This window comes from Leucobacter tardus, from assembly GCF_017583045.1.
GTDB classification, from domain to species: Bacteria; Actinomycetota; Actinomycetes; order Actinomycetales; family Microbacteriaceae; genus Leucobacter; species Leucobacter tardus.
Genome location: NZ_JAGFBF010000001.1, coordinates 395,161 through 508,266, shown reverse-complemented (window position 1 = coordinate 508,266; position 113,106 = coordinate 395,161). Strand labels below are relative to the sequence as shown.

Genomic DNA, 113,106 nt, shown 5'->3' with positions numbered 1-113,106 from the left:
CCGAGCACCTCGATCTCACCGCTCGTGAGTTCGGCGAGGCCGAGGATCCCGCGCAGCAGCGTCGACTTGCCCGACCCGTTCGGGCCGATCAGCGCGACCGCGCTGCCGGCGGGCAGGTCGCCCGAGAGGTGCTCGACCCGCGTGACCCCCTGGTAGCCGAATGCGGCGTCGCGGAGCGCGAGGGCTGGAGCGGCGGCTGGCATAGCCGCCATTCTACGACTCGAGGTCCGCCGGCACCGCGTCAGGGGTGACGCCCCACGCTTCGAGCATCAGCTGCGTGTTGTGCACCGTCGCGCCGACATAGGTCGCGGCATCCGTGTCTTCGGCGCCCAGAGAATCGGCGTAGAGGGAGTCGCTGTCGACGACCTCGACGCCCGCCTCCTGAGCGATGGTCTCGGCGAGCTTCGGGTTCATCGACGACTCGACGAACACCGCTTTCACACCCTGTTCTTCGATCTCGTGGACCAGGGCATCGATCTCGGACGCGCTCGGCTCGGCGTTGTCCTCGAACGACGGCAGGATCGAACCCGCGAATGCGATGTCGTAGTCGTGCAGGTAATAACGCAGCGAGTCGTGCCCGCTCACCATGATGCGATCCGCCTCGGGAACCTTCGCCATCTCGGTCGACACCCACTCGTCGAGCGCGTCGAGCTTCGCGGTGTAGGCCTCACCCCGCGACGTGAAGTCGTCGGCGCGATCGGGATCCGCGGCGACCAACCCGTCCATGACCTCGGTGGCCATGCCCTTGGCGTACTGCGGCGAGGTCCAGAGGTGCGGGTTCACCGGACCGTGATCGTGGTCGTGCTCCTCGTCGCCGGATTCGGCGTGCTCGTGATCGTGCGCGTCGTCGTGACTCGCGTCGCCCTCGTCGGCGTGCTCGTGGTCATGCCCGTCGTCGGCGTGATCGTGCTCCGCGGCGTGCTCGGCTTCCGAGGTGATCGCTTCGGCCTCGGCGAGGTCGACGCCCTGGCTGGCGTCGACGAGCGTGCCGTCGAACCCTGAAGCCTCGATCGCATCGTCGATGAAGGTTTCGAGACCCGCACCGTTCACGATGAGCACGTCGGCCTGCCCGAGCGCGAGCAGGTCGTCGGGGGACGGGTCGTAGTGGTGCGCGGATCCGCCGGCGGGAAGGAGCCCGGTGAGTGCGATGTCATCGCCGCCGATCTCCTGCGCGAAGTCGGTGAGCTGCGTCGTGGTCGCGACGACCTGCAGCTGGTCTCCGTCCGCCTCGCCCGCGCCGGACGACGCGCACCCGGCCAGGCCGAGCGCTGCGGCGAGCGCGACGGCGGATCCGGTCACGAGGCGTCCGCGCCCGGGGTGCGCGGACGACGGGGAGGTGAGCGAGGAGTGCGCGCTGCGCAGCGCGTCGGAGAAGTGCGACATGAAGCTCTTTCGTCGAGGAACTTCCCCACTCTAATGCGCATGAGAATCGTTCGCAAGAGTACGTCGGCGAGCGGGCCGGCACCGCCGCGCGCGAGCCCGCTGCGCGGATTAAGCTGATCGGATGGGCGACTTCGCAGACCTCGACCGCGCGCGCGATCCGTTGCGCGCACTGCGCGACGCGATCGGCAGCGGTGATGTGTCCGCCCGCGCGGCGACCGAGGCCGCGCTCGAGCGTGCCGCGCAGCGGGCCGACCTCGGCGCCTTCGTGACACTGACGGCGGACCGCGCGCTCGCGGCAGCCGACCGGGCGGATGCGCGCTGGCGCGGCGCCGCGTTCGACGTGGCGCACGCGCACGGGGCGCACCGCGCGCTCCCTCCGCTCCACGGCGTTCCCCTCGCGCACAAGGACCTCGTCGACGTCGCGGGCGCCCCCACGACGCGCGGCAGCGCCGCGTTCCCCCACGCCACTGCCACCGCGGATGATCCGGGGGTCGCGCAGCTGCACCGCTCGGGGGCGGTGTCCATCGGCAAGACGCAGGTGCCCGAGTTCGGACTCACCGGCTACTCCGAGAATCGCATCGCGGCTCCGACACGGAACCCGCACGATCCGCGTGTGACCGCGGGAGGCTCATCCGGCGGCAGCGCCGCCGCGGTCGCAGCAGGCATCCTCACCGCCGCCCCTGCCAGCGACGGCGGCGGCTCGATCCGGATCCCCGCGCTCGCCTGCGGTCTGATCGGCCTGAAGCCGGGACTCGGAGCGATCCCGACCGATGTACTGCGTGGCCGAAGCGACACGTTCGGAGCGCCGAAGCTCGGGGTCTCCGGCCCGCTCGCCCGATCCGCGCGCGACGCGGCGCTCCTCTTCGACGCCATGCGGGCGGACCCGACCGAGTCGACGCTCACCGCCGTCGAGACATCGGAACAGCTCGAACACCTCGCCATCGGCGTCAGCACGGCGACGCCGTTCGAGAGCGCCTCCCCCACGCCGTTCTCGGCGCCGGCGCTCGCGGCGCTCGACGAGGCACGCCGGCGGCTCGAGGCGCGGCACCGGGTCGACGCCGCCGAGTTCCGCTACGACCCCGACTACCCCGAGCTGTTCACCGACGTCTGGACCGCGAGCCTGTCGCTCCTCGAGGTGCGCGACACCGCCGCGGAAGAGCTGCTCATGCCGCTCACCCGCAGCTTCCGGGAACGCGCCCTCGCCCGCTCGGTCGCGCAGCACCGCGAAGCGGGGGCACGGATCACGCGCTTCGCCGCCGACGTCCGCGCGCAGTGGGGCGCGTTCGATGTCGTGCTCACACCTGGCCTCGCGATGGACCCTCCACCGATCGGCGCGTTCCTCGCGCGGTCACCCGAAGCGGACTACCGGCTGCAGTGCGAGTGGGCGCCGTGCACCTCGATCGTCAACGTCTCGGGCCTCCCGGCGGTCGCGGTGCCGCTGCTCGAGACCCCCGCGGGCCTCCCGTTCGGCGTTCAGTTGATCGGCCGCATGGGCAGCGAGACGATGCTCCTGCAGCTCGCCGCTCAGCTCACCGAGGAAGCGCCGCTGCGTTATCGCCCCGCAGCGTCCGCGAGGAGATCGCGGTAGACGCGCGCCAGTTTGCGCGCCGAGGCCCGCCAGTTGCGGGTGAGCGCGAAGCGCCTCGCCGCCTTGCCCATGCGCGTGGCGAGCTCCTCGTCCGCGAGGAGACGATCGATCGCCGCGGCCCAGACCTCCGGATCGTCGCCGGTCAGCAGCAGACCGGTCTCGCCGTCCACCACCGACTCGCGCAGACCGCCGACGGAGCGCGCGATCACCGGAATTCCCGAGGCCTCGCCCTCGAGCGCGACGAGGCCGAACGTCTCGGAGTGGGAGGGCATGAGCACGAGCGTGGTGCGACGGAGTCGCTCGGCGAGATCCTGTCGCCGCAACGCTCCGTCGAAGGCGACGGTCGCGAGCATGCCAGACTCAGCGACGAGCTCGTGCAGGCTGCGGGCGTAGTCGTCGCCGTCGGGCGGCGGCACGCCGATGACGCGCAGCACCGGACGTCGCTCGGCGGGAATCGCGGCGACCGCGCGCACGGCGAGATCGACGCCCTTCAACGGGTGCAGCCGCCCCGCGACAAGCACCTCGGGTCGCCCGCCGCGGTCAAGCCATTCGCGGCGCTCGGCGCACTCCCCTGGCTCGCACGGACGGAACATACGCGTGTCCACGCCGAGCGGCACTACGCGCACCCGGTCGGGGTCGGCACCGAGCCGACCGAGGATCGTCGCGCGTTCCGCTTCGCTGACCGCGACGACGAGGTCCACCTCGCCCGCGAGCCGCTTCTCTCCCGCCAGCCGTCCGGGGGACTCGGGTCGCTCGCCCTCGGTCAGCGGCGAATCGGGGTCGGCCGCGATGCTGTGGTAGCTCTGCACGAGCGGAATGCCGAGTGCGCGCGCCGCAGGCAGCGCCGCGATCCCCGAGAACCAGTGCTCGGCGTGCAGCACGTCGCACGGATGCTCCTGCAGGTGCGCGGCGAGCGCGACGCCGAACTCCTCCATCAGCGCTTCGTGGTCGCCCTTGGCGAGCAGGCGCGGCGGACCGACATCGAGGTGCCGCACCGTGACACCGCTCGACAGCTCCACCGTCTCGGGCAGGTCGGGTGAACTGCGCCGGGTGATCAGTTCGACCTCGTGCCCGAGTCTCGCGAGCTCCGCAGCCTGATGCACGACGACCACGTTCATCCCGCCGGCGTCCTTCGTTCCCGGCTCATCGAGCGGGGAGGTGTGCAGGACGACGAAGGCGATCCGCAGTGCGGGCTCGTGCGCGTCTGCCGACGCGAGCTGATCAGTCACCCGTACGACGTTACGGCGTCGCGACCGGGCGCGCCACCTGGGCGACGCGCCCGGTGCGGCTCACCCCTCGATGTGACGCTCGTCCGGCCCGTTGTAGTCGGAGAGCGGGCGGATCAGCGCGTTCGCTTCGGCCTGCTCCATGATGTGCGCCGTCCACCCCGTGATGCGCGCCGCGATGAAGAGCGGCGTGAAGGTGACGGTGTCGAAGCCGAGCAGATGGTACGCCGGTCCCGACGGGTAGTCGAGGTTCGGGTAGATGCCCTTCCGCTCGACGAACTCGCGCTCGAGCGCCGCCGCCAGATCTCCGACATCCGAGCGATCGTAGTGCTCGACGAGCCGGTCGAGGGCGGCCTGCATCGTCGGCACCCGGGAGTCGCCGTTCTTGTAGACGCGGTGCCCGAAACCCATGATCTTGCGCTTCTCGGCGAGCGCCTCGTCGAGCCACGACTCCACTCTCTCGGCGCTGCCGATCTCGTCGAGAATGTGCATGACCGCCTCGTTCGCGCCGCCGTGCAGCGGCCCCTTGAGCGCACCGATCGCCCCGGTCACCGCCGAGTAGAGATCGGAGAGGGTCGACGTGATGACGCGAGCCGTGAACGTGGACGCGTTGAACGAGTGCTCCGCGTAGAGAATCATCGACCGGTTGAACGCGTCGACCTCGACCTCGGCGGGCTCGCGACCGAACACCATCCACAAGAAGTTCGCCGCGTAATCGAGATCGTCGCGCGGTTCGACGAGCTCCTCATGGCGACGGCGACGCTGACCGTACGCGACGATCGCGGGGAGCGCGGCGAAGAGCTCGATGCTGCGCGCACGGTTCTCCTCGGGCGTCCCCGACGCATCGAGCACCGATCCGGATCCGGCGAGGCTCCGCGCGCCGATCACGCTGACCGCCGTACGCGCCTCGTCCATCGGGTGCGCATCGAGCGGCAGGAGATCGATCGCCGCGCGCACCTCCGGATCGAGCGCACGGTACCGGCGCTCTTCCGCGCGCAGCCCCGCCAGCTCATCCGCGGTCGGCAGTTCACCGCTCCACAGCAGATGCGCGACCGCTTCGAAGGACTGCGTGTCCGCGAGTTCCTGCACGGGGTACCCCCGATACAGCAGGCTGTTCGTCTCGGGGTTGACCTTCGAGATCGCGGTCACATCGACGACGACGCCGACGAGGCCCTTCTTGATATCCGCATCCGCCATGGTGGCTCCTTCGCTCTGAGGTCGCTGTACTGGGGTCACGCTATCGCGAGACCGTGAAGTTGAACACGTCCGTATCGAAATGGTTGTACGCCTGATAGTCGACGAGGTCGTACAGGTCGGCGCGGTGCTGCATCTCATCGAGCTTGCCGCTCAGACTGCCCGACGCGTTCAACTCATCGAGTGCGCGCCCCGTGGCTCCCATCGAGATGCGGAGCATCGAGACCGGCCAGATCACCAGATTCATGCCGACATCGGCGAGCTGCTGAGCCGTGAACAGCTCGCTCTTGCCGAACTCGGTCATGTTGGCCAGCAGCGGAACATCGACGGCCGCGCGCATCGCCGCGAACTCCTCGAGCGTGCGCATCGCCTCGGGGAAGATCGCATCGGCACCCGCGTCGACGAGGGCCTTCGCGCGATCCGTCGCCGCGCGCAGGCCGGCCTCTCCGTCCTGCGTCGCCCGGATGTCGGTGCGCGCCATGACGAGGAACTGGTCGTCGCGGCGGGCGTCGACGGCCGCGCGGATCCGCTGCGCCGCCGTCGCCTCGTCCACGACCGTCTTGCCGTCGAGGTGCCCGCACCGCTTCGGATTCACCTGGTCCTCGATATGGCACCCGGCCAGGGCGGCGTTCTCGAGCTCCTGGATCGTGCGCGCCACATTCATGGGTTCGCCGAACCCCGTGTCGGCGTCGATGAGCGTGGGCAGGTCCGTCATGCGCGCGATCTGCGCGCCTCGCCCGGCGACCTCCGTGAGCGTCGTCAGACCGATGTCGGGCAACCCGAGATCGGCGGCGAGTACGGCGCCCGAGACGTACACGCCGTCGAACCCCTTCTGCTCGATGAGTCGTGCCGAAAGCGGGTTGAAGGCTCCGGGCATGCGCAGCAGCTCGCCGCTCGAGAGCCGCTCGCGGAACGCCCGGCGCTTCGCTTCAGGTGTGGTCTGCGCGTACAGCATCAGAACAGCCCCTGCGGTACGGCGGGATCGAGCACGCCGACCCCCGCGACGATGTTCAGCTCGCGCACCTCGGCGGCGGTGAGTTCGGGGAGGCGCTGCACGAGCTCGAGGAAGCGATCGATCTCGGCGGCGTCGAGCACGGGCTCGGCGAGGATCCGGAACTTGCGGATGTACTGCTCGCGCGCGAACGGACGCGCGCCGAGCGGGTGTGCATCGGCGACGGCGATCTCATCGACGATGCGCTCGCCGTTCGTCAGCGTGATCTCGACGCGTCCGCCGAACGCCTTCTCATCGGGATCCTCCGAGTGGTACCGGCGCGTCCACTCCGCATCCTCGGCGGTCGTGACGCGATGCCACAGGGCGACGGTGTCGGCACGGCCCGCCCGCTCGGGAGTGTACGAGTCGACGTGGTGCCAGCCGCCGTCCTGCAGCGCCACCGCGAAAATGTACGGAATCGAGTGATCGAGGGTCTCGCGCGACGCGGTCGGGTCGTACTTCTGCGGGTCGTTCGCACCCGATCCGATGACGAAATGCGTGTGGTGGCTCGTATGCAGCACGATGCTCTGCACATTGGCAGGGTCCGCGAGCTCCGAATGCTGCCCGTGCAGCTTGCGTGCCAGATCGATCCAAGCCTGCGCCTGGTACTCGGCCGAGTGCTCCTTCGTGTACGAGTCCAAGATGGCGCGCTTCGCCTCGCCCGGTGCCGGCAGCGGAACCTCGTACGCCGCGCTCGGGCCGTCGAGCATCCAAGCGATCACTCCGTCCTCGCCCTCGTAGATGGGGCTCGGCGAGGTCTGACCCCGCATGGCGCGGTCCACGGCCTCGATCGCGAGCTTCCCGGCGAAGGCCGGCGCGTGCGCCTTCCACGTCGAGATCTCGCCCTTGCGGCTCTGCCGCGTGGCCGTCGTGGTGTGCAGAGCCTGCCCGACGGCCTGGAAGACCGTCTCGGTGTCGAGCCCGAGCAACGTGCCGATACCCGCGGCGGCCGACGGGCCGAGATGGGCCACATGATCGATCTTGTGGCGGTGCAGGCAGATCGCACGCACGAGATCCATCTGGATCTCGTACCCCGTCGCAATGCCGCGCAGCACCGCTCGGCCGTCGGCTCCGACGTGCTGGGCGACGGCGAGGATCGGCGGGATGTTGTCACCGGGGTGCGAGTACTCCGCCGCGAGGAAGGTGTCGTGGTAGTCGAGCTCGCGCACGGCCACACCGTTCGTCCACGCCGCCCATTCGGGGCTCGCCAGGGTCGGTTCGTCGTCGGCGTCTGCGGCACCGTCGAGGCCGAAGACCGTCGCCCCGCGGCCGCCCCGCGACACCGGGTGGGCGAGCGCCTGCGCCCGGGAGGCCATGATGGGCGCGCGATTCAGCGACGCCGCGGCGACCGACGCGTTGTCGATGATGCGGTTGATGATCATCTCGACGACGTCTGCGTCGAGTGCGACATCGTCGGTCGCGACCTCCGCGATCTTCCAGGCGAGCTGATCCTGCCTGGCCAGTTCTTCCTCGCTCCGGTAGACGCGGACGTGATGGGTGACGGTCATGGTGTTCCTTCCGACAGAGAGGTGAGGATCGCTGCGAGAGCGTGATGCAGGTGGACATGCGTGGCGTGGGCCGCGAGCTCGGCGTCGCCGTCGGCGATCGCCGCTGCGATGAGCCGGTGCTCCGAGACGGAGGCGCGCAACCGTGCATCGTTGTCGCGCGCCAGACGCCTCGCCCGGGCGAGGTGCGTGCGAACGGTGCGCAGCGCGGACGTCAGATACGGATTGGCGACCGCAGCATCGATCGCAGCATCGAATCGCTCGATCAGTGCGTAGTACGCGTCGACCGACGCGTCATCGCCCGGATCCGCGTCGCCGAACGCGGCCGCCAGCTCGCGGAACTCCGCGAGATCGCCTCGGGATGCCGCGATGCGGGCCGCGGTCTCCTCGAAGGCTCGACGCGCCTCGAACAGCGCGCGGATGTCGGCGACGTCGAACCCCGAGACCACCAGCACGCGCGGCGACTGCTGCACCACGAGCCCGTCGGCGATGAGCCGACGCAGTGCCTCGCGCAGCGGAGTGCGGCTCACCCCGAGGCGTGCCGCCTGCTCCACCTCGCCGAGCACGGTGCCCGGGGGCAGGGATCCGGTCTGGATCTCCTCGAGCAGGGCCGCGTAGGCGCGTTCACCGGCTCGCACCATTCGCCCCCCGTCGTCCGATCTGTCGCTGTGCGACCTACTGTATACATAAGGCATGCTTCGGGGCAATGATCGTGGCTTGGAGTCCGTCTCCGTATACATTGCTGACCTACGATCGCCTCTGTCGGCTGCGTGGGTGGGCACGATTCCCCCCACCTGAACGGCGTCAAGCGCGCACCCAATCTCGAGGCGTACCGTGACGAGCACAGGCCCCTCACGGGCATTCGATGGAAAGGACACTCATGGCTACGTACGATGTCGCAGACCGTTCAGCGATCGTCACCGGAGCGGGCTCCGGGATCGGGCGCGCGACCGCGCTCCTCCTCGCGGCGAACGGCGCGAAGGTCGTGGTGCAGGATCTCGACGCGTCCGCCGCGCAGTCCGTCGTCAGCGAGATCGAGGCTGCCGGGGGCACCGCGGTCTCCGTCGTCGGCGACGCCTCGGCGACCGAGGTGGTGGAAGAGACCGTGCGCGCCGCCGAGGAGCTCGCACCCCTCGGCATCGGCGTGAACAACGCCGGAATCGGCGGAGCCGTCGCCCCCACGGGCGAGTACACGGACGCCGATTGGGAGAAAGTGGTGAGCATCAACCTCAACGCCGTGTTCCGCGGCACGCGCGCCCAGGTCACTGCCATGTCGTCACACGGCGGCGGCGCGGTGGTGAACGTCGCGTCGATCCTCGGCAGCGTCGGCACCGCCGGATCCCCCGCCTACGTCTCGACGAAGCACGCCGTCGTCGGACTCACGAAGACAGCCGCACTCGAATACGCGACGGCCGGCGTGCGCGTGAACTCGGTGGGCCCCGGCTACATCGACACCCCGCTGCTCGCGAACGCACCCGCAGAGGCAAAGCAGGGGTTGATCGCGAAACACCCGATCGGGCGACTCGGACGCGCCGAAGAGGTCGCCCACCTGATCGCGTTCCTCGCGAGCGACGCCGCTTCCTTCGTCACGGGAAGCTACCACCTCGTCGACGGCGGATACACCGCCCCGTAACCCGGGGCCCCGGGGCGGGGCCCTCGCGTCCCCCGTGGGCCGGGCCGGGCCGGGGCCCGCCCCCCCCTCGTCACCCCCGCCCCCGTCGAGATTGCAGAAAGTCTGGCTTCAGCGTGTGCGAAGCCAGACTTTCTGCAATCTCGGCGCACTGCGCGCGGTGCGCGCCATCCCTCGTACCCCGAGCCCTGCCGCGCGCCATCGAGATTGCGCGAACTCTGGCTTCAACGCTTGCGAAGCCAGAGTTCGCGCAATCTCGGCGAGCGGCGGGAGCGGCGCGAGTGGCGCGAGCGGCGCGGGCCGCGGGTGGCGCGCGCGGATCCCGACGCGCCCCTTGCGCGGGATACCCCTCATGGGTATAGAGTGTCGAGTACGGGTACCCCTCAGGGGTATCATCCACGACGACAGGAGGACCCCATGGCCACCACCGAATACCAGGTCACCGGCATGAGCTGCGGCCACTGCGAGACGGCGATCCGCGGAGAGGTCGGCCAGATCGCCGACGTCACCGACATCGACGTCAGTTCGTCGACGGGCAAGCTCGTCGTGACGACCGCCGACGCCCCCGCCGACGACGCCGCCATACTCGCGGCCGTCGAAGAGGCGGGCTACGAAGCGCAGCGCGCGTAGGTTCCGTCATGAACACCCCGGTTCGCCTCAGCCTCTACGGCCTCGGTCTCGTCGTCGCCTTCGTCGCCGCATTCTTCATCGCGAACGCGGTGGTCCCGCCGACCGCCGTCGAGGCGCGCATGCAGGCCGCCGAAAATGGCAGCCACGCCGGCCACGGAGCCGACGCCGAGTCGGCCGGAGCGACCGAGGCGCCTCGGGGCGTGACCCTCGAGTCCGACGGATTCATTCTCGGCCCCGTTGCGGCACCCCACAACACGGGCGAAGCCGGCGAGCTGAGCTTCACGATTCTCGACGCCGACGGTGCGCCGCTCACCGAGTACACCGAATCGCACGAGAAAGATCTGCACCTCATCGTCGTCCGCACCGATGGCGAGCAGTTCAGGCACGTGCACCCCGAGATCGACGAGGCCGGGGTCTGGTCGGTGCCGTGGGAGTGGGACGAGGCCGGCAGCTACCGCGTCTTCGCCGACTTCCAGCCGGGAGACGCCGAGGAGGCCCTCACGCTCACCCGCACACTCAACGTGAACGGCGACTTCGCCCCCGCAGACGTGCACGATACGCGTCTCGAATCGAGCGTCGACGGGTACGATGTCGCCCTCGAGGGCGACCTGTACGCGGGCGCCAGCTCAACACTCACCCTGACCGTCACCCGAGACGGCGAACCCGTGACCGCCATGGAGCCCTACCTCGGCGCCTTCGGCCACCTCGTCGCCCTGCGCGACGGCGACCTCGAGTACTTGCACGTCCACCCCGAGGGTGACGAACCCGAGGCCGGCGACCGTTCCGGCCCCGACGTGGAGTTCGCCACCGAAGCGCCCACGCCGGGCCGCTACCTACTGTACTTCGACTTCCAGGTCGAGGGAGAGGTGCGCACCGCGTCGTTCGTGGTCGACACCGCGACGGGTGACGCACCGACGGCCGAGGACCACGGCGACGTCGAATCCGGTGAAGAGGGCGCCGAAGACCACGGCGACGACCACTGATACACCTCGCGGCAGCAGAAGGGAACGACACCATGTCGACATCGCAGACGCACCAGGCGGCGGACACCGCCGGAGCGCACGTCGAGCTGCAGATCGGCGGAATGACCTGCGCCTCGTGCGCCATGCGCATCGAGAAGAAGTTGAACAAGCTCGAGGGCGTCGAAGCGAGCGTGAACTACGCCACGGAGAAGGCTCGCGTGCACACCCCAGCGGGGTATGACGCGCAACTCCTCATCGCCGAGGTCGAGAAGACCGGGTACACCGCTGCACTGCCGAAGGCCGCACGCGTGGACGACACCGAGGCGGCCGAGCAGGAGCCGGACCGCGAGCTCATCGCGCTCAGACAACGGCTCATCGGCGCCATCGTTCTGTCGGTGCCCGTCATCGCGATGGCGATGGCGCCTCCCCTGCAGTTCGACTACTGGCAGTGGTTGTCGCTCGCCCTCGCGGCTCCCGTCATCGTGTGGGCGGCGTGGCCGTTCCACCGTGCGGCGGCGATGAACCTGCGTCACGGTGCGGCGACCATGGACACCCTCGTCTCGGTCGGCACGACCGCGGCCTTCCTCTGGTCGGTGTACGCACTCTTCTTCGGCACGGCCGGGGTGACCGGCATGACGCACCCGTTCGAGATCTCGATCTCCCCGACGGACGGTGCCGCGAACATCTACCTCGAGGTCGCCGCCGGCGTCACGATGTTCATTCTCGCCGGCCGCTATTTCGAGAAGCGGTCCAAGCGTCAGGCGGGTGCTGCGCTGCGCGCACTGCTCGAGCTCGGCGCGAAGGATGTCGCGGTGATGCGATCGGGGTCCGAGGTCCGGATCCCGATCGCCGAGCTCTCGGTCGGCGACGAGTTCGTCGTTCGTCCGGGTGAGAAGATCGCGACCGATGGAGTGATCGTGTCGGGCCACTCGGCCATCGATGCCTCCATGCTGACGGGTGAGTCGGTGCCGGTCGAGGCCGGTCCTGGCGACGCCGTCACGGGCGCGACGGTGAACGCGAGCGGACGGCTCGTCGTGCGGGCCACCCGCGTCGGCGGTGATACGCAGCTCGCGCAGATGGCGAAACTCGTCGAGGACGCCCAGTCGGGCAAGGCCGAGGTGCAGCGTCTCGCCGATCGGGTGTCCGGCATCTTCGTGCCGATCGCGATCGTCATCGCCGTCATCTCGCTCGGCGGGTTCCTCGGTGCAGGCTTCCCGCCCGCGTCGGCGTTCACCGCCGCCGTGTCCGTGCTCATCATCGCCTGCCCCTGCGCCCTGGGCCTCGCGACCCCGACGGCGCTGCTCGTCGGCACCGGACGCGGTGCGCAGCTCGGGATCCTGATCAAGGGGCCCGAGGTGCTCGAGTCGACGCGCCGGATCGACACCATCGTGCTCGACAAGACCGGCACCGTCACCACCGGCAAGATGACCCTCATCGACGTCGTGAGCGTGCCCGGTCAGGATCGCGCCGAACTGCTGCGACTCGCCGGAGCGCTCGAGGATGCGTCCGAGCACCCGATCGCGCAGGCCGTGGCGAAAGGCGCGGTCGACGAGCTCGACATCGTGCTGCCGGAGGTCGATGATTTCCGCAACGTCGAGGGCAAGGGCGTCACCGGCATCGTCGAGGGCCGGTCCGTACTCGTCGGACGACGCACCCTGCTCGACGACTGGGCGATCGCGCCGGATCCGGACATGGAGCGCGCGCAGAACACCGCTGAGGATCAGGGCAAGACCGCCGTGCTCGTCGCCTGGGACGGCCGGCTGCGCGGCGTGCTCGTCATCGCCGATCGGGTGAAGCCGACGAGCGCCGAGGCGATCCGCCAGTTCCGCGAGCTCGGCCTGGAGCCGATCCTGCTGACCGGCGACAACACGACGGTCGCGCAGCGCATCGCCGCGGAGGTCGGTATCGAGCGGGTCATCGCCGAGGTGATGCCGAGCGACAAGGCCGACGTGATCGTGCGTTTGCAGAGCGAAGGGAAGAGCGTCGCCATGGTCGGCGACGGCGTGAACGACGCCGCAGCCCTCGCGCAGGCCGACCTCGGACTCGCGATGGGCACCGGAACCGACGCGGCGATCGAGGCGTCCGACCTCACGCTCGTGCGCGGCGACCTGCGCAGCGCCGCTGATGCGATCCGTCTCTCGCGTCGCACGCTGGGAACGATCAAGGGCAACCTGTTCTGGGCGTTCGCGTACAACACCGCAGCGATTCCGCTGGCAGCGTTCGGCCTGCTGAACCCGATGCTCGCCGGAGCCGCGATGGCGTTCTCGAGCGTGTTCGTGGTCGGCAACAGCCTGCGCCTCCGCTCTTTCCGCAGCCGAGCGATCGACGCCGCACCCGCACCCGATGCGGCGCCCGCGCGCAGCGGCACGCCCACCCGAGTCGCCGCCTGACCACCTCTCCCGTCCCCAACGAAAGGAACCCACATGTGCGGTGAGCACTCCCACGACGCCCAGAAGACCGAGGCACCGCCCGCGCAGGCATCCTCCTGCGGCGGCCACGGCCCCGCCGTCACCGCGACGGATGACACCGTTGCCGAATGCCCGGTGATGCGCGGCAGTTATATCGCGAAAGCCGATGCCGAGGCCCAGGGACTCGTCCGCGATCACGACGGTCAGCGCTACTACCTCTGCTGCGCCGCCTGCGGACCGCTGTTCGACGCGGATCCCGAGAAGTACGTCTCCGCACTGTAGCGAGGCCGTCTCTCAGGAGGCCCGGATCCCACCGCGCGGGGTTCGGGCCTTCGGCGTGCAGGCCGATGCGCCCGCGTCGTCAGACCTCATCGCGGTGCTCGGGCGGCCAGACCACGATGAATCGCTCGAACACGATCTCCTGCGACTCCGACCACGTGGCGCCACGGGCCGCGCTCAGGCGGTTCCAGTAGCGACGGTGCTCGCGCTGCCAGCTCTCGAGCGATCCGTCGTCCTCCGCTTCCGCCGCGGCGAACGCGGCGTCGCCGAGCGCGAACGGGCCGACCCGCAGATCCGTACTGCGGATGATCGCGCGCGGCTCCCCCGAGCTGTCGCAGGCGATCCAGTGCGCCCCGATGCGCGGCAGCGCATCACCTCGTGCGACGAAGTCGTCGACGAGTTCGGCCGTGGCGCGTTTTCTGCCCGAGAGGACGAGTTCGAGCAGCTCGTCCGCGAGCCTCGCGTGATCGCCGAAGTGCTCGACCGTGTACTCGGGCACTCCGGCGACGGCCTCGGGGAATGCTTCGCTGTACGCCCCCCACATGCGCGCGGCCGCTTCACGATGCAGTGGAAGCGCCTGCGAGGAGCGAGCGGGCCGGTTCTCGACGTTCACGCTCCCACTCTTCCCGAAGACCGCACGGCTCCGTGAACGACACGCCTCGCACTGCTCGGTCGAGGGGACTGTGCAGAGGGTCGTGCGCCGGGTATCTTCGGAACATGACGTTCGTGAATGTCGGGACCCTCGGCGTGCACCCCGGTGCGCGCGACGCTGTCGTGGCGATTCTGACCAGACGCAATCGCGACCTCGAGACCGCGGGATGCCTGCTCTACGAAGTCGGCGTGAACGACGATGCACCCGACACCGTCTTCGTCGCGGAACTGTGGGTCTCGGCTGAAGCGCATCAGGCATCGCTACAGCTCGACAGCGTGCGCGCAGCGATCGCCGAGGCGATGCCTCTGCTCTCCGGGCCGATGGACGGGTACCGGTTCGCCGTCACCGGTTCGCCGCTGCGCGAGTAGCGGATCCTGCCGGATCAGCGCACGACGTCGTACACGACCTTCAGCACCCCGTTGGCGTATGCCTCGGAGTCGCGCAATCGCAACCGTCGCTCCCGCTGATCCGACCGGCTGAAGAGGCGCTTGCCCTCGCCGAGCAGCACGGGAAAGATCAACAGGTGGTACCGGTCGATCAGGTCTGCGTCGCTCAGACTGCGTGCCAGTGCTCCGCTGCCGTGAATGAAGATGGCCCCGCCGTCGGACGCTGTGAGTGCGGCGACGTCGTCGGCACTGCGCAGGATCCGGGTCTCACCCCAACCCTCGAGAATGGCACCCTCGTGGAGACTGCTCGACACCACGTACTTGGGCAGGTCGCGGTAGGCCGCGTGATCCTCGGACGTCGACCACACCGGCGCGAACGCCTCATAGCTCCGTCGGCCGAACATGAGCGCCGTCGTCTCTGCGAGCTCCTCACCCTTCAGCGCGAACGCGTCAGGGAGGAAGTCCGTGCGAAACACCCACCCACCGGCGGGATGCCCCTCGATCTCCCCTCCCGGGGAGTCCATCACTCCATCGGCCGACAAGAACCCGGTCCAGACCAGCTCGCGCACCATCGCCCTCGCCCTTTCACCTCGATCTCGCGGCCGCCACCCTGCGACTGCGCACCCAGCATACGACCGAACGCCGTAGCGCGAGCGGGAGCACGGCCGGGTCGGGGGTTCGGGGCGGGGGCTCGGGAGGGGGTTCGGGACGGGGAGCGCGAGAATCCCGATCGAAGGATTGTCAACAATTTACAATCCTGGTAATCTGGCGGCATGGGAACGCACGGACACCACGACGACCACGGTCACGATCACTCGCACGGCGCCGAGTTCAGCGACGGGCATCCGGCCCGCCCTGTGGCCGTGGACGCGGGTGGTCACGGCCACAATCACGACCACGGGCTGGACGGTCACGCCACCTCGGGCGGCAAGCACCGGAAGAAACTCGTCATCGTGCTCACCATCACGGCGACGATCTTCATCGTCCAGGTGATCGGCGCGTTCATCTCGGGCTCGCTCGCGCTGCTCGCTGACGCCGGGCACATGCTGACGGATGCGACGGGCGTGCTCATCGCCCTCATCGCGACCTTCATCGCCGCGCTGCCCGCCACGTCCAAGCGCACGTACGGGCTCATGCGCGTCGAAGTGCTCGCGGCGATGATCAACGGCATCATCCTCAGCGTGATCTGCATCGTGATCGTCTATACGGCGATCCAGCGCATCGGCAGCGAGGTCGAGATCGAGACCGGTCCGATGCTCGTCGCCGCGATCATCGGCGCGATCGCGAACCTGGTGTCGCTGCTCATCCTGCAGTCGGGCCAGAAGGAGAGCATCAATATTCGCGGCGCGTACCTCGAGGTGCTGGGCGATCTGCTCGGTTCGGTCGCCGTGATCGTGGCCGGCTTCATCATCCTCTTCACCGGATGGAACTGGGTGGATCAGATCGCGGCGTTCGCCATCGCGCTCCTCATCGCGCCCCGCGCCTACAGTCTGCTGCGCGACGTGGTGCGGATCCTGCTCGAGAGCACGCCGAAGGACGTCGACCTGGATCAGACCCGTGAGCACATGCTCTCGGTACCCGGCGTGGAAGTGGTCCACGACCTGCACGCCTGGACCATCACGTCGGGCGTCAACGCGATGTCGGCGCACGTGGTCATCGACGAGGAGACGCTCGATTGGGATCGGTACGACGAGATCCTCGACGAGTTGCATGCGTGCCTCAGCGAGCACTTCGACACGAGCCACTGCACGATCCAACTCGAACCCGCGCACCATGCGGCGCACGAGGCCACGGTGCACCCGTAGCATTCGTCAACCCATTGGTAATCTCAACCAGGATTGCTTACAATCCTACGAGAGCCTCGACCCTGGGACTCCGGACCACTTGAGGAGGCGCGATGAGCGGAGTGCAGGCACTCTCAGCCCTCGAACACCGGCCGACCGCCGTGATCATCTCGGATCAGCTGCGCGAGCGCATCATCGATGGCGCGTTCAAGCCGGGCGATCAGATCAACGAGGCGCAGGTCGCGAGCCAGCTCCGCGTCTCGCGCGGACCCGTGCGCGAGGCCCTGCACCGTCTGGTGCAGGAAGGTCTGCTCATCGGCCTGCCGAACCGCGGCGTCTTCGTGCGCGAGATCACCGAACGCGACATCGCCGAGATCTACGAGGCCCGCGAGGTCATCGAGTGCGCCGCCGCCGAGATCGTCACCAAGCTCGATGACGCCGAACGCGATCGCATCGCCGACGAGCTCACCGCGATGACCACGGAGATGGGCGAGGCCGTCGCCGCCGAGCAGTGGGATCTGCTGCGCCGCCTCGACCTGCGCTTCCACATGACGCTCGTCGAGCACGGACGCAACCGACGACTCGTGCGCGCCTACTCGACGCTCGCGACCGAAGCGCTCATCTGCATGGCCCAGTGGTCCGGCTTCAGCGAGAACAACCGGTCGCGCGTCGTTCCCGGTCACCTCGACATCGTCGAGAAGCTGCGCTCGGGTGACATGGAGGCGGTGCACCTCGCGCTGCACAACCACCTGTCGCTCGACGACTACCAGCTGCACACTCACGACGACGACGGCTCGCTCCGTCACGGTCGACCGGAGGAGTAGACCCGGACGACGGGTCGCCGGGTGAAGCCGTCGGCCCGCGGGGCGCGGGTTCGGGGACACCCGTGCCGGAGCGCCCCCGAACCTTCCGTTATTTCGCGGGCAGCGCGACGGATCGGCTGAACAGCCGGTCCACGCTGAAGCGTCCGCCGCCGGCGAGCAGCAGCACGAACAGTCCGGCGGCGATCGCGAGCACCAGCTCGAACCCGCCGTCGACGACGAAGATGCCGGCCGAGGCGTGCACGAGCACGATGGCGCCGACCTGGGCGATGAGGTTCAGCAGCGCAGCGAGGGGCGTGAGCAAGCCGATCACCAGCGCGATGCCGCCGATGAGTTCGGCCCCGGCGACGAAGGCGGCGCTCACCTGCGGCAGGGGGATGCCCATGCCGGCGAACGACTCCTGAGTGCCGGCGATCGTCCACTCGCTGAACTTCTGCCATCCGTGTGCGATCAGGATCACACCGAGGGCGACGCGTGCGACGAGCAGCGCGAGGTCGCGGAGGATCGGGGTGCGGGCGGAGGGGTTGAGCAGCGTCATACGAGCCTTTCGTCGGCGTTCTGCGGGTCGCGTCGCTACGGTTGTAGCGACAACATCGACCGTACCGATCGCTCCTGGGAAGGTCCGCACGATGGGGCAGAATGATGTCATGACGACTCCGTGGCTCACCCCTCGCGAGCTCTCCGCGTGGGTGCGCCTCGCGTCGGTGCTCGAGCTGCTCCCGGGCGCGCTCGATGCGCAGCTCCGCCGGGATGCGGGGGTCACTCACTTCGACTACCGGGTGCTCTCGCTCCTCTCGGAGACCGCAGCGCACGCGATGCGCATGTCCGATCTCGCCCGGCTCACCAACTCGACGCTGCCGCGTCTCTCGCACGTCGTGCACCGGCTGGAGGAGCGCGGCCTGCTGCGACGCGCGCCGGCGCCGGGCCGATCCCGGTCGACCATCGCGCACCTCACCGATGCAGGACTGCAGCACGTGATCGACACCGCTCCCGGTCACGTGCGCGAGGTGCGCGCGCTCGTGCTCGACGCTCTCACCCCCGAGCAGGTGGACGCGCTGCACGACATCTCGGAGCAGATCCTCGGCCGTCTCGATCCGCACGGCGCGCTGCGCCCCATCGTCGATCAGCACGACTCGGGCGAACCGCTCTCCCCCTGAGGCCCGAGGGCACGGACGAGCGTCGCGCTACGCGGCCGTGTACCCGCCGTCGATCGGCAGCACCGCTCCGGTGATGTACGACGACGCCGGCGACGCGAGGAAGAAGATCGGTTCGGCCACCTCCTCGGGGGTCGCGAGTCGACCGAGCGGGATCGTCGCGGCCTTGCGCGCGGCGAGCGCTTCGGGCTCCTCGGCGCGAGCGAACCCATCGGTGATCGTCGGCGTGAGCGTCAGGCCAGGGGCGGCGACGTTCACGCGAATGCCGCGCGGCGCGAGCTCGATGGCCGCCCCCTTGGCGAACATGATGAGCCCGCCCTTCGCGGCCGTGTACATGACCTCGTTCGGAATACCCACCATGCCGAGTCGCGAACTGACGCACACGATGGATCCGCCGGGTTCGCGCAGGTGCGGGATCGCGTGCTTGACGACCGTGAAGACGCTCAGCAGGTTCGCGTCGAGCACCTCGGCGGCCGTGCCGACCGACATGTCTTCGAGCGCACCGTCGGCCTGCAGACCGTGGCAGAGGACCAGCGCGTCGATCTCGCCGAACTCTGCGACGGCGGTGTCGATGAGTGCGGTCGCGAACGCTTCGTCTCCGAGATCGCCCGACAGGTATCGCTCGCCATCGCGCAGGCCCGCCGGCGCGGATGCTCGGCGGCCGGTGAGCAGCAGTCGCGCCCCGTCCCAGCGGAACCGCTCGGCCACCGCCTCGCCGATGCCGCTCGATGCGCCCGTGATGACGACGCGGAGCGCCTGCGAGGAGTTCTGGTCGGAGTGTCGCCCTGCCATGTTCATCGATGTTACCCGCCCGAGCGGTACGCCGCCCAGAGCCTCGCGTACGCACCGTCGAGCGCCACGAGCTCGTCGTGCGTGCCCGACTCGGTGATGCGTCCGTCTGCCATCACCAGCACTCGATCGGCGGACTGGGCCTGCCGCAGCCGGTGGGCGACGATGACGGCGGTGCGCCCCCGCAGCACCGCCTCAGCCGCGCGTTCGAGCCGCCGTGCGCCGCGACTGCCGGACTCCGCCGTGGCCTCGTCCAGGATCACGACGGGGGGATCGGCGAGCGCCGCCCGGGCGAGCGCGACCTGCGCGGCCTGCTCGGGGGTGAGCCGATGACCGAGCTCGCCAACCACGGTGCGCATTCCCTCGGGGAGCCCGGCGACCCAGTCCGCTCCGACGAGCTGCAGTGCCGCCGCGATCTCGGCGTCGGTCGCGTCGTGCCTGGCCATGCGCAGGTCGTCGGCGAGCGGTCCGGCGAAGATGTGCGCCTCCTGCAACACGAGCACGACCGGCCTGGGGTGCGCGTGTGCCACGCGGGCGATGGGGTCGCCGTCGAGTCGCACCTCTCCCTCACTCGGATCTGCGAGGCCCGCCAGGATCACGGCCAGCGTGGACTTGCCGGCACCGCTCGACCCGACGAGCGCGATCTGCTCACCGGCCTCGACCCGGATGGAGACGTCTCGCAGCGCCTCGTGCGCGCCGTAGCGGTGCGTGATCCCGTGCGCCGAGAGGGATCCGCGCGGGCGCTCATCGGGCGCAGCCGGTTCGGCCGGTCGACGAAACTCGATGACACCGACGATGCGCTGCAGGCTCGCGTACGCCGACTGCACCTCGTCGAAGCTGAAGACGATGAGCCCGAGCGGGTTGAAGAGGCGGTGGAAGTACAGCGCGGCGGCCGTGACCGCGCCGACGGTGACCGCGTCGGTCGAGACGAGCAGGAATCCCGCCGCGATGATCGCGCCCAGGCCGACGAGCTCGGCGAGGTTCATCCACTTGCCCCAACCGCTCGCGAACCAGAGCACGTCGCGCGACAGTCGGCGGGCGCGGTTCGAGGCGTCGGTGACGGTGGCGAGCTGCGACGCTTCGGCCCCGTACGCGCGGATCGTCGGCATGCCCTCCAGCGATGAGACGAGCGCCTCGGCGCGATCGCCGAAGGCCGCGCGCTCGGCCGCGTAGCGGGGGGCGGCGCGCGGCAGGTACCACCGCAGCGCGAGCACATACACCGGGATCGAGGTGAGTCCGGCGAGGGCGAGCCAGGGGTCGAGCGCGAACAGGCCGACCATGGTGAGTGCGACGGTCAGCGCGGCGCCCACCCATGGAGCGAGGAGGCCCGCGACGACGCCGCCGACGACGGCCACGTCGTCACCGACTCGGCTCAGCAGATCGCCGCGGCCGGCGCGCTCGATGCGGGCGGACGGGAGATGCAGCGCCGCGCCGATGACGTCTTCGCGCATGCGGGCGAGGACCCGTTGGCCGATGCGGGCGACGAGCGCGGCGCTCACCATGCGCAGCGCTGCGCTGAGCACCCCGGCGCCCGCGACCCAGGCCACGAGCACGAGGACCCGGGTGCGGTCGCCCTCGCCGAGCACGGCGTCGACGATGAGTCCGACGGCCCAGGGCGCGACGAGGCCGGCGAGGGCCGCCGCCGCGGCGAGCGCGATCGTGGTGATCGCGAGTGCGCGCTGTCGGCGCACGTAGCCGCCGATGGCGCGGCGCACACCGCTGACCCCGGCGAGCGGCAGGCGGTCCGGATGCGGTGTCGCGGTCATCCGAGGATCCGTGCGCGGTAGTCGTCGTGGTGCGCGAGCAGGTGGTGGTGGGAGCCGTGCACCGGGGCGTCGTTCCCGACGGCGAGCACCACCCGGTCGGTGTGCGCGAGCAGCACCGGGCTGCTCGTGATCACGACGGTCGTCCGGGCGGGACGGTCGGTCGCGTGGCGGAGCGCGCGGATCCCGGCGGCGACCGATTCCTCGGTCATGGCGTCGACGGCGGTGGTCGGCTCGATGAGCACGAGCACGTCGGGGTCGGTGTGCAGGGCCCGGGCGAGCGCGAGTCGCTGGCGCTGCCCGCCCGACAGGCTGAGCCCCCGGTCGCGCACGTGCTCGTCGATGCCTGCGGGCTGGGCGTCCACGAACTCGCGCGCACCCGCGGCATCGATGGCGGGCCACGTGTCGCCCGCGGCGCCGCCGAGGGCGAGATTGTCGGCGATGGACCCGGCGAACAGGTCGGCGTGGTGCGGCTCGACGTGCATTCTGGCGCCCGGAGGCAGTACGAGGGCGCTCGGGATCCGCTCGACCTCGACCGGGTCGGCGACGACCCCGATGAAGGCACCTGCAGGCACGTCGATCGGGTGACGGAACGGCAACGCGGTGTCGGAGTCGGTGGCGGTCTTCGTCGATCCGACGGCGTCGGCGGCAGCGGCATCAGGCGGCTCGGAGAGCACGGCGTCGACGCGCGCGGCGCTCGTCTTCGCGGCGGCACCGATCTGCAGGTAGAACCCGATGGCGGTGAGCGGCTCGGAGATGAACTGGGCGGCACCGACCGCGGCCACGAACGCGCCGACGCTGATCGATCCGTCGAGCGCGAGGAGACCCGCGAAGGCGACCGAGACCACGAGCACGATCGTGCCGGCGAGCACGCTCGCGCCGAGCTGCACGGACTTCGCGGTGCCGGCGCGAATGCCGGCCGTCTCGACCGACCGGCTTGCCGCCCGATAGCGTTCGGTCGCGTTCTCCTGCGACCCGAGGCCGTGGAGTACGCGCAGCCCGGTCACGAGGTCGGTCGCGAGTGCGGAGGCCTCCGCGAGCGTGCGCTGCTGGTCGGCGACGCGATGCGAGATGAGCGGGGAGAGCAGGTTGAGGGCGACCGTCACGACGAGGGCGGTGCCGATCAGCACCGCGCCGAGCAGCAGGTCGATGGAGAGGAGTACGCCGCAGCTGACCGCGAGCGCCGCGCCGGCGCCGCAGAGGCCCGAGAGCCAGATGATGCTGCGCGCCGACTGGTCGGCGTCTGACGAGGCGATCGTGAGGAGCTCCCCGTGACGACGGCGGAGGCCGCCTGGCCCCATCACCCGGGCGGCGAGCTCGGTGCGCAGGGCATGACTCTCATCGATGACCGCACCTTCGCCGAATCGCGCGAACCACCGGTAGCACATGATGAGCACCGTGAAGAGGAGGATGAATCCGGCGAGGCAGAAGAGCAGCAGAGACGGACTGCTGCGGGTGACCGCGGTGTCGATGGCCAGGCCGATCGCCACGGGCACGAGCGCCTCGCAGGACTGGTGTCCGATCAGGCAGAGCGAGGCCCCGATGACTCTCGGACGCTGGCGACGGAGCGTGCGCCGGCGCAGGGGGACACCGGAGTGCTGGCGTGCGATAGTGACCTCCGGGCATCGCGGTGAGCTGACGAGTAGCGCTGCCCATCTTACGTCTGATGAATGCTGCGCGGCGTCACGCCGCCGTGTATCCCCCGTCGATCGGCAACACGGCTCCCGTGATGTACGACGCCGCCGGCGACGCGAGGAAGAAGATCGGTTCGGCGATCTCATGGGGTTCGGCGAGGCGACCGAGGGGAACGGAGGCGGCGCGCGTCGCCGCGTACTGCTCGGGATCCGGGCGCCGACCGAACCCCTCCGCGATCCGCGGGGTGAGGGTGAGTCCGGGCGCCACGACGTTCACGCGGATCCCCCGGGGCGCGAGCTCGACCGCGGCACCCTGCGCGAACATGACGAGACCGCCCTTGGCCGCCGAGTACATCACCTGCCCGGGCACGCCGACGAGGCCGAACCGCGAGCTCACGCAGACGATCGACCCCGTTGCGTCGCGCAGATGCGGGATCGCGCGCTGCACCACCGCGAAGACGGTGAGCACGTTGGCCTCGAGCAGTGCGGCCGCACGCGATACCGGCATGTCTCCGAGCGCCCCATCGCCCTGCAGTCCGTGGCAGAGCACGAGCGCGTCGATCTCGCCGAACTCCTGCACGGCGCGGGCGATGAGCGCGTCGACGAAGTGCGCGTCCGCCAGATCGCCGGCGAGATACACGTCCCGGTCGCCCGCTCCGTCCGGCGCCTCAGCGCGGCGCCCCGTCAGCAGCAGCCGCGCGCCGGCCCGGCGGAAGCGGTCGGCGACCGCCGCCCCGATCCCGCTCGACGCGCCGGTGATGACCACCCGGGCACCGGACCAGGTCACCGCTTCGCCTCGCAGATGAACTGCACCTCGACAGCGCTGTTGCGGGGCAGGCTCGCGACACCGATCGCGGTTCGGGCGTGTCGGCCATCATCGCCGAGGACGTCCGTCAGCAGATTGCTGCCCGCGTCGGCAACGCGTGATTGCTGTGCGAACCCATCGACACCGTTCACGAACGCGAGCATCTGGATCATCCGCACGCGATCGAGGCCACCGGTGGCCTGGGCGGCGATCGCGAGACCGTTCAGCGTCGCCTGGAGCATCAAGTCGCGAGCGTCGTCGACGCTCACCTCCGCGCCGACGCGTCCGCTCATCGGGAGGACCCCGTCGCGGTACGGCAACTGACCCGAGATGAAGATCTGCCCGTCCGCGGCGGCGCGGGCGTTCGTGTAGTGCGGGTCGTCGTCGACCGGTGGGAGCGCGAGCCCGAGGCGCTCGAGTGCGTGTTCCGGGGTCTCGGTGGTCGGTGCGGTCATGTGTCGATTCCTCTCCGTGCGCTGCCGGGGCCTGCTGCGCTCCAGCGCGGCGCGTTCAATTGAGCTGACCCTGGGCGTCGACCGGCCAGCGGTCGACGATCGCGCCCGCGCGGTCGACGATGATGAGTTCCTCGAAGCTGTTGACGACGGGGCAGACGTGGTTCGGCACGATCGGCACCGGTTCGCCCACCTCCGGGCGCCTTCCCCCTGGCGGCAGCGCCAGGAAGCCGTGGTATTCGTTGAGTTTGGCGAGCACGCCGTCGAAGCTCGGCACGTTGCCGAATCCGCGGTCGGGGGTGCCCTCGCGCGCGAGCGCCTTGGTGCCGGCGTCCACGATGACGTGCGCATGCCCCTGGTCGCTCACGACCGTCGTGGCGACGAAGAGTCCGATCTGCTCGGGGAGGCAGTCGCCGAGACGCACGTTGTCGTGATCATTGAAGACGTACTCCCCCGGCCGGATCTCGGTGATGACCGGGTCGGTGCAGAACTCGGCGGTGGGGGTGGATCCGGCGCTCACGACGGAGACGGGGATCCCCTCCGCGACGAACGATGCCACGGCTGTGCGGAGTGCCCGCGTCTGGTCCGCGGCCGCGCCTTCGCGCGCGCCGACGGTGCCGCCGTGCCCGGGATAGGTGAAGATGCCGAGCGGGCGGAGTCCGCGCGCTGCCGCGTGGGCGGCGAGCGCGCCGGCATCTGGCGGTGCCACCCCCGAGCGTCCTGCTCCGCAGTCGACCTCGACGACCACCCCGAGACGTGCGGCCGCATCGCCCATCGCGTCGACGAGGGCGTCGACGGCGGCGGTGCTCTCGACGCCGACGCTGAGCGTCGTGCGCTCGGTCAGCGCCCGGAGGCGTTCGGCCTTCGAGCCGACCGCCCAGATCGGGTACGCGAGAAAGATGTCGGGGCAGCCGTCTGCGGCGAAGATCTCCGCCTCGCTGAGGTTCCCCGCGGTGAGACCGACCGCACCGGCATCGAGTTGCAGGCGTCCGAGCCGTACGCTCTTGTGCGTCTTCACGTGCGGACGCAGCTGCTTGCCGTGCGCGTCCGCGAACGCCTGCATGCGGGCGATGTTGTCGCGCACCACGTCGATGAGCACCACCGGTGCCGGTGTGCTGATGCCGGGCGCGATCGCGCCGAGCACGGTACTGAAACGATCCGCGGACATGCGCGCTACCCCAATCGATTCACGATGATGTTCTTCGGCTCGCTCATGGCGAGCACGGCGCTCGCCACGCCCTCACGCCCGACCCCCGACCGCTTCGACCCGCCGAACGGCATGGCGTCGATCCGGAAGTCGCTCGTGTCGTTGATGAGCACACTGCCGACCCTGAGGCGTTCCGCTGCGTACATCGCGGTGCTCACGGATTCGGTGAACACCCCGGCCTGCAGGCCGAAGTCCGTGTCGTTTGCCAGCGCCAGCGCCTCGTCGAGATCGCTGAACGGCACGAGCGAGACGACCGGACCGAACACCTCGTCGGTCAGCACGCGCGCGTCGTCCGGGACGTCGGTCAGCACCGTTGGCGTGACGAACGCACCCGTGCGCACGCCGCCGGTGAGCCGAGTGGCTCCCGCGGCGACCGCCTCGTCGACCCACGACTCGACGCGTCGCGCCTCCCGCTCGCCGATCAGCGGACCGACATCGGTCGCACTGTCGTGCTTGGTGCCGACGATGAGACGCTCGGTCCCGTCGACGACGAGGCGTTCGAGCTCGGCGTACCGGCTCTCGTGCACGTAGACCCGTTGCACCGACAGGCAGTTCTGCCCGGCGACACCGAACGCGCCGTCGACGATGCCGGCGGCGGCCGCGGGCACGTCGGCGTCGGCGCAGACAACGACGGCGTTGTTGCCGCCGAGTTCCATGAGCAGTGTGCGCGCGCCGGCCGCGCGCGCCAGTGCGTCACCCGTCGCGGGACCACCGGTGAAGGAGACCGCGGCGACCCGTGGATCCGCCACGAGCGCCGTGCCCGCGGACCGCGTGCACACCAGCACCGACACGCGCCCGGGGGGCATGCCGGCCCGCAGCAGGATGTCCTGCAGCGCGAGCGCGGACAGCGGGGTCGTCTGCGCCGGTTTCAGGACGACGGCGTTGCCCGCCAGCAGCGCGGGGCCCACCTTGTGCGCCACGAGGTTCAGCGGGTCGTTGAACGGCGTGATCGCCGCGATGACACCGAGCGGCGTGCGCCGGTTCCACCCGAAGCGGCCCACGCCGCGCGGCGTGTCCGCGAAGGGCAGCGTCTCGCCCTCGAGCACGTGCGCAGCGTCGGCGGAGAGGCGCAGCGTCTCGGCAGCGCGCGCCGTCTCCCGGGTGGCCTCGGTGATCGTCTTGCTGCTCTCGGCCGAGATGATGGCGGCGATCCGGTCGGCCTCCTCGCGCACGAGCCGAGCGGCTCGCTCGAGGGTCTCTCGTCGCTCCCAGAGCTCCCAGGTGTCGGTCTCCAGGCTGTGCACGGCGCCCGCGACCGCGGTCTCGATGTCGACCTCGTCGCCGACGTACACCCGAGCGATCTCGGTGTCGTTCTCGGGGTCGGTCACGGCGAGCGACAGCCCGTCGGTGATCCAGGCGCCCGCGACGAAGCCGCCGCCGGGAAGGCCCCGCGCGCTCAGTCCGGGATCGTCGGCCCGCGTCTGCGGAGCCGCTGTGGCACACGTGCACGCACTCATGGTTCGCGCCTCTCTGATTCTCGTCGTCGAAGGTGACCCGGCCGGGTCAGCTCAGCTTGTCCTGGAGCCCGAAGTAGGCCCCGCCCACCCGCAGGTGGAGCCAGGGGTTCCCGAAGTACCCGGGAATCCACGGGTTCTTGAGGTCGCGCCAGATGTTCGCCTCCGGCTTCCCGTCGACGACCTCGGCCATGACCTTGCCCATGTAGTTCGCCATCTGCACACCGTGTCCGGAATAGTTCAGCGAGTAGAAGAGCCCGTCGTGCTGCCCGGCGTGCACCATTTGGTCCATCGAGATGTCGACGAGACCGCCCCACATGTAGTCGATGCGCGCGTCGCGCGTCTGCGGGAAGACGTAATGCATGGCCCGCTTCAGGATCTCGCCGCTCTCGCGGTCCTGCGACGGATCCGACAGGGCGAATCGCGCGCGCCCGCCGAAGAGCAGGCGGTTGTCGGGGGTGATCCGGAAGTAGTAGATGAAGTTCTTGCTGTCGGACGCCATGCGCCGGTTCGGCAGCAGCTCATCGACGAGCACCTGCGGCAACGGCTCCGTCACCACGATGAAACTGCCGACCGGGATCACCCGTCGCTGCATCCAGCCGAACGGCTTGCCGGTGTAACCGCTGGTGCCGACGATGACCTTCCCAGCCCGTACGGTGCCGCGCGGCGTGGTCAGGTCGTGCATGGTGCCGGTGCCGATGCGGCGCAGATCGGTGACCTCGGCGCGCTCATGGATCGTCGCCCCGGCCTCGAGTGCGAGCCTCGCGAGCTCGTGGCCGAACTTGCCGACGTGCATGCCGGCGCCGAGGGGGTCGACCATCGCGCCGTAATAGACGTCCGAGCCGATCTCGCTGCGGATGTTCGCGCGATCGACGAGCTGCACCGGCTGGTCGACGAGCCGCTTGAGCGCTTCGGCCGACTGCTGCAGCCCGGCCCAGTGCGACTCCTTGTACGCCAGTGTCATCTTGCCCGTGCGCGCGTAATCGACGTCGAGGTCGTGCTCCGCAACGAGGTTCTCGATGAGATCGATGGCCGCGTTGTACTCGCGGAAGTACCCGATGGCGCGCTGTTCGCCGTAGCGCTTGATCGCGTCGCGGAACCCGACGGCGAGGCCGGTGGTCGCCATGCCGCCGTTCCGTCCGGAGGCGCCCCACATGACCTCGTGCGCCTCGAGGAGCGCGACCGACTTGCCGGCCTTCGCCGCGTGATACGCCGCCGAGAGCCCGGTGTAGCCGCCGCCGACCACCGCGACGTCGACCTCCTTCGGGATCTCGGTCTGGGTGTAGTCTCCGCTCGGCGTCGCGGTGTCGAGCCAGTAGGAGTGCATCTTCACGGTCGGGTGCTCCGGTTTCGTTCAGGGGTGGGGACAGCAGTGGCGGGGAGCCGTCGGCGCCGGCGTGCGTGCCGGCGCCGACGGGCGGTCACTCCGCGGGTTTCGTCTCGGTGGAGATCAGGCGGCGTTCGAGCGGATCGCGCACGATGTCGACGAAGGTGCCGGTCTCGGCCTGCACCACCCGCTCGTTCACGATCGGGATCACCGCGTTCTGCTGCAGGATCGCCGTCTCGGCGTCGATGGTCGCCTGCTGGCGCTCCGGGCCCGCCTCGGCCTGCGAGCCGCGCTCGATGATGGCGTCGACGTTCTCGTCGCAGAGCTGCGTCATGTTGTATCCGCCGTCGCAGCTGAAGTCGGCGGCGAGGAAGGAGAGCGGGTCGCCGGTGTCGAGCAGCGTGCCGCGGGAGTAGACGACCGCGTCGAACGCCCCGTCGAGCATCTCGGTCTCGAGGCTGATGTACTCGCGCACGTCTTGCGTCACCTCGAAGCCCGCGGCCTCCAACTGGCTCTCGAGCTGCACGAGGATCTCGGGGTTCTCAGCGCGGTCCGAGTACGTGGCGATGGTGATCGGCACGCCGTCGACCTTCGCGGGTGCGACGTCGCTCGAGACGTCACCGCGCAGATCCGCCGCCCACGGGATCGCCGGCCCGAGGAGCCCGCCCGAGAAGTCGGCTTGCCCCTCGTAGACCGAGTCGATGATGCCCGACGCGTCGATCGCCTGCCGCGCCGCGGCACGAACCGCGGGATCGGCGAACGGGCCGTCCGAATTGTTCAGCGCGAGCATCGTCGTGCGCGGCATCTCGACCTCGTGCGCCTGACCCTCATCGAGCAGGCTGACCTGCGAGACCGGGATCGTCTCGGCGACATCGGCTTCACCCGAACGGATCGCCGCAGCGCGCGCCGCGCCGTCGGGCACGAACGAGACGTCGATGCCGGCCAGGATGGCGGGATCGTCCCAGTAGTCCTCGAAGCGATCGAGCGTCGCCGTCGTCGTGCCGTTCAATTCTGTCAGCACGAACGGGCCTGTGCCGGTGCCCTCCGGATTCACCGTGCCATCGTCGCCGTACGCCGACTCGGCGAACATCGAGAGCTGGCCACTGGCGAGGCGGTTGGGGATGAGCGCGTCGGGGGCGTCGGTCGTGATGGTCACCTCGTACTCGCCAGTCACCTCGGTCGAGATCTCGACGCCGTTCAGCGCGCGCGGCGGAGGCGCGGCCTCGACGGCCTTGTCGAGCGAGTTCTTGACGGTCTCGGCGGTGAAGGGCGTGCCGTCCTGGAACGTGACGTCGTCGCGGAGGGTGAACACCCACGTGGTGTCATCCGTCTGCTCCCACTCGGTCGCGAGCATCGGCTCGATCTCGAGGTCGGTGTTGAGGTTCACGAGCGTCTCAGCGATGCTCAAGCGCGTCAGTTTGCCGATGTCGTCGCTGAACGGGCTCATGCCGGCGTTCGGAGGCTGCAACATCGCGACGGAGATGCGGGCGTCGTCGGTGCTCCCGCCGCCTCCGCTGCCTCCGCTGAAGCAGCCGGTGAGCGCGAGCGCGCCTCCGGCGGTCAACGCACAGGCGGTCGCGACTCTGCGACCGAATTTGCTGTTCATGGAGTGCCTTTCGAGTGGGTGAGAGGAGGGCGAAGGCTCAGGCGATGCCGAGCGCGCGGTTGACCTCGTCGAGCGAGGTCACTCGCACGGCGCCGTAGGCGGGCAGATCGGGGTCGTACCCGCGGTCGAAAAAGACCTTGTTCGTGAAGCCGAGCTTGTCCATCGGGATGTGGTCGTAGTGCTGGTGCGAGGAGATGTGGAGGAAGTCTTCGGGACTCGCGTCGAGCTGGTCGAGCATGTAGTCGAAGGCCTGGATGCGCGGTTTGTACGCGCCCGTCTGCTCCGCCGTGAACACTGCGTGGAACGGTGCGCCGAGACGGGGGATGAACGCGTCGAGGTGCCGGTTGTCCGCGTTCGACAGCGCGACGAGCGGGAAGTGCTCGGCCATCTTCGCGAGCGGCTCGGCGACGTCGGGGTGGGCTCCCCAGTCCATGACGTCGCGCTGGATCGCGGCGACGTCGGCGTCGGCGACCTCGAGTCCGAAGCGCGCGCAGACGCGGCGGTACGAGCGCTCGAGCACCTCGTCGTACGGGCGGTACTCCAGAATCTCGTCGTACCGGATGAAGCTGAACATGTCGAAGAACGCTTCGAGCGCGTCGCCGTCGAGGCGGTCGGCGACGATCGGCTCGACGGTCTTGCGCATCTCGAAGTAGATGAGGGTACCGATGATGTCGAAGGAGATGTACTTCGGGCGGGGCAGTTCGAGGGCCACGGGGTTCCTTTCGGAGAGCGGGATGGGGTGGATGAGGGGCGGGGGGGGTTGGTCAGCGCCCTGCGGCGCCGGCGCTGGGCGCTCCGACGGTCTGCAGGGTGGTGGTGGTCGGGTCGCCGGTGCCGGCGAGACGATTGCGTCGGCGCCCGAGTCGGGTGCGGTTGCCCCGGAAGTCGAAGCTCAGGCTCGAGAGCGACACGGCGAAGATCGAGAGGATGACGAGCGCTCCGGCCGGCACGAGCACCACGAGCGGGGCGCGCTCCACATAGGGCAGACCCTCGGCGAGCACGAGGCCCCAGTCCGGCTGCGGCGGCTGCGGGCCGAGCCCCAGGAAGCCGAGCGCGGCGAGCGCGAGGCAGATGCCAGGCAGGCGCAGGCAGGCGTGGCGGAAGACCGGTCCGACGACGCTCGGCAGCACGTAGCGGAGCATCAGGCGGACATTGGCGACGCCGAGCACCGGGGCGATCTTCACGTGCGGTTGCGCCTTCACCTCGGAGACGAGGGCCGCGGTGTGCGCGGCGAGGGGCGCCCAGCTCACGACCGTAACGGCGAGCGCGGCGCCGAACGACGACGGGCCGAGCACGGCGGCGACGATGAGGCCGGCGATGATCGGGGGCGCGGCGTTCGTGACCTCGATCGGTCCGGCGCCGAGGTTCGGGAACATGCCGATGAAGAGACCGATCGCGAGACAGAGCGCCGCGACGATCGCGCCGACTCCGATGGTCGACATGGCGCCGTGAGAAATGCGGGCCAGCACGTCACGCCCGTTCGCATCGGTACCGAGCGGCACCTCCCAGCTGGGCGGCTGCAAGCGGGTGTAGTCGAGGGAGAGCGGATCGCGGGGGAGACCAGCGAGCAGCATGACCACCAGGAGGAGCAGCATGGTGGCGGGCAGCAGCAGCGCCCATCTGGAGCTGGGAGTCTTCGGCACGGCAGCCGGGAGGGAGTTCGATCGCAGCGCCGGACCGAGAAGCACACGTCGGACGAGGGTGGCACCGATTCCGAGCACGACCGCGAGCAGCATCAGGAGGATCACCCCGGCCTGCAGGCTCGGGAGGTCCTGCGCCTGCGCCGCGCCGAGCGTCGCGCGTCCGATGCCGGGGATCGCGTAGACCTGCTCGACGACGACGGCGCCCGCAGTGATGCCGACGAGAATGAGTGACATCGGCGCCGTCACACCCGGCAGCGTTCGACGGATCGCCGCGAAGATGATCCGGGTCTTGGAGTACCCGGCCACCTGCCACGTCGCCACCCAGCGCTCGCTGAACGTGCTCGCCAGTGCGTCCGACATGAGGCGCCCGAGGAAGCCACCCGCAGGCAGCCCCATCGACAGCGCCGGGAGGACCAGGTAGTTGACGCCCCTCCATCCGAACGGTGGGAACCAACCGAGCCAGACCGCGAAGATGACCAGCAGTACCGAGGCGAGCAGGAACTCTGGGAGCGCCGTGAACGCCGCCGCGACACCGCCTCCGGTGCGATCGGACCGACCGTTCAAGCCGCGGCGGAACGTCGGAATGGTGAGCAGCGCGCCCAGGATCAGGGCGACCACGAGGGCGGCGACCATGAGCGTCAGCGAGGCGCCGAGCGCCGAGAGCATGTCGGGCAGCACCGGCTTGCGGGTCGCCCACGAGACGCCGAAGTCACCTTGCACGGCGTTGCCGAGCCAGGTGAGGAACGCGCCGAGCGCGCCACCGTCGAGTCCAAGCTCCTGGCGAATGGACTCGAGCGCTTCTGGCGTGGCCTCGCCCTCGGCGTAGCGCGAGCGGAACACCGACATCGCGATGTCGCGACCCGACAGGATCGGGAGGATGCCGAGCAGGAAGACGACGCCGAGGATCGTGACGATGCGCGAGACCGTCGAGATGAGGGCGGCTCGCGACGTGCTCGAGAGCGAGGTGCGGCGCTGCGCGCGCCTCAGGGCCGGAACGGCCTGTGTGGAGAGCGTCATGCCGTCTTCCTTTCCGGTGCGAGATCGGCGGGGAGCACGTGCAGGGTCGGGATCGCATCTCGAAGCTCCTGCGTGCGCGGATGCCGCGGGTCCGAGAGCAGTTCGGCGGTCGGGCGATCTTCGACCACTTCACCCGCGTGCATCACGATGGTGCGCTCGCAGAGGCTCGCCACCATCGCCAGGTCGTGCGAGACGACCGCGATGCCGGTGCCGCGCTCTTCCGAGACGCTGCGCATGAGCCGCACGATCGACTCCCGCATCGGCAGGTCGAGTCCGCTCACCGGTTCGTCGGCGAGCAGAAAATCGGGGCGGGTGGCGATCGCGCGGGCGATGGCAAGGCGCTGCGCCTGACCGCCGGAGAGTTCGCTCGCCCGACGCCGCAGGAACTTGTGGTCGAGGCCGACCGAGTCGAGCGCCTCGTGCACCATGGCGTCGTGATCTCCCGTGACGTTCAGGCGCACGAGGGGTTCTCGCACAAGCGCCTGAACGGTCATGAGCGGATCGAGCGTGCTCGCCGGATCCTGCGGGACGTACTGCACCCGCCTGCGGTACCACCTGAGGTGTCGTACATCGGCGGGGTGCACGGCCTTTCCCTGACAGGTGACGGCACCGGTGTCCGTTTCCTCCAGGGCGAGCATGAGCCGCAAGAGCGTGGTTTTGCCTGAACCGCTGACCCCGACGATACCGACGCGCTCTCCCTCACCGATGGTGAGGCTGGTCGGGTGCAGCGCCGGTTTCCATTCGCGGGGCGCGAACAGGCGCTTCCTCGGCATCCGGTACTCCCGACTGACCTGGCCGATGTCGTAGAACGACTTCCGCGGGTCCGGCGCGCACGGCGTCCCCGCCGCGCACTCGGCGCGGAACCGTTCGATGTACGGTTCGATCGTCGCGGCCCGCGCGGCTCGGATGAGCTCGCGCGTGTACGGCTTCCCGGGGTTGGCGAAGATCGAGTGGATCTGCCCCTGCTCGACGATCTCGCCGTCCTTGAGCACGACGGAGTCGCTGCACAGTTCCGACGCCACGGCGAAGTCGTGTGTGATGAAGAGGAGCGCGGGCGTGTTCTGGCCGGCTGTGTAGCGCTTCAAGACGTTCAGCACCTTGGCCTGGGTGACGACATCGAGCGCGGTGGTCGGTTCGTCCGCCACCATGAGTCGAGTGTTGCAGGCGAGTGCAAGTGCGATGCAGACGCGCTGCCGCTGTCCGCCGGAGAGTTCGGCCGAGAACCGTCCGATGAGGTGTTCGGGGTCGGGCAGTCCAACCGAGTCGGCGAGTTCCACTGCCGCGGCGAGCGCGTCTTGCCGAGACAGCCCGCGGTGCCGACGCAGCGGTTCGACGAGCTGCTCACGAATGCGCACAAGCGGGTTCAAGGCGACCGCGGAGTCCTGAAAGACCATGGCGACCCGGGCCTCGTCCGGACGCTTCGAGGAGGGGCGCCCCAGCACCTCGACGCCGTTGATCTTGATGCTGCCCTCGGTCACCGCGTTCGCGGGGAGTCGCCCGAGAACGGCGGCTGCGGTGAGAGACTTGCCCGAACCGGACTGGCCGAGCAGGCAGACCCGCTGACCCTGGCCCACCGCGAACGAGATCCCGTTCACGATCGTGCGGCCTCCGATCGAGATCTTCAGATCCGTCACCTCGAGGCTGTGCATGCGTCCTCCCGGAAGATTCGTGAACCCACGGCTGCGTTGCTCGTGTTGAAGCGAGAATAGACAGGTTCTGGGAGGATTGTCAACAATCCAACAATCACGAAACGGCCGCGACTCCGGCCCGTAACATGCGGGTCAGCGCGCCGACGCGGGTTACGCCAGTGCTGCGCGCACCGCCGCACCCACCTCCGCGGTGCTCGCCGACCCGCCGAGGTCGGGCGTCACCACTCCCGCGCCGATCACCGCGGTGAAGGCGGCCTCCACCTGCGCCGCGATCTGCGGGTACCCCAGGTGGTCCAGCATCATCGCCCCGGCCCAGATCTGACCGATCGGATTGGCGATCCCCCGACCGGCGATATCCGGCGCCGATCCGTGCACCGGCTCGAACATGGAGGGGAACGCGCGTTCCGGGTTGAGGTTCGCGCTCGGTGCGATTCCGATGGATCCGACCGCTCCCGCGGCGAGGTCCGAGAGGATGTCCCCGAACAGGTTCGAGGCGACGATGACGTCGAGGCTGCGGGGCGCACGGACCATGCGCGCGGCGAGCGCATCGATGAGCACCGACTCGAGCTCGAGCTCCGCGCCGTCGCGAGCGACGACCTCGGCGACGATCTCGTCCCAGAAGGGCATGGTGTGGATGATGCCGTTCGACTTCGTCGCGGAGACGAGCCGTCCGCTGCGCTCGCGCGCGCGATCGACGGCGTAGCGCGCGATCCGCTGGACCCCGAACCGGGTGAAGAGCGCCTGCTGGTACGCGGCTTCATGCGGCGTCCCCCGATACGCGCGGCCGCCGACCTCGGAGTACTCCCCCTCCACGTTCTCGCGCACGATCACGAGGTCGATCTCGGGGTCGCCGGCGAGCGATGACGAGATCCCGGCGAACGAGCGCACCGGGCGCAGGTTCACGTACTGATCGAACTCGCGCCGGATCGGGATGAGCATGCCCCAGAGCGTCTCCACGTCCGAGACCGACGGATGGCCCACCGCACCGAGGAACACGGCGTCCGTCGCCGCCATCGTCTCGATCGCATCCGTCGGCATCATGCGTCCGTGCCGGCGGTAGTACTCGCTCCCCCACGGCTGCTCGTGCCACTCGAATCGGATGCCGTGCGGCGCGACGGCGTCGTCGAGCACCGCGAGCGCTTCGGGCATCACCTCCGGCCCGATTCCGTCGCCGGCCAGCACTGATACGGCATGCGTGCGCATCCGTCCTCCTTCATCGCAGTGTTCGGTGATGACCGGGTCGTCGCGAGCACGCTCGCGGCACGCCGGCCCTTCCAAAGATCGTAGCATTGCCCTACAATCGGACACGCTGCCCCGACACGTCGGGAACCCGCCCACCGAAGGAGACCTGATCACCGTGACCGCACCCGATCGCACCGGCCCCGCGCTCTGGAGCGCGCAGGCCCACATGCCCTCTGTTCTCGGCCGCCAGCTGACGATCACCCGCGGCGAAGGGAACTACGTCTTCACCTCGGACGGGCAGCGCCTCTTCGACGGCACCGCCGGGCTCTGGCACGCCAACATCGGGCACGGCCGCGCCGAGATGGCCGAAGTGGCCGCCGAGCAGATGCGCACCCTCGAGACGTACCACGTGTTCGGCAGGTACCTGAACGATCGCGCCGTGGAACTCGCGGAACGCGTGCGCGACCTGTCTCCCGTCGACGATGCGAAGGTGATCCTGAACAGCGGAGGATCCGACTCCATCGACGTCGCCCTGAAGCTCGCCCGGCGCTACTGGCAGCTGCGCGGACGCCACGACAAGACCGTCGTGCTGAGCCGCGACCTCTCGTACCACGGCCTGCACGCGTTCGGCACGAGCGTCGCGGGACTCGATTTCAACCGTGAAGGCTACGGCACGGACGCCCTCGTGCCCGAGACCGCCCGCATCGACACCGCCGATATCGAGCGCGTGCGTCAGCGGGTCGCCGAGATCGGACCCGACCGCATCGCCGCGATCATCGCCGAGCCGATCCAGGGCACCGGGGGCGTGATCCCCCCGGCCCCCGGATACCTCGAGGGACTGCAGCGGATCGCCGACGAGCACGACATCCTCTTCATCGCGGATGAGGTCATCACCGGATTCGGGCGCACCGGCACCTGGTTCGCCTCGGAGCGATACGGGATCCGCCCCGACATCATCACGATGGCGAAGGGCATCTCGTCGGGCTACTCGGCCGTCGGCGGCATCATCGTGGCCCCCGAGGTCTGGGAGCCCTTCTACACCGATGACGCCCCGATCTACCGCCACGGCACCACCTACTCGGGGCACGCCACGTCGGCAGCGCTCGCGCTCAAGAATCTCGAGATCATCGAGCGCGAGGGCCTGCTCGACCGCGTTCGCAGCCTCGAGACCGTACTGGCCGACGAGCTGGCCGGCATCGCCGCGGACCCCCGCGTCGCCGCGACCCGCGTGGCCGGCTTCCTCGGCGGCATCGAGCTCGGCCCCGCGCACTCCGCCGAACGCATCACCGACGCCATGGTCGACGAGGGATGGATCGCGCGGCCGCTGCGCGGCAACGTGGTCCAGATCAGTCCGCCGTTCACCACCACCGATGCCGAGGTCCGCGGCATCGTCGCCGCGGTGCGGGCCGGACTCGACGCGACGAGCGGTGCGACCGCACCGGAACTGGCGGTGGCGCGATGATGCCCCCCTCGATCGATCAGCAGCTCCTGGAGCGCAGCGAGGCGGCCCTCGCGAGCGTCGTACTCGACCGCCTCGACCTCGGCACGACGGACACGTTCGAGGTGCGGGATCCGGCCACCGAACGCGTCATCGCCACCCCGCCCGACCACTCGGCCGATGACGCGCTCGTCGCACTCGACCGCGCGGACCGTGCGGGCGCGGCCTGGGCGCGGACCACCGCCCGCCACCGGTCCGACGTCTTGCACCGCGCGTACGGGATGCTCATCGAGCAGCGGGACCGGCTCGCCGCCGTCATCACGCGCGAGATGGGCAAGCCGCTCGCGGAAGCCCTGGGCGAGGTGCAGTACGCCGCCGATTACGTGCGCTGGTACGCCGAGGAGGCGCTGCGCCCCGCGGGCGGGTACCGCGAGAACCCCGTCGGCGGGTCGACGATTCTCACCACGCGCGGTCCGATCGGCACCGCACTGCTCATCACGCCGTGGAACTTCCCGATGGCGATGGCGACCCGGAAGATCGCGCCCGCGATCGCGGTGGGTTGCGGGGCGGTCGTGAAGCCTGCGGCGCTCACCCCGATCACCACGCTCGTGGTCGCCGAGATCTTCGTCGCGGCCGGCGTCCCTGAGGAGCTCGTGCAGGTCGTGACCACCACCCGCGCCGGAGCGTTCAGCGAGGCACTGATGGCCGACCCGCGCGTGCGCAAGGTGTCGTTCACCGGATCGACGGGCGTCGGCAGCGTGCTGCTCGGGCAGGCGGCGAAGCACGTCATCAAGAGCTCCATGGAACTCGGCGGCAACGCGCCCCTCCTCGTTTTCGACGACGCCGATCTCGATCGCGCCGTCGAGGGCGCCGTGATCGCCAAGCTGCGCAACGGCGGCCAGTCCTGCGTGGCGGCCAACCGCATTCTCGTGCAGGACGGCATCGCCGACGCCTTCGTCGAGGGATTCACGGAGCGCATGCGCGAGACCGTGCTCGGCAACGGCCTCGCGGAGGGCGTGACGCTCGGTCCGGTGATCGACGACCGCGCGGTCGCGAACTTCAGTCGATTCGTCGAGGACGCCGTGTCGCGGGGAGCCGATCTGCGTCTGGGCGGATCCGCACCCGAGGGCGACGGTCACTTCTTCGAGGCGACGGTGCTCGACCGCGTCCCCGAGAGCGCCGAGATCGCGCAGACGGAGATCTTCGGACCGGTCGCGTCGATCGCCCGCTTCCGCGACGAGGCCGATGGCATCTCCCGCGCGAACGCCACCCCCTTCGGTCTTGCGAGCTACGTGTTCAGCGAGAACATCGACCGCGCGTTCGACGTCGCGGACCGACTGGACACCGGCATGGTCGGCATCAACCAGGGCATCGTGTCGAACGTCGCGGCACCGTTCGGCGGCACGAAGGCCTCGGGTCTCGGTCGTGAAGGCAGCTCCGAGGGACTCGAGGAGTACCAGGAGATCCGGTTCTACAACCTGGCCCGGCGCTCCGCAGGCTCCTGATCCGACCGGAGTCCGCGGCGCTGCACAGCGACCCCCACCGTGACGGCGAGCGCGATCACCACCGCGCTCGCCGTCACTTCGATGAGGCGTTGGCCCCCGGCGAAGAACATGGAGATCAGCAGCCCGGCGAGCGCCGCGATTACCATCCAGTTCACGACCGGGAACCCCCATGTGCGACTGACGCCCTCTTGCGCCACTGCGTCGATCCCCTGGCGGGCGAGCACCCGTCGGCTGCGCAGTTGCGAGACGGCGATTGCCGCCCAGATGACGATGACGAGCGCGCCCGTGGAGTTCACCAGGAACGAGAAGACGGCATCGGGGGCGGCGTAGTTGAGCGCGACGCAGACGAGTCCGATGATCGCGGAGAACAGGATCGCCGACGACGGTGTGGCGCGCCGTGAGACGCGCGCCAGGCGACGCGGGGCGGCACCACGCTCGGCGAGCGAGAACACCATGCGGGACGAGCTGTAGAGCGCCGCGTTCAGCGTGGAGAACAGCGCCGTGAACACGATGACGTTCATGACCGTTCCGGCCCAGCCGAATCCGGCCGCGTCGAGCACCGTCACGAACGGGCTGACCCCCGCCTCGATGCGGTTCCACGGCAGTACGGTGACGATGACGAGCATGGACCCGATGTAGAACAGCAGAATGCGCGCGACCACCGAGTTCACGGCCTTGCGCACCGCTGCGCGCGGGTGCATCGACTCCCCCGCGGCGATCGTCGCGACCTCGGCGCCGAACATGGAGAACATGACGGGCAGGAACGCGGCGAGCACGCCACCGATCCCGTACGGCATGAATCCGCCCGAGTCCGAACCGGCGAGGTTCGCGGCGGAGGCCGTGCCGTTCGGGATCACCTGGGCGATCAGCAGGATCCCGACGATGAGGAACGCGACGATCGTGCCGACCTTGATGGATGAGAACCAGAATTCGAACTCCCCGAACGAGCCGACCGAGATGAGGTTGACGCCGAGGAAGATCACGGTGAGCGCGAGCGCGCAGACCCACTGCGGCAGTGCGGGGACCCAGTCCGCGAGGATCACGGCGGCGGCGGTCGCTTCGATGCCGACGGTGACGCTCCAGAACCACCAGTAGAGCCACCCCACCGCCGTTCCCGCCCACGGGCCGATGAAGCGGCTCGCGTACGCCGAGAAGGATCCGGTCTCGGGCGACACCGAGGCCATCTCGCCGAGCATGCGCATGACGAGCACGACGAGCAGGCCGCCGCCGGCGTACGTGAGGACGACCGCGGGGCCGGCCGAGACGATCGCCCCGCTCGAGGCGACGAGCAGGCCGGCTCCGATGACCCCGCCGAGCGCGATCATCGAGAGGTGCCTGGGGCGGAGCGCGTGGGCGAGATCGCGCGGGGAGTCACTGGACATCTGCATCCTTGGTCACGAGCGTGTGCCGCAGGCGGGGCGCGTGCGGCAGCGGCACCGACCCCACTGGTGCCGCCACATCTATTATGCATCGCATGGCGCCGCGCGCAACACCCTCTCGGCGAGCGACTAGGAGTCGAGCAGGATCTGCCGGATGCGCGCGTGATTCTCGTCGAGGTGCCGCTCGATCGCGGTCCGCGCGACTTCGGGCCTCCCGCTCGCGAGCGCGTCGAGCAGGGCCCGGTGGTGCGGCACCAGCAGCTCCCACGGGTGCTCGTGCTCGTGATCCACGTACGACAGCAGCATGAGGTAGTAGCTCATCTCGGTCGCGACGCCGGCGTAGAACACGTCGATCCGACGACTGCCGAGCAGGGACACCATCTTCGCGTGGAAGGCCAGGTCGGCGGCGACGATCTCGCGCGCCTGCCCCCGCTCGGCGACGGCGATGAACGCGTCGAAAGCGTCGTGCAGCGCGGCGAGCTGTTCCGCGTCGGGAGCGACGGCGGCGGCCGCGCCTTCGAGCCGCTTCCGGGTCACGTAGAGGTCGTCGAGCTCATCGACCGATGGTGTGGCGACGACGGCTCCGCGGTGCATCTCGTAGCGCACCAGCCGGCTCTGCTCGAGGAGGCGGATGCCCTCGCGCACCGAGTTCCGCGAGATGCCGAGCTGCGCGGCGAGCGCGCTCTCGCGCAGTCGCACCCCGGCACCCAGCACCCCCTCGAGGATCTGCGTGGTGAGCAGCTCGGCCACCTGTTCGGCCGCACTGACCCGGGTGAGCGCCAGATCGGGCACGGTGGCGGCGGCCCCCGCTCGGCCACGCGCCTGCGGGTGCCCCGAATCCCCCGGAGTCTCTGCACCCATCGCCTGCAGCGTACCACTCTGCGGCACCCTATTGCTTATTTGCGCAAACACGCAAATACTGAATGCATGTTCCTCGCGCTGCGGTACCCCACCTTCCGCCGACTGTTCGCGGCGCACCTCGTCGCGCTCGTCGGAACGGGACTCGCGACCATCGCGATCGGCTTCCTGGCATTCGATCTCGCCGGTGGCAACGCCTCGGCCGTGCTCGGCACAATCATGGCGATCAAGATGTGCACCTACCTCGTGATCGGCCCCCTCGCCCCGGCCATCGCCGCTCGAGTCGGCGCCCGCCGTCTCCTCATCGGCACCGATGTGCTGCGCTGCGGCGTGGCCGCGGCACTGCCGTTCATCGACGGCCTGGCCCAGGCATACGCGCTGATCTTCGTACTCCAAGCCGCCTCTGCCCTGTTCACACCCACCTTCCAGGCGGCGATCCCGACCGTCGTCACCGACCGCGACGCCTATACCGGCGCGCTCGCACTCTCGCGCCTGGCGTACGACCTCGAAACGCTCGCCTCACCCGCTCTCGCCGGCATGCTCCTGCTCGCCATGCCGTCGTCGGCGCTGTTCTTCGGCACCGCCATCGGCTTCGCCGCATCGGCGACGCTCATCCTCTCGGTCGCACTGCCCCGCCCCCCGGTCGCGGATCGGCCACCGTTCGCGCAGCAGCTCACCCGCGGCAGTCGCATGATGTTCCGGATGCCGATCCTGCGCGGCATCCTCCTGCTCCACCTCGCACTCGCCGCCGTCGGCGCCATCATCCAGGTGCTCACCGTGCCGCTGGTGCGCGGCGAACTCGCGGGCAGCGAGCCGCAATCCGCGACGGTGCTCGCCGCGTTCGGGCTCGGCTGCATGACCTCAGCTGTCCTCATGCCGACCCTGATTTCCCGCGTCGGCGTCCGCCGCTACATGGTCACCGGCTTGACCCTCATGATCGTGATCGCCCCGGCGCTGTGGCCCGTCATCGCACTCACCCCGGCCACCTGGGTGATCCCGGCGGTCGGCGCGCTGTGGTTCGTGCTCGGACTCGGATACTCGGCGACCCTCGCCCCGATGGGACGGGTCATCCGGGACCACACTTCCGACCGCGACCTGCCCGACGTGTTCGCCGCTCAGTTCTCGCTCGCGCACGGCTGGTGGCTCATCACCTACCCACTCGCAGGGTGGGGCGGTACCATCTGGGGCATCGGGCCCATCTCGCTGGTTCTCGCGATCATCGCCGCCGTCGCGCTGGTCGGGGCGCTCCGATCCTGGCCCCGCTGCGCGCGCGGCCAGACGCCAGACATCGAACGCACGGAGGTGCATCATGGGTAGACCGGACGCCGAGCACCCGCCGGCTCCGCGTCAGCCGAGCCCTGCAGAACTCGAGCACGCCGCAGGCGTGCTGCAGCTGCTTGCCGACCGCACGCGTCTCGGGATCCTCGCGCTCCTCGCGAGCGGTGGCGAACTCTCGGTCGGCGAGATCGCCGAGCACCTCGAGCGACCCGTTCCCGCCGTATCGCAGCACCTCGCCAAGCTCAAGGGCGGCACGCTCGTGCTGACCCGACGCGAGGGCACATCGATCCACTACCGCCTCGGCGGCGAGCACGTCGCCGAACTCGTCGAGAACCTGCTGCAGCACACCGAGCACGCCCTCTTCGCCGATCCGCCGCATCACACCGCGGTGAACCGCGGAGTCTCGGCCGAGAATCCGGTCGCTCAGCCCGAGGTCTCGGCGCGCCGGTAGGTCTCACGCCCGCGGCACCAGGTCCCGAGCACCCGCGTCTCCGCGAGATCCCGAGCGTGCACCGCGCGCGGATCGCGGTCCAGCCACACGAGGTCGGCCAGGTTGCCGACGCGCAGCTCGCCGCGATCAGCACCGCGCCGACTCTGCACGTGCACGGCGGCGCTCGCCGTCGCCAGCGCCGCGTCGACCGTGATCCGCTCCTCCGGATACCACCCGCCCTGCGGTGTGCCATCGGGATTCTGACGCGTCACCGCAACCGAGATCCCCTCGAGCACGTTCGGGCTCGACACCGGCCAGTCGCTGCCGAAGGTGACCGATGCGCCGGTGCGCATCACCGATCCGATCTGGTACTGCCGTTCACGATCCGGGCCGACCCTCGGGAAGGTCAGCGACACCATCACGTCGTCGGGGCGGGCCCAGAGCGGCTGGAAGCACACCGCGACGCCGAGATCCGCGAAGCGCTCCAGGTCATCCGGGTGGATCACCTGCGCGTGCGCGACCGTGACGCGGCGCCGCCGCTCCGGGTCCTCGGCGCGCAATCGGGTGACCGCGTCGAGCGCGGCTCGGACCCCCGCATCGCCGATGGCGTGCATGTGGATGTCGCGGTCGATGCGGTGCACGTCGAGCAGGGCGTCGCCGAGCTGGTCGGCGCTCCAGTTCGGCAGACCGCGCGAGCACACATCGGTGTAGTCGTCGAGCATCGCAGCGGTGTGATTCTCGATGATCCCGTCGATGAAGAACTTCACCGTGTCGCAGGAGATGCCTGGCGCATCGGCGACGCGTTCGCGCACGGCGACGATCTCGTCGAGCTGCGCGACCCACCGCAGCGGATCGGCACGGACGGCGATGTCGACGTCGAGATGGAGAGCGCCGCGCTGCGCGGCGGCGATCCAGGCATCGAGCTCGTGATCCTCGGCCCAGGCCTCCTGCGTCCAGGTGATCCCGTAGCTCGCGAGCGTCCGAGTCGCGCGGCCCAGGATCTCGACCTGACGGTCGAGCGAGACCTCGGGGACCCGATCGAGCACGAGCAACGCGGCGGACTCGACGAGCGTGCCCATCGGCGTCCCGTCCGCGCGATGCACGATCCGGCCGAGCGGCGGGTCCGGAGTCTCGCTCGTGATTCCCGCCATTTCGAGGGCGCGGGAGTTGCACCACACCGTGTGGTAGTCCCAGGCCCGCAGCACCACGGGTCGATCGATGGAGTCCAGCCAGGTCGCGTCGAACAGTCCGGTGTCCACCATCGTGGCGTCGTAACTGCCGCCGACGATCCACTCGGCGTCCGGGTGCTCGTCCGCCCACGCCCCTACCGCTTCGGCGATGCCCGTCACGGTCGTGAGGTGCCGCAGCTGCGGCCCCAGCAGTTCGCGGCCCGCGAGGAACGGATGCGTGTGCCCGTCCGCGAAACCGGCGCGCAGATGCCCGCCGACGAGATCGACGACCTCGGCCGCCTCGGGGAGGGTCTCGGGCCAGGCGGCGACCCGGCCGTCGACGACGTAGACCCGGTTGGCCGGCGCGTCGGGTTCGCCGACATCGATGCTCCCGTTGATGAACGCGATCTGCATGGCTCTCCTTCGTGCCGCGCGAGTGCGGGCTAGTTCGTACCCCACCCGAATCGGTGGGTCTTGATGCCGTAATACGTGAAGGTCTCTGCGCGGTGAACCCCGGGAATGCTGCGCAGCTGACGATTGACGATGTCGAACAGCGCATCGTGGTCGGCCGCGATGACCTCGACCAGCAGGTCGTACCTGCCGCCGGTGAGCACCACGTAGATGACGTTCTCGATCTCGCTGATCGTCGCCGCGAGCTCCTCGAGGTCGCCGGTGGCGACGACGCCCACCATCGCCATGCTCTGGTAGCCGAGGCGGAGCGGATCGGTGACCCCCACGATCTGAATGATGCCGCCCTCTTCGAGGCGCTTCACCCGTTTGCGCGCGCCCCCGGCGGTGAGCCCGACCAGCTGACCGAGCTCGGCGTACCCCAGCCGCCCGTCGTCCTGCAGCGCCGTGATGAGCGCGCGATCGATGTCGTCGAAGTCTTCCGGCGCCTCTGGAGTCATGCCGGCAATCCTATCGACCGCGCGTCGGATTTTCTGCCTCGATATTGTCCTATGAGTGTCGAATCAGCACTGGTATACTCCGAACCGTCACGAAATGTGACTCATGAGAGGACTGTGGTTCATGTTGGACGCTGCAACGAAGACGAACTGGCTGCTCGCCCGGCCCGAAGTTGACGAGGCCGAGGTGCAGCAGCTCGCGCAGCGCGCGTTCGGCGTGTCGGGCCGCCTGCGGGAGCTCGGCAGCCAGCAGGACCGCAACTTCCTCATCGAGAACGCGACCGGCACCAGCGCCCTGTTCAAGGTGAACCATCCGTCGGTGTCGGAGGACACGATCGCGCTGCAGGCGGCGGTGTCCGACCGTCTCAGGGAGCGCGGACTCGCCACCCCGGAGATCCTGCGCACCGCTGACGGCGCGCGCAGTGTCCCCATCGATGTCGACGGCTCCGACCCCGCGCGCGCCTGCGCGTTCGCACTGGTAGCGGGCGACACGCTCGCGGACGTCGCGGCGATGGACGGAGCTCTCGCGGAGGAGCTCGGCGCACTCGTCGGCCGGACCGTCCGCGCACTGGAGGACTTCACGCACCCCCACGCGGACCGCGAGATCCAGTGGGAGCTCACCCACGCTTCCGAGGTCGTGGAATGGCTCGTCGAGGATCTTCCCGAGGACCGCAGGCAGCAGTGCTCGGACGCGACCGCGGCGGCGGCAGCGCACCTGGACGCGCTCAGCGACCTCCCGAGACAGATCATTCACGGCGACCTCACGAGCGACAACATCATGCGCGACGCCGCCGGCACGCACTGGATCGTCGACCTCGGCGACACCGCCCGCTCCTGGCGCGTCGCCGAACTCGCGGTGCTCGCCGCCGACGTCATCGGCCGCACCGGAGATCTCACCCTCGTGAACCGTGCGGTGCGCGGCTTCGCCTCGGAGGTGACGCTCACCGACGACGAGATCGAAGCGATCTGGCCGCTCGTCGTGCTGCGCGGGGCAGTTCTCGCCGTGAGCGGGTGGAGCCAGTTGAGCATCGATCCCGACAACGCGTACGCCCGCGAGCGCATCGAGCACGAGTGGGAGGTCTTCGCGCAGGCCGCCGCGGTCGACCACGCCGAGGTCGTCGCGCAGCTGCGCCTCGCCGCCGGCCGACCGCACACCCGCGACGCCGCCTACGCGCCCCTGCTCGCGGACATCGCGCGCAGCGTCACGCTCGATCTCGGCGTGCGGAGCGAACGTCTCGACCGCGGCCGGTGGACGGCGCCGGGAGTCGAGATCGAACTCGCGCGCGAGGCGCTCGCGGGCGCACCGGTGGCGGTCGCCCGCTTCGGCGAGAGCCGCCTCTCCCGCGTCTCCTGCGAACTCGACGCACCCGCCGCGACGAAGTCGCGCTGCGTCGAGTTGTGGTCCCGTCCGGGCGTCGCCGTGCACGCCCCGTTCGCCGGCGACCTCGTGCAGGGCTTCGGTTTCGTCGAGCTCTCCGACGCCGGCATCACGCTCCGACTCGAGGGCGTGGATACCCCGATCGCAAGCACTCAGACGCACGTCGTCTCGGGGACGGTCATCGGTCGGGTTGCCCCGACCGCACCCGGCCTCGGCCGACTGCGCGTATCCCGGCGCGTCCTCGGCGCCGAGGCGGCGCCGCTGTTCGGCGCCCCGGGCGACGAATACGAGACGGCCGGCGCCGCCGATCCCTCGGCGATCATCGGCACCGAGCCGGTCGCCGACCCCATCCGGGAGTTGCGCCACGAGCGGCAGCGTCGGGACCACGCCATGGGTGGAGCCGCCGAGCGCTACTACGCCCACCCGCCGCAGATCGAACGCGGGTGGAACACCCTGCTCATCGACACCGAGGGCCGCGCCTACCTCGACCTGGTCAACAACGTCACGGCGATCGGGCACGCGCACCCGCGGCTGGCGGACGCCGTCGGCCGGCAGCTCAACCTGCTGAACACGAACTCCCGCTTCCTGTACGAGGCGTTCGCCGACTTCTCCGACAAGCTCCTCGCACACGCTCCGGATCCTTCGCTCGACACCGTTATTCCGGTGAACAGCGGATCCGAAGCGGTCGATCTCGCGATCCGTCTCGCCCAGGTCGCCACGGGCCGCACCGCGGTCATCGCCACACGCGAGGCGTATCACGGCTGGACGATGGCCTCCGATGCCGTGAGCACGTCCGCCTTCGACAATCCGGCAGCGCTCGCGTCACGCCCGGACTGGGTGCACCTCGTCGACGCCCCGAACGCCTACCGCGGTCCGTTCCGCGGCGCCGACGCCGGCGTGCGCTACGCCGCGCAGGTGGCCGAGGTCGCCGCGCAGCTCTCGGATGCGGATCGCGGCCCTGCCGCGTTCATCTGCGAGACGGTGCTCGGCAACGCGGGCGGTGTGATCCCGCCGGAGGGGTACCTGGCCGGCGCGTACGATGCCGTCCGAGCCGCCGGCGGGCTCGTGATCGCCGACGAGGTGCAGGTCGGGTACGGCCGCCTCGGCGAGGCGTTCTTCGGCGCGACCATGCAGGGCGTCGTGCCCGACATCATCGCCGTCGCCAAGGCCGCCGGAAACGCGTACCCCGTCGGCGCGGTGATCACGAAGCGGTGGATCGTCGACGCGATGCGTCGCGAAGGCATGTTCTTCTCCTCGGCGGGCGGGGCTCCCGCCAGCGCGGTGGCCGGTTCCGTCGTGCTCGACGTCATTCGCGAGGAGCAGCTGCAGGAGAACGCGCGCGTCGTCGGCGCCCACCTCTCCGAAGCCCTGTCGCGCCTCGCGACGCGGCACGCGCTGATCGGCCCCGTCCACGGCCGCGGCCTCTACCTCGGCGTCGAGTTGATTCGCGACCACGACGAGCGCACACCGGCGGTGGAGGAGACGGCGTGGATCTGCGAGCGACTGCTCGACCACGGCATCATCATGCAGGCCACGTCCGAGCGGCAGAACGTGCTGAAGGTGAAGCCGCCGATGACCCTCACGATCGCGGAAGCCGACGTCTTCGTCGACGCCCTCGACCGCACGCTGCGCGAGCTCGACGAGAAGCGAGGATCCACGATGACGAGTTGAGACATTCTCGGCGAAACTCACGGTTTCGCGGCGCTATGATCACCTATCGGGGTTGCGCGCAGCCCCCGCACCACCCGCTGATTTCCTTCCCACCCCCACGCTGATCACCGACGACGAGGTCGGGGCGAGCTCGACGCTCGTCCCGCACCCAGCGCCCAGCACTCATCGACGAACATCGGAGTTTCGACATGACGAATACCGCCGCACCCCCGCGACTGCAACGTGCGCTGGGCCTCACCGGGCTCACGCTCTTCGGCATCACCTACATGACGGTCATCACCGTCTTCACCACCTACGGCATCGTGAACCAGGTGACGGACGGTCACCTCCCGGCGGCGTACGTCGTCGCCGTCATCACGATGCTGTTCACCGCGCTGAGCTACGGCGCCATGGTGAAGCGCTACCCGGTCGCCGGATCGGCCTACACCTACACGCAGCAGTCGTTCGGCGGCGGCGTGGGCTTCCTCACCGGCTGGGTGATGCTGCTCGACTACCTGTTCATCCCGATGATCAACTTCATGCTGATCGGCATCTACATGAACACGCAGTTCCCGGCGGTTCCGGTGTGGGTGTTCACCCTCGCCGCGCTGCTGCTCGTGCTCGTCTTCAACGTGCTCGGCATCAAGCTCGTGAACCGGGCCAACTTCATCATCATCGCGCTCTCCATCGTGCTCGTCGTCGTCTTCATGACGCTCTCGTTCAAGCAGTATCTCGGCGGCGATCAGGCCGTCGGAATCGCTGAACCGTTCGCCCTCGGCAGCGGCGGCATCGGCGCGATCGCCGCGGGTGCGGCGATCCTCGCCCTGTCCTTCCTCGGGTTCGACGCGGTCTCGACCCTGTCGGAGGAGGCGAAGAACCCGCGCCGCGACATCCCCCGCGCCATCGTGCTCGCCACGCTCCTCGGCGGGTTCTTCTTCATCATCGTCTCGTGGGCAGGCGGGCTCGCGTTCTCGCCCGACTGGGCCACGCTCACCGAGCCCCAGATCGAGGCGGCCGGCACGACCGTCATGGAGAGCTTCGGCACCACCTGGCTGCCCTCGTTCTTCGTGGCGATCTACGTCGTCGGCGCGTTCGGATCGGGCATGACCGGTCAGGTGTCCGTCTCGCGCATCCTGTACGCGATGGGCCGAGACGGCATGCTTCCGAAGCCGCTCTCCCGACTGCACCAGCGCTTCGGCACCCCGGTCGTCGCCGCCATCGTCGTCTCCTTCTTCGCGCTCGGCGGGCTGTTCCTCTCGCTCGACACCGTGGCCTTCATGATCAGCTTCGGAGCGCTCGCCGCGTTCGCGATGGTGAATCTGTCGGTCATCCGCACCTACCTCTTCCCGAAGGGCGGCGGGCGGGCGCGCAGCGCCGGGGCGTGGATCCGGTACGGCCTGCTGCCGCTGATCGGGTTCGGGCTCACGATCTGGTTGTGGACGTCGCTGCAGGCGCTCACCTGGCTCGTCGGCGGCATCTGGGTCGCCGTCGGCGTCGTCATCATCGCGATCGTCACGGGCGGGTTCAAGCGTCCGGTACCGAAGATGGACTTCTCCGAGAACGAGCCGAGCACCGAGCAGATCGATCAGCTGGCGCAGGAGTATCCGCTCGAACCGCGGTGACCTCGTGTGCGGGTTCGGTCGGTTCCGGCCGGACCCGCACGCGGTGGACGAGTATGGGACCATGGGTCCTCATGGCCACCAGTGACGCACCTGCCGGTTCGGGATCAGGATCGCCGTCGAGCCTCGCTGCGCCCGACGGCCAGGTGATCCCCCTCGCATCGGGATCGACCGGCACGCTGGCGGATGTCCTGCGCGGGCGGCGATCGACCAAGTCGACGCCCGGTGGCAGCCTCCCGGGCGGAGCGCTCGCCGACCTGCTCGTGCAGACCGTCGGCGAGCGCCCCGACGGCACCCGCCCGTACGGCTCGGCGCACGCACGGTACGACGTCCGGGTCACGGTGATCGCAGCGGAGGTCCGCGGGGTTGCGGCGGGGGTCTACGAGTACGATCCGCCCCGAACCGCGCTGCACCTCCGGGAACGCGGCGATCACCGCTCGTCTCTCGCCGCCGCGACGATCGACGGTGCCTGGATCGACGCGTGCCCGCTGATCCTCATGCTCACCGCCGATCTCGGTGCGGCGAGGGAGGCGTTCGTCGCGCAGGCCCCGGACAGAGGCGAGCAGTTCTGCTGGCTCGAAGCGGGACTCCTGACGCAGAACATTCACCTCTGGGCGAGCGAACGGAGTCTCGGCACCGTGTTCATCGGGGGACTCCGTTCCCGAGAGATGCAGAATCTCAGCCGCGCCTGGACCCCCGACGGGCACACGGTGCTCGGTCTGCTGCCGGTGTGCCACCCGATTTCGGTGCCGACGGTCAGCACCTCGCCCTAGAGTGAGGCGATGAGCACCACGCAGTCGGCAGAGAGCACCACGCAGCGCACGACGGAGCCCCGTGACGAGGTGAGCGTCCTCGTCATCGGCGGCGGCAATGCCGGTCTCTCGGTCGCGGGACGTTTGCTCGCGGACGGCGCGACCGACGTCGCCATCGTCGAACCGCGCGACGAGCATCACTACAAGCCGCTGTTCTCGTACGTGGCGGGCGGCACGGCCAGGGCGAGCGAGACCCGGCGCAGCCAGCGCAGTCTGACGCCGCGCGGGGCGCGGTGGGTGCGCGACTCCGTGGTCGCCGTCGACCCCGAGCACAGCACGGTCGACCTCGCATCGGGGTCCACGATCGCCTATGAGCACCTCGTCGTCTGCCCGGGAATCCAGTACGACTGGGATGCGGTGCCCGGCCTCGCCGCAGCGATCGAGACCCCGGACGTGGCCTCCAACTACACACTCGAACTCGCGGTGAAGGCGTCTCCGCTGCTGCGCGACACGACCCGGGGCACCGTGGTGTTCAGCCAGCCGGCGGGACCGGGATCCTGCGTCGGGGCGATCCAGAAACCCATGTATCAGGCGTGCGACTACTGGCGGGCTCGCGGGGTGCTCGATGCGATCCGCGTGGTGCTCGTCGTGCCCGATGCAACCGTGTTCGGCATCTCGCAGATCGACGCGGAACTCGATCGCAAGATCCGCGAGTACGGCATCGAACTCATCACGGAGAGCGAGATCACCGAGGTCCGGTCGAGCGAGCGCGTCGTCGACATCTCGTCGCGCGACGGCGAGCGCTCGCAACGGCTCTCCTACGACGCCCTCATCGTCGAGCCCCCGCAGAGCGGGCCGGACTGGATCGCGCAGACCGGACTCACCGCCGACGGTCTCGACGGCTTCGTCGAGGTGGATGCGCACACGTTGCGGCACCCGCGCTTCCCGAACGTCTGGTCGCTCGGCGACGCCGCCGCGACCCGGAATTCGAAGTCGGGCGGGGCCATCCGTGAGCAGTCTCGCGTCGTCGCCGACAACATTCGCGCCGTGCAGCGGGGCGGGTCACCCACTGCCCGCACCACCGGCTACGGGGTCTGCCCCTTCACCGTGTCGCGCTCGACGGTGGTGTTCGCCGAGTTCGACGATCAGCGCCGTCTCACCCCGACGTTCCCGCTGCCCGGCGGCCTCATGCGCGAGCGGCGCCTGACCTGGCTGATCGACCGCCACCTCCTGCCGCGCATCTACTGGAAGCTCATCACGCAGGGCCGCGCGTAGCGGCACACGCTCACTCCGCGCGTCCGTGCACCGGCGCCGCATCGGCCGGTGGTGCACCGACCTCGGCGACGGTGTGACCGGTGCACGGCGCGCGCGTCACACTCGCTCGGGTGACGCGTGCCACGGCGAACCACCGCATGGCGTCGCGCAGCCGACACCACCCCACCAGGTACCACCGACCGTTCGTGCAGGCGAAGAGCACCGGTTCCACGTCGCGAGTGGTCGTCACCCCGCTCCCCGCGGTGTAGCGCAGGCGAACGACGCGCTGTTCGGCCATCGCTTCTTCCAGCGCCGACCTGATCGCACGCGTGGGCTGCGCTGGCGTGTTCACCCATACCCGGTCGGCGAGCGATTCGGCGCGCTCGCGCGTGCGCGGATCGAGTACCGCGACGATCTTGCGGACGCCGGCCGTCGCGAGGTCGGCGTACGGAGCGTCTCGCGCGGCGGCCACCGCGGTCATGAGCGCGACGGCCTGTGCGGGCGAGAGATTCACGGGAGGCAGCGATGCGCCAGGGGCGAGACCGTACCCGCCGCCGGGGCCCGGACGCGACCACACGGCCCCGCCTCCCCGTTCGAGCGCCGCGATGTCGCGCTTGATCGTGCGGACCGAGACCGCGAACTCTCGAGACAGCCGCTCCGCCGTCACACCACGCGACCCGCTGCGACGCAGCATCTCCGAGATCGCGTGGAGCCGCTCCGCGCGTTTCACCGTCGCTCACGATCACTATTCATGACATGAATAGTGACACACTCCTGTCCGTCGCGGGAGTGAGAGTAGACCTATGACGAACCTCACCCCTACTCCTCCTCTCCTGCTCATCCCCGGTCACTGGCTCGGCGCCTGGGCCTGGGATGACCTGCTCCCCCACCTCGAGGTCGACGCCACTCGCGTGAGCGCCATCACTCTCCCGGGACTGGATGCCGACGATGACGCCCGAGCGACGCGAACGGTCGCGGATCAGGCGGCGGCGATCCTCGAGGCCATGACCGGACTCGGTGCGTCCCACGAGGATCCAGCCGTGCTCGTCGCGCACAGCGGAGCGAATGCGCCCGTCAGCCTCGTACTCGACCAGCACCCTGCTCGGGTGCGTCGCGTGGTCTGGGTGGACTCGGGGCCCCTCGCGACGGGAACCGCGTTCGCCCCGGACTTTCCGGACGCCGCCGCCGACCTGCCCCTGCCGCCGTTCGATGCACTCGCTCAGCAGGCGAGTCTCGACGGACTGAGCCCGAGCCACCTCGAACGGTTTCGCACGCGTGCGGTGCCCGAACCCGGGCCGGTCATCCGCGAACCGATCGTGCTGACGAACGCCGCCCGACGTGCGGTGCCGACCACGCTCGTCTGCTGCTCGATCACGAGCGCACAGGTGCGCGAGTGGGCGAACGGGGGTCATCCGATGTTCGCCGAGGTCGCGCTGCTCGAACACGTCGAGACCATCGACCTGCCGACCGGCCACTGGCCGATGTGGAGTCGGCCCCGCGACCTCGCGGCCGTCATCGCGTCTGCGGTGTGCGGATCAGTGTGAGGAGTACACCGTGTTCCGCGCCGAAGCACTAGTGTCGCTCGTGTACGCCGTTTCACCGACGAAAGACGAGCCCACATGGAATCGACGACGACGTCTGCCCCCTCACGCGTCGCACTGATCACGGGCGCCGGCGGCGCCGACGGCATCGGGTTCGCAGCCGCCCGCGCGCTGGGCGATGCCGGGCACCGGGTCGTGATCGCCTCGACGACGGATCGCATTCACGACCGCGCGGCAGAACTCCACGCGCGGGGCGTCGAGGCGCTCGCCGTCACCGGTGACCTCACGCGTGCGGCGGAAGCCGAGGCAGTCGTAGCGCGCGCGGTCGCAGCGTTCGGCCGGATCGATGTGCTCGTGAACAATGCGGGCATGACCTCGATCGACGATCCCGACACCCCCGCTGGCATCGAGCACATCTCCGCAAGTCAGTGGGACGGCTCGCTGCGCAGAAACATCGACACCATGTTCCACATGACGCGCGCCGCAACCCCGGCGCTCCTCGACAGCGGGTCCGGTCGTATCGTCAACGTCGCCTCGCTGTCCGGTCCGGTGACCGCCTACCGCGGGGACGTGGCCTATCACGCTGCGAAGGCCGCGGCCCTCGGGTTCACGCGCTCCGTCGCCATCGATCTGGCGGACCGCGGCGTCACCGTGAACGCGGTCGCCCCCGGCTGGATCGCCACCGGATCGTCGACCGCACACGAACTGCAGATGGGCGCCCACTCCCCCGTCGGGCGCCCGGGGACACCCGACGAAGTCGCGAGCCTCATCGCGTACCTCGCCTCGCCGACCGCGTCGTACCTCACCGGGCAGATCATCGTCGTCGACGGCGGCAACTCGATCGTCGAGGAGCACGGAACCCGCTGAGTGCCGCCTCCCCGCCTGCGGAGCCGTTATCCGTGCACGACGTGCACGAGAACCGGCCACCCGTTGACGATGAGGTGCGCCGTCACGATCGCGGCGAAGTTCCGGTACCGCCACCAGAGGACACCCATGAGCAGGCCGAAGGATCCCTGGCTCACCACGACGCGCGCGATGTCGACTGCGATCGCTCCCGAACCGTGCGAGCCGAGATGCATGAGCGCGAACGCCAACGATGCTACAGCGATTCCGGGCCAGGGTCCGAGACCGGCCTCGAGCCGGGTCTGCAGCCAACGCCGGTAGAACAGCTCCTCACCGAGCCCAGCGGTGATGGCGGTGGCGGCCGCCGAGATCGCGAGCACGAGCGGGTCGATGCCGCTCAGATCGTGCTCCGGATTCCACGGGGCGATCTGAGAGAGCAGGACCCACACCGTGATGACGAGAGCGGGGGCCCACCAGCGCCACGCACCCGGAACACGGACGATGCGAACGCCTCGGAGCACGCCCACGACGATCGCCGGCACCACGATGAGCAGCAGGAGTTTGGCCACCACGTAGTCCTCGCCTCCCGCGATGCCCAGGACGCTGACGATCAGTGGAAAGGCCCCCGCGAGGGCGAGGAGCAGCCACGTCGATGCATGAAATCTTGGAGTGGACACCACGAGTGCAGTTTGACGCCGAGGCGACGGGGGAAGCAGCAGCGCGAGTACGATACCGACCGCTGCGGGCAGCAGTACCACCCACCACGGCACGGTCGGTGCGCCAGGGTCCGCGGACATCGGTGCCCCTGCGGGAAGCGCGATGAGCACGGTCACCAGCGAGACCGCGGCGATGGAGACGCACGCGGCGAGCAGCAGTCGGCCGACGCGCGCGTGCTGCGAAGCATGCATCGTGCTCATTGTGCCCGCTGCCGGAGGCATGCACATCCTGCGAACGAACGAGGAACGCGACGGGCGACGAGCCGCGCTACCCGATGAGACTCGGCTGCAGGTCCTTCAGCGTGCGCGAACGCATGGTGCGCGACACCCCGATGATGGAGACGAGGATCGCCGCGACGAGCACGAGCACGAGTTTCAGCGCGTCCTGGCCCGCTGCACCGACGTCTCCGCCGTACATCAGCTGACGCAGTCCGTTCACGGCGAACGACATCGGCAGATAGTGGTGGAGCGCGGCGAGCGGTGCGGGCAGCGTCTGCCACGGGAACGTGCCTCCCGCAGTCACCAGCTGCACGACCATCAGCACCAGACCGAGGAACTGGCCCACGCTGCCGAACCAGACGTTCAACGCGAGGATGATCGCGGCGAAGGTGACCGATGCCAGCGCCATGAGTCCGTACGCCGGCCACGGGTGCACCACCTGGAACCCGAGGGATCCCGCCACGATGCCGAACAGCGCCGCCATCTGCACGGCACCGAGCATCGCCGGCGTCGCCCATCCGGCGATCGCGACGCGCACCGGCGCGTGCAGCGCCGTCATCGCTCGGCGCGAGACCGGTTTCAAGATGAGGAAGAGCGCGTAGATGCCGATCCACGCCGCGAGACTCACGAAGAACGGGGCGAGCCCCGCGCCGTAGGTGCCGGCCGACGTCACCTTCGACGTCTGCACGTCGACGGGGTTCGCGATGTTCGCCGCCTGCTCCTTGCGCAGTTCGGCGCTGCTGTCCGGCAGCTGATCGACTCCGTCAGAGAGGCCATCGCGCAGCTGACCGATGCCGGTCTGCAGATCGCCGAGTCCCGCGTCGAGCTGGTTCGCCCCGGTTTCGAGTTCACCGAGCCCCGCATCGAGCTGGGTCGCTCCGTCGGCGGCACTCGCGATCCCCGCGGCGAGCTGCGGCGTGGCGTTCGCGAGCGTCCGAGACCCGTCGGCCACCTGCTGCGATCCCGCGGCGAGCGTGTTCAACTGCTGGCTGGCGCCCTGCACCCGGGTGTTCGCGTCGCCCACGACCGCGCCGGCCCGGGTGAGCCGGTCGCCGACCTGATCGATCACGTCGGCGTCGACCCCGGCGTCGCGCAGATCGTTCAGCACCGCATCGCGATCGGCGGCCAGCCGGTCGGTCGCCTGCTGACTCGCCCCGGCCACCTCGCGCCCGAGCTGCGCCACCTCTGCGTTGCCCTGCGCGACCTGCGTGGCGCCGTTCGCCAGCTGCTCGGTCTGCGCCGGCAGATCGCGGGTGCCGTCGCGCAGCGTGCCGAGGCCGCTCGCGAGCTCACCGGCACCGTCGTGCGCCTGCGCCGTGCCCGCGGCGAGCTGGTCGGCGCCGTCCTTCGCGGTGGCCGCCCCGTCGGCGAGCTGCGCGGCCCCGTCGCGCGCGTCCACCAGGGAGACCCGGATCTCGGCGATGCCGTCGAGCATCGTCTTCGCGGCCTCCTGGTTGACCGAGCGCACCACCTGCTCACGGATCTGCTTCACCGCCTGCTCGCCGATCGTCGAGGCGAGATAGCTGTTCGCGTCGTTGGTGGTGAGAATCACCTCCGCCTGCCGCGGGTCGTCGGTCTGCGACGACTCAAGCGACGCCGTGAAGTCTTTCGGGATCGTGACGGAGAAGTCGTACGCGCCGCCCTCGACTCCCTGCTCGGCATTCGCCTCGCTGACGCGATGCCAGTCGAAGCTCCCGTCCTCGATGAGGTTCTCGGCGACATCGTCGCCGATCGAGCGCACCTCGTCCCCGTGCTGCACGCCCTCGTCGGCGACGACGAGCGCCACCGGCACCTGGTCGAGACGCGCGTACGGATCCTGATTCGCCCAGAGGTAGAGACCGCCGTAGAGCAGCGGCACGCACATGAGCGCGACGAACGCGATGCGCGCCATCGGGGTCGCCCAGAGTCGCGCGAACTCGGCGCGGATGAGCTGCGGAATCTTCATCGGCCGTCCTCCTCGATCTGCCCGAGCGTCTCGTCGGGCAGTGCGTGCTCGCCGACCAGCGGCATCACCTCTCCGGTGCCCCACCCCGCGGGTTGCGCGGCGATCGCGGCGCGCGCCGCGCGTCCCGCGATGACGAGCACTGCCGGCCCCTGGTCCGCCAGCCCGCAGGCGATCGACCACCACTCCTCCGGGTCGCCGCCGTGCCGGTCGGGTGAGACGAGCACAATGCCCTCGACCCCCGGCCGCTGCAACGCGAGCTCGCTCAGGGCGCGGATCCGCAGTCCCGGCGCGAGGTCGGCCATCGGCGTGCGACCCTGAGCCGTCGCATCGAGGCGATCGAGTTCGCGGCGCACCGCGAACGGCCCGTTCGGCCGGCCGGCGAACATGAGCTCTTCGGCGACGACCTCGCCGAGTCGCACATCGCCGTGCGGCTCGCTGACGTCCGGGGCGTCGACGAGGGCGATTCCCCGGCGCAGTCCGCGCCGGTTCTCGACGCCGTCGAGCGTGACCTCACCCGCGTCCGGCTTCATGCGACCGGACACGATGAGGCCGAGCACGGTCGGTCGCTGTGCCGTCTCCACCTCGATGAAGACGGCCGTCCCCGATCGCCACACGATGTCGGTCGGCGGCAGCGCACGGTCCTTCGGCCCCTTGCTCACCGCGGTTGCGCGCACACGCATCGGCTCTCCCCCTCCGCGGAACGCCGACGCCGCTTCGCGCGATCCGCATGTCCGTTCCGCGTCGGGGCACGGGTGCATCCGTGAGATCGCCGACGAGGCGCACACCAGTATCCGCCTGCGACCCGCATTCGGCAAATCGATTGTGCGGTCCCGCCGATGCCGGCCCAGCGGATCACCTCATCAGGGGTTTCCCGCCTCGATCACGTTCGCGGGGCGGTCGCCCCCGGTTCACCCTGAGCGTTTCACGCGCACCGCCTCGCGGAAGGCGGCGGCGTGCGCGGACCCGGCGTCCGCCCACTCGCGACGCGAGAGGTCGGGTCGCCCGGTCAGATCCGCCGCGGCCGTGCGCGCCGCGAGCAGCTGCGCACCGTCGAGCTCGCCGTCGTACCGGATCACCCACGCCTCGCCGACCTCGGCGGCGAGCGCATCGTTCGCTTCGTTGCGCGGCACGAGGACGGGGCGGTCGAGCGACAGGGCGGCGAGCACGCTGCCCGAATTGTGCATGAATCGGTAGGCGAGCACGGTGATCTCGGACGAGGTCACGATCTCGACGAGTTCGGCGTCGCTCAGAAAATCGAGGTGCAGGGTGACGCCGGGCAGGTGAGCGGCTCGAGCCGTCAGCTCCTGCCCGAGTTCGGGCGTCGTCGGCCGGCCTCCCCCGCGCAGGGTGAGCATCGGCTCGTGCGCGACCGCTGCGGCGTAGGCATCGATGAACGTCTCCATGCCCTTGTACCGACGGATGCCGCCGAAGGTGCAGAGCCGACCCCGCACTCGGTCCGCGTGGGGGTAGGGCGCGTACCAGTCGCGGTAGTGGCCGTGCAGGATCAGGCTGTGGGGCGTGCCCTCGGGCAGCGGGGTCGTGGTGTTCAGCACGATCCGGTAGTCGGTGTGCGCGTCGATGCGGCGCAGGATCCAGAGACGCACCGGGGTGTCGTCGGGCAGGGCGATGTTGTGCACCGTGCGGACCACGGCGATGCGGCGCGAGAAGGTGTGTCGCAGGAAGAGCAGGAAGGTGAGCAGGGTGAGGACCGCCGACTTCCACCACGTGCTCCCGTGCAGCTTCACCTCGGGCCAGTGCCAGTGGAACGCGTCGTACCGGCCGAGCAGGGCGGCCGGCCACGAGAACCGCAGATGCTCGATGCCTGCGGTCGCGCCGAGCGCCTCGTCGAGCATCTTGTTGTAGGGGTTCGTGGTGGGTCTCGGCACGCCGAGCGACTGCATGACCCGCAGCGCGGGGGTGGGCTCTGACATGGGTCTCCGCTTCTCGGCGCTCACCGCTGGTACTCCTCGAACATGGTCCCCCGTGCGGCGGCGAGCATGCCGGCGCCGCGGTGCGCGGTCCGTCGCCCGCGGGCGTCATGCGCGAGGGTGCGCGTCAGGCGCCCGACGCCGGCACGCGCAGCGCCGAGCACGACGCGAGCAGTTCCTCGAACGAGCACCCGCAGCGTGACGCCCCAGCGCGCCGGCCGCGTCGACTCGGCGGCTTCGGCCAGCCGGATGCGCGCCTCGACGTTGCCGTGGGCGAACGCGCGACGCAGCAGCGCGCGCCGGGTCAGCCGATCCGGATCGATGTGGTCGATCGCCACGGACTCCTCGCACCACACGATCGTGCCGCCCCGCCGCACCAGCTCGCGCGTGAACACGCTGTCCTCACCGCCCGCGAGCCCGAGTCGGTCGTCGAAGTCGATGCCGAGTCGTCGCACCACCCGCAGGTCGAGCAGCAGGTTGCCGGTGGCGGCGATGGACAGCCGGGTTCCCGTCGCACGCGAGGGGCGGTGAAAGTATCCGCCGGCCCGCACCCACGGGTCGACGTCGTCGGGAAACCGCGTGACGACCCGGCCCATCACGGCCGCGGCGCCCTCGCGCTCGCGCGTCTCGAGCAGGGCGGAGAGCCAGTGCGGTTCGGGCACCTCGTCATCGTCGATGAATGCCAGCAGGTCGTCTGGCGCGGACTCGGCGAGCGCCCGGCTGCGCGCCGCGGCGATGCCGGGCACGTCCTCCCGCACATACGTCAGGTCGAGCGCATCGGGGGCCGCCCGTGCGACCGCCTCAGCCGACCCGTCGGGGTCGTTGTCGATGACGAGCACCCGGCACGCGCCGAGCATCGCGGCCTCCGCGAGTCGCGGCGGCAGTCCCTCGAGGAGGTCGGCGAGGCGATCCGGCCGCCGAAAGGTCGGGATCGCGACGACGACGGACGGCAGACCCCCGCGGTCATCCACGCGCGATCCCGCCGAGTTGCCGGTACCACTTCGCGAGCGCGAGTACCAGGAAAGCCGCGTTGCAGACGAGCATCACGGTGTAGACCGCGAAGAACACGAGCGGAAGCCCGAGCAGCAGGAACACCAGGCAGAACAGTCCGTAATCGGACGGCAGGATCAGGATCGCCCGCAGGATCCCCGTCGACGCGGGCGGCGCCCCGGTGCCGCCGGGCACGGCGCGCACGAGCAGGTCGCGCTCCATCATGCCGAAGAACAGCAGGCTGTCGACGACGAGGTACGCGATGGGCACGAGCAGCCAGGCGACCGGGAGCTCGAAGAATCGGTGCGCGCTGATGAGGATCGCGACGTGGATCGTGAGCACTTTCGCGGCGTCGACGGTGTGATCGAGCCACTCCCCCTGCAGGCTTCCTCCGCCGCGGAGCCGCGCCAGCTGGCCATCCGCCGAATCCAGCGCATAGCCGAGCACCAGGAGGGCACTCACGATGACCCCCAGCCACCATGTCGGCGGCAGCAGGGCGACGAGCAGGATCGCCGTGAAGGTGCACGCGGCGCTCCGGAACGTCACCCCGTTCGGGGTCCACCCCCTGACGGAGGCGAACGCGGCGAAACGGCGACCCAGGGGACGGTTCACGAGACGCGAGTAGAGCGGGGTTCCGGCCGACGGCTTCTGCGCGGCGCGCAGCCGATCGAGCGCGGCGCGGTAGCCGCTCACCACTCCATCGTCCGTGCGCACCGATCCCCCGCCGTCGTCTTCGACCGCCCGATTTCGCACCGAGCTGGATTGAGTATAGTCGGGGCAGGGCATGGCGTTGAAGGAGACGAATGCGAATCGAGTTGCTGCTGAGCGCGGGTCTGCAACGCCGTTGGCATGAGGACCTCGTGCGCCGGCTCCGCGCACTGCCCGAGTGCTCCGTCGACGTGCGTCTCCAAACCGCCGCGCCTTCCCGCGCTTCCCGCCGGCTGGCTCGACTCCTGACGCTGGAGCGTCTGCTGCACCGGCTTCCCCGGGGCGGCATGGCGCGCGGTCGCCTCACCGCGACGGTCGCCGCGTCCGGTGTCGAGCGCACCGCGGCCGATGTCACGCTCGACCTCACCCCGTCGCCCGCCACGCACCACTGGCGAGTGCTCTATGACGGAAATCCCGGCGAAGAGGCCGCGGTCGACGCGCTCCGATCGGGCCGGCTGCCGGTCGTCACGGTGGTGGACGGCGCGGGCGAGGTGCGCGCGGAGGGTCGCCCGGGCAGTGAGACGCCCGGTCTGCTGGCGACCGCGCTTCCCGATATCGGTGCCGGCACCGTCACGCTGATCGCCGGCGCGCTCGCCGGCACACCGTTCGCGGCGCCCGTCCGCGACCGTACAGCCCCCGCTCGCACGCGCTCGTTCACCGAGATCGGCGCCCGCCGCCTCCTCGGCTGGGCGATGCGCCTCGTCTACCGCCGGGTGTTCCGCACCCCGCACTGGCGGGTCGGCTGGCGTCGTCACGCCGGTCTCGGAACCGTGACGACCACCGCACTACCGCGGGCGGGTTGGCACGATCTGCCCGACGACGGGGTCCACTTCTACGCCGACCCGTTCCCGTTCGCGCACGACGGGCAGACGGTGCTCTTCGTCGAAGACTTCGACCATCGCGTGCAGCAGGCGGTCATCTCCGCGGTGCCGATCGGACCGGACGGACCCGTCGGCGCCCCGGTGCCGGTGCTCACGCACGAGGTGCACCTCTCGTACCCGTGCGTGCTCGCCCACGCCGGCGAGGTCTGGATGATCCCGGAGACCTCGAACGCGCGCACCGTCGAGCTGTACCGGGCCCTGGAGTTCCCCTGGACCTGGGAGCGGCACAGCGTGCTGCTCGACGACGTCGTCGCGAGCGATGCCACACCGTTCCTCCACGAGGATCGCTGGTGGTTGACCGCGACCGTCGGCACCGGCGGATCGTTCTCGGATGGACTCTGCCTCTGGTCGGCGCCGGAGCTCTGGGGCCCCTGGACGCCGCACGCTCAGAACCCCGTGCTCGTCGACATCGCGAGCGCCCGGCCGGCGGGCCGCGTCGTGTCCGACGGCACCCGGCTGCTGCGCCCCGTGCAGGACTGCCGCGACGGCTACGGCGCCGCGATGGCGGTCGCCGAGATCACGCGGCTCGATGACGACGGATTCGACCAGCGCGTCATCGCGCACTACCGGCCCGGCGATGGGTGGAGCGGATCGCGCGTCCACACCCTGAACACCGGCGGCGGCATCGAGACGATCGACGGCTCCCGGCTGTCGCCCCGCTTCCGGCGGCGGCGATGACGGGGGACGACGAGCTGGCGAGCCTCGCCGTGCTCGTGGTGAACTACGGATCCCACGACGTCGTCGAGGAGAACCTCGTGCGGTCGCTCGGCGAGGAGTTCCCCGGCCAGGTCGTCGTCATCGACAACTTCAGCACCGATGCCGAGCGCGAAGCGATCGCCGAGGCGTGCGCGGGGTACGGCTGGACGCTGCTCCCGCTCCCGACGAACGAGGGGTTCGGCGGCGGCAACAACCGCGGCGCCGAGCTCGCCCTCAGCCGCGGAGCCACCGAACTGCTCCTGCTGAACCCCGATGCCTGGATCACGCTGCCGACGATCCGCCGGATGCAGCAGCAGGTGCGTGCCGACCCCTGGCTCCAGCTCGCTCCGACAGTGCTGCGACCCGACGGCAGCCTGTACGCGGCAGAGGTCGACCTGCACCTCGCACACGGTGAAATGCGCGCGACGAGCCGGCGACCTGCGGACGCCGATCCCGCACGGATTCACACCTGGGTGAGCGGCGCGTGCTGCATGCTGAGTGCCGATCTCTGGCAGCGTCTCGGCGGATTCGATGAGGACTACTTCCTGTACTGGGAAGACGTCGACCTGTCGCACCGCGTCGTGCTCGCGGGCGGATCGGTGCGCGTGGACCCCGCACTCACGGCGGTGCACGACGAGGGCACCACGCACCGCTCCGCGGGCGAAGAACGCGCCAAATCGCCGATCTACTACTACTACAACACCCGGAATCGGCTGCTCTACGCGGCGAAGTTCCTGCCCCGAACCGCCGGGTGGCGCTGGGTCCGCGCGACGCCCCGCATCTCGTACCGCGTGCTCTTGCAGGGCGGCCGCCGTCAATTCGTCCACCCGCGTCGCTCGCTGTGGCCGGCGCTCACCGGCAGTCTCGACGGGATCCGGCTGTGGAGGGCGCGCTCCGCAGCACCCCGCCGCTGACCGTTATCGGGGTCAGGGACAATTACTGAAAGTCGTTGCCCGACCCGAAATCTCGCTCCTACCATGCGATATCGGTCATCGCAGCGAGACGGGGATCTCGACCGCGTCGACCGCCGACGAAGGTAGACGGCGTCATGTCGAGCAGTAGGGGTCAGGGGACACGTGTGTGGCTGTCAGCAGCCATCGCGTTCGCCGCAGTCATCGGGTCGGCGGGATGTTCGGCGCAGGCCGACGCACCCGACACGACCACCGTCGCGAACCAGCCGGAACCCTCGGCCGGTGAGCTCGGGCCGACCGCCGCACCGGAGCTGCCGGTCGTCGAGGGGTCGAGCGACGAGCAGATCGACCTCGACACCGACGTGTCCGTGACGATCGATGAGATCACCACGACGACGGTCACCGCCGAGACGCCGGGCGACATGGCCGGCACGGCCGCCGTGATCACGGTCACGGTCGCGAATGCGTCATCCGAGGCGCTGAACGTCGACTCCGCCGTGGTCTCTCTCGAGGCCGACGGCGGCGAGCACGGCATCGGCACGAACACTGGCGATGCCGCGCCGTTGACCGGAGACGTGGAGCCCGGCGACAGCGCGACGGGGACCTACCTCTTCCTCCTCGAACCTGCCCACGACCGCGACATCACGGTCAGTGTGAACTCCGCCGCGGGCGAGCCCGTCGCGCAGTTCACCGGACGCACGCCCTGAACAATGGAGGACGCCATGTCATTTGGTGGACGCGGTCTGCGGGCCGTTCTCGCGACGGTCACGACCACCGCCCTGGTGGCCGGGGCGATGGTCCTCGGCATCGGCGGTGCGCCAGCATCGGCGGCCGACCCGCAGCCGTCGCCTCCCCCGCTGCTGCAGCGGGACGAGAACGTCGCCACGAGCGATCCGCTGCCGACGGTGCAGATCGACGGCGGGTACGTGTGGGCCCAGGCCACCTCGGGCACCACCGTCTACGCGGTGGGCAAGTTCGACAACGCGCGCGCCGCACTCGCGGCACCGGGCACCTCGCTCACACCGCGTTCGAACGTGCTGGCGTTCGACATCAACACCGGCGGTCTGCTGCCGTTCGCCCCCCAGGTCGAGGGCGTCGTAAAAGCGGTCGCCGCCTCCCCCGACGGGAGCCGCATCTACATCGGCGGTTCGTTCAGCAAAGTGAACGATCAGCCCCGGTACAACTTCGCCGCGCTCGACGCCCGGACGGGCGCACTGCTGCCCGGCTTCTCGGCCTCCATCGGCGGCACCGGCGTGTACGCGCTCGCGGCCGACGCCGACGCCGTCTACGTCGGCGGTCTCTTCACGCAGGCCAACGGCACCGCGCGCAAGAACGTCGCGGCGTTCGCGGCGTCGAACGGCGCGCTCCGGGCCGACTGGGACTCGCAGACGGATCAGCAGGTCGACGCGATGGTGCTCGACCCCGACGGCACGCACGTCGTGTACGGCGGCCGGTTCTCCGACGTCGACGGCAACGGCAAGTGGCGCGGCCTCGTCTCGTTCGAGCGCGCCACCGGTCAGATCAACGAGACCTGGGCCGGCACCGAGAAGGTCAAGAACGGCTGGGGCTCGGGCAACACCCGAGGCAAGGCGGGCATCTACGGGTTGAACGCCGACAGCAAGGCCGTCTACGGCACCGGGTGGGTCTACGCCGACGCGGCGACCGGCAACCTGGAAGGCATCGTGGCGCTCAACTCGTCCTCAGGCGGCACGAAGTGGATCGCCGACTGCCTGGGCGATCACTACGGGGTCTACTCGACCGGCACGGTCGTCTACTCGACGACGCACACGCACGCCTGCAGCACGATGAACCTGTGGCCCGAGCAGAATCCGCGCGACCACAAGTACATCCACGCCATGACCGCCGAGGTGGGCGGCACGCTCGGTCGCCAGCCGGCGGCAGGCTCCACCTACAAGGACTGGCAGGGCGAAGCCGCCCCGTCGGCGTACGCGTGGTACCCCGACTTCTACACGGGAGACTCCTCGCGCACCGGCATGGGGCAGGCTGGCCTCTCGATCACGGGCGCAGGCGATGTCATCTCGGTCGCCGGCGAGTTCCCGGGTGTCAATCAGGGCCGGTACGAGGGCATCGTGCGCTTCTCCACGAAACCCTCCACCGGCGCGAAGGACGGGCCGCGCGTGCGCACCACCGGCAATTGGGGCGCCCCGACCGCGTCGACGGTGATCCCCGGCCGCATCCGACTCTCGATCGCGGGCACCTGGGATCGCGACGACCGCGACCTCACCTACGAACTGACGCGCAGCGGCCGCAGCGGCGTGATCGACACCGTCACGAAGTCGAACGGGTGGTGGAACGTGCCGTCGATCCGGCTCACCGACCCATCGGTGCAGGCGGGCCAGTCCTACACCTACCGGATCACGGTGAAGGACGGGGACGGCAACACCGTCACCAGTGAACCCGTGACCGCCACGGCGAGCTCGGACGCCGCCACGGCCTACACGAGCGCGGTCATCGACGACGGCGCCGACCTCTACTATCCGCTCGGCGACAGCGCGGCCGACTGGGCAGGCACGAACCCGCCCACCTTCGGATCGAGCGTGCAGGCCGAGCAGCCGGGCGCCGTCAAGGGATCGACCACCGGGTTCTCGAACTTCGACGGCACGTCGAACGGCCGCGTCTCATCATCGTCGCGTCCGGCGACGCCGACGGAGTTCACGACCGAGCTCTGGTTCAAGACCACCTCGACGCGCGGCGGCAAACTCATCGGCTACGGCAACGCGCAGAGCGGATCCTCGTCCTCGTACGACCGGCACATCTACATGCGCAACGACGGCCGTTTGAACTTCGGCGTCTATCCGGGCTCCACGAAGATCGTGACCTCGGCGTCGTCCTACAACGACGGCAAGTGGCATCAGGCCGCGTCCTCCCTGAGTAAGGACGGCATGAAGCTCTACGTCGACGGGCAGCTCGTCGCCGCAGACCCGAGCGTCACGAGCGGCGAAGGCTTCTCGGGATACTGGCGGATCGGCGGGGACAACCTCGGCAGCTGGCCCGACCGGCCGCAATCGGACTGGCTCTCCGGGTCGATCGACGAGGTCGCGGTGTATCCGACGGCCCTGACTTCGGCACAGGTGTCGACCCACTACGCCATCGGCTCGGGCCGACAGGCGCCCACCGCGAGCTTCACTGCAGCGGCCGAGGATCTCTCCGTCAGCTTCGACGGGTCGGCCTCGACCGTCGCCGAGGACGGCAGGCTCACCGAGTACGCCTGGGACTTCGGCGACGGAACGCCGACCGTCTCGGGATCGGCGCCGACCACCACCCACGCCTACGCGAAGGCCGGAACGTTCACGGCGACGCTCACGGTGCGCGACGATCGCGGACTCGTCGGGTCAGCGCAGCGGACCGTGACGGTGCAGGCGCCGAACACGCCCCCGACCGCCGCGTTCTCGACGACGGCCCGAGGGCTCACCGCCACCGTGGACGGGTCGGCGTCGAGCGATCCCGACGGCTCGATCGCCTCCTACTCCTGGAACTGGGGTGATGACAGCCCGGCGGGATCGGGCGCGCTCGCCACCCACGCCTACACCGCAGCGGGCACCTACCCGGTCACGCTGACCGTCACCGACGACCGCGGGGCCAAGACCAGCGAGACCCACCAGGTGACCGTGACGCACGCCGACCCGGTACCCGCGTTCACCGCTGCAGCGGCGGGCCTCACCGTGTCGACCGACGCGACCGGCTCGACCGCCTCGGACGGCGCAACGCTCGCCTACGCGTGGAACTGGGGCGACGGCACACCCGCCACGACCGGCGCACGCGCCTCGCACGAGTACGCGAAGTCGGGCACCTACGAGATCACCCTCACCGCGACCGACAGTCTGGGCGCCAGCGCGCAGACCCGTCGCGAGGTGACGGTCGAGTCGACGCGCTACGCCGCGCAGGACGACTTCGACCGCGTGGTCTCGAGCGGGTGGGGAACGGCCCCGTCCGGAGGGCTCTGGACGACCATGCTCGGGTCGGCGAACGTCGCCTCGACCAACGGCACGCACGGCGTGCTCAGTCTCTCCCCGGGCAGCACGCGGCAGATGGCGCTGCAGAGCCTCTCGGCGAAAGACACCGAGACGGCGCTCGACTACCGGATGGGGTACGGTCCGACGACGGGGTCCGGCTACGTCGGCGCGACGCTCAGACAGAACGGAAGCGCCGGGTACTCGGTGAGCGCGTGGCACCGCACCAACGGGACCGTGTGGCTGGTCGCCCAGCAGGGCACGACCGTCATCGGCACCCAGGCGGTGTCGGGGCTCAGCTGGAAGCAGGGCGACGAGTTCAGTCTCAAGGCCGAGGTGACCGGGTCGAACCCGACGACCCTCCGCGCCAAGATCTGGCCGCGCGGCGGTGCCGAACCGCAGAGCTGGCAGTTGAGCACGACGGACGCGACGGACGCGCTGCAGCAGGCGGGATACGCATCGGTGCGCTACAACCTCGCCGGATCGGCGACCGCCGTCGGACCCGTGTCGTTCGACCGCGTGACCGTGCGCGACCTGAACGCGCCGCCGCCGAACGCGCCGCCCGTCGCGGGGTTCACCTCATCGACCTCCGGCCTCACGGTCGCGGTCGACGGCAGCACCTCCACCGACACCGACGGCAGCATCGCCTCCTACCGCTGGGACTGGGGCGACAACACCCCGGCCGGATCCGGGAAGACCGCGACCCACGCCTACGCCGCAGCCGGCGAATACGACGTCACCCTCACCGTCACCGACAACCAGGGCGCCACGCACTCGACCGCGAAGAAGGTCACCGTCACACCGCCACCCGCCAACGTTCCGCCCGTCGCCGCGTTCACTGCGTCGGTGTCCGAGCTCACGGTCGCGGTCGACGGCAGCACCTCCGCCGACACCGACGGCAGCATCGCCTCCTACCGCTGGGACTGGGGAGACAACACCCCGGCCGGATCCGGGAAGACCGCGACCCACGCCTACGCCGCAGCCGGCGAATACGACGTCACCCTCACCGTCACCGACAACCAGGGCGCCACGCACTCGACCGCGAAGAAGGTCACCGTCACGGTCACCCCGCCCCCGGCCGCGGGACCGCTGCTGAAGGACGCCTTCGAGCGGACCGCGACGGCCTCGTGGGGCACCGCAGAGGTCGGTGGACCGTGGACCATCACGGGGGGCACGGCGGCGGCATCGGTCTCGGGCGGAGCCGCGCGCCTGAACCTCGGTGCCGGCAGCACCCGCACCGGCATGCTCACCCAGAGCCCGCTGCGCGAGTACACGGCGCAGGTCGACCTCTCCTCGAGCGCCGGCTCCGACACCGGCGCCGTGTACGCCGGAGTGGTGGCCCGCGACACCGGGTCGGGCTCGTACCTGGTGCACGCCTGGCTGCGACCGAACGGAACGGTGTGGCTGGTCGCGCAGCGCGGGACCACGGTGCTGCAGACGTCGACGCTGTCGGGTCTCACGTACAGCGCCGGGGACACCTTCACCCTCAAGGTGGAGGTCACGGGAACCGATGCGACCCAGCTCAAGGCGAAGCTCTGGAAGAGCGGGGCGACCGAGCCGAGCGCCTGGCAGCTCACGGCGCAGGACGCCGATCCCGGGCTGCAGGCCGCGGGAGCTCTCGGGCTGCGCGCCAGCCGCACGAGTTCCTCCACCGCACCCACCGGCATCGCGTTCGACAACTTCGTCGTCTCGAAGATCGGCTGAGGGTGGAGCACATGAGCACGGTCGCCATCGCACTCGGCGGTCTCGCCGCTGCGGTGACGGCCGTGCTCGTGCTGCGGGCGGCGCCGCGGATCACGGTCGTGGCGTGGATCCTCGTGCTGTGCTTCGTGCCGATCTGGGTGGGGGTGAGCGTCGGACCGTTCTGGTCGGCGATCACGCTCATGACGGTGCTCGCGATCGTGACGTGCTCGGGATCGATCGAGCTCTCGCCGGCCGACGGACTCATGGCGGCGTTCTTCATGCTCGTGGTCGTCCAGTTCGCGCTCGGCATGACCTCGCTCGCGGGCGCGGTGAGCGCGGTCACCGAGTGGCTCATCCCGTACCTGTGGGGCCGCCTGATCCTCACCCGGGTGAGCCAGGAGTTCCTGTTCCGCGCGATCGCGCTCATCGCGGGCGCCGCCGCGGCCCTGGCGCTCGTCGAGGCCTTCACGGGGACCAACCTCTTCGTGCTCATCACGTTCGGCTCGGACAGTCTCGCGAGCGTCTGGGCGCCCCTCCAGCCGCGCGGCGGCCTCATCCGTGCGGAGGGCGCCTTCGGGCACTCGATCGCGCTTGGAGCATCGCTGTCGATCGCCGCGGCGTTCGTGCTCGGCACGAAGTGGCGCCTGCAGATCAAGCTCGCGCTGCTCATCCTCATCGCTGCAGCGATCGCGATGACGCTCAGCCGGATCGGGCTCGTCACCTTCGTGATCACGGTGGCCCTCTCGGTGCTCGTGCTTCCCGGTCTCTCCCGCGGCGCGCGAGCGGTCACGATCGCGGCGGGGCTCATCGCCGCCACCGTGATCGTGCCGTTCGTCAGCCGCGTCTTCCTGGAAGCCGGCACCGAAGCGGGCGGCAGCGCCGATTATCGACTCGATCTGCTCTCGATTCTGCAGGTGCTGCAGCCGATCGGCGCAGCCCCCGACATCACCGGCCTCACGGTGCACGGCGACTACCTCGGGTCCTTCGCGCGCTCGATCGACAACGCGCTCCTGGTCACGGCGATGCGGGTCGGCTGGGCGCCGACCCTGCTGCTCATCGCGGCGCTGCTGTGCGCGACGCTGCCGATCCTGAAGCGCGGGCGGGCGAACGCCGCCAGCATCGCGGTCGCCGCGCAGCTGCCCGGCCTGTTCGCCGTGGCGTTCATCACGCAGTACTCGACGTTCTTCTGGTTCGCGGCGGGTCTCGCCGTGTCGCTGAACGTCGCCGCGCGACGCCGGCCGCTGCCCGCCCTGGGTGCGCAGCCCCACGACTTCGCCGAACGACTCGTGTCGTCGGCTGCTCGACCGATGCCGATCAGGGGAGGATCACGGTGATCGAGAACACATCCGCATGGACACTGGGGACGATCTGGACGTCGCTGAAGAAGCGCTGGTACATCGTCGTCGTCATCACGGCGATCGGGGGGATCGCCGGGATGACCTTCTCGCTGCTCGCGCTGCCGGTCTTCCAGTCGACCGCGACGCTCTTCGTCTCCATCAATCAGGGCAGCACCGGCACCGACCTCAACCAGGGCACCACGTACGCGCAGAATCAGATGCAGTCGTACGCCCAGCTCGCCACGTCGTCGCGCGTGCTCGATCCGGTGATCCAAGATCTCGGTCTCGACACCGATGCGCAGGAGCTCGCCCGTCAGGTCGAGGTCGTGAGCCCCACGAACACCGTGATCCTGAGCGTCACCGCCTCCGCCGGCTCGCCCGACGGAGCTGCCGCGGTCGCGAACGCGATCGCCGAGCAGCTCGCCGACGCCGTGCAGGAGGTCTCGCCTCGCAGTGCGGAGGGCGCCCCATCGATCACCGCATCGATCGTCGACGCGGCCGAGAGCCCGCGCTTCCAGGTCTCGCCGAACAAGCCGCGCGACACGCTCCTCGCGACCGCCGTCGGGTTCCTCGCCGGTATCGCCGCCGCCCTCGTCTACGGGGTGCTCGACACCCGCATGCCGAACGCCGCGGCACTGAAGGCCGCCGTGCCGCTGCCGGTGCTCGGTTCCATCTCGCGCGTGCCGGGCGGCAAGCGCGGCGTCGGCCTGCTCGTCGCGCAGGAGCCGCTCGGTCGCGCGTCCGAGGAGTTCCGTCGCGTGCGGTCGGCGCTCACCTACGCGGGGGTCTCCGAGCGGCTGCAGCGCATCATGGTGACGTCGACGGCCGAGCGCGAGGGCAAGTCGACGTTCAGTGCGAACTTCGCGCTGACCCTCGCCGAGGCCCGCAGCCGCGTGCTGCTCATCGACGCCGACTTTCGCAAGCCGCGGATCGCCGATCTCTTCGGCGTGGAAGGCGCCGTGGGGCTCACCTCCGTGCTGCTCGGGGACGCTTCGTTCGAACAGGCGAGGATCGAGCGGAAGAGCACCACGCTCGACCTGCTTCCCGCCGGCACGGTGCCGCCGAACCCGTCCGAGATGCTGGCCTCCGAGGCGATGCGCCAGCTCATCGATGCGGTCACGCCGCAGTACGACTACGTCATCATCGATTCGCCGCCGATCCTGAGCGTCGCCGACGCGAACCTCACCTCGCCGCTCGTCGACGGGGCGGTGCTCGTCGTCGACGCCGGGCGCACCCGGCAATCGCAGCTGGTGCACGCCGTGACGAGCTTCGAGACCGCAGGCGGCCGGATCGCCGGTGCCGTGCTGAACAAGGCGCGTCAGCGGCGCAACGCCGACGGATACTATGTCGAGGCGAGCCGGCCGACCCCGGCGCACCTGGCCAAGCCGTCGCGCCGAGCCGCCCGCGTGCGGGTCTGAGGCGCGACGCATCATGCGCATCCTCATCGCCTGGGCGGACGATGTCTCCCCCAACCTCGGTGTCCGCGTGCTCGGGCGCGGATCCATCGACCTCATCTCGTCGGTGCACCCGAGTGCCGAGTTCGAGGTGCTCAATTACGGATCACGGCCGGCGGCGGTCCCCTGGTCGCCTCGGTCGCTGCTGCGGCAGCGCCTGCGACCCGGGTCGCCGATGATGGAGTGGCTCTCATCCTTCGACGTGTTCTGGGACACCCGGTCGGGCGACAGCTTCGCCGACATCTACGGCATGGATCGGCACCTCACCATGTCGCTCATCCACGAATTCGCGGCGCAGGCCGGTGCGCGATGCATCATGGCCCCCCAGACCATCGGGCCCTTCGGCCGATGCACCGCACGCGCGCTCGCGTCGCGCTCCCTGAAGCGGTCCAGCCTCGTCTTCGCCCGGGATCCGCGCAGCGCGGAGGCCGCGGCAGGGCTCGGGCGCCGCGTCGACGCCACCACGACGGACCTCGTCTTCGCCATCGACGCCCCGCCCACCAGGGCGCCGCATGATGTCGTCCTCAACGTCTCGGGGCTGCTGTGGCAGCAGAACCCGCACGTGGACCACCAGGAGTATCGCCGGGCCGTGCGCCTCATCATCGCCGGTCTCCGCGCCGACGGCCGCTCCGTCACGCTCATGCCGCACGTGCTCGCCTCGCGCGCGCACGACAGCGACATCGCCGCCGCGCACGAACTGCAGGTCGAGTACGCCGGCGAACTCGACCTGCTCGTCCCCACCGATCTCGACGAGGCGCGCAGCGCGCTCGCCGGTGCGCGCATCGTCATCGGGGCGCGCATGCACGCCTGCCTGAACGCGCTCTCCACCGGCACCCCGGCGATCGCGATGGCGTACTCCCGCAAGTTCAGGCCGCTGCTGGCCGAGCTCGGCTGGGAGTACGTCGTCGACGTCGACGACGCCATGACCACCAGTCGTGCCGTGCTCGCCGCGACGCGGTCGCCCGGGTTGGCCGAACGCGCGCACGAGGTGCGGGCCGAGGGCCGATCCCGGATCGACCGATTGCGCCCGGCCGTCGCTGCGCTGCTCGCGGGGTGAGCGCCGTGGCCACGACCGACACGCTCGCGCACTCCGCCGCTCGCGGCGCGATGTTCACCATGGGCGCCCAGCTGGCCCGGATCCTGCTGCAGCTCCTCTCCGTGGTGATTCTCGCGCGCCTCCTTTCCCCGCACGACTACGGTCTACTCGCGATCGCCCTGGTCGTCGTCGGCGTCGGCGAGATCTTCCGCGACTTCGGACTCACCTCGGCGTCCGTCCAGGCGCCGACGCTGACGGACGGTCAACGCGACAACCTGTTCTGGATCAACTCCGCACTCGGCACCGGACTCGCCGCGATCGCGTTCGTAGCGGCCTGGCCGGTCTCATTGCTGACCGGGCAGGGCGAACTGCTCGGGATCCTGCAGGTGCTGGCCCTCGTCTTCGTCGTGAACGGGATCGCGACGCAGTACCGGGCGCAGCTCATGCGAGCCCTGCGGTTCCGGGCACTCGCGATCGCCGACATCGTCTCGGCGACGCTAGCGCTCAGCGGTGCCGTGGTCGCGGCGCTCCTCGGCGCCGGGTACTGGTCGCTCGTGATCCAGCAGCTCGCGGCAGCGACCGTGCTGCTCGTCATGCTGGTCGCGTTCGGGCGCTGGCGTCCGCGCCGGTACGCGCGCGTGCACGAAGTGCGCGGTCTTGTCGCGTTCGGCTGGCACCTCGTCGTCACCGGCCTCATCACCTACGGCGCCGCGCAGATCGACACGATCGTCGTCGCCGCGAAGTTCGGCACCACGTCGCTCGGCCTCTACAATCGGGCGTTCCAGATCGTCATGACGCCGCTCAACCAGATCCGCTCCCCGCTCACCAACGTCGCGCTCCCCGTCTTCTCGCGGGCGCAGGAGCATCGCGAGCGGTTCGACAGCTTCGTCACCGCCGGACAGCTCGCCTTGGGGTACGCGCTCGGACTGCCGCTGCTGCTCGTCTGCGGCATGGCGGAACCCGTCGTCGCGCTCATGCTCGGCCCGCAGTGGGAGGGCGCGACTCCGCTGCTGCGCTGCTTCGCGATCGCCGGCGCCCTGACGACGCTCTCCTTCGTCGGCTACTGGGTGTACGTCTCCCGCGGCCTGAGCCGCCAACTGCTGCAGTACTCCCTCGTGTCCACCGGCATCCGCGCGGTCTGCATCATCGTCGGGTCGTTCTTCGGCGTGGTCGGCATCGGCATCGGGTTCGCGGTCGCCCCCGCGATCGCCTGGCCGCTCTCGATCTGGTGGCTGTCGCGCATCACGACGCTGCCGGTGCGAGCCCTCTACACCGGCGCCCTGCGCATGCTCACCGTCTCCGCGGTCGCCGCGCTCACCGCGTGGGCGGCGTCGACGGCGGCCATGCCTGTCGCGGGTGCTTGGGTCGCGCTCGGCGCAGGACTCGCGGCGGCGAGCGCGGCACTGGGTCTCTTGCTGCTCGTCCCCGCGATCCGCCGCGACGCACGCACGCTCATCGGCTTCGGTCGGCTCATGCTGCGCCGGTAGGGTGAGGCCGAGAACGAGGGCGACGGATTCCCCGGAGCTCACAACCCGCGCGAACCCCTCTCCTGCGCTCGTCCGGCCCCCGTGCCCGATCCACAGAAAACGGTCTCGGCGCTCTTCGCCCTGGTCAACCTGCCGGTCAATGTTCGGGTGATGTGGCGACGCAGAGCGACGATCATGGGCACTCGCGATGCCGCGCCTACCCAACAATGGTAGACATTCACCCCTCCCGGTTGGAGAGGCCTGAGCTCAGCATCTATCAGGCCGAAGGATGCCAACGAACGATGGGGTGATCAGTAGTTGTAGACGATCATGCCAATATATGCGCGTTGGTACGTGTTCCACTCGCAGGGGTACTGGGCGCCGATCTGGCCCGCGAGTTGCTTGACTGCAGTGCGGTACTCGGCCTGGCACGCCGCCAGCGTGCTGCGAGTGATGGTGTAATTGGTCGCATCGGCGTGTGCGGCGGGTGCCAGTACCACCCCTGCACCCCCAGCGAGTCCCAGAGCGAGTGCGAAAGAAGTGAACTTCGCTGTGATCTTCATGGTTCCCCCGATCTCCATCATGTCTTCTGGGCGCAATCGTAACGGGGCCCCCGGACAAGTGCCACCAAGCCGATGAGTCACTACGCGGTCGCTCGTGATGCTCGCCCAAGCCGGAGGGAGTGCCGAGAGGTGTCGGTCACGAGTGACACTCGGCTCGCCCGCCTCCCGCAGCGCGCCGTTTCCGGTACTCGAGTCAGTGAACTATCCGAAGCTCACCGCCCCATCGGCACCGATACTCCAGCCGGGGTTGTGCGCGATCTCCCACACCACGCCGTTGGGGTCCGCGATGTGCCCGTGGAAGATGCCGCCGAATGCACTCTCCTGCGCGGGCTTCAGGATCGTGCCTCCAGCAGCTTCGAGCGCGGCCAGAGTCGTGGCCACGTCATCGCGCTCAGGCACATTGTGGGAGAGCGTGACCCCGCTGACACCGCTGGTCGATCGGCCTCGCAGGAGGTCGTGGTCGAACTTCGCCGTATCGAAGAGGCCGAGCACGAGTCCCGGCGCGACCTGGAAGAACAGGATCTCACCGGGTTCGTCGTGCAGCGGAGTCCATCCGAGCCCGCTGCAGTAGAACTCGCGTGCGGCATTCAGGTCGGCCGTGGCGAGCGTGAGCACATGCAATCGTTGGTCCATACGCGGCAGTGTCTCATCGTCGCCGTCGCAGTCACCGCCCGGTTCACGCGACGGGTGCGCTCGCGACGGGCAGATCCCGCTTCTTCTCTGCCGGCACGCCGCCGTACAGGGCGTTCGGCGCGCAGTCGCGGGTGACCACGGCACCCGCAGCGACAACGGTGCCGTCCCCGATCGTCACACCGGGCAGGATCGTGACGTTCGCGCCGATCCAGCAGCCCGCGCCGATGGTGACGGGGGCCGTCACCAGGGCTCCGGCCCGGGCGCCGCTCGGCCCGACCTCGTGGGTCGAGGTGCTCACCGTCACCCGCATCGCGAGGTAAGCGCGGGGGCCGATCGTGATCGGGGCGTGCGTCGAGAACAGGCACCCCGTGTTGATGAACGCACCGCGTCCGATCGTGAGCCGCCGACTCCCGATCCACACGCCCGGCGAAATCGTGCTCGGCGCGACGTCCGCCCCGTAGGCGCGCAGCAGTCGCCAGCGCAGCGGCACCGGAATCAACGACGAGCTCACGACCGTGTTCAGCACGATGTTGCGCCACAGACCGGGCCACCAGGATCGAAGTCGCGACATGGCGTCAGTGTACTCCGGGACACGCTCAGTTCCGCGGAATCGTGCGGAAGCCGACCCGGGTCGCGATAGGGTGGCCGCAGGGAGAATGGGCTCCCGGCACAGGGGAGACGACGCAGTGAAGACGGTCCGCGATCAGGTGACGCAGGTGGTGTCCGCCGACGCGTGCTCGGGATGCGGCGTGTGCACGATCCTCGACCGCGGCCTCACCATGGCACTCGACGACGCCGGCTACCTGCGCCCGACACCCACTGCCCCCGTCGACGAGCGGGACGGCGCGGCAGAGCGATTCGCCCGCATCTGCCCGGGCAAGCAGATCGTCGCCCAGCGCCCCGCCGGAAGCACGCGGCACCCGCTGCTCGGTTCGTACTTCGCGGTGTGGGAGGCGTGGGCGGTCGACCCCGAGATCCGGCACCGGGCGAGCAGCGGCGGGGCCCTCACCGCACTGCAGGGCTGGCTGCTCGAGACCGGTCGCGCGACGCAGGTCTCCACCGCGGCAGCCGACCCCGCACGCCCCGTCCGCACCGTGCCGATCCGACTCATGTCGAAAGCTGAGGCGCTCGCTGCGGCCGGTTCCCGCTACGCCCCGGTCGGCGTCGGGCAGCTCGCGACAGCCGATGCGAGCCACGCCATGACGGCGAAACCCTGCGAAGCCTCAGCCGTGCGGGCCTGGACGAACACCGAGGGTGAGGCGCCGATCCTGCTCTCCTTCTTCTGTGCCGGAACTCCGAGCCAGCAGGCGACCGAGCAGCTGGTGCGCGACCTCGGCGGCCCGAAACCCGAAGCCGTCACCGACCTCTGGTACCGCGGGCGAGGGTGGCCAGGACGCTTCACCGCGGTGTCGGCCGACGGTGAGGTGAGCACCGACTACGACAGCTCGTGGGGGCGCGCCCTCGGCCCGACGACGCAGTGGCGCTGCAAGATCTGTCCCGACGGCGTGGGCGAGTCCGCCGACATCGCCGCGGCCGATTCGTGGGAATCCGATGAGCGCGGCTACCCCACCTTCGGCGAGCGCGAGGGCCGCAGCGCGCTCATCGCGAGAACCGAGCGCGGGCTCGAGATCGTGCGCGCCGCCCACGCCGCCGGCGTGATCGAGGTGCGCCCGCTCGACCCGGAGCAACTCGCTGCGGCTCAGCCCCTGCAGACCGCGCGACGCCAGTACCTCGCTGCCCGCCTCTGGGGGGCCCGACTCGGCGGTAGGTCCGTGCCGCGATACCGGGGGTTCCGCTTGCTGAAGCTCTCGGCCGAGCATCCGCGACTCGCCGTCCGCGCCCTCCGCGGCACCCTGCTGCGCCTCAGAGCCGCACGACGAAAGGACGACGCATGACGGGATCGGTCCTCTTCGTGTGCGCGGCCAACGTCTGCCGTTCACCGCTCATGCGCTACACCTTTCTCGGGTCGACGGCGCGCGACGACTGGGCGGCGGCGAGCGCCGGCATCTCCGCGCGCCCCGGCGCGGCGATGTGCGATCTCGCCCGGTCGGCGGTGCGCGACCCAGCGGCTGCCGCGCTCGCCGCGGAGCACCGCTCCGCATCCGTCGACGAGGCCTTCGCGGCACCGGGTCCCGCCCCGGACCTCGTGATCGTCGCCTCCCGCGCTGAACGCGCGGCGCTCGCGACGCGCGATCCCGACCTCCGCCCGCGGCTCTTCACGCTCTCCGAGGCCGTGCTGCTCGGCAGGATCGTCGCCGCGCGGCAGAACGACGGACTGGCGGTTGACACGTCGCGCGGCGCCTACGCCCGGCTCTTGGATGCGCAGCGCGGCATGCTCGTCGTTCCCCGCCCCCCGCGTCGACGCCCATGGTCCGGGGGCGCGTCGACCGGGCACCCGCTCGACATTCCCGATGATCATCACCGCAGGCGCGGCCCGCACATGGCGACGCTGAAGCGGGTGAGAGCCGAGACGGAGGAGTTCGCCTCCCAAGTGCAGATGCTCGCGCACGAGGCCTGAGCACCGCCTCAGGTGGACGGGAATACGCGCACCGCATTTGCGAAACTTCGCGACAGGTGCTTTCTTTGAACGCCGACACAGATTACGCTCTGGGTCTGACGCCGGCACGGATCGCGTCGACGAGGACCCCACCCCGGCGGAAGGAAAGCCATGACAGCAGCAGACCCCCGAGCGGCGGTCCCGCAGCGCGAGCAGTGGACGGGGCAGGTCGGCTTCATCCTCTCGGCGCTCGGCTCCGCCGTCGGCCTCGGAAACATCTGGCGCTTCCCGGGCGTCGCCTACGAATCGGGGGGCGGGGCGTTCCTGATCCCCTACGTCGTGGCGCTCATCACCGCGGGTATCCCGATCCTGTTCCTCGACTACGCCATCGGCCACCGGTTCCGTGGCTCGGTCCCGCTCGCGCTCAAGCGCCTCGGCGGCAAGCTCGGCGAGGGGCTCGGCTGGTTCCAGGTGGCGATCTGCGTCTTCATCTCGATCTACTACACCGCCGTGCTGGCGTGGTCCTCGAGCTACTTCGTGTTCTCCTTCGACCTGCGCTGGGGTGATGACACCGCCGGCTTCTTCACGGGCGACTACCTGCAGACGGCCGCGAGCCCGTTCACGCTCGACTTCGTGCCCGCCGTGATGATCCCCTTGGCGATCGCGTGGATCGTGACGCTCGGCATCCTCGCCGCCGGCGTGGTCAAGGGCATCCAGCGCGCCAACATCATCTTCATCCCGCTGCTGATCGTCGGCTTCCTCATCCTCGTCGTCTACGCACTCACCCTGCCGGGCGCGATGGACGGACTGAACGCCTTCTTCACACCCGACTTCGCGGCCCTCGCCGATCCGAACGTGTGGATCGCCGCGTACGGACAGATCTTCTTCTCGCTGTCCGTCGCGTTCGGCATCATGATCACGTACTCGTCCTACCGCCGCAGGCGCTCCAACATGACCGGCGCGGGGCTGGTCGTCGCCTTCGGCAACTCGTCGTTCGAGCTGCTGGCGGGCATCGGCGTGTTCGCCACACTCGGGTTCTTCGCCTTCCAGCAGGGCGTCGGGATCGCCGAGCTCGAAGGGCTCACCGGCGTCGGCCTGTCGTTCATGACCTTCCCGGCGATCGTCAGTCAGATGCCCGGCGGTGCGTGGTTCGGCGCGCTGTTCTTCGGATCGCTGACGCTCGCGGGTCTCACCTCGCTGATCTCGATCCTCGAGGTCGTCATCGCGTCACTGCGGGACAAGTTCGGCTGGACCAGGCGGAACGCCGTGCTCGGTTTCGGCGGTATCCTCGCGGTGATCTCACTCGTGCTGTTCGGCACGACGTCGGGTCTGACCGCGCTCGACACCATCGATGCGTGGTCGAACCAGTTGGGCATCGTCGCGTCGGCGGTCGGCATGACGATCGTCGTGATGTGGGTCAGGCGGAAAGGCCCGGAACTGGCACGGCACCTGAGTGCGGTGTCGACCTTCAAGGTGGGCATCCTCTGGCAGATCTTCACCTCCGTGCTCGCCCCGCTGGTGCTCGGCTACATGTTGATCGCAAAGATTGTCGACTTCCTGCAGAACGGGTACGAAGGGTACGACACCTGGTACCTCTGGGCCGCCGGCTGGGGCAGCCTGCTGATCATGCTGGTCGCAGCGTTCGTGCTGCCGCAGCTGCGCTGGCGTCACGACCCGGAGAAGTTCGAGGTCTGGCCGACCGACGCACAACTCGGAACGAAGGGAGGCGCACGATGAGCGCCATCGCCATAGCCTGCTTCATCGGCTCCGCCGTGATCATCTGGGGCGGACTGGTCGCGAGTGTCATTTTCCTGTCGATGAAACCCTCGGTCGAGGTCTACCCCGACGGCGGGATCGACGCGGACGGCACCGAGGAGTAGCGGGCGGCTAGTCCTCGCGCCCCAGCCGCTCCGCCGCCTCGACGAAGCGTCCCCGGAACTCGACGGGGTCGTACCAGCGGCGTGCGAACTCGGCGGTCGCGAGCGCCGCGGCTCTCGAGGCCTTCCAGTGCTCACGCACTCCGGTGAGCGCCGTAGCGATCGCGCGAGCGTCGTCGTTGGGAACACGTATCGCCGAGGCGAGCCCCGCCGATGCCTCGTGCAGTCCCGTGTGATCGGCGACGATCACCGGCCGTCCGCTGAGCGCGGCCTCGATGACCACGTTGCCGAACGACTCATCGGCCCGCGAGGGCACGACGACGACGTCGGCTGCGGCGAGCGCCGGCCACACGGAGGGCTGGAATCCGGCGAAACGGATGCGCTCCCCGAGTCCGCTCTCCTCGGCTCGTCGCGCGAGGTCCTCGGCGTACCATTCGTATCCCGGGAAGACGTCGCCGACGAGCTCGACCTCGATGTCGATCCCGCTCTCGTGCACCAATCGCGCCGCCGCGATGACGAGATCGACGCCTTTGCGCGGTGAGAGCCTGCCGACGTACACGACGCGGAGCGCCCCGGTGATGGCGGGACGGGGTGGCGTGGCGGGGCCGGGGTTCGCGACGCCGTTCACGACCGTCGCCACGCGGTGCCTCCGCTCGAGCGACGGAGCGGAAGAGGCCAGGCGGCTCGTCTCCGAGTTGTAGATCACCCCGTTCGCCCGGCGGAGCGGCGCGAGCAGCAGTGCTCTGGCGACGCGAGACAACGATGCTTCCGCCTCGTGCACGTACACGATGACCGGAACTCGAGACATGCGGGCTGCGAGCGTCCAGAACGGGATCGTGAGCGTGTTCGCCAGCACGAACCGCGGGCGCACGTCGGCGATGAGCCGGCGCATGCGCGGCAGGTCGACGACGATGCGTCTGACCAGTCCGAGCAGACCCAGCGGTCGCAGCATGCGCTTCCGGATCACCGGGGTCGACAGCACGCGCACCTCCGCCCCGGCGCCGCGCATCTCACCGGTGAGCGGCCCGTCGACCGAACACGTGACGACCACGCGGGAGCCGGCGCGGATCAGCGCACGGGCCGCTTCGAGCACCATGCGGTCCGAGCCGTAGAGATCGGCAGACGGGTTGGCGATCAGCACCGTCGACGCGCCGTGCCGAGGCGGGGGTCGCATCACTCCCTCACCGAGAGCAGGGGCCAGTGCTCCTCCACGAGACGCACGGTCGAGGCGATGTGCTCACGACTCGAGGCGCCGAACACGATCGACTCGAGATTCGGCAGACCGCACACCCACTCGATGGCTTCGCGGGGCGGGATCGCGCCGCTCGCGAACACCGACATCGCGACCGCGCGGAACGGCCGCGCGCGCATCGCCTCGAGATAGCCGTCGACTCCGCCGGACATGCGGAAGCCGAGCGCGTTGATGTTCGCGCACACGATGGGGTTCACCACGCCGACGCGGTCGAGGTCGTCGAGCAGGCGGGGCAGGTTCATCGTGATGAACCCGGGTTCGGCACCGTACCGGTCGCGCACGTAGTCGGCGAAGATGCGCAGGGCGTCGGTGAACCCGAGCCCCGAGAGCAGGTCGACGACGACGTTCTGCAACCAGATGACCGGAGTGGACAGCCCGGAGAACATCTTCAGCTCGGCGTCGATGAGCAGCGTAGTGAGGCCCTCGATGTCCTTCTTCGCGAACGATGACGTGCCGCGCATGACGCTGTCGAGCAGCCCGTCGTTCGGCAGGAACTTGCGCACCGCCCCCAGAAAGCCCTCCTCGGTCACGGCGTTCGCGTACTTGTGCGCGTAGGGCATGCACGGGTAGAACTGCAGGTCGTCGTAGCGCTCGGGGGCCGCGCGCACCCGATCGGCGACCTCGGAGATCCGGTCGTGGGTGGTGCACATGAACGTGCGCACGCCCTCATCGATCGCGCCGTCGAGCACGCCCATGACCGCGTTCAGGTCTTGGAACCGCATCTGCTGCGCCCTGGCCTTCTCTTCGGACATGTGATTGACCCCGAAGAACTGGTTGTCCCCGAACAGCAGTCGGTCCATCGTCCGCGTCGTCTGCGTCGTCAGCGTACTCATGATGTGCTCCTACCCCTCTCCGCGCAGCGCGCTGAGCGCTGACGCGAACCGTCCACGTTTCACCGGCGTCGCCGCGGGCACGCTGTCCGTGGCGAGTCGCGCGTCCTCGCGACCCGCGTCCTCGCCGATCATCGAGATGACCCGGTCCGTGAGCGCGGCGGACGGGAAGTCGTTCATGCCGGTCACGTCGCGGTCGCGCACCCGCTGCACGAAGTGGTCGAGCTGCGCGCTGTACTCCTCGCCGCGCAGATAGAACCAGGGCGTCTCGGTGAGATCCGTGGTGTAGCGCACGTTCCATCCCGCGCGGTACCCGTCGGGGATCGGCGCGGTGTCCCTGAGATACACCTGCACCTCCTGCCGATCGGCGAAGATGCGGCCGTGCGGGCCCCAGAGCGAGATCTTGGTCGTCATCTTCCGCTGCGACTCGTCCGACCAGTTCGCGATGATCTGCGCCGTGCCCGTCGCGTAGTGCAGCGTGCTGGCGACGGCGTCGTCGATCTGCGCGGAGAAGATGCTCGTGAGCTGGCTGCCGCTGACCGATTCCGGCTGCCCGAGGTACCACGAGAGCAGGTCGAGCGGGTGCGCGGCGTAGTCGTACAGGCACCCGCCACCGGTCGAGCGCTGGCTGCGCCAGGTGCGTCCGGCGGGTTTCAGCACGACGGGACCGTAGGCTTCGGCGAGCGCGGTGTTCACGGTGCCGATGGCGCCGTGGTCGAGCAGACGCTTGACCTCGCGGAACGCGCCGACGAACCGGTTGTGATACCCCACCTGCGTGACCCGGCGTTCGGCAGCGGCGAGCGCCGCGATCTCGGCGCTCTCGGCCGGATCGATCACGAGCGGCTTCTCGCAGAACACGTCGATGCCCCGCGCGAGTGCCGCCCGGATCATGCCGGCGTGCAGGTGGGTCGGCGTGGCGACGATGACCGCCTGGGGCTTCGCCTCGTCGAGCATCCGGTCGAGATCCTTGTAGGTGGCGACGCCGGTGTATTTGGCGAGCAGGTCGAGCAGATACCCCGTGGCGTCGCAGACGCCGACGAGGTTGACCTCGGGGTGCGCGCGGACCATCGCCAGGTGGGAGAGCCCCATCTTGCCGAGTCCGACCACTGCGACGTCGATCATGAGTGCGCCTCCTGTGCGTGATGTGCGGGTGCGGGTCGCTTGCCGATCGCGGTGAAGAGCGCCCGCTCGTACTGGGCGCCGATCTGCTCCCAGGTGAATTCCTGCTGGTGCCTCGACCGGCTTGCCGCTCCCATGGCGCGGCGCGCCGCGGCGTCGGGAACGAGTGCGTCGAGCAGGGTCGAGAGGTCGTCGGCGTCGGTGAAGTACGCGTTCTTCGGGCCGGCGACCCAGCGGTTGTAGGCGTTGCCGTGCGCGATCACCGGGTTGCCGGCGGCCATCGCCTCGACGAGCGAGGGGTTGGTGCCGCCGACGGTGTGTCCGTGGAGGTAGGCGGCCGCGTGGAATCGCAACGCGCGCGTGCGCTCAGGCTCGAAGATCGCTCCGACGAACCGGACCTCGTCCGATGCGGCGGCCTTGACGGCCACGTGGTACGGATCCTGATCGCCGAACGGGCCGACGACGACGAGCGGCATGCCCCGGCGCGTGCGCGACCACGCGGTGACGATCTCGAGCACCGAGTTCTCGGGGATCGGCCGGCAGACGACGATCCCGTACGCGCCGGGCGTCAGGCCCAGCTGCTCGACCGGTCCCGTATCGGCGCGGTGCACCTCGTGGGCGCCGTAGGTGATCGTCTGCACGCGACGCCGACCGAAGTGCCGGCGCAAGTAGGTCGCGATCACGGGGTGATCGGCGATGAGCACGTCACCGACGCACCCGGCGATTCGCTCGTTCGCGAGCAGGATCCCCTGCTTCAGCAGCCCCCAGCGTTTCCGGGTCCACTCCATGCCGTCCATGTTGATGACGTTCGGGATCCCGCGGAGGCGCGGAACGATGTTGTACAGCCCGGTGTTGTATCCGAAGGTGAGCCAGACGTCGCCCGGTCGGTGCGCGGCCATCGCGTGCCGGATGGAGGTGAGGTCGAACGCCGACGTGCCCCGCCAGCCGTCGCGCGGCTCGCGGATCATCACCCGCTGCATGCCGTTCCACTCGTCCACCTCAGTGGGGCCGCTGCCCGGCAGCTGACAGTAGACGACGACGTTCCAGCCCTGGTCGCGCAGATGGAACCCGATGTTCTCGGCGGCGGTCTCGAAACCGCCGTACGCGGCGGGCACGCCGTGGGTCCCGAGAATGCGTACGGTCGGAGGCACCATGGTTCAGCCTTCCTGTTCAGGGGCGACCGCGACGCTGCGGTCCGCCTCGAGATATGCGGCGAGCGCGTCCGCGACATCGCGCGGCGCGTACCCGGTCGCGGTGATCCGGTCGAGCGCCAGGAGACTGTTGCGCGGCCGTGGAGCCGCCTGCCTGCCGCCGAAGTAGTACTCGGTGGAGACCCTGGTGACGCGGTTCGGATCGTGCCCGAGCATCCGGAACACGTTCCGAGCCACGTCGGCCCACGAACCGGCGGGCCCTCCGCCCGTCACGTGGTAGGTCCCAGCGTCGGGGCGGGTGACGAGCAGGTGTCGGATCGCGGCGGCGAGGTCGGTCGCGAAGGTGAGGCGACCGACCTGGTCGTCGACGACCGAGGGGTCCACGCCGCATGCGGCGAGCGAAGCCATGGTGCGCACGAAGTTGTCGCCGTCGCCGACGACCCAGCTCGTGCGCACGACGTAGTGGTCGGGCAGCAGCGCGACGAGCGCCTCGCCCGCAGCTTTGGTCTGCCCGTAGACGCCCAGCGGGGCGACCGGGTCGGTCTCGCGGTACGGTTCGTGCTGCATGCCGTCGAAGACGTAGTCGCTCGACACGTGCACGAGGGTCAGCCGGTGCATCGCGGCCAGGTGCACGAGGCGGGCGAGGCCGGTCACGTTCACCGCCCAGCATGCGGCGCGCCCCTCGGGTGTCTCGGCCGCGTCGACCGCGGTGTAGGCCGCGGCGTTCACGACCGTGTCGTAGTCGCTCCAGCGCACGGCATCGAGTGACGCGGCATCGCTCAGGTCGATGCGGGAGCGTCCCGCGAAATCGGCTTCGGGCAGGGTCGCTCGGAGCGCGCGACCCAGTTTCCCGTCGGCGCCGAGTACCAGTGTGCGCCGCGGCCGCATCGGAGTGACGTCGGCGAGGCGGGGGTGGGTGAGGTCGCGCTCGGAGCGCTCGCTCTGCGCGAGGGGGATCGGCCAGGCGATCCCCGTCGCCTCGTCCGCGAGATTGAGGAAGGTGTAGTCGCCCTGTGCTTCGGCGCTCCAGTGTGCGTTCACGAGATACACGTAGGCGGTGTCGTCCTCGAGCGTCTGGAACGCGTTGCCCACGCCCCGCGGCACGAACACCGCAGTGCCCGGATCGAGCTCGACGGTGAACGCGGTGCCGAACGCCGGCCCCTCGCGCAGGTCGACCCAGGCGCCGAAGATGCGACCGGACGCGACCGAGACGTACTTGTCCCACGGCTCCGCGTGCACGCCCCGGGTCGTGCCGCGCGTCGCGTTGTACGAGATGTTGTGCTGCACCGGTCCGAAATCCGGGAGCCCGACGGCGACCATCTTCTCGCGCTGCCAGTTCTCCTTGAACCAGCCCCGGCCGTCCGCGTGCACCGGCAGGTCCACGACCCGCAGGCCCGGAATGGGGGTGTCGCGGACGGCGAGCGCCCGCGTCGTCCACTCGGCGCTCACGGCTGCAGCTCCCGTTCGCGGTACTGCGCTTCGGTGGCCGCCTTCTGCGGACGCCACCAGCGCTCGTTCTCGCGGTACCAGTCGATGGTCGCCCGGAGACCGCGTGCGAAGTCGCCGTGCTCGGGCCGCCAGCCCAGCTCACGGGTGAGCTTCGATCCGTCGATGGCGTAGCGCAGGTCGTGGCCCGCGCGGTCGGGCACACGGTCGTAGGCGTCCACGGACTCCCCCATCGTCGTGAGGATCATCTCGAGCACGGATCGATTGTCGCGCTCCCCGTCGGCGCCGATCAGGTACGTCTCGCCGATGCGCCCCGCCTCGATGATGCGCAGCACCGCGGAGGAGTGATCGTCGGCGTGAATCCAGTCGCGCACGTTGCGGCCGTCGCCGTAGAGCCGCGGCCGCTCGCCGCACAGCACGTTCGTGATCTGCCGCGGGATGAACTTCTCGACGTGCTGGCGCGGACCGTAGTTGTTCGAGCAGTTCGAGATCGTGGCGCGCACCCCGAACGAGCGGACCCAGGCCCGCACCAGCAGATCGCTGCCGGCCTTCGTCGACGAGTACGGCGAGGACGGGCGGTACGGTGTCCGCTCGGTGAAGCGCGCCGGATCGTCGAGCGCGAGATCGCCGTAGACCTCGTCGGTCGAGATGTGGTGGTAGCGCCGGTCGTGCCGGCGCACGGCCTCGAGGAGGGCGAACGTGCCGCCGAGGTTGGTCGCCACGAACGGTGCCGGATCGCGCAGCGAGTTGTCGTTGTGCGACTCGGCGGCGTAGTGCACGACCACGTCGGCGTCGCGCACCAGCGCGTCGACGAGTGCCGTGTCGCAGATGTCACCGCGCACGGTCGTGACGCGGTCGGCCGGCAGGCCGTCGAGCGATGCCGCGTTACCCGCGTACGTGAACTTGTCGAGGACGGTCACGGTCGCGTCGGTGCGCGCGACGAGGTGGTGCACGAAGTTCGAGCCGATGAACCCTGCTCCGCCCGTGACGAGAAACCGCTGCCCGCTCATCGCGCGTCCTGCAGCAGTCGGAGCAGGTAGTCGCCGTATCCGCTCTTCACGAGGGGTGCCGCGAGGTCGGCGAGCTCGCCGTCGTCGATCCAGCCGTTGCGCCAGGCGAGCTCTTCGACGCAGCCGATCTTCAGCCCCTGCCGCTCCTCGATCACGCGCACGTAGTCCGCCGCCTGCATCATCGAGGCGAAGGTGCCGGTGTCGAGCCAGGCCGTCCCGCGATCGAGCACCTGCACCTGCAGCTTGCCGGCGCGCAGGTAGTGCTCGTTGACGGTGGAGATCTCGAGCTCCCCGCGATCGCTCGGTGCGATGCCCTTCGCGATCTCGACGACGTCGCTGTCGTAGAAGTAGAGGCCGGGCACGGCGTAGTTGCTCTTCGGTCGCTCGGGCTTCTCCTCGATCGAGAGGGCCCGGCCGGCGTCGTCGAACTCGACGACGCCGTAGGCGCAGGGATTGGCCACGTGATAGGCGAAGATGCGCGCGCCGTCGATGTGGGCGTGCTCCTGCAGAGCGGTGCCGAGACCGCTGCCGTGGAACAGGTTGTCGCCGAGCACGAGCGCCGCGTCGTCGCCGCTGAGAAAGTCTTCACCGATGACGAACGCCTGCGCGAGTCCGTCCGGCGACGGCTGCACCGCGTACTCGAGCCGCATGCCCCACGCCGACCCGTCGCCCAGCAGCGCCCGGAACTGCGCATGGTACTCGGGCGTCGTGATGATGAGCACCTCGCGGATCCCCGCCGCCATGAGCGTGCTCAGCGGGTAGAACACCATCGGCTTGTCGTACACCGGCATCAGCTGCTTCGAGATGCCGCGCGTGATCGGCCACAGGCGCGTGCCGGAACCACCGGCGAGAACGATGCCGCGCACGTCGACCCCCCACTTCGTGAGATCGGACTTCCCCGATCCAGACCCCTTGAACTCGGCCGTTGGTCAACCGAGCGATCTGAATCGTCTCACGCGTGCAGCGCGTCGAATCGGGAGTTACGCAAATCCCACGTAGCCGGATTCTCCGCCATCGAGCGGAGCATTCGGCGGGTCTAATCGAGCAGCAGCGCCGGCTCCTCGAGCACCGAGGCGACGTCGGCGACGAACCGCGACACCACGTCGCCGTCGACGATGCGGTGGTCGAACGAGCCGCCCACCGTCGTCACCATGCGGGGGCGCACCTCGCCGTCGACGACCCAGGGCTTCTCGCGGATCGTCCCCATCGCCATGATGCCGCACTCGCCGGGGTTCAGGATCGGCGTGCCAAAGTCCATGCCGAAGACGCCGATGTTCGTGATGGTGATGGTGCCGTGCTGCATCTCGGCCGGCTGCGTGCGCCCGTCGCGCGCAGTGATCGTGAGCTGCTCGATGGCGCGAGCCAGATCGAGCAGGCTGAGATCCTGCGCGTCCTTGATGTTCGGCACCACGAGTCCGCGGGGCGTCGCCGCGGCGATGCCCAGGTTCACGAAGTGGTGGCGGATGATCTCGGTCTCGGTGAACGTCGAGTTCACCTCGGGGCTGCGGCGCACGGCCCACAGCATCGCCTTCGCGAAGATGAGGAGCGGCGAGACCTTGACCCCGGCGAAGTCGGTCGAGCTCTTCAGGCGCTTCACGAACTCCATCGTGCGCGTGGCGTCGACCTCGGTGAAGACGCTCACGTGCGGCGCCTCGAACGCGCTCTCGACCATCGCCTTCGCGATCTGCTTGCGCATGCCCTTGAGCGGCACCCGTTCCTCGCGCGCGGGCGACGCCTCGGGCGTCGAGATGTTGCGGAAGAGACTCGCCTGCGTCGCGTTCCGCACGACGTCGTCGCGCAGGATCTCGCCGGCGATCCCCGAGCCGTTCACGCCGCTGAGATCGACACCGAGATCTTTCGCGAGCTTGCGGATCGGCGGCTTCGCGATGATCGGACTCGCCTCGGCCACCGGGATCGGGGCCTGATGGATCGGCGATCCCGTGAGCAGCGGCTCGCCGCCGTGGCGACGGCGGCTCTTGACGGCGCCGCCGGTGCCGTACCCCACGAGCACGGCGCCGCCCGCGTCATCGGACTCGGCCGCGGTCTCGGTCTCGGTCTCGGTCTCGGTCTCGTGGGTGACGCTGGCCGCGGCATCGGCGACGGCTTCACGGGTCTCGGTGTCGCCCGCGGCGGCCGCGGCGTCGTCGCCGACCTCGCCGACGGCTCCGGCACCGTCGCGCACGTCGGGCTCTGCCGCGTCACCCGTGCGCACGCGCAGGATCGGCTCCCCCACCGGCACCGTTTCGCCGACGGCCGCGATGAGCTCGGTGACGGTGCCCGTGAACGGCGACGGCAGTTCGACGAGCGATTTCGCCGTCTCGATCTCGCAGATCACCTGGTTGAGCTCGACGGCGTCGCCCGGGGCGACGTGCCACGTGACGATCTCCGCTTCGGTGAGCCCCTCCCCGACATCGGGAAGGGGGAACGTCATGTCGGTCATCGATGCTCCTCGGTCATGGGGTGCGGGTCAGTAGTGCATGGTGCGGTCGACGGCTTCGAGCACGCGGTCGGCGTCCGGCAGGTAGATGCCCTCCAGCTTGGCCGGCGGGAACGGCACGTCGTAGCCGGAGACGCGGAGCACGGGGGCTTGCAGCGAATAGAAGGCGTGCTCGCCGATGTGCGCCGCGATCTCGCCGCCCACGCTCGCGCCGCCCTGCGCCTCCTGCGCCACGACCACGCGGCCGGTCTTGCGCACGGAGGCGAGCAGTGGCTCGTAGTCGATCGGCGAGACGCTGCGCAGGTCGATGACCTCGAGGCTGACCCCTTCGGACTGCGCGACCTCGGCGGCCTGCAGCAGGGTCGTGACCATGGCGCCGTAGCCCACCACGGTGACGTCGGTCCCCGGGCGCGCCACGCGCGTCGTGTGCAGGGGCGCTGAGGGCGCTGACGGATCGACCTCGCCCTTCTGCCAGTACTTCGCCTTCGGCTCGAAGAACAGCACCGGGTCGGGCGAGGCGATCGCCTGCTGGATCATCCAGTAGGCGTCGTTCGGCGTCGACGGCGCGACGACCCGCAGCCCTGGCGTATGCGCGAAATAGGCCTCGGGGCTCTCCTGGTGGTGCTCGACCGCCCCGATGTGCCCGCCGTACGGCACCCGGATCACGATCGGCATGGAGACCGCCCCGTCGTGGCGGCTCGTGATCTTCGCGAGCTGCGTCACGATCTGGTTGAAGGCCGGGAAGATGAAGCCGTCGAACTGGATCTCGAGCACGGGCCGGTACCCGTTCATCGCGAGTCCGATGGCGCTGCCCACGATGCCGGCCTCGGCGAGCGGGGTGTCGAGCACGCGCGCCGACCCGAACTCGGCCTGCAGCTTGTCGGTGACCCGGAAGACGCCGCCGAGCGGACCGATGTCTTCACCCATCAGCAGCACACGATCGTTCTCGGCCATTGCCGCGCGCAGGCCCTCGTTGATGGCGCGAGCGAGGGGCAGCGTGGTGCGCTCGGTGAGGCTCATGCGCGACCCCCATCCGTCTCGGCGAACGAGGATTCGTAGCGGGCGAGCCACTCGCGCTGCTCTTCGACGCGCGGGTGCGGCTCGGTGTACACGTGCGCGAACATCGAGTCGGCCTCGGGTTCGGGCAGGGTCAGAATCTGATCGCGGAGCGTGCGCGCCTCAGCGGTCGCCCACGTCCGGGTCTCCTCGAAGAATGCGTCGTCGATACCGAGCGAGCGCAGGTACCCCTCGAATCGCGCGATCGGGTCGCGCAGCTGCCACGCCTCGAGCTCGCCCGGTTCGCGGTACCGGGTCGGGTCGTCGCTCGTCGTGTGAGCGCCGATGCGGTACGTGAGCGCCTCGATGTAGCCGGGTCCGCCGCCTGTGCGGGCCTCGCGCAGGAAGCGGCGTCCGACCGCGAATGCAGCCAGGGGATCGTTGCCGTCGATCTGCACGCTGCGCATGCCGAAGCCGAGCGCACGCCGATACAGCGGGGTGCGCGACTGACGGGTCACCGGTACCGAGATCGCCCAGTGGTTGTTCTGCACGACGAAGACCTCGGGGGTCTGGTAGCTGGCCGCGAAGATCAGGGACTCGTTGGCGTCGCCCTGACTCGTGGTGCCGTCGCCGTAGAAGACCATGGTGGCGTCGCCGGTCTCGATCGCCGGCTCTCCGGCATCGAGTACCGTGCTGCCCGCGCGACGCTTCGCATCGAGCACCTGACTGAGCGCATACCCGGTGGCGTGCTGCGTCTGCGCGCCGAGCACCAGGGTGTAGAGGTGGAAGTTGCCGTTGGCGGGATCCGTCACGTCCCAGCCGCCGTGCGACAACCCGCGGAACTGCGCGGCCACGTTCAGCAGACCCACCCCGCGCACGTGGGCGACGAGGTGCTCGCGGTAGGCGGGGAAGATGTGGTCCTGCGGCTCTGCGGCGCGCGCGAGCCCGACCTGGCAGCCCTCCTGCCCCACGCTCGGCACCCAGAGTGCGAGCTGGCCCTGCCGCTGCAGGTGCGTGCACTCGGTGTCGAACGCGCGCGTCATCACCATGTCGCGGTACCACTGCCGGAGGTCGTCGTGCGTCGCCGCATCCAGCTCGTCGGCGAATGCCTCGGCGGTCGCGGACGGATCGTATGCGCCGGCGTCGTCGAGGAAGCGGACGGGCTCGGGGTCGCCACCGGCCTGCGGTGCGGGGGGTGTGAACTGCTCGATCATCTCGACCCAGTGTAATCGGGGGTCATGGCGATGCCGGGATATGCAGGGACTACCCGAGAAACGCACCGACGATGCGCAGCACTTCGTCGATGCTCTCGCGCTCCCCTACGGAGATGCGCACGCCGTCTCCGGGGAACGGGCGCACGAGGGTGCCGCTCTCCGAGAACGCTGCGGCGAGCGCCGCCGTATCGATGCCGTGCTCCCCCTCGGGGATCCAGACGAAGTTGCCCTGCGCCTGGGGCACGCGCACCCCGAGGTCCGCGAGGCCGGCGACGAGTGCGTCGCGCCGGGTCACGATCTCGTGGATCCGGCGATCGTGCTCGGCCTGCGCCTCGGGCATCATCGACGCCCGCGCGGCGACGTCGGCGAGGCCGGTGACGGAGAGCGGGATCGCCGTCGTCGCGGCGGCCGACAGGATCGCGGGGTGGCCGACGGCGTAGCCGATGCGCAGCCCGGCGAGGCCGTACGCCTTCGAGAAGGTGCGCAGCACCACCAGGTTGGGGTGCTGTCCGAGCACGTCTTCGCCGCGGACGGCCTCCGGGTCGGTGACGAACTCCCGGTACGCCTCGTCGAGCACGACGAGCGTGGTGGCGGGGACGCGCGCCATGAACCGGTCGAAGTCGGCGCGGCGCACCGCGGGACCGGTCGGGTTGTTCGGGGAGCAGACGAGGATCACGCGGATGCGCTCGGTAATGGCCTCGGCCATGGCGTCGAGGTCGTGCTCAGCCGCGCCGGTGAGCGGCACGCGGACGGCGCTCGCGCCCGAGGCGAGTCCGAGCGAGGGGTACGCCTCGAAGCTCGGCCAGGCGTGCAGGTACTCATCGCCCGTCGTCGCGGCGGCGTGCACCAGTTGATAGAGGATCGCCACGGAGCCGGCGGCGAGGTGGACGCGATCCGCCGTCACCCCGAATTTCGCGGCGATCGACTCGCGGAGGTCGGGCATCGCGGCGGCGGCGTACCGGTTGATGTCGTCGCGTCCCGAGATCGCCGCCAGCACGCTGGGCAGCGGGTCGAACGGGTTCTCGTTGCTCGACAGCTTGTACCCCGGACGGGTCGGGGCAGCGCCCTGCCGATACGCGGGAACCGACAGCACATCGGCTCGCATTCGGACGGGCACGTCATTGTGATCGCTCATGGTCCTCCAGTCTAGCGAGCGGACGCGGGCGTCGGCGCCTGCGGTTTCACATCGTGGGATCGGGATCCCGCGACACGCACATCCGCGCGTTTCTGGCTTCCCATCGGCCTTTTTGATACGGGATCCGCTTCCGGTAACGATTGCACAACTGAGTCGGGGGTTTCGGGGGAAACCCGCTTTACTGGGCAGCACCCGTTCCGTATCGTGGCGTCCGTTCGCACCGAAGCGGGTCTGGAGGGTGCGCACCGCTGCACCGGACCGCACCACGACGATGAGGAAGACAGGCACGTTCATGACGGCATCACGCACGTACACGAGGATCGCGCTGGCCGCCGCCGGCGTCACAGCACTGGGGCTGACGGCATGCTCGGGCGGCGGCACCGAAGCCTCAGGCAACACGCTCGAGCAGATTCAGGAGGACGGCACCGTCACCCTCGCCATCGCCGAAGAACGCCCCTATTCGTGGGTCGGCGACGACGGAGAGCCGACGGGCGCCACGATCGCCATGCACGAGCAGATCTTCGCCGGCCTCGGCGTCGACAACATCGAGGTGCAGGAGGTCGACTGGAACTCGCTCATCCCCGGGCTCAACGCCGGGCGGTTCGATGCGATCAGCGCCGGCATGTCGATTCTGCCCGAGCGCTGCGAGCAGGCCGCGTTCAGCGATCCCGAGATCATGTACACGACCGCACTCACGGTTCCGGCAGGCAACCCCGAGAACCTGCAGACGCTCGACGATGTGCTCGCGCAGGACGGCGACCTCACCCTCGCCGTGCAGTCCGGCGCGATCGAGGAGGGCTACGCCCAGGATCTCGGCATCGCGAACACCATCACCGTCGATGACACCCAGTCGGGCATCGAGGCGGTGCAGAGCGGTCGGGCCGATGCCTTCGCCCTCACCGGCGTCTCGCTCAACTGGATGACCGAGGACATGGACGACGTCGAGGCGACCGAGCCCTACGTTCAGGTGATCGACGGCGTCGAGCAGATCGGCGCCGGCGCCACCGTCTTCCGCCAGGACGACACGGAACTGCTCGAAGCTTACAACGAGCAGCTCGCGACCATCACGAGCGATGAGCAGTCCTACCTGGGCCTCGTCGAGGACTTCGGATTCACCGCTGAGAACCTGCCCCCCGCCGATCTCACCACCGAGCAGCTCTGCTCCGGCGAGCTGGGCTGAGCGGGGATCCGTCTCGCGTGACCGAGAATCTTGAGGCGCTCGCGCGAGCGCTGCCGCGGATCATGGAGGGCATGGGGATCACCCTGACCCTCACCCTCGGCGGCGCCGCGCTCGCCCTCGTCGTCGCCATCGTGCTCGGGCTGATGGCGCGCGCGCGCCGGATCCTGATCCGCGGCATCGCCCGATTCGTCATCGAATTCTTCCGGGGCACATCGCTCGTGGTGCAGCTGTTCTTCCTGTTCTTCGTGCTGCCACTGCTCGGGGTCGAGCTGTCGCCGGTCCTCGTCGGGATCCTGGGCCTCGGCCTCAATTACGGCGCCTACGGCGCCGAGGTGGTGCGGGGATCCCTGAACTCGGTTCCGCGCGGCCAGTGGGAGGCCACCGTCGCCCTCAGCATGCCGCCCGTGCACCGGATGCGCCGCGTCATCTTCCCGCAGGCGTGGGCGCTCATGCTGCCGTCCCTCGACAACCTGCTGATCCTGCTGCTCAAGGGAACCGCGATCGTCAGCTTCATCACGATGTTCGATCTCACGGCATCGCTCGACAAGCTGCGGATCGACACCGACGTGTTCTTCGCCTATTCGCTGGGACTGATCCTGTACTTCATCATCGCGTACGTCCTCCACCTCGGCATGAGCGCGCTCGAGATCCGCGCCAAGCACCGGCTCGGACAGGGCGGGTCGATGCGCTCGGCGCTCGCGGCGCCCGCGCCTGACTCGAAGGGGGCGGGCCAGCTCGGATGAACACCGACGGACTCTGGAACTGGGACTACGCCTTCGACGCGCTCCCGATCCTGCTGCAAGCGTTCCTGCAGGTGACCCTGCTCGTCACGGTCGTCGGCAGCGCCATCGCCGCCGTGCTGGGCCTCGTCATCGCGATCGCGCGCCGCAGCCTCCCCCAGCCCTTCTCGGGGATCCTCGCCTTCATCGTGAACTTCATCCGCATGACGCCGATCGTCGTGCAGCTCTTGTTCGCGTACTACCTGTTCACGAGCGTCTCGCCCCTCACCATGGGCGTCGTGATCTTCGGCATCCACTACGCCACCTACATGGCCGAGAGCTACCGGGCCGGCATCGACTCGGTGCCGCAGGGCCAGTGGGAGGCGACGACGGCGCTCAGCATGTCGAAACGGCGCACCTGGGTCGCCGTCATCATTCCGCAGGCGCTCCGGGCGACGATCCCCTCACTCGGCAACTACGTGATCGCCATGTTCAAGGACACCCCGTTCCTCATGGCGATCACCGTGACCGAGCTCGTGCGCGCGGCGCAGCTCTTCGGGGGCCAGCACTTCCGCTACCTCGAGGCGATCACCATCGCCGGCGTCATCTTCCTGCTCGCCAGCTACCCCACCTCACTCCTCATCGGGAAATTGGAGAAGCGACTTGCCTACCAGACCTGACACGCACACCGGGGCCATCGAGATCCCCGACGGCACGACCCCCGCGATCCGGTTCTCGCACGTGCAGAAGCGCTTCGGCGACCACGTCGTGCTCGACGACCTGAACTTCGCCGTGCGCAAGGGCGACCGCGTCACCCTCATCGGACCGAGCGGCTCGGGCAAGACCACGATCCTGCGCCTCGTCATGACGCTCGAAGAGGCGAACGAGGGGTATATCCTCATCGACGGACAGCCGCTCACCCACGTCGAGCGCGACGGCAAGCGTGTGGCGGTGAAGGAGAAGGACCGCACCGCGACGCGCAAGCGGATCGGCATGGTCTTCCAGCAGTTCAACCTCTTCCCGAACATGACCGTGATCGAGAACATCATCGAGGGTCCGGTGCACGTGCTCGGCGTGCCGAAGGCCGACGCGAAGCGCCGTGCCCACGAGCTGCTCGAAAAGGTGGGGCTGCCCGAGAAGGCGAACGCGCACCCCTCGCAGCTCTCCGGCGGTCAGCAGCAGCGCATCGCCATCGCGCGCGCCCTCGCCATGGACCCCGAGATCCTGCTGCTCGACGAGGTCACGAGCGCCCTCGACCCCGAGGTCGTGGGTGAGGTGCTCGGCATCCTCCGCACGATCGCCGAGGAGACGGACGTCACCATGCTCATCGTCACCCACGAGATGCAGTTCGCCCGCGACGTCTCGAACCGCGTCCTCATGTTCGACGGCGGACGCATCGTCGAGGAGGGCGAGCCCGACCAGCTCTTCAGCAACCCGATCGAGCAGCGCACGAAGGACTTCCTGGCCGCCGTGCTGTAACGGCACCCGGGCGATCGCGTCCGTTCCCCCGACCGGGACCGCGTGGGAGACTGGAGCCATGCGCTCTTTCATCCGCGTTCTCGTCAGCGCCTTCGCCTTCTGGCTCACCACGCTCATCGTGGGCGGTCCCGGTGACCACGGCATCTGGATCGAGCCCTTCGGCGCCTCGCGCCTGCCGACGCTCAGCGAAGCCTCCGGCGACACCGAGTCGACGGCCGCGTACCTCATCACACTCGTGCTCGTCGCCCTCGTCTTCGGCGTCGTCGACGGGACGCTCGGACGCGTGGTGCGCTTCGTCTCCATCCCCCTGCGCATCATCACCCTCGGCCTCTTCGGCCTCCTGATCAACGGACTCATGCTGCTCGCCGTGTCGGCGCTCTCGAGCCTCGCCGGGTTCGGACTGCGCGTCGACGGATTCTGGTGGGGCGTGCTGGCCGCCATCGTGCTGGGCATCCTCTCGGCGATCGTAAACGGTCTGCTCGGCACCGGCAAGAAGAAGGACCGCTAGCACCGACGCCTCCGGACGGGCCCGCGCGTTCCGTGGGAAGATGGTCGGGGCGCCGAGCGCACGGCGACCTCTCCCCCGCCCTCGCATCGACCGGAGCACACGCATGACCTCTCTCCCCCCGCAGCCCCTCAGCCCCCTCGACGGACGTTATCGGGCGGCGGTGACGGGCCTCGGCGAGTACCTTTCCGAGGCGGGTCTGAACCAGGCGCGCGTGCACGTCGAAGTCGAGTGGCTGATCTACCTGACCGAGCACTCCCTGCTCGGTGGCACGCCCCTGTCGGCGGACGAGACGGCGACGCTCCGCACCTGGGCGGCGAACTTCGGCCAGGCCGAGATCGATCAGCTCGCCGAGACCGAGCGCACGACGCAGCACGACGTGAAAGCCGTCGAGTACCTGGTGCGCGGCAAGCTCGACGAGATGGACCTCGGCCGTCTCGCCGAGCTCACCCACGTCTGCTGCACCAGCGAGGACATCAACAACCTCTCGTACGCGCTTACCGTGAAGCACGCCGTGGAGCAGGTCTGGCGCCCCAAGTTCGACGCCGTCATCGCCGAGATCGCCCGTCAGGCCGAGGAGTACCGCGAGCTGCCGATGATGAGCCGCACGCACGGTCAGCCGGCGACCCCGACGACCCTCGGCAAAGAGCTGGCGGTCTTCGTGCACCGGCTCGAGCGCCAGCTGCACCAGATCGACGACGTCGAGTACCTCGGCAAGTTCTCGGGGGCGACCGGCACCTTCGCCGCCCACCTCGCCGCCGACCCCGACACGGACTGGGCGGCGGTGTCGCAGGAGTTCGTCGAAGGACTGGGACTCGACTGGAACCCGCTCACGACCCAGATCGAATCCCACGACTGGCAGGCGGAGCTGTACGCGCGCATCGCCCACGCGAACCGCATTCTCCACAACCTCGCGACCGACATCTGGAGCTACATCTCCATCGGCTACTTCCGCCAGATCCCCGTCGCCGGGGCGACGGGTTCGTCGACGATGCCGCACAAGGTGAATCCCATCCGCTTCGAGAACGCCGAGGCGAACCTCGAACTGTCGAACGCGATCCTCGACTCGCTCGCGGCGACGCTGGTGACGAGCCGGTGGCAGCGCGACCTCACGGACTCGTCGGCCCAGCGGAACATCGGCGTCGGGTTCGGGCACTCCGTGCTCGCTCTCGACAACATCCTGAAGGGGCTCGGTCAGATCGACGCGGCGCCCGAGGTGCTCGCGGCCGATCTCGATGCGAACTGGGAGGTGCTCGGCGAAGCGATCCAGACGGTGATCCGAGCCGAGGTGACCGCCGGTCGCTCGACCATCTCGGACCCGTACGCGGCGCTCAAGGAGCTGACCCGCGGCCGCCGGATCGGCCAGGCCGACCTCATCGAGTTCGTCGAGGGCCTCGAGATCGGCGAAGCGGCGAAGCAGCGCCTGCTCGCGCTCACACCTGCCACCTACACCGGATCGGCTGCGGACCTGCTCGACTACCTGCAGCGCTGACGCGCCGACTCCGACCGTCGCCCGGTGACGGGCGGCGGCCGGTGCGCTCGCTAGTGGTAGTGGGTGCCGTCGTCAGGACCCTGCAGGTCCTCGCGCGCCTTGCGGTCGGCCGCGCTCGGCTCCTTGCCGAGACCGACGAGGGCCACCATCATGACGCTGACGATGAAGGCGACGCCCGCGGCGATACCGGTCAGCGTCCAGTTGCGCGTCACCAGCAGCACCACGAGCGCGGCGAACACCGCGAGCACCAGCGAGAACGCGATCAGCTCGAGCGGCCGCAGACGGTCGCGACGCGAGGGCGTCACGGGATCCGTGCCGTCGGGCTGTGGGGTGTCCGTCATGGTGTGGTGTCTCCGTGGTGGTGGGAAGTCAGAGTCAGCGTCAGCGGCCCGGCGCTGCAGCCGGGTCGGTCGCGGAACGGCGCGTGCCGTCGAATGCCGAGATGCCGAGGAACACGGCGCCGATGATGGCGTACGCGCCGAAGAAGCCCAGCGTCGCGACCTGGTCGTCACGGAACAGCAGTGCGAGCACCGCGAGGAGCACGCCGGTCGCACCCATGAGCGTGGCGTCCTGCTTGGTCGCCCCGCCGACCGCACCGCCGATGAACTCGAGGAGTCCGCTCACGAGCGCCCACGCGGCCAGAACCAGCGCGAACGCGGCCGGGGTGGCGACGACGAGCATCGCGATCGCCGCGGCGAGTGCGACGGCTGCGAGCAGCACGCGCGCCGGCGTGCGCTCGGCGCGGCGCTGCACAGCCCACGAGTACAGATGCGACGCCGCGAGCGCGGCGAACGTGACAGCGACGACTGATCGATCGAAGACCAGCTGCTCGTGGAGCGTCGCCGTGAAGGTGATGCCCAGTCCGGCTGCCGCGAGCACTGCGGCGCGCACGAGAGCCGCAGCACGCGACCCCGCTGCCGGGGTCGCGGAACGCATCTCGTCGGATCCGGTCACCGCACTCACGTTCAACCCCTTTCGTGGCACCCCCCGAGTCTACCGCTTCGCCGCTGATGATGCGCTCGACGCGTGTGGCCCTGCGGAGTCCGAACGAGCGCCCTACAGGCCGCTCGGCATGTCTTGGAATCGGGAGTAGTGACCCTGGAACGCGACGGTCACCGTGCCGGTCGGTCCGTTACGCTGCTTGGCGAGGATGAGGTCGGCTTCGCCCGCTCGCGGGTTGTCCTTCTCGTATGAGGATTCACGGTGCAGCAGAATCACCATGTCGGCATCCTGCTCCAGCGAACCCGACTCACGGAGGTCGCTGATCGCCGGCATCTTGTCTGACCGCTGCTCGGACGCACGGTTGAGCTGCGACAGCGCTACGACGGGCACCTCGAGCTCCTTCGACAGCAGCTTGAGTGCACGGGAGAACTCGCTGACTTCTTGCTGACGGCTCTCGACGCGCTTACCGCTCGAGAGCAGCTGCAGGTAGTCGATGACCACCATCTTGAGGTTGTGACGCTGTTTGAGCCGGCGGCACTTCGCACGGATCTCCACGAGCGTGAGGTTCGGGCTGTCGTCGATGAACAGCGGCGCTTCGTTGATGCGCGCCTGCGTCGCCGCCAGCTTGGTGAAGTCGCGCTGGTCGAGCGCCCCCTTGCGGAGCGTCTGCATCGGAATGCTCGCCTCAGCGGCGAGCAGACGCATCGCGATCTCGGCGCGACCCATCTCGAGCGAGAAGAAGACGGTGGTCGCACCCGCGCCGACGGAACCGGATCGGGCGATGTCGAGCGCGAGCGTGGACTTGCCCATGGCGGGGCGAGCCGCGACGATGATCATCTGACCCGCGGCGAACCCGTTCGTCTTCTCATCGAGTTCGGCGAAGCCGGTGGGAACCCCCATCATGCCGCCCTCGGACATCTTCGCCTTCTCGATCTCTTCGATCGCGGCGGTCACGGCGTCGGAGAGCGGCACGTAATCGTTCGCCTGGTCCGCGCCGGTCACCCCGTAGATCTCGGACTGGGCGCTGTTCACGAGGTCGACCGCTTCGCCCTCGCCCGCGTAGCCCATCTGCACGATACGCGTGCCCGCCTCCACCAGGCGTCGCAGCAGCGCCTTCTCGGCGACGATCTCGGCGTAATAGCTCGCGTTGGCGGCGGTCGGCACGATGCTCGTGATCGTGTGCAGATACTCGGCGCCGCCGGCGCGCTGCAGGTCGCCCATCTTCGTGAGCTGATCGGTGACGGTGATCGCGTCCGTGGGCTCGCCCCGCGCGTACAGCGCCAGAACGGCCTCGTAGATCACCTCGTGCTTCGGCACGTAGAAGTCGGGCCCGCGCAGCAGTCCGGTCACATCGGCGACGGCGTCCTTCGACAGGAGCATGCCGCCGAGAGCGCTCTGCTCGGCCAGCAAATCGTACGGCGGCGTGCGCTCGTTGCCGTACCCCGACTCGTCTGACGGTGAGTCAGGGATTCCCAAGTGAGCGATCGACACCTCTGGACTCCTGTTCTGTGGTCTGCCCGTGGTCGCTGACAGTCAACACCACACCCCAGACACTCACGCTAGGCCCCACTATCACGCCCGCCAAATATCCCCATCGAGACCTGTGGATAACTCCGTGGATAACGACCGTGGAAACCCCGAACCTTTTCCACACATCTGGGGATAACCTGTGGACTACCGCAACAGAGGAACTTTTTTAGCTCCTGTGACCTGGTGTTTCTTTCTCCCCAGGTGATCAAGTTATTCAACTCTCAGGTGAAGCTTGAGGCTTTGTCTGCGTCATCCCTGTGGACAATCACCGAGCCGAATTGGTATGGTCACGTGTGCCTCTCAGCCCTGATCTCATCGACACCATCCGCGATCAGGTGAACCGCAAGGACCTGGCCGCGGCGACGCACGAGCTGTCTCCGCTCGACATCGCCGATCTCGTCGCCTTGTTCGAGCGATTCGAACAGAAGCCCCGCGCGGTCCTCTACCGCCTGCTCGAGAAACAGCGAGCGCTCGACCTCTTCGAGGAGCTCCCGCCGGCGCTGCAGGGCGAACTGCTCCACGGTCTGCAGGACTCCGAGGTGACGCAGCTCTTCGCCGACCTCGACCCCGACGACCGGATCTGGCTGCTCGACGAGGTACCCGCCGTGCTGGCGACACGACTCATGCGCGACCTCCCGCCGGAGGATCGCGAGCTCACGGCGTCCATGCTGGGGTATCCGCAGGCGTCGGTCGGTCGCCGGATGACCCCCGAATACGTCACCACCCGCGCAGAGTTCTCAGTCGCCCAGACGCTCGTCCGGGTGCGAGACCGTATCGACCAGGCGGAGACGGTCTACACGATCCCGGTCATCGCCGACGGTCGGCGGGTGATCGGCGTCGTCAGCCTCCGAGATCTCATCGGAGCCGCTGAGGACACCCCCATCGCGCACCTCATGGAGGACGTCGTCACGGCGACCGTGATGCACCCGGCGGAGTCCGCCGCGCGCCTCTGCACGGAACGCGGATTCCTGGCGCTGCCGATCGTCGACAGCGAAGATCGCCTGGTAGGCATGCTCACGATCGACGACGCCGTCAAGATCATCGAGGAGTCCGAGACCGAGGATGCGGCACGCCAGGGCGGCGTCGAGCCGCTGCGGCGGCCCTATCTCGCCACCCCGGTCACCGCGCTCGTGCGCTCGCGCATCGTCTGGTTGCTGGTGCTCGCCGTCGGTGCGACGCTGACCGTCCACGTGCTGGAGGTCTTCGAGGAAACGCTCGCTCAGGTGACCGTGCTCGCCCTCTTCGTCCCGCTGCTCATCGGCACCGGGGGCAACACCGGCAACCAGGCGGCGACCACCGTCACGCGAGCTCTGGCGCTCGACGACGTGCGACCTCGGGACATCCTGCGCGTCCTGGGCCGCGAGCTGCGCGCCGGCGCACTGCTCGGCCTGCTTCTCGGCGCACTCGGCTTCGCGGTGGCGGGCCTGATCTACTCCCCCGCTATCGGCATCATCATCGGCGCGACGCTGCTCGCGATCTGCACCACCGCCGCCGCGGTCGGCGGCATCATGCCGCTCGCAGCGCGGGCGATCCGCGTCGATCCGGCCGTGTTCTCGAACCCGTTCATCACCACGTTCGTCGATGCTACGGGGCTGATCCTGTACTTCCTGATCGCGCGGAGTGTGCTCCAACTGTGAATAGTTATCCACAGTTAACTACTTTTCCGGAAGTAACTTCTGATCAGGAAAATCACGTGAAGTAATTACACCGATGTCGTCTCTGGCATGAGTTATCCCAAAGGTTCAACCATCTGTGGAAAACACAGCGGGGCGGGGCCCCGAGGAGCCCCCCCCCCGCTGTGGGAACCGCTGATCAGCGCTGGGCGATGATCTGCAGCGTGATCTCTGCGTCGACACCCTCGTGCAGGTGGACCGTCGCACGGTACTCGCCGGTCGACTTGATCGCCGGCAGCGTGACCTTGCGCTTGTCGATCTCGCCGAGGCCTGCCTCGGAGACCGCGGTGGCAACGCTCGCCGGGCGGATCGCACCGAACAGACGGCCCTCGGCGCCCGACTTCGCGAAGAGGCGGATCTTGCCCTCTTCGAGCTTCGTCTTCAGCGCGCGGGCGTCCTCGACGGACGCGAGTGCGCGTGCGTCGCGTGCGGCGCGGAGCTGCGCCACCTGAGCCTCGCCGCCACGAGTCCAGTGGACCCCGTAGCCCTGCGGCACCAGGTAGTTGCGCGCGTAGCCGTTCTTGACCTCGACCACGTCACCCGCGGAACCGAGACCCTGAACCTCATTCGTCAGAATTACTTTCGCCATGATGCTCTCCTTAGCGGCCGGAACCGGCGTAGGGGAGGAGCGCCATCTCGCGGGCGTTCTTCACGGCCTTCGCGATCAGACGCTGCTCCTGCACGGAAACGCCAGTGATACGGCGCGCGCGGATTTTTCCGCGCTCAGAGATGAACTTGCGCAGCGTCGCGACATCCTTGTAATCGATGACGCCGACGGTCTGCTTCTTTGCGGGCGCTACGGGCTTTGCGTTCTTGCCCCGGCCCGGCTTGCGGCCTGCGCCGCTGGACTTGCCTGCCATGATGTGGTCTTTTCTCCTGAGTCTTAGAAAGGTTGATCGTCGTCGAAGCCGCCACCGAAGTCGCCGCCGCCCTGCTGGCCCGAATTGGTCCAGGGGTTGCTCTGCTGCTGCGGTGCTGCGGACTGGCCCCAGTTCGGCTGACCGGCGGGCTGACCGCCGCCGAATCCGCCGCCCTGGCCACGCGACTGCCCGCGGCTGACCTGAGCGGTCGACCAGCGGAGCGAGGGCCCGACCTCTTCGACCTCGAGGTCGAGGGAGGTGCGCTGCTGGCCCTGGTTGTCGGTGTAGCTGCGCTGCGTCAGACGGCCCTGCACGATGACGCGCATGCCCTTGGTCAACGACGAGGCGATGTTGTCGGCGTACTCGCCGAAGGCGCGGCAGCCGAGGAACAGCGCTTCGCCGTCGGACCAGTCGCCCGACTGGCGGTCGCGCACGCGGGGGGTCGAGGCGATGCGGAACGTCACCCACGACTTGCCAGCCTGGCTGACACGCGGCTCGGGGTCGGCAACGAGGTTGCCGACGACGGTGATGAGCGGCTCGCCGGCCATGGACTAGGCGCCCTGCTTGGCGGCTGCGCGTGCGGCCTTGGCCTCGTCGCGCTGCTTCTGCTCGGCGCGCTGGGCGATGAGCTCGTCGGAGCGGAGGACCTTGGTGCGGAGCACTGCTTCGCTCAGGCCGAGCTGACGATCGAGCTCGTCGGTGGCCTCTGAGGTCGCGGTGAAGTTCACCACGACGTAGATGCCCTCGGTCTGCTTCTTGATCTCGTAAGCCAGGCGACGCTTGCCCCAGATGTCGATGTTCTCGATCTCGCCGTCCGCGTTGCGGATGACGCCGAGGAACTTCTCCATGCTGGGGGCCACGGTGCGCTCGTCGATACCGGGATCGAGGATAACCATGAGTTCGTACGGATGCATTATTGACCCACCTCCTTCGGACTTCGCGGCCACGGGATTTCCGTGGCAGGAGGGTACTTGTGCATCGTGCCAGGCGCACCGCAGGGTGCAGTGCGCGCAGACAACCTGTACAGCTTAGCACTTTCGAGCCGGATGGGGCGGTGAGATCCCGACCGTCCCGCCGGATTCAGCGGCTCAGCGCGTCGAGTGCGGTCCGCAGTCGGTCGACGGTGCCGTCGATGTCGTCCAGCTTGTCGAGTCCGAAGAGTCCGATCCGGAAGGTGGAGAAGTCGTCGGGTTCACCGCAGTGGAGGGGGACTCCCGCGGCGATCTGCACGCCGGCTCGCCTGAGAGCGGCCCCCGACTGCAGCGCCGCATCGTCCGTGTGCACGACGACGACGCTCGGAGCCTCGAAGCCCGGCGCCGCGACCGAGGGAAATCCCCGCTCGGCGAGCAGCGCCCGCACGCGCGCCCCGAGTTCGGCCTGCGCCTCGCGCAGGCGCTCGAGCCCGAGGTCCACCGCCTCCCGCATGAGTGCCGCGTTGTGCGCGAGCGCATCGGTCGGCATCGTCGCGTGGTACGGGGCGCGACCCTCGCGATACTCGTCGGCGATGCAGAGCCACTTGCGCAGATCGACGGCGAAACTCGACGAGGTCGTGGACTCGACGGCGGCACGACCCGCGGGTCCGAGCATCACGTAGCCGGCGCAGGGCGAACCGCTCCACCCCTTCTGCGGCGCGCTGATGAGCACGTCGACGCCGAGGGCGTCCATCGACACCCACTGCGCGCCCGAGGCGATGCAGTCGAGCACGAAAAGGCCACCGACCTCGTGCACCGCGTCGGCGATCACGCTGATCGTCGCGTTGGGCAGTTGGATGCCGGCGGCGGTCTCGACGTGGGGTGCGAAGACGACTTCCGGCCGCTCGCGGCGGATAGTCGCGACGATCTCGTCGAGGGGCGCGGGCGCCCACGACGCTCGATCCTCGTTCGCGGTCGGTCCGGCCGCGCAGACGGTCACCGCGTCGGCGATGGCGCCCGACTCCAGGATCTGCGACCACCGATACGAGAACAGACCGTTGCGCACCACGAGACAGCGCCGCCCCTGCGCGAGCTGCCGCGCGACGGCCTCCATCGCGTAGGTGCCGCCGCCCGGCACGATCGCTGCGCCCACGGCATCGTAGGTGCCGAGCAGCACATCGGTGATCTCCTGCATGACGCCGATGAACCGCTGCGACATGTGATTGAGCGACCGGTCCGTGAAGACGACGGAGTATTCGAGCAGCCCCCCGGGGTCGACATCGTCGTGCGGCAGCGCGTCGTGGTTCTCGGTCATGGGCGTGTTCCTCTCGCGTCGACCCTGTTCTCGCTTATTCGATCATGCCGCGACGGAGCAGCCGGCCCGTCGGGGTCTCGCCGTCGATCTCCTGGCCGTGCAGATAGGTGCGCCGCACCACTCCCGAGAGTGCGCGACCGGCGTAGGGGGTGATGGGGTTCTTGTGCTCGAGGTGCGAGACGTCGACCACGAAGGCGTCATCGGCGGCGAACACCGAGAAGTCGGCGTCCCCGCCGAGCGCGATGCGACCCTTGCCGGTAAGCCCGACGTTGTCCGCCGGCTTCTCCGCCATCCACGAGACGACCTGCTCGAGCGAGAAGCCGCGCCGGCGGGCCTCGGTCCAGATCACGGGCAGTTCGAGCTGCAGCGAGGAGACCCCGCCCCACGCGACGGCGAAGTCGCCGTTCTCGAGGTCTTTGAGGTCGAGCGTCGAGGGGGAGTGGTCGCTCGCGATGTAGTCGATGGTGCCATCCGCCAGTCCCTCCCACAGCAGTTCGCGGTTCGATGCCTCACGGATCGGCGGGCAGCACTTGTACGCCGTCCCGCCGGTCGGGACCTCTTCGGCCGTGAGCGTGAGGTAGTGCGGGCAGGTCTCGACCGTCAGGCGCACCCCGTCGTTCTTCGCGGTGCGGATCATGGCGAGCGCATCGGATGAGGAGAGGTGCAGGATGTGGGCGCGGGCGCCGGTCCAGCGCGCACGTTCGATGACCTCGGCGATCGCGAGGTTCTCGGCGCCGCGTGGGCGGGAGTGGAGGAACTTCTCGTAGACGTCGCCCTCGGGCGACGGAGCGTGGTCGATCGCACGGGAGTCCTCGGCGTGGACGATGAGCATGGAGTCGTACGTGCGCAGTTCGCGCATATCCGTCTCCATCTCTGCGGCGTCGAGGGGTGGGAACTCGTCGACGCCAGAGTGGAGCAGGAAGCACTTGAATCCGAAGACCCCGGCATCGTGCAGACCGCGCAGCTCTCCGGTGTTGCCCGGCACGGCGCCGCCCCAGAACCCGACGTCGACGAAGGCCTGCTCGCGAGCGGCATCGCGCTTCTCCTCGAGCGCGGCGACATCGATGGTCGGCGGAATGCTGTTGAGCGGCATGTCCAGGATCGTGGTGACGCCGCCCTTCGCCGCGGCACGGGTCGCCGATGCGAACCCCTCCCACTCGGTGCGGCCGGGCTCGTTCACGTGGACGTGGGTATCGACGAGCCCGGGAATGAGCGTCTCGTCGTCGCCGAGCTCGACCACCCGGTCGCCCTCGAGGCCGTTGCCGAGAGGCTGCAGCGCGACGACGACACCGTCGCGCACCCCGACCTCGCGCGGCCGGATCCCCGATGTCGTGAGCACCCGTTCGCCGCGGATGACGAGGTCGAAGCGTCCGTGCTCCTCGCTCCCGCTGCCCGCCGGGCGTCCCTCGTCCGCTGGTGCCTGTTCCTCACTCATTGCTTCGCCTCTCCTCAACGTGGGATGTGCTGGATTCAGTATGCTGCGCCGACACGACGGTGCGGTCGGCCCGGGGCGTCACGATGCGCGCGGCACCGGGAAACCGGTGACGCGCTTCGGCCGCGGCGGCGCGTAGGTGCGCGACTTCGAGGTCGTGAGGCCGAGCTGCACGAGGCCTTCGGCGACCGCGACGGCCGCCTGGACACCGTCGACCACGGGCACGCCGCAGCGCTCGACGACGCGGTCTTTCAGTTCGGCCATGCCACCGCATCCGAGCACGATCACTTCGGCACGGTCGTCGCGGACGGCGCGCTCCGCTTCGGCAACGATGGCCTCGACTGCGCGCTCCGGATCCGCCTCGAGCTCGAGCACGCCGAGCCCTGAGGAGCGCACGGACGCGCACCGCTCCATCATGCCCGCGAGCAGCAGGCGGTCCTCGATGAGCGGGACGGTGCGGTCGAGCGTCGTGACCACCGAGTAGCTGCGACCCACGTACATAGCCGTCGATGCGGCGGCCTCGGTGATGTCGACGACCGGGACGGTGAGCAGCTCCTGCAGCCCTTCGCGACCGTGCTCGCCGTACCCGGCCTGGATCACGGCGTCGTATTCACCCTCATACCGCTGGATCGCGTCCATCACCGCGATCGCCGCGAGATAGCTTTCAAAGTTGCCCTCGCACGACTCGGCGCCGAACGCGGGGGTGATGCCGACGATCTCGGTTCCGGGCGACGCGACGGCCCTCGCCGCCTCGGCGATGCCCTCGGTCATGGACTCTGTGGTGTTGACGTTCGCGACGAGAATGCGCATGGTTTCGGGCCTCCTGGGCGTCATTCGATCAGTGCGTGGGGGCGACGGCGATCTCCTCGCCGTCCACGTCGGTGAAGGGACCGCGGCGATCCGCGAGCACGGCATAGGTCAGCGCGCCCAGGCTGGCCGCGATGAACCAGGAGAACGAGCTGATCGCGTGGAAGAGCGGCACGAACGTGAGGATCAGCGCGAGCGATCCCGAGATGATGAGTGCGGCGACCGCGCGCGGGTTGAAGCCGTTGCGGTAGTGGTACTCGCCCCGGTTGTTCTCGGTGTAGAGGTCGAGCACGTTGATCCGCTGCTTCTTGATGAGCCAGTAGTCGACCATGATGATGCCGAACAGCGGTCCGAGCAGTGCGCCGAGTCCGTTGAGGAAGATGCCGATCACGACCGGCGAGTTGTACATGTTCCAGGGCAGGATCACGAGCCCGATCACCGCGGAGATGAGCGCCGCGCGGCGGAAGTTCAGGTGCCGGGGGAACAGGTTGGTGAGCGCGTAGGTCGGGGCGACGAAGTTCGCCATCAGGTTCACCGCGATGGTGAGCACGATGAGGGCGAGCGACGCCAGGACGAGCAGCACCGTGTTGGGCAGCGCGGCGACGACATCCGCGGGGGAGCTGATCGCCACACCGTTGATCTTGAAGGATCCGCCGGCGAGCGCGAGCACGACCAGTCCGAAGAAGAGCATGTTCACGGGGATGCCCCAGAAGTTGCCCTTCACGATCGACTTCTTCGACATCGCTCCGCGGGTGAAGTCGCAGAAGTTCAGCACGAACGTGCCGTAGATCGCGACCCATGCGGAGGCGGCGCCGAGCATGCCGAGCCACAGCTCGGCACCGGTCAGCGGGTCGCCGTTCGACCAGGCGATGCTGAAGTCGGCCTGCGCGAACACCCAGAGCGCCAGCGCGACGAAGGTGACGAGGATGACGGGGCCGGCGAACGCCTCGTACTTGCGGATCATCTCCATGCCGTAGCTGACGATGATCGTCTGCACGACCCAGAGCGCGAGGAAGCTGATCCAGCCGAGCGCGGAGAGACCGAGGAACGACCCCTCCTGCATGCCAGCGGCCGAGGGGGCGATCGCGATGATGACGACCTGGAGCACCTGGGAGGCGAGGTAGGTCTGGATCCCGAACCACGCGATCGCCACTGCGCCGCGCAGGAGGCCAGGGATCTGAGCGCCGTAGACGCCGAAGGAGATGCGGCTCATGACCGGGAACGGGACGCCGGTCTTCTCACCCATGTAGCCCGAGAGCGTGAGGAGGAGGAAGAGGAAGAGTGCCCCGAAGGCGAGGGCACCGAGGATCGCGCCGCCGCTCATGCCGAGCGAGAACAGACCGATCGCCCAGACGTAGTTGCCGAGGCTGTGGACGTCGTTCGCCCAGAGGGTGAAGATGCTGTACGCGCTCCAGGTGCGACCGGAGCGCGTGGTGGGCGCGAGATCGCGGTTGTAGAGCCGTGGGCTGATGCCCGCGTTGATCGCGAACACCGCTGAGGGTGCCGGATCGGTCAGTCCCTCCGATGCGCGGCTCGGGACGTGGACGACTTCGTCCTGTGACATGGGAACTCCTTGGGGATGACATCTTCGTCGATCGGCATCTCGCTAGTTTCACGATGCGAAAACTGCATTCCGCGAGATGAGAATGAGTTCACCACAGGTGCGGTGAGGTGTCAAGCACTCCCAGCAAACTCGCCGGCCCGCCAGCGACGCACCAGTTCGGCGCCGATCGCCTGCAGCAGCGGGCCGGTCTCGCGCATGCTCGTCTCGGCGTCCGGCGCACGATCGGCCGTGGCGAAGCACCCGACGAATCCGGCCTCCCGCCACGCGGCTTCATCGAGCAGGGAGCGCCCGCAGACCACGACCGTGGGCACGGCGAGGGAGGCCGCCGCGGCGAGCACGCCCATCGGCGTCTTGCCGCCGAGGCTCTGGTCGTCGAACGACCCCTCTCCGGTGATCGCGAGGTCGGCTCCGGCGAGATGGGCGCGCAATCGCGTGAAGTCGACGACGACGTCGACGCCGGGCAGACGTTCGGCCCCGAGCACCGCCAGGGCGGCGAATCCCACGCCGCCCGCTGCACCCGCTCCGGGGTGAGAGGCGAAGTCTTCACCGCCCGAGCCGCCCTGCAAGGCTCGAGCGAACACCGTGAGGCCGCGCTCCAGCTCGAGCACGTCCGTCGCCGAAGCCCCCTTCTGCGGGCCGAACACGCAAGCAGCGCCGTTCGGGCCGAGCAACGCGTGATCGACGTCGCTGGCCAGCATGAAGCTCGTCTCGGCAATGCGCGCGTCGAGACCGGACAGGTCGACGTCGACGACCTCCGCGAGGGGACCGCCGCCGTCGGCGACATCGCGCCCCTCGGCGTCGAGCAGACGCGCACCGAGCGCCGCCAGCATGCCCGCGCCGCCGTCGGTCGACGCGCTCCCGCCGATGGCCAGCACGATGCGCGTGACGCCGGCGTCGAGCGCCGCGCGGATGAGTTCTCCGGTCCCGCGCGAGGTCGCCGCGAGCGCATTCCGATCCGTTTCGTCGACGAGCGCCAGGCCGGAGGCGGCCGCCATCTCGACGACCGCCTCCTCGCCGCGCACCGCGATGGCGGCCCTGACCGGGGCGCCGAGCGGCCCGGAGACCTCGACCTCGATCCGGGAGAATCCGTTCGCGAGCGCCGCATCGACCGTGCCCTCACCGCCGTCGGCCATGGGAACGACGGTGATGTCGGGATCCGCGCACGCGGCGCGCATGCCGAGCGCGATGTGGTCGCCGACCTCGGCCGCGGTGAGAGAACCCTTGAACTTGTCCGGAGCGATGACGATGCGCATGGCAGTCACGTTACTCCGTCGCTAGCCGGCCGGCACCGGGGCCGGCTGCAGCGGGATCGTCGCCGTCGGCGCGTCCTCCGGGCCGGTCGCGAGATCCTCGAACTCGTTGATCGCGTCGATGCCAGCACCGCTCATCGCGATATTGGTGACGCGCTCGAGAATGACCTCGACGACGACGGGCACCTGGAACTGGCTCATGAGGTCTTTCGCCCGCACGAAGGCCGCGTGCAGATCCTCGACCTCGCGCACCCGGATGGCCTTGCACCCCAGCCCCTCGGCGACCTTGATGTGGTCGACGCCGTAGCCCTCGGTCTCCGGACTGTTCACATTGTCGAACGCGAGCGACACGTGGTAGTCCATCTCAAAATTGCGCTGAGCCTGTCGGATCAGCCCGAGGTACGAGTTGTTCACCACGACGTGGATGTACGGCAGCTTGAACTGCGCGCCGACGGCGAGCTCCTCGATCATGAACTGGAAGTCGTAGTCGCCCGAGAGCGCGACGACCGGGGTGCTCGGATCGGCCGCGACGACGCCGAGCGCCGCGGGCAGCGTCCAGCCGAGCGGCCCGGCCTGGCCGCAGTTGATCCAGTGCCGCGGGCGGTACACGTGCAGCATCTGCGCGCCGGCGATCTGGGAGAGCCCGATCGTCGTGACGTACCGGGTGTCGCGACCGAACGCGCGATTCATCTCCTGATACACGCGCTGCGGCTTGATCGGCACGTTGTCGAAGTTGGTCTTGCGCTGCAGCGACCCCTTGCGCTGCTGGGTCTCATCGACCCACGCGGCGCGGTCGGGGAGGGACCCGGCGCTCCGGCGCTCGCGCGCCGCCTCCAGCAGACCGCGGATCGCGGCGCCGGCATCGGAGACGATGCCGAGATCCGGCGCGAACACGCGCCCGATCTGGGTCGGCTCGATGTCGATGTGCACGAACTTGCGGCCCCGGGTATACACGTCGAGGGAACCGGTGTGCCGGTTCGCCCAGCGGTTGCCGAGGCCGATCACGAGATCGCTGGCGAGCAGGTTCTCGTTGCCGTAGCGATGCTGCGTCTGCAGCCCGACCATGCCCGCCATCAAACGGTGATCGTCGGGGATCACGCCCCACCCCATGAGCGTCGGGATGACGGGAACGCCGAGGGTCTCGGCGAGTGCGACGAAGTCGTCGGCCGCATCGGCGTTGAGGATTCCGCCTCCCGCCACGAGCACGGGCCTCTCCGCCGCATCGAGCATGGCGAGCACACTGTCGATCTGCGCACGACTGGCCTGCGGCTTCGCGATGGGCAGCGGCTCGTACAGGTCGATGTCGAACTCGATCTCGGTCTGCTGCACGTCGATCGGCAGGTCGATGAGCACCGGGCCCGGGCGCCCCGACCGCATGAGCTGGAACGCCTGCTGGAAGACTCCAGGCACCTGCCCGGCCTCGAGCACCGTCTTCGCGAGCTTCGTCACCGGCTTCGCGATCGACGCGATGTCGACGGCCTGGAAGTCCTCCTTGTCGAGCTTCGCCACGGGTGCCTGACCGGTGATGCAGAGGATCGGGATCGAGTCGGCCAGTGCCGAGTACAGACCGGTGATCATGTCGGTGCCCGCCGGGCCCGAGGTGCCGATGCAGATGCCGATGTTGCCCGCCTGAGCGCGCGTGAATCCCTCGGCCATGTGCGAGGCGCCCTCGACGTGCCTGGCGAGCACGTGCGAGATGCCCCCGTGCGCCCGCATCGCCGAGTAGAACGGGTTGATCGCGGCTCCCGGAAGGCCGAACGCCTGCGTGGCACCCTCCTTCTCCAGAATCAGCACTGCCGCATCGACGGCACGCATCTTCGCCATGGTGAAACTCCTTCATTTCCGTCGGAGGGAAGGTCGTTCTTCGCTCCGGGTGCGGGGTGGGCCCGCGATGGGTCATCCGAGGGTCGAGCCCGGCAAGGTGTGAGTAATAGCGCCGCGCCCGACCCCCGAGCTGGGTCAGCCGTTCGAGCGGCCTGAGAGCTCGCCGGCGAGCTTGAAGAGGCCCGAGTGGTCGAGTCCGCCGTCGCCGCGGGCGACGAGTGCGGAGACGAGCTGGGCGACGGCGGAGCCGAGGGGGACGACCACCCCGGCTTCGCGAGCGGCGGCAGTGACGATGCCGAGGTCCTTGTTGTGCAGTTCGAGACGGAAGCCGGGGTCGAAGGAGCGATCGAGCATCTTCTGCCCCTTCTGCTCGAGCACCTTCGACCCGGCGAGGCCGCCGCCGAGCACGCGCAGTGCCGCATCGGTGTCGACGCCGTAGGCCTCCAGGAACGTAACGGCTTCGGCCAGTGCTTGGATGTTGACCGCGACGATGAGTTGATTCGCCGCTTTGACGGTCTGTCCGGCACCGGAGGGGCCCACATGCACGATCGTCTTGCCGACGATGTCGAGCACCTCGGCGGCGGCGGCGAAGTCGTCGGGGTCTCCGCCGACCATGATCGACAGCACGCCGTCGATGGCGCCGGGCTCTCCGCCCGAGACGGGAGCGTCGAGCGGACGCAGGCCGGCGTCGCGCGCCTCGGCGGAGAGTCGCGAGGCGACGTCGGGTCGGATGGAGGAGAAGTCGATCCAGAGCGCACCCGCCTTCGCGTGCGCGAACACACCGTCTTCGCCGGTGACGACGGCTTCGACATCGGGGGAGTCGGGCACCATGGTGACGACGATGTCGGCGTCGGCGACCGCCTCGGCGATCGTCGACGCACCCGACCCGCCCGCGGCGACGAGCTGCTCGACCTTGGCGCTGCTGCGGTTGAAGCCGACGACCGTGTGGCCGGCCGTGACGAGATTGATGGACATGGGCAGTCCCATGATTCCGAGTCCGATGAAGGCGATGTTCGACATTGAGAGCCTTTCTGGTGAAGGGGAAAAAAGGGGTCGCGGGGTCAGACGCGGGCCGACGCCTGGAGCCAGGCGAACGGGTCGTCCTGCGACTGCTTGTACTCGAGGCCGATGGCCCCGTCGTAGCCGAGTGCACGGCTGCGGTCGATCCACTGCTGCAGCGGAAGCCGCCCGGTGCCGGGTTCGCCTCGGCCGGGGTCGTCGGCGATCTGAATGTGTCCGAACTGCGCGGCGTGCGCCTCGATGACGGCGGCGACGTCGTCGCCGTTGACGGCGAGGTGGTAGAAGTCGGCCAGCAGTCGTACGTTGTCGCGTCCGGTGCGTGCGATGACGTCGAGGGCGTCCTGAGCGGTCTTGAGCGGGTACTCGGGGGCGCCGGAGACCGGCTCGACGAGCACCGTGCCCCCGATCCGGGCGACCGCGTCAGCGGCGAGCGCCAGGTTCTCGGCTCCGAGCGCGTCCTGCTCTTCGGGGGTGACCCCGTCGATGCGCTTCCCGTAGAGAGCGTTGAATGCCGGGGTGCCGAGCTGTTCGCCGATGCGCGTGACGACGTCGAGGTTGTCGCGGAACTCGCCGCTGCGCTCGGGATTCGAGAGCACGCCCCGGTCGCCCGCGGGCATGTCGCCGGCGAAGAAGTTGAGCCCGGTGAGCTGCACGCCGGCGCCGCGGATCGCGGCTATGAACGCGTCGACCTCGTCGGTCGCCGGTGTCGCGGTGGCGAAGGGCCACCAGAACTCGACGGCCTCGAACCCGGCGGCCCGCGCTGCGGCGGGGCGCTCGAGGAGCGGCAGATCGGTGAGCAGGATGGACGCGTTGACGGTGTACGACATCGGACGACCTCACTTTCGCGGTTCGTAGAACTCGTTAACTTTCACAATGTGGAAGCTAAGTTCTGTTGTGTGAAAGAAGAGTAACCCTGGCTGCGCGCGAGTGTCAACCCGCACCGACGCGGCGCCGGCCGATCGCTGCAGAACAGGTGCGCGATGGTGCGCGCGGTGTTACGGTTGCCCCACTCATCCGTGGAAGGAACGCCGATGTCGATTTCAGAAAGCTCCGCACGACCGTCCACCGTGACCGCCGCGTTCATCATCTGGCTGGTGACGGTGCTGCTGGGCATCGTGAACGGCATCATTCTGCTCGTTCTCTCGGGGTCGGCTGAGATCGCCGGGGCCGGCATGACGTCTGCGGGCGTCGGCACCGGCGTCTACGTCGCCGCCGCGATCGTCGCGATCGTGATCTCGCTGATCCAGCTCCTGATCGTGTTCCAGATGCGTGCGGGCCGAAACTGGGCGCGCATCGTGCTGACGGTGCTCGCCGTCCTCCAGTTCTTCGGGGCCGTGAGCGGAGGCGGCAACGGCTTCACCGGGTGGATCGGCGTCGCTGCG

The 113,106-nt window shown here is 69.4% G+C and carries 103 protein-coding genes (2 of these 103 cut by a window edge); 40 read left to right on the top strand and 63 right to left on the bottom strand.

What is annotated here, in order from left to right:
• A protein-coding gene (locus J4H85_RS02405; RefSeq protein WP_243893300.1) for a metal ABC transporter ATP-binding protein crosses the window boundary here: on the bottom strand, window positions 1-203 show its 5' end (the start). The gene continues 589 nt to the left of window position 1, outside the view; 203 of the gene's 792 nt are visible here — the first part of the coding sequence; its start codon is at window positions 201-203; its stop codon lies off the left edge, out of view.
• A gap of 10 nt (window positions 204-213) precedes the next feature.
• A complete protein-coding gene (locus tag J4H85_RS02400) occupies window positions 214-1,383 on the bottom strand; it encodes a metal ABC transporter substrate-binding protein (protein WP_208236537.1) in 1,170 nt (389 codons plus the stop codon).
• Between the two features lie 121 nt (window positions 1,384-1,504).
• Between J4H85_RS02400 and J4H85_RS02395 the strand changes: the two genes are divergently transcribed.
• Window positions 1,505-2,971: an amidase gene (locus J4H85_RS02395; protein ID WP_208236535.1), complete on the top strand. Its 1,467-nt coding sequence runs from the start codon at window positions 1,505-1,507 to the stop codon at window positions 2,969-2,971.
• Here J4H85_RS02395 and J4H85_RS02390 read toward each other — a convergent pair.
• Genes J4H85_RS02390 through J4H85_RS02370 form a run of 5 tightly spaced genes read right to left on the bottom strand, consistent with a single transcriptional unit; the run spans window position 2,935 to window position 8,525 of the window.
• Window positions 2,935-4,200 (bottom strand): glycosyltransferase, encoded by a 1,266-nt coding sequence (locus J4H85_RS02390; protein ID WP_307863331.1) that lies wholly within the window; start codon window positions 4,198-4,200, stop codon window positions 2,935-2,937. The two genes, J4H85_RS02395 and J4H85_RS02390, sit on opposite strands and share 37 nt — an antisense overlap.
• 60 nt (window positions 4,201-4,260) lie before the next feature.
• Window positions 4,261-5,394, bottom strand: a complete 1,134-nt coding sequence (locus tag J4H85_RS02385) for a bifunctional 2-methylcitrate synthase/citrate synthase (RefSeq protein WP_208236533.1) — start codon at window positions 5,392-5,394, stop codon at window positions 4,261-4,263.
• Between the two features lie 40 nt (window positions 5,395-5,434).
• On the bottom strand, window positions 5,435-6,346 hold the full coding sequence (prpB, locus tag J4H85_RS02380) for a methylisocitrate lyase (RefSeq protein WP_208236531.1): 912 nt from the start codon (window positions 6,344-6,346) through the stop codon (window positions 5,435-5,437).
• Window positions 6,346-7,890 (bottom strand): MmgE/PrpD family protein, encoded by a 1,545-nt coding sequence (locus J4H85_RS02375; RefSeq protein WP_208236529.1) that lies wholly within the window; start codon window positions 7,888-7,890, stop codon window positions 6,346-6,348. Before J4H85_RS02375 ends, prpB begins: the two co-directional genes overlap by 1 nt.
• Window positions 7,887-8,525 carry a GntR family transcriptional regulator gene (locus J4H85_RS02370; RefSeq protein ID WP_208237297.1) on the bottom strand — a complete coding sequence of 213 codons (639 nt, stop codon included), beginning with the start codon at window positions 8,523-8,525 and terminating at the stop codon, window positions 7,887-7,889. The genes J4H85_RS02375 and J4H85_RS02370 overlap by 4 nt, the downstream gene beginning before the upstream one ends.
• Before the next feature lie 242 nt (window positions 8,526-8,767).
• On the opposite strand from J4H85_RS02370, the gene J4H85_RS02365 reads away from it, so the two are divergent.
• The 5 genes from J4H85_RS02365 (at window position 8,768) to J4H85_RS02345 (ending at window position 13,799) form a co-directional block, all read left to right on the top strand.
• A complete protein-coding gene (locus J4H85_RS02365) occupies window positions 8,768-9,520 on the top strand; it encodes an SDR family NAD(P)-dependent oxidoreductase (protein ID WP_208236527.1) in 753 nt (250 codons plus the stop codon).
• Between the two features lie 414 nt (window positions 9,521-9,934).
• A complete protein-coding gene (locus J4H85_RS02360; RefSeq protein WP_208236525.1) occupies window positions 9,935-10,147 on the top strand; it encodes a heavy-metal-associated domain-containing protein in 213 nt (70 codons plus the stop codon).
• An 8-nt stretch (window positions 10,148-10,155) separates the two neighbouring features.
• On the top strand, window positions 10,156-11,130 hold the full coding sequence (locus J4H85_RS02355) for a DUF8832 domain-containing protein (protein ID WP_208236523.1): 975 nt from the start codon (window positions 10,156-10,158) through the stop codon (window positions 11,128-11,130).
• A gap of 32 nt (window positions 11,131-11,162) precedes the next feature.
• The gene (locus J4H85_RS02350; protein WP_208236521.1) at window positions 11,163-13,499 is read left to right on the top strand and encodes a heavy metal translocating P-type ATPase; all 2,337 of its coding nucleotides are present in this window, start codon (window positions 11,163-11,165) and stop codon (window positions 13,497-13,499) included.
• Between the two features lie 33 nt (window positions 13,500-13,532).
• Complete coding sequence (locus J4H85_RS02345) at window positions 13,533-13,799, top strand: YHS domain-containing protein (RefSeq protein ID WP_208236519.1); 267 nt, start codon at window positions 13,533-13,535, stop codon at window positions 13,797-13,799.
• A 79-nt stretch (window positions 13,800-13,878) separates the two neighbouring features.
• On the opposite strand, the gene J4H85_RS02340 is transcribed toward J4H85_RS02345, so the two are convergent.
• Window positions 13,879-14,340 (bottom strand): ASCH domain-containing protein, encoded by a 462-nt coding sequence (locus J4H85_RS02340; protein ID WP_208237295.1) that lies wholly within the window; start codon window positions 14,338-14,340, stop codon window positions 13,879-13,881.
• 173 nt (window positions 14,341-14,513) lie between these two features.
• Between J4H85_RS02340 and J4H85_RS02335 the strand changes: the two genes are divergently transcribed.
• On the top strand, window positions 14,514-14,816 hold the full coding sequence (locus tag J4H85_RS02335; RefSeq protein ID WP_208236517.1) for a putative quinol monooxygenase: 303 nt from the start codon (window positions 14,514-14,516) through the stop codon (window positions 14,814-14,816).
• Window positions 14,817-14,830: 14 nt separating this feature from the next.
• On the opposite strand, the gene J4H85_RS02330 is transcribed toward J4H85_RS02335, so the two are convergent.
• Window positions 14,831-15,406 carry a dihydrofolate reductase family protein gene (locus J4H85_RS02330; RefSeq protein WP_208236515.1) on the bottom strand — a complete coding sequence of 192 codons (576 nt, stop codon included), beginning with the start codon at window positions 15,404-15,406 and terminating at the stop codon, window positions 14,831-14,833.
• Window positions 15,407-15,607: 201 nt separating this feature from the next.
• On the opposite strand from J4H85_RS02330, the gene J4H85_RS02325 reads away from it, so the two are divergent.
• On the top strand, window positions 15,608-16,639 hold the full coding sequence (locus J4H85_RS02325; protein WP_208236513.1) for a cation diffusion facilitator family transporter: 1,032 nt from the start codon (window positions 15,608-15,610) through the stop codon (window positions 16,637-16,639).
• Window positions 16,640-16,731: 92 nt separating this feature from the next.
• Window positions 16,732-17,442, top strand: a complete 711-nt coding sequence (locus J4H85_RS02320) for a GntR family transcriptional regulator (protein ID WP_208236511.1) — start codon at window positions 16,732-16,734, stop codon at window positions 17,440-17,442.
• Window positions 17,443-17,530: 88 nt separating this feature from the next.
• On the opposite strand, the gene J4H85_RS02315 is transcribed toward J4H85_RS02320, so the two are convergent.
• Entirely contained in the window at window positions 17,531-17,977 is a 447-nt protein-coding gene (locus J4H85_RS02315) for a DoxX family protein (RefSeq protein ID WP_208236509.1), read from the bottom strand.
• A 109-nt stretch (window positions 17,978-18,086) separates the two neighbouring features.
• Between J4H85_RS02315 and J4H85_RS02310 the strand changes: the two genes are divergently transcribed.
• Window positions 18,087-18,596: a MarR family winged helix-turn-helix transcriptional regulator gene (locus J4H85_RS02310; protein WP_208236507.1), complete on the top strand. Its 510-nt coding sequence runs from the start codon at window positions 18,087-18,089 to the stop codon at window positions 18,594-18,596.
• 27 nt (window positions 18,597-18,623) lie between these two features.
• On the opposite strand, the gene J4H85_RS02305 is transcribed toward J4H85_RS02310, so the two are convergent.
• From J4H85_RS02305 to J4H85_RS02245, 13 genes are all read right to left on the bottom strand, one after another.
• The gene (locus tag J4H85_RS02305; RefSeq protein ID WP_208236505.1) at window positions 18,624-19,385 is read right to left on the bottom strand and encodes an SDR family NAD(P)-dependent oxidoreductase; all 762 of its coding nucleotides are present in this window, start codon (window positions 19,383-19,385) and stop codon (window positions 18,624-18,626) included.
• Between the two features lie 11 nt (window positions 19,386-19,396).
• Window positions 19,397-21,148 carry an ABC transporter ATP-binding protein gene (locus tag J4H85_RS02300; protein ID WP_208236503.1) on the bottom strand — a complete coding sequence of 584 codons (1,752 nt, stop codon included), beginning with the start codon at window positions 21,146-21,148 and terminating at the stop codon, window positions 19,397-19,399.
• On the bottom strand, window positions 21,145-22,926 hold the full coding sequence (locus J4H85_RS02295) for an ABC transporter transmembrane domain-containing protein (RefSeq protein WP_208236501.1): 1,782 nt from the start codon (window positions 22,924-22,926) through the stop codon (window positions 21,145-21,147). The genes J4H85_RS02300 and J4H85_RS02295 overlap by 4 nt, the downstream gene beginning before the upstream one ends.
• Window positions 22,829-23,566: an SDR family NAD(P)-dependent oxidoreductase gene (locus J4H85_RS02290; protein WP_208236499.1), complete on the bottom strand. Its 738-nt coding sequence runs from the start codon at window positions 23,564-23,566 to the stop codon at window positions 22,829-22,831. Before J4H85_RS02290 ends, J4H85_RS02295 begins: the two co-directional genes overlap by 98 nt.
• Window positions 23,563-24,039 (bottom strand): RidA family protein, encoded by a 477-nt coding sequence (locus J4H85_RS02285; protein WP_208236497.1) that lies wholly within the window; start codon window positions 24,037-24,039, stop codon window positions 23,563-23,565. The genes J4H85_RS02290 and J4H85_RS02285 overlap by 4 nt, the downstream gene beginning before the upstream one ends.
• Window positions 24,040-24,094: 55 nt before the next feature.
• Window positions 24,095-25,204 carry an alanine racemase gene (locus J4H85_RS02280; RefSeq protein ID WP_208236495.1) on the bottom strand — a complete coding sequence of 370 codons (1,110 nt, stop codon included), beginning with the start codon at window positions 25,202-25,204 and terminating at the stop codon, window positions 24,095-24,097.
• A gap of 5 nt (window positions 25,205-25,209) precedes the next feature.
• Window positions 25,210-26,700 (bottom strand): aldehyde dehydrogenase family protein, encoded by a 1,491-nt coding sequence (locus J4H85_RS02275; protein WP_208236493.1) that lies wholly within the window; start codon window positions 26,698-26,700, stop codon window positions 25,210-25,212.
• Between the two features lie 46 nt (window positions 26,701-26,746).
• A complete protein-coding gene (locus tag J4H85_RS02270) occupies window positions 26,747-28,024 on the bottom strand; it encodes an NAD(P)/FAD-dependent oxidoreductase (protein WP_243893386.1) in 1,278 nt (425 codons plus the stop codon).
• Between the two features lie 94 nt (window positions 28,025-28,118).
• Entirely contained in the window at window positions 28,119-29,630 is a 1,512-nt protein-coding gene (locus J4H85_RS02265) for an ABC transporter substrate-binding protein (protein ID WP_208236489.1), read from the bottom strand.
• Between the two features lie 37 nt (window positions 29,631-29,667).
• Window positions 29,668-30,342, bottom strand: coding sequence for an HAD-IA family hydrolase (locus J4H85_RS02260; RefSeq protein WP_307863329.1), 675 nt, complete (start codon window positions 30,340-30,342; stop codon window positions 29,668-29,670).
• Between the two features lie 52 nt (window positions 30,343-30,394).
• A complete protein-coding gene (locus J4H85_RS02255; RefSeq protein ID WP_208236487.1) occupies window positions 30,395-32,290 on the bottom strand; it encodes an ABC transporter permease subunit in 1,896 nt (631 codons plus the stop codon).
• Entirely contained in the window at window positions 32,287-33,939 is a 1,653-nt protein-coding gene (locus J4H85_RS02250) for an ABC transporter ATP-binding protein (protein ID WP_208236485.1), read from the bottom strand. Before J4H85_RS02250 ends, J4H85_RS02255 begins: the two co-directional genes overlap by 4 nt.
• A 150-nt stretch (window positions 33,940-34,089) precedes the next feature.
• Window positions 34,090-35,142 carry a tartrate dehydrogenase gene (locus tag J4H85_RS02245; RefSeq protein WP_208236483.1) on the bottom strand — a complete coding sequence of 351 codons (1,053 nt, stop codon included), beginning with the start codon at window positions 35,140-35,142 and terminating at the stop codon, window positions 34,090-34,092.
• A 154-nt stretch (window positions 35,143-35,296) separates the two neighbouring features.
• Here J4H85_RS02245 and J4H85_RS02240 point away from each other — a divergent pair, with 154 nt between their 5' ends.
• Both J4H85_RS02240 and J4H85_RS02235 read left to right on the top strand, forming a co-directional pair.
• Complete coding sequence (locus tag J4H85_RS02240; protein WP_208236481.1) at window positions 35,297-36,583, top strand: aminotransferase family protein; 1,287 nt, start codon at window positions 35,297-35,299, stop codon at window positions 36,581-36,583.
• Window positions 36,580-38,064, top strand: a complete 1,485-nt coding sequence (locus tag J4H85_RS02235; protein ID WP_208236479.1) for an NAD-dependent succinate-semialdehyde dehydrogenase — start codon at window positions 36,580-36,582, stop codon at window positions 38,062-38,064. The genes J4H85_RS02240 and J4H85_RS02235 overlap by 4 nt, the downstream gene beginning before the upstream one ends.
• Here J4H85_RS02235 and J4H85_RS02230 read toward each other — a convergent pair.
• Complete coding sequence (locus tag J4H85_RS02230) at window positions 38,031-39,446, bottom strand: amino acid permease (protein ID WP_208236477.1); 1,416 nt, start codon at window positions 39,444-39,446, stop codon at window positions 38,031-38,033. The two genes, J4H85_RS02235 and J4H85_RS02230, sit on opposite strands and share 34 nt — an antisense overlap.
• A 126-nt stretch (window positions 39,447-39,572) precedes the next feature.
• On the bottom strand, window positions 39,573-40,304 hold the full coding sequence (locus J4H85_RS02225; RefSeq protein ID WP_208236474.1) for a GntR family transcriptional regulator: 732 nt from the start codon (window positions 40,302-40,304) through the stop codon (window positions 39,573-39,575).
• Between the two features lie 66 nt (window positions 40,305-40,370).
• Between J4H85_RS02225 and J4H85_RS02220 the strand changes: the two genes are divergently transcribed.
• Together J4H85_RS02220 and J4H85_RS02215 are read left to right on the top strand one after the other, a co-directional pair.
• Window positions 40,371-41,618, top strand: coding sequence for an MFS transporter (locus tag J4H85_RS02220; RefSeq protein WP_208236473.1), 1,248 nt, complete (start codon window positions 40,371-40,373; stop codon window positions 41,616-41,618).
• Complete coding sequence (locus J4H85_RS02215; RefSeq protein ID WP_208236471.1) at window positions 41,611-42,030, top strand: ArsR/SmtB family transcription factor; 420 nt, start codon at window positions 41,611-41,613, stop codon at window positions 42,028-42,030. The genes J4H85_RS02220 and J4H85_RS02215 overlap by 8 nt, the downstream gene beginning before the upstream one ends.
• Here J4H85_RS02215 and J4H85_RS02210 read toward each other — a convergent pair.
• Window positions 42,003-43,592, bottom strand: coding sequence for an amidohydrolase (locus J4H85_RS02210; RefSeq protein ID WP_208236468.1), 1,590 nt, complete (start codon window positions 43,590-43,592; stop codon window positions 42,003-42,005). The two genes, J4H85_RS02215 and J4H85_RS02210, sit on opposite strands and share 28 nt — an antisense overlap.
• Before the next feature lie 29 nt (window positions 43,593-43,621).
• Window positions 43,622-44,086: an Lrp/AsnC family transcriptional regulator gene (locus J4H85_RS02205; RefSeq protein WP_208236466.1), complete on the bottom strand. Its 465-nt coding sequence runs from the start codon at window positions 44,084-44,086 to the stop codon at window positions 43,622-43,624.
• Between the two features lie 121 nt (window positions 44,087-44,207).
• Here J4H85_RS02205 and J4H85_RS02200 point away from each other — a divergent pair, with 121 nt between their 5' ends.
• The 4 genes from J4H85_RS02200 (at window position 44,208) to J4H85_RS02185 (ending at window position 50,757) form a co-directional block, all read left to right on the top strand.
• On the top strand, window positions 44,208-47,132 hold the full coding sequence (locus tag J4H85_RS02200; protein ID WP_208236464.1) for an aminotransferase: 2,925 nt from the start codon (window positions 44,208-44,210) through the stop codon (window positions 47,130-47,132).
• Between the two features lie 188 nt (window positions 47,133-47,320).
• Entirely contained in the window at window positions 47,321-48,733 is a 1,413-nt protein-coding gene (locus J4H85_RS02195; RefSeq protein ID WP_208236462.1) for an APC family permease, read from the top strand.
• 71 nt (window positions 48,734-48,804) lie between these two features.
• Entirely contained in the window at window positions 48,805-49,503 is a 699-nt protein-coding gene (locus J4H85_RS02190; protein ID WP_208236460.1) for a SagB/ThcOx family dehydrogenase, read from the top strand.
• Window positions 49,504-49,512: 9 nt separating this feature from the next.
• Window positions 49,513-50,757, top strand: a complete 1,245-nt coding sequence (locus J4H85_RS02185; protein WP_208236458.1) for an NAD(P)/FAD-dependent oxidoreductase — start codon at window positions 49,513-49,515, stop codon at window positions 50,755-50,757.
• Window positions 50,758-50,767: 10 nt separating this feature from the next.
• Here J4H85_RS02185 and J4H85_RS02180 read toward each other — a convergent pair whose 3' ends face one another.
• Window positions 50,768-51,466 (bottom strand): helix-turn-helix transcriptional regulator, encoded by a 699-nt coding sequence (locus J4H85_RS02180; protein ID WP_208236456.1) that lies wholly within the window; start codon window positions 51,464-51,466, stop codon window positions 50,768-50,770.
• Window positions 51,467-51,539: 73 nt separating this feature from the next.
• On the opposite strand from J4H85_RS02180, the gene J4H85_RS02175 reads away from it, so the two are divergent.
• Both J4H85_RS02175 and J4H85_RS02170 read left to right on the top strand, forming a co-directional pair.
• On the top strand, window positions 51,540-52,280 hold the full coding sequence (locus J4H85_RS02175; RefSeq protein ID WP_208236454.1) for an alpha/beta fold hydrolase: 741 nt from the start codon (window positions 51,540-51,542) through the stop codon (window positions 52,278-52,280).
• Window positions 52,281-52,355: 75 nt separating this feature from the next.
• Complete coding sequence (locus tag J4H85_RS02170; protein ID WP_208236451.1) at window positions 52,356-53,144, top strand: SDR family NAD(P)-dependent oxidoreductase; 789 nt, start codon at window positions 52,356-52,358, stop codon at window positions 53,142-53,144.
• A gap of 26 nt (window positions 53,145-53,170) precedes the next feature.
• On the opposite strand, the gene J4H85_RS02165 is transcribed toward J4H85_RS02170, so the two are convergent.
• The 6 genes from J4H85_RS02165 to J4H85_RS02140 form a co-directional block, all read right to left on the bottom strand.
• On the bottom strand, window positions 53,171-54,028 hold the full coding sequence (locus J4H85_RS02165) for a CPBP family intramembrane glutamic endopeptidase (RefSeq protein ID WP_208236449.1): 858 nt from the start codon (window positions 54,026-54,028) through the stop codon (window positions 53,171-53,173).
• Window positions 54,029-54,104: 76 nt separating this feature from the next.
• Complete coding sequence (locus tag J4H85_RS02160) at window positions 54,105-56,000, bottom strand: YhgE/Pip family protein (protein WP_208236447.1); 1,896 nt, start codon at window positions 55,998-56,000, stop codon at window positions 54,105-54,107.
• Window positions 55,997-56,680 (bottom strand): hypothetical protein, encoded by a 684-nt coding sequence (locus J4H85_RS02155; RefSeq protein ID WP_208236445.1) that lies wholly within the window; start codon window positions 56,678-56,680, stop codon window positions 55,997-55,999. The genes J4H85_RS02160 and J4H85_RS02155 overlap by 4 nt, the downstream gene beginning before the upstream one ends.
• Window positions 56,681-56,908: 228 nt before the next feature.
• Window positions 56,909-57,931 (bottom strand): glycosyltransferase family protein, encoded by a 1,023-nt coding sequence (locus tag J4H85_RS02150; RefSeq protein ID WP_208236443.1) that lies wholly within the window; start codon window positions 57,929-57,931, stop codon window positions 56,909-56,911.
• Between the two features lie 20 nt (window positions 57,932-57,951).
• On the bottom strand, window positions 57,952-58,899 hold the full coding sequence (locus J4H85_RS02145; RefSeq protein WP_208236441.1) for a glycosyltransferase family 2 protein: 948 nt from the start codon (window positions 58,897-58,899) through the stop codon (window positions 57,952-57,954).
• On the bottom strand, window positions 58,892-59,671 hold the full coding sequence (locus tag J4H85_RS02140) for a CDP-alcohol phosphatidyltransferase family protein (RefSeq protein WP_307863325.1): 780 nt from the start codon (window positions 59,669-59,671) through the stop codon (window positions 58,892-58,894). The genes J4H85_RS02145 and J4H85_RS02140 overlap by 8 nt, the downstream gene beginning before the upstream one ends.
• A 50-nt stretch (window positions 59,672-59,721) precedes the next feature.
• Between J4H85_RS02140 and J4H85_RS02135 the strand changes: the two genes are divergently transcribed.
• The 8 genes from J4H85_RS02135 to J4H85_RS02100 all read left to right on the top strand — a co-directional run bounded on the left by J4H85_RS02135 (window position 59,722) and on the right by J4H85_RS02100 (window position 73,082).
• Window positions 59,722-61,185, top strand: a complete 1,464-nt coding sequence (locus tag J4H85_RS02135; RefSeq protein WP_208236437.1) for a glucosamine inositolphosphorylceramide transferase family protein — start codon at window positions 59,722-59,724, stop codon at window positions 61,183-61,185.
• On the top strand, window positions 61,182-62,117 hold the full coding sequence (locus J4H85_RS02130; RefSeq protein ID WP_208236435.1) for a glycosyltransferase family 2 protein: 936 nt from the start codon (window positions 61,182-61,184) through the stop codon (window positions 62,115-62,117). Before J4H85_RS02135 ends, J4H85_RS02130 begins: the two co-directional genes overlap by 4 nt.
• A gap of 164 nt (window positions 62,118-62,281) precedes the next feature.
• Window positions 62,282-62,821 carry a DUF4352 domain-containing protein gene (locus J4H85_RS02125; protein ID WP_208236433.1) on the top strand — a complete coding sequence of 180 codons (540 nt, stop codon included), beginning with the start codon at window positions 62,282-62,284 and terminating at the stop codon, window positions 62,819-62,821.
• Window positions 62,822-62,836: 15 nt separating this feature from the next.
• Window positions 62,837-67,789, top strand: coding sequence for a PKD domain-containing protein (locus tag J4H85_RS02120; protein WP_208236431.1), 4,953 nt, complete (start codon window positions 62,837-62,839; stop codon window positions 67,787-67,789).
• 11 nt (window positions 67,790-67,800) lie between these two features.
• Window positions 67,801-69,102 (top strand): hypothetical protein, encoded by a 1,302-nt coding sequence (locus J4H85_RS02115; RefSeq protein WP_208236429.1) that lies wholly within the window; start codon window positions 67,801-67,803, stop codon window positions 69,100-69,102.
• Window positions 69,099-70,523, top strand: a complete 1,425-nt coding sequence (locus J4H85_RS02110; protein WP_208236427.1) for a tyrosine-protein kinase domain-containing protein — start codon at window positions 69,099-69,101, stop codon at window positions 70,521-70,523. Before J4H85_RS02115 ends, J4H85_RS02110 begins: the two co-directional genes overlap by 4 nt.
• A 13-nt stretch (window positions 70,524-70,536) precedes the next feature.
• Window positions 70,537-71,616 carry a polysaccharide pyruvyl transferase family protein gene (locus tag J4H85_RS02105; RefSeq protein ID WP_208236425.1) on the top strand — a complete coding sequence of 360 codons (1,080 nt, stop codon included), beginning with the start codon at window positions 70,537-70,539 and terminating at the stop codon, window positions 71,614-71,616.
• Window positions 71,617-71,621: 5 nt separating this feature from the next.
• Window positions 71,622-73,082, top strand: a complete 1,461-nt coding sequence (locus J4H85_RS02100; protein ID WP_307863324.1) for a lipopolysaccharide biosynthesis protein — start codon at window positions 71,622-71,624, stop codon at window positions 73,080-73,082.
• Window positions 73,083-73,372: 290 nt separating this feature from the next.
• On the opposite strand, the gene J4H85_RS02095 is transcribed toward J4H85_RS02100, so the two are convergent.
• The 3 genes from J4H85_RS02095 to J4H85_RS14140 form a co-directional block, all read right to left on the bottom strand.
• Window positions 73,373-73,624: a hypothetical protein gene (locus tag J4H85_RS02095; RefSeq protein ID WP_208236423.1), complete on the bottom strand. Its 252-nt coding sequence runs from the start codon at window positions 73,622-73,624 to the stop codon at window positions 73,373-73,375.
• A 201-nt stretch (window positions 73,625-73,825) separates the two neighbouring features.
• Window positions 73,826-74,257: a VOC family protein gene (locus J4H85_RS02090; RefSeq protein WP_208236421.1), complete on the bottom strand. Its 432-nt coding sequence runs from the start codon at window positions 74,255-74,257 to the stop codon at window positions 73,826-73,828.
• Between the two features lie 43 nt (window positions 74,258-74,300).
• Window positions 74,301-74,828, bottom strand: coding sequence for an acyltransferase (locus J4H85_RS14140; RefSeq protein ID WP_279592001.1), 528 nt, complete (start codon window positions 74,826-74,828; stop codon window positions 74,301-74,303).
• 115 nt (window positions 74,829-74,943) lie between these two features.
• On the opposite strand from J4H85_RS14140, the gene J4H85_RS02080 reads away from it, so the two are divergent.
• The 4 genes from J4H85_RS02080 to J4H85_RS02065 all read left to right on the top strand — a co-directional run bounded on the left by J4H85_RS02080 (window position 74,944) and on the right by J4H85_RS02065 (window position 78,634).
• Complete coding sequence (locus tag J4H85_RS02080) at window positions 74,944-76,152, top strand: Coenzyme F420 hydrogenase/dehydrogenase, beta subunit C-terminal domain (RefSeq protein ID WP_208236418.1); 1,209 nt, start codon at window positions 74,944-74,946, stop codon at window positions 76,150-76,152.
• Window positions 76,149-76,775, top strand: coding sequence for a low molecular weight phosphatase family protein (locus J4H85_RS02075; RefSeq protein ID WP_208236416.1), 627 nt, complete (start codon window positions 76,149-76,151; stop codon window positions 76,773-76,775). Before J4H85_RS02080 ends, J4H85_RS02075 begins: the two co-directional genes overlap by 4 nt.
• Window positions 76,776-76,925: 150 nt before the next feature.
• Window positions 76,926-78,491 carry a sodium-dependent transporter gene (locus J4H85_RS02070; protein WP_208236413.1) on the top strand — a complete coding sequence of 522 codons (1,566 nt, stop codon included), beginning with the start codon at window positions 76,926-76,928 and terminating at the stop codon, window positions 78,489-78,491.
• Window positions 78,488-78,634, top strand: a complete 147-nt coding sequence (locus J4H85_RS02065) for a hypothetical protein (RefSeq protein WP_208236411.1) — start codon at window positions 78,488-78,490, stop codon at window positions 78,632-78,634. Before J4H85_RS02070 ends, J4H85_RS02065 begins: the two co-directional genes overlap by 4 nt.
• Window positions 78,635-78,641: 7 nt before the next feature.
• On the opposite strand, the gene J4H85_RS02060 is transcribed toward J4H85_RS02065, so the two are convergent.
• From J4H85_RS02060 to J4H85_RS02010, 11 genes are all read right to left on the bottom strand, one after another.
• Window positions 78,642-79,805 carry a glycosyltransferase gene (locus J4H85_RS02060; protein ID WP_208236409.1) on the bottom strand — a complete coding sequence of 388 codons (1,164 nt, stop codon included), beginning with the start codon at window positions 79,803-79,805 and terminating at the stop codon, window positions 78,642-78,644.
• Window positions 79,805-80,716 (bottom strand): hypothetical protein, encoded by a 912-nt coding sequence (locus tag J4H85_RS02055; protein ID WP_243893298.1) that lies wholly within the window; start codon window positions 80,714-80,716, stop codon window positions 79,805-79,807. Before J4H85_RS02055 ends, J4H85_RS02060 begins: the two co-directional genes overlap by 1 nt.
• A 9-nt stretch (window positions 80,717-80,725) precedes the next feature.
• Window positions 80,726-81,835: a Gfo/Idh/MocA family protein gene (locus tag J4H85_RS02050; RefSeq protein WP_208236407.1), complete on the bottom strand. Its 1,110-nt coding sequence runs from the start codon at window positions 81,833-81,835 to the stop codon at window positions 80,726-80,728.
• A complete protein-coding gene (locus J4H85_RS02045; RefSeq protein ID WP_208236404.1) occupies window positions 81,832-82,986 on the bottom strand; it encodes a DUF1972 domain-containing protein in 1,155 nt (384 codons plus the stop codon). Before J4H85_RS02045 ends, J4H85_RS02050 begins: the two co-directional genes overlap by 4 nt.
• A 3-nt stretch (window positions 82,987-82,989) precedes the next feature.
• Window positions 82,990-84,432 (bottom strand): sugar nucleotide-binding protein, encoded by a 1,443-nt coding sequence (locus tag J4H85_RS02040; protein WP_208236402.1) that lies wholly within the window; start codon window positions 84,430-84,432, stop codon window positions 82,990-82,992.
• Window positions 84,429-85,439, bottom strand: coding sequence for a dTDP-glucose 4,6-dehydratase (gene rfbB, locus J4H85_RS02035; RefSeq protein ID WP_208236400.1), 1,011 nt, complete (start codon window positions 85,437-85,439; stop codon window positions 84,429-84,431). Before rfbB ends, J4H85_RS02040 begins: the two co-directional genes overlap by 4 nt.
• Window positions 85,436-86,305 (bottom strand): glucose-1-phosphate thymidylyltransferase RfbA, encoded by an 870-nt coding sequence (gene rfbA / locus J4H85_RS02030; RefSeq protein WP_208236398.1) that lies wholly within the window; start codon window positions 86,303-86,305, stop codon window positions 85,436-85,438. The genes rfbB and rfbA overlap by 4 nt, the downstream gene beginning before the upstream one ends.
• 170 nt (window positions 86,306-86,475) lie before the next feature.
• Window positions 86,476-87,879 (bottom strand): dihydrolipoamide acetyltransferase family protein, encoded by a 1,404-nt coding sequence (locus J4H85_RS02025; protein WP_208236396.1) that lies wholly within the window; start codon window positions 87,877-87,879, stop codon window positions 86,476-86,478.
• Between the two features lie 27 nt (window positions 87,880-87,906).
• Window positions 87,907-88,896, bottom strand: coding sequence for an alpha-ketoacid dehydrogenase subunit beta (locus J4H85_RS02020; RefSeq protein ID WP_208236394.1), 990 nt, complete (start codon window positions 88,894-88,896; stop codon window positions 87,907-87,909).
• Window positions 88,893-90,086, bottom strand: a complete 1,194-nt coding sequence (locus J4H85_RS02015; protein WP_208236392.1) for a thiamine pyrophosphate-dependent enzyme — start codon at window positions 90,084-90,086, stop codon at window positions 88,893-88,895. The genes J4H85_RS02020 and J4H85_RS02015 overlap by 4 nt, the downstream gene beginning before the upstream one ends.
• A gap of 49 nt (window positions 90,087-90,135) precedes the next feature.
• The gene (locus J4H85_RS02010) at window positions 90,136-91,221 is read right to left on the bottom strand and encodes a histidinol-phosphate transaminase (protein ID WP_208236390.1); all 1,086 of its coding nucleotides are present in this window, start codon (window positions 91,219-91,221) and stop codon (window positions 90,136-90,138) included.
• 292 nt (window positions 91,222-91,513) lie between these two features.
• On the opposite strand from J4H85_RS02010, the gene ehuB reads away from it, so the two are divergent.
• The 6 genes from ehuB to purB all read left to right on the top strand — a co-directional run bounded on the left by ehuB (window position 91,514) and on the right by purB (window position 96,596).
• Window positions 91,514-92,401 (top strand): ectoine/hydroxyectoine ABC transporter substrate-binding protein EhuB, encoded by an 888-nt coding sequence (gene ehuB / locus J4H85_RS02005; protein WP_208236389.1) that lies wholly within the window; start codon window positions 91,514-91,516, stop codon window positions 92,399-92,401.
• A 17-nt stretch (window positions 92,402-92,418) separates the two neighbouring features.
• Window positions 92,419-93,144, top strand: a complete 726-nt coding sequence (gene ehuC, locus J4H85_RS02000; RefSeq protein WP_208236387.1) for an ectoine/hydroxyectoine ABC transporter permease subunit EhuC — start codon at window positions 92,419-92,421, stop codon at window positions 93,142-93,144.
• Window positions 93,141-93,800, top strand: coding sequence for an ectoine/hydroxyectoine ABC transporter permease subunit EhuD (gene ehuD, locus J4H85_RS01995; protein ID WP_208236385.1), 660 nt, complete (start codon window positions 93,141-93,143; stop codon window positions 93,798-93,800). The genes ehuC and ehuD overlap by 4 nt, the downstream gene beginning before the upstream one ends.
• Before the next feature lie 22 nt (window positions 93,801-93,822).
• Window positions 93,823-94,599 (top strand): ectoine/hydroxyectoine ABC transporter ATP-binding protein EhuA, encoded by a 777-nt coding sequence (ehuA, locus tag J4H85_RS01990; RefSeq protein WP_307863412.1) that lies wholly within the window; start codon window positions 93,823-93,825, stop codon window positions 94,597-94,599.
• A gap of 58 nt (window positions 94,600-94,657) precedes the next feature.
• Complete coding sequence (locus tag J4H85_RS01985) at window positions 94,658-95,107, top strand: phage holin family protein (RefSeq protein WP_208236383.1); 450 nt, start codon at window positions 94,658-94,660, stop codon at window positions 95,105-95,107.
• Window positions 95,108-95,210: 103 nt separating this feature from the next.
• Entirely contained in the window at window positions 95,211-96,596 is a 1,386-nt protein-coding gene (gene purB, locus J4H85_RS01980) for an adenylosuccinate lyase (protein WP_208236382.1), read from the top strand.
• Window positions 96,597-96,646: 50 nt separating this feature from the next.
• Here the strand turns inward: purB and J4H85_RS01975 are convergent, their stop codons facing one another.
• The 3 genes from J4H85_RS01975 to dnaB all read right to left on the bottom strand — a co-directional run bounded on the left by J4H85_RS01975 (window position 96,647) and on the right by dnaB (window position 99,029).
• On the bottom strand, window positions 96,647-96,937 hold the full coding sequence (locus tag J4H85_RS01975) for an ABC transporter ATP-binding protein (RefSeq protein ID WP_208236381.1): 291 nt from the start codon (window positions 96,935-96,937) through the stop codon (window positions 96,647-96,649).
• 40 nt (window positions 96,938-96,977) lie between these two features.
• Window positions 96,978-97,580: a hypothetical protein gene (locus J4H85_RS01970; RefSeq protein WP_307863322.1), complete on the bottom strand. Its 603-nt coding sequence runs from the start codon at window positions 97,578-97,580 to the stop codon at window positions 96,978-96,980.
• Between the two features lie 72 nt (window positions 97,581-97,652).
• Window positions 97,653-99,029 carry a replicative DNA helicase gene (gene dnaB, locus J4H85_RS01965; RefSeq protein WP_208236380.1) on the bottom strand — a complete coding sequence of 459 codons (1,377 nt, stop codon included), beginning with the start codon at window positions 99,027-99,029 and terminating at the stop codon, window positions 97,653-97,655.
• 332 nt (window positions 99,030-99,361) lie between these two features.
• Here dnaB and mgtE point away from each other — a divergent pair, with 332 nt between their 5' ends.
• Window positions 99,362-100,705 carry a magnesium transporter gene (gene mgtE, locus J4H85_RS01960; protein WP_307863321.1) on the top strand — a complete coding sequence of 448 codons (1,344 nt, stop codon included), beginning with the start codon at window positions 99,362-99,364 and terminating at the stop codon, window positions 100,703-100,705.
• Between the two features lie 175 nt (window positions 100,706-100,880).
• Here mgtE and rplI read toward each other — a convergent pair whose 3' ends face one another.
• The 12 genes from rplI to J4H85_RS01900 all read right to left on the bottom strand — a co-directional run bounded on the left by rplI (window position 100,881) and on the right by J4H85_RS01900 (window position 112,551).
• Window positions 100,881-101,330, bottom strand: a complete 450-nt coding sequence (gene rplI / locus J4H85_RS01955) for a 50S ribosomal protein L9 (protein ID WP_208236378.1) — start codon at window positions 101,328-101,330, stop codon at window positions 100,881-100,883.
• Between the two features lie 10 nt (window positions 101,331-101,340).
• Window positions 101,341-101,601, bottom strand: a complete 261-nt coding sequence (gene rpsR, locus J4H85_RS01950; RefSeq protein ID WP_208236377.1) for a 30S ribosomal protein S18 — start codon at window positions 101,599-101,601, stop codon at window positions 101,341-101,343.
• Between the two features lie 23 nt (window positions 101,602-101,624).
• A complete protein-coding gene (ssb, locus tag J4H85_RS01945; RefSeq protein ID WP_208236375.1) occupies window positions 101,625-102,149 on the bottom strand; it encodes a single-stranded DNA-binding protein in 525 nt (174 codons plus the stop codon).
• A 3-nt stretch (window positions 102,150-102,152) separates the two neighbouring features.
• Window positions 102,153-102,515 (bottom strand): 30S ribosomal protein S6, encoded by a 363-nt coding sequence (rpsF, locus tag J4H85_RS01940; protein WP_208236373.1) that lies wholly within the window; start codon window positions 102,513-102,515, stop codon window positions 102,153-102,155.
• Between the two features lie 166 nt (window positions 102,516-102,681).
• The gene (locus tag J4H85_RS01935) at window positions 102,682-103,827 is read right to left on the bottom strand and encodes a pyridoxal-phosphate-dependent aminotransferase family protein (RefSeq protein WP_208236371.1); all 1,146 of its coding nucleotides are present in this window, start codon (window positions 103,825-103,827) and stop codon (window positions 102,682-102,684) included.
• A gap of 34 nt (window positions 103,828-103,861) precedes the next feature.
• A complete protein-coding gene (gene allB / locus J4H85_RS01930) occupies window positions 103,862-105,262 on the bottom strand; it encodes an allantoinase AllB (protein WP_208236369.1) in 1,401 nt (466 codons plus the stop codon).
• A 78-nt stretch (window positions 105,263-105,340) separates the two neighbouring features.
• Window positions 105,341-106,069: an aspartate/glutamate racemase family protein gene (locus J4H85_RS01925; RefSeq protein WP_208236367.1), complete on the bottom strand. Its 729-nt coding sequence runs from the start codon at window positions 106,067-106,069 to the stop codon at window positions 105,341-105,343.
• Between the two features lie 28 nt (window positions 106,070-106,097).
• The gene (locus J4H85_RS01920; protein WP_208236365.1) at window positions 106,098-107,630 is read right to left on the bottom strand and encodes an NCS1 family nucleobase:cation symporter-1; all 1,533 of its coding nucleotides are present in this window, start codon (window positions 107,628-107,630) and stop codon (window positions 106,098-106,100) included.
• Between the two features lie 110 nt (window positions 107,631-107,740).
• Window positions 107,741-108,883, bottom strand: coding sequence for a glycerate kinase (locus J4H85_RS01915; protein WP_208237281.1), 1,143 nt, complete (start codon window positions 108,881-108,883; stop codon window positions 107,741-107,743).
• 21 nt (window positions 108,884-108,904) lie between these two features.
• Window positions 108,905-110,704, bottom strand: a complete 1,800-nt coding sequence (gene gcl, locus J4H85_RS01910) for a glyoxylate carboligase (RefSeq protein ID WP_208236362.1) — start codon at window positions 110,702-110,704, stop codon at window positions 108,905-108,907.
• A gap of 135 nt (window positions 110,705-110,839) precedes the next feature.
• Window positions 110,840-111,724: a 2-hydroxy-3-oxopropionate reductase gene (locus tag J4H85_RS01905; protein WP_208236360.1), complete on the bottom strand. Its 885-nt coding sequence runs from the start codon at window positions 111,722-111,724 to the stop codon at window positions 110,840-110,842.
• A gap of 41 nt (window positions 111,725-111,765) precedes the next feature.
• Complete coding sequence (locus J4H85_RS01900; protein ID WP_208236358.1) at window positions 111,766-112,551, bottom strand: hydroxypyruvate isomerase family protein; 786 nt, start codon at window positions 112,549-112,551, stop codon at window positions 111,766-111,768.
• Window positions 112,552-112,755: 204 nt separating this feature from the next.
• Here J4H85_RS01900 and J4H85_RS01895 point away from each other — a divergent pair, with 204 nt between their 5' ends.
• On the top strand, window positions 112,756-113,106 hold the 5' portion of the coding sequence (locus J4H85_RS01895) for a hypothetical protein (protein WP_208236356.1). Its footprint extends 66 nt past the window's final position; only the first 351 of its 417 coding nucleotides appear in the window; its start codon is at window positions 112,756-112,758; the stop codon falls past the right edge of the window.

What these genes read in the sequence shown, in the direction of transcription:
- J4H85_RS02400 (WP_208236537.1), bottom strand. Translation starts at nt 1,383, where the DNA reads ATGTCGCACTTCTCCGACGCGCTGCGCAGCGCGCACTCCTCGCTCACC.
- J4H85_RS02395 (WP_208236535.1), top strand. Translation starts at nt 1,505, where the DNA reads ATGGGCGACTTCGCAGACCTCGACCGCGCGCGCGATCCGTTGCGCGCA.
- J4H85_RS02385 (WP_208236533.1), bottom strand. Translation starts at nt 5,394, where the DNA reads ATGGCGGATGCGGATATCAAGAAGGGCCTCGTCGGCGTCGTCGTCGAT.
- prpB (WP_208236531.1), bottom strand. Translation starts at nt 6,346, where the DNA reads ATGCTGTACGCGCAGACCACACCTGAAGCGAAGCGCCGGGCGTTCCGC.
- J4H85_RS02375 (WP_208236529.1), bottom strand. Translation starts at nt 7,890, where the DNA reads ATGACCGTCACCCATCACGTCCGCGTCTACCGGAGCGAGGAAGAACTG.
- J4H85_RS02365 (WP_208236527.1), top strand. Translation starts at nt 8,768, where the DNA reads ATGGCTACGTACGATGTCGCAGACCGTTCAGCGATCGTCACCGGAGCG.
- J4H85_RS02360 (WP_208236525.1), top strand. Translation starts at nt 9,935, where the DNA reads ATGGCCACCACCGAATACCAGGTCACCGGCATGAGCTGCGGCCACTGC.
- J4H85_RS02355 (WP_208236523.1), top strand. Translation starts at nt 10,156, where the DNA reads ATGAACACCCCGGTTCGCCTCAGCCTCTACGGCCTCGGTCTCGTCGTC.
- J4H85_RS02350 (WP_208236521.1), top strand. Translation starts at nt 11,163, where the DNA reads ATGTCGACATCGCAGACGCACCAGGCGGCGGACACCGCCGGAGCGCAC.
- J4H85_RS02345 (WP_208236519.1), top strand. Translation starts at nt 13,533, where the DNA reads ATGTGCGGTGAGCACTCCCACGACGCCCAGAAGACCGAGGCACCGCCC.
- J4H85_RS02340 (WP_208237295.1), bottom strand. Translation starts at nt 14,340, where the DNA reads ATGTGGGGGGCGTACAGCGAAGCATTCCCCGAGGCCGTCGCCGGAGTG.
- J4H85_RS02335 (WP_208236517.1), top strand. Translation starts at nt 14,514, where the DNA reads ATGACGTTCGTGAATGTCGGGACCCTCGGCGTGCACCCCGGTGCGCGC.
- J4H85_RS02330 (WP_208236515.1), bottom strand. Translation starts at nt 15,406, where the DNA reads ATGGTGCGCGAGCTGGTCTGGACCGGGTTCTTGTCGGCCGATGGAGTG.
- J4H85_RS02325 (WP_208236513.1), top strand. Translation starts at nt 15,608, where the DNA reads ATGGGAACGCACGGACACCACGACGACCACGGTCACGATCACTCGCAC.
- J4H85_RS02320 (WP_208236511.1), top strand. Translation starts at nt 16,732, where the DNA reads ATGAGCGGAGTGCAGGCACTCTCAGCCCTCGAACACCGGCCGACCGCC.
- J4H85_RS02315 (WP_208236509.1), bottom strand. Translation starts at nt 17,977, where the DNA reads ATGACGCTGCTCAACCCCTCCGCCCGCACCCCGATCCTCCGCGACCTC.
- J4H85_RS02310 (WP_208236507.1), top strand. Translation starts at nt 18,087, where the DNA reads ATGACGACTCCGTGGCTCACCCCTCGCGAGCTCTCCGCGTGGGTGCGC.
- J4H85_RS02305 (WP_208236505.1), bottom strand. Translation starts at nt 19,385, where the DNA reads ATGGCAGGGCGACACTCCGACCAGAACTCCTCGCAGGCGCTCCGCGTC.
- J4H85_RS02300 (WP_208236503.1), bottom strand. Translation starts at nt 21,148, where the DNA reads ATGACCGCGACACCGCATCCGGACCGCCTGCCGCTCGCCGGGGTCAGC.
- J4H85_RS02295 (WP_208236501.1), bottom strand. Translation starts at nt 22,926, where the DNA reads ATGAGATCGCCGAACCGATCTTCTTCCTCGCGTCGCCGGCGGCGTCGT.
- J4H85_RS02285 (WP_208236497.1), bottom strand. Translation starts at nt 24,039, where the DNA reads ATGACCGCACCGACCACCGAGACCCCGGAACACGCACTCGAGCGCCTC.
- J4H85_RS02280 (WP_208236495.1), bottom strand. Translation starts at nt 25,204, where the DNA reads ATGTCCGCGGATCGTTTCAGTACCGTGCTCGGCGCGATCGCGCCCGGC.
- J4H85_RS02275 (WP_208236493.1), bottom strand. Translation starts at nt 26,700, where the DNA reads ATGAGTGCGTGCACGTGTGCCACAGCGGCTCCGCAGACGCGGGCCGAC.
- J4H85_RS02270 (WP_243893386.1), bottom strand. Translation starts at nt 28,024, where the DNA reads ATGCACTCCTACTGGCTCGACACCGCGACGCCGAGCGGAGACTACACC.
- J4H85_RS02265 (WP_208236489.1), bottom strand. Translation starts at nt 29,630, where the DNA reads ATGAACAGCAAATTCGGTCGCAGAGTCGCGACCGCCTGTGCGTTGACC.
- J4H85_RS02255 (WP_208236487.1), bottom strand. Translation starts at nt 32,290, where the DNA reads ATGACGCTCTCCACACAGGCCGTTCCGGCCCTGAGGCGCGCGCAGCGC.
- J4H85_RS02250 (WP_208236485.1), bottom strand. Translation starts at nt 33,939, where the DNA reads ATGCACAGCCTCGAGGTGACGGATCTGAAGATCTCGATCGGAGGCCGC.
- J4H85_RS02245 (WP_208236483.1), bottom strand. Translation starts at nt 35,142, where the DNA reads ATGCGCACGCATGCCGTATCAGTGCTGGCCGGCGACGGAATCGGGCCG.
- J4H85_RS02235 (WP_208236479.1), top strand. Translation starts at nt 36,580, where the DNA reads ATGATGCCCCCCTCGATCGATCAGCAGCTCCTGGAGCGCAGCGAGGCG.
- J4H85_RS02230 (WP_208236477.1), bottom strand. Translation starts at nt 39,446, where the DNA reads ATGTCCAGTGACTCCCCGCGCGATCTCGCCCACGCGCTCCGCCCCAGG.
- J4H85_RS02225 (WP_208236474.1), bottom strand. Translation starts at nt 40,304, where the DNA reads ATGGGTGCAGAGACTCCGGGGGATTCGGGGCACCCGCAGGCGCGTGGC.
- J4H85_RS02220 (WP_208236473.1), top strand. Translation starts at nt 40,371, where the DNA reads ATGTTCCTCGCGCTGCGGTACCCCACCTTCCGCCGACTGTTCGCGGCG.
- J4H85_RS02215 (WP_208236471.1), top strand. Translation starts at nt 41,611, where the DNA reads ATGGGTAGACCGGACGCCGAGCACCCGCCGGCTCCGCGTCAGCCGAGC.
- J4H85_RS02210 (WP_208236468.1), bottom strand. Translation starts at nt 43,592, where the DNA reads ATGCAGATCGCGTTCATCAACGGGAGCATCGATGTCGGCGAACCCGAC.
- J4H85_RS02205 (WP_208236466.1), bottom strand. Translation starts at nt 44,086, where the DNA reads ATGACTCCAGAGGCGCCGGAAGACTTCGACGACATCGATCGCGCGCTC.
- J4H85_RS02200 (WP_208236464.1), top strand. Translation starts at nt 44,208, where the DNA reads ATGTTGGACGCTGCAACGAAGACGAACTGGCTGCTCGCCCGGCCCGAA.
- J4H85_RS02195 (WP_208236462.1), top strand. Translation starts at nt 47,321, where the DNA reads ATGACGAATACCGCCGCACCCCCGCGACTGCAACGTGCGCTGGGCCTC.
- J4H85_RS02190 (WP_208236460.1), top strand. Translation starts at nt 48,805, where the DNA reads ATGGCCACCAGTGACGCACCTGCCGGTTCGGGATCAGGATCGCCGTCG.
- J4H85_RS02185 (WP_208236458.1), top strand. Translation starts at nt 49,513, where the DNA reads ATGAGCACCACGCAGTCGGCAGAGAGCACCACGCAGCGCACGACGGAG.
- J4H85_RS02175 (WP_208236454.1), top strand. Translation starts at nt 51,540, where the DNA reads ATGACGAACCTCACCCCTACTCCTCCTCTCCTGCTCATCCCCGGTCAC.
- J4H85_RS02170 (WP_208236451.1), top strand. Translation starts at nt 52,356, where the DNA reads ATGGAATCGACGACGACGTCTGCCCCCTCACGCGTCGCACTGATCACG.
- J4H85_RS02165 (WP_208236449.1), bottom strand. Translation starts at nt 54,028, where the DNA reads ATGCATGCTTCGCAGCACGCGCGCGTCGGCCGACTGCTGCTCGCCGCG.
- J4H85_RS02160 (WP_208236447.1), bottom strand. Translation starts at nt 56,000, where the DNA reads ATGAAGATTCCGCAGCTCATCCGCGCCGAGTTCGCGCGACTCTGGGCG.
- J4H85_RS02155 (WP_208236445.1), bottom strand. Translation starts at nt 56,680, where the DNA reads ATGCGTGTGCGCGCAACCGCGGTGAGCAAGGGGCCGAAGGACCGTGCG.
- J4H85_RS02150 (WP_208236443.1), bottom strand. Translation starts at nt 57,931, where the DNA reads ATGTCAGAGCCCACCCCCGCGCTGCGGGTCATGCAGTCGCTCGGCGTG.
- J4H85_RS02135 (WP_208236437.1), top strand. Translation starts at nt 59,722, where the DNA reads ATGCGAATCGAGTTGCTGCTGAGCGCGGGTCTGCAACGCCGTTGGCAT.
- J4H85_RS02130 (WP_208236435.1), top strand. Translation starts at nt 61,182, where the DNA reads ATGACGGGGGACGACGAGCTGGCGAGCCTCGCCGTGCTCGTGGTGAAC.
- J4H85_RS02120 (WP_208236431.1), top strand. Translation starts at nt 62,837, where the DNA reads ATGTCATTTGGTGGACGCGGTCTGCGGGCCGTTCTCGCGACGGTCACG.
- J4H85_RS02115 (WP_208236429.1), top strand. Translation starts at nt 67,801, where the DNA reads ATGAGCACGGTCGCCATCGCACTCGGCGGTCTCGCCGCTGCGGTGACG.
- J4H85_RS02105 (WP_208236425.1), top strand. Translation starts at nt 70,537, where the DNA reads ATGCGCATCCTCATCGCCTGGGCGGACGATGTCTCCCCCAACCTCGGT.
- J4H85_RS02095 (WP_208236423.1), bottom strand. Translation starts at nt 73,624, where the DNA reads ATGAAGATCACAGCGAAGTTCACTTCTTTCGCACTCGCTCTGGGACTC.
- J4H85_RS02090 (WP_208236421.1), bottom strand. Translation starts at nt 74,257, where the DNA reads ATGGACCAACGATTGCATGTGCTCACGCTCGCCACGGCCGACCTGAAT.
- J4H85_RS14140 (WP_279592001.1), bottom strand. Translation starts at nt 74,828, where the DNA reads ATGTCGCGACTTCGATCCTGGTGGCCCGGTCTGTGGCGCAACATCGTG.
- J4H85_RS02075 (WP_208236416.1), top strand. Translation starts at nt 76,149, where the DNA reads ATGACGGGATCGGTCCTCTTCGTGTGCGCGGCCAACGTCTGCCGTTCA.
- J4H85_RS02070 (WP_208236413.1), top strand. Translation starts at nt 76,926, where the DNA reads ATGACAGCAGCAGACCCCCGAGCGGCGGTCCCGCAGCGCGAGCAGTGG.
- J4H85_RS02065 (WP_208236411.1), top strand. Translation starts at nt 78,488, where the DNA reads ATGAGCGCCATCGCCATAGCCTGCTTCATCGGCTCCGCCGTGATCATC.
- J4H85_RS02060 (WP_208236409.1), bottom strand. Translation starts at nt 79,805, where the DNA reads ATGCGACCCCCGCCTCGGCACGGCGCGTCGACGGTGCTGATCGCCAAC.
- J4H85_RS02055 (WP_243893298.1), bottom strand. Translation starts at nt 80,716, where the DNA reads ATGAGTACGCTGACGACGCAGACGACGCGGACGATGGACCGACTGCTG.
- J4H85_RS02050 (WP_208236407.1), bottom strand. Translation starts at nt 81,835, where the DNA reads ATGATCGACGTCGCAGTGGTCGGACTCGGCAAGATGGGGCTCTCCCAC.
- J4H85_RS02045 (WP_208236404.1), bottom strand. Translation starts at nt 82,986, where the DNA reads ATGGTGCCTCCGACCGTACGCATTCTCGGGACCCACGGCGTGCCCGCC.
- rfbB (WP_208236400.1), bottom strand. Translation starts at nt 85,439, where the DNA reads ATGAGCGGGCAGCGGTTTCTCGTCACGGGCGGAGCAGGGTTCATCGGC.
- J4H85_RS02025 (WP_208236396.1), bottom strand. Translation starts at nt 87,879, where the DNA reads ATGACCGACATGACGTTCCCCCTTCCCGATGTCGGGGAGGGGCTCACC.
- J4H85_RS02020 (WP_208236394.1), bottom strand. Translation starts at nt 88,896, where the DNA reads ATGAGCCTCACCGAGCGCACCACGCTGCCCCTCGCTCGCGCCATCAAC.
- J4H85_RS02015 (WP_208236392.1), bottom strand. Translation starts at nt 90,086, where the DNA reads ATGATCGAGCAGTTCACACCCCCCGCACCGCAGGCCGGTGGCGACCCC.
- J4H85_RS02010 (WP_208236390.1), bottom strand. Translation starts at nt 91,221, where the DNA reads ATGAGCGATCACAATGACGTGCCCGTCCGAATGCGAGCCGATGTGCTG.
- ehuB (WP_208236389.1), top strand. Translation starts at nt 91,514, where the DNA reads ATGACGGCATCACGCACGTACACGAGGATCGCGCTGGCCGCCGCCGGC.
- ehuD (WP_208236385.1), top strand. Translation starts at nt 93,141, where the DNA reads ATGAACACCGACGGACTCTGGAACTGGGACTACGCCTTCGACGCGCTC.
- J4H85_RS01985 (WP_208236383.1), top strand. Translation starts at nt 94,658, where the DNA reads ATGCGCTCTTTCATCCGCGTTCTCGTCAGCGCCTTCGCCTTCTGGCTC.
- purB (WP_208236382.1), top strand. Translation starts at nt 95,211, where the DNA reads ATGACCTCTCTCCCCCCGCAGCCCCTCAGCCCCCTCGACGGACGTTAT.
- J4H85_RS01975 (WP_208236381.1), bottom strand. Translation starts at nt 96,937, where the DNA reads ATGACGGACACCCCACAGCCCGACGGCACGGATCCCGTGACGCCCTCG.
- rplI (WP_208236378.1), bottom strand. Translation starts at nt 101,330, where the DNA reads ATGGCGAAAGTAATTCTGACGAATGAGGTTCAGGGTCTCGGTTCCGCG.
- rpsR (WP_208236377.1), bottom strand. Translation starts at nt 101,601, where the DNA reads ATGGCAGGCAAGTCCAGCGGCGCAGGCCGCAAGCCGGGCCGGGGCAAG.
- ssb (WP_208236375.1), bottom strand. Translation starts at nt 102,149, where the DNA reads ATGGCCGGCGAGCCGCTCATCACCGTCGTCGGCAACCTCGTTGCCGAC.
- rpsF (WP_208236373.1), bottom strand. Translation starts at nt 102,515, where the DNA reads ATGCATCCGTACGAACTCATGGTTATCCTCGATCCCGGTATCGACGAG.
- J4H85_RS01935 (WP_208236371.1), bottom strand. Translation starts at nt 103,827, where the DNA reads ATGACCGAGAACCACGACGCGCTGCCGCACGACGATGTCGACCCCGGG.
- allB (WP_208236369.1), bottom strand. Translation starts at nt 105,262, where the DNA reads ATGAGTGAGGAACAGGCACCAGCGGACGAGGGACGCCCGGCGGGCAGC.
- J4H85_RS01925 (WP_208236367.1), bottom strand. Translation starts at nt 106,069, where the DNA reads ATGCGCATTCTCGTCGCGAACGTCAACACCACAGAGTCCATGACCGAG.
- J4H85_RS01920 (WP_208236365.1), bottom strand. Translation starts at nt 107,630, where the DNA reads ATGTCACAGGACGAAGTCGTCCACGTCCCGAGCCGCGCATCGGAGGGA.
- J4H85_RS01915 (WP_208237281.1), bottom strand. Translation starts at nt 108,883, where the DNA reads ATGCGCATCGTCATCGCTCCGGACAAGTTCAAGGGTTCTCTCACCGCG.
- gcl (WP_208236362.1), bottom strand. Translation starts at nt 110,704, where the DNA reads ATGGCGAAGATGCGTGCCGTCGATGCGGCAGTGCTGATTCTGGAGAAG.
- J4H85_RS01905 (WP_208236360.1), bottom strand. Translation starts at nt 111,724, where the DNA reads ATGTCGAACATCGCCTTCATCGGACTCGGAATCATGGGACTGCCCATG.
- J4H85_RS01900 (WP_208236358.1), bottom strand. Translation starts at nt 112,551, where the DNA reads ATGTCGTACACCGTCAACGCGTCCATCCTGCTCACCGATCTGCCGCTC.